Origin of the sequence: Vibrio sp. D401a (assembly GCF_030248515.1) — a bacterium.
Lineage (GTDB): Bacteria > Pseudomonadota > Gammaproteobacteria > Enterobacterales > Vibrionaceae > Vibrio > Vibrio rotiferianus.
Map to the genome: position 1 here is coordinate 57672 of NZ_JAHGAI010000022.1, position 115343 is coordinate 173014.

General features: G+C 45.3%; 90 protein-coding genes and 2 tRNA genes (2 of these 92 cut by a window edge). 35 read left to right on the forward strand and 57 right to left on the reverse strand.

All coding sequences use genetic code 11. From position 1 onward, the window contains the following. Positions 1 to 1221: the 3' portion of an AMP-binding protein gene (locus KIV41_RS10400; protein WP_045393967.1), read on the forward strand. The gene continues 471 nt to the left of window position 1, outside the view; 1221 of the gene's 1692 nt are visible here — the last part of the coding sequence; its start codon lies off the left edge, out of view; its stop codon occupies positions 1219 to 1221. Between the two features lie 69 nt (positions 1222 to 1290). On the opposite strand, the gene KIV41_RS10405 is transcribed toward KIV41_RS10400, so the two are convergent. Further along, complete coding sequence (locus KIV41_RS10405) at positions 1291 to 1500, reverse strand: DUF1127 domain-containing protein (protein ID WP_045393964.1); 210 nt, start codon at positions 1498 to 1500, stop codon at positions 1291 to 1293. A 97-nt stretch (positions 1501 to 1597) separates the two neighbouring features. Here KIV41_RS10405 and KIV41_RS10410 point away from each other — a divergent pair, with 97 nt between their 5' ends. After that, entirely contained in the window at positions 1598 to 2527 is a 930-nt protein-coding gene (locus tag KIV41_RS10410) for a LysR substrate-binding domain-containing protein (RefSeq protein WP_010450001.1), read from the forward strand. Between the two features lie 105 nt (positions 2528 to 2632). Here the strand turns inward: KIV41_RS10410 and fusA are convergent, their stop codons facing one another. Continuing rightward, positions 2633 to 4720, reverse strand: a complete 2088-nt coding sequence (gene fusA / locus KIV41_RS10415; protein WP_010450004.1) for an elongation factor G — start codon at positions 4718 to 4720, stop codon at positions 2633 to 2635. A gap of 217 nt (positions 4721 to 4937) precedes the next feature. Further along, the gene (gene radA / locus KIV41_RS10420) at positions 4938 to 6317 is read right to left on the reverse strand and encodes a DNA repair protein RadA (protein WP_005439523.1); all 1380 of its coding nucleotides are present in this window, start codon (positions 6315 to 6317) and stop codon (positions 4938 to 4940) included. Positions 6318 to 6468: 151 nt separating this feature from the next. Between radA and KIV41_RS10425 the strand changes: the two genes are divergently transcribed. Then, complete coding sequence (locus KIV41_RS10425) at positions 6469 to 8820, forward strand: PilZ domain-containing protein (RefSeq protein ID WP_171357076.1); 2352 nt, start codon at positions 6469 to 6471, stop codon at positions 8818 to 8820. Between the two features lie 48 nt (positions 8821 to 8868). Here the strand turns inward: KIV41_RS10425 and serB are convergent, their stop codons facing one another. Then, a complete protein-coding gene (gene serB, locus KIV41_RS10430) occupies positions 8869 to 9849 on the reverse strand; it encodes a phosphoserine phosphatase (RefSeq protein ID WP_045393958.1) in 981 nt (326 codons plus the stop codon). Positions 9850 to 9940: 91 nt separating this feature from the next. Between serB and KIV41_RS10435 the strand changes: the two genes are divergently transcribed. After that, on the forward strand, positions 9941 to 10546 hold the full coding sequence (locus KIV41_RS10435) for a YtjB family periplasmic protein (RefSeq protein WP_029561031.1): 606 nt from the start codon (positions 9941 to 9943) through the stop codon (positions 10544 to 10546). A 76-nt stretch (positions 10547 to 10622) separates the two neighbouring features. Here KIV41_RS10435 and deoD read toward each other — a convergent pair whose 3' ends face one another. From deoD to KIV41_RS10490, 11 genes are all read right to left on the reverse strand, one after another. Beyond that, entirely contained in the window at positions 10623 to 11342 is a 720-nt protein-coding gene (deoD, locus tag KIV41_RS10440) for a purine-nucleoside phosphorylase (RefSeq protein ID WP_038883842.1), read from the reverse strand. Between the two features lie 144 nt (positions 11343 to 11486). Continuing rightward, positions 11487 to 12707 carry a phosphopentomutase gene (locus KIV41_RS10445; protein ID WP_010450017.1) on the reverse strand — a complete coding sequence of 407 codons (1221 nt, stop codon included), beginning with the start codon at positions 12705 to 12707 and terminating at the stop codon, positions 11487 to 11489. 64 nt (positions 12708 to 12771) lie between these two features. Beyond that, on the reverse strand, positions 12772 to 14100 hold the full coding sequence (deoA, locus tag KIV41_RS10450) for a thymidine phosphorylase (protein WP_010450019.1): 1329 nt from the start codon (positions 14098 to 14100) through the stop codon (positions 12772 to 12774). Between the two features lie 98 nt (positions 14101 to 14198). Further along, positions 14199 to 14975: a deoxyribose-phosphate aldolase gene (gene deoC / locus KIV41_RS10455; RefSeq protein WP_010450021.1), complete on the reverse strand. Its 777-nt coding sequence runs from the start codon at positions 14973 to 14975 to the stop codon at positions 14199 to 14201. Positions 14976 to 15556: 581 nt separating this feature from the next. Next, entirely contained in the window at positions 15557 to 16840 is a 1284-nt protein-coding gene (locus tag KIV41_RS10460; RefSeq protein WP_010450023.1) for a NupC/NupG family nucleoside CNT transporter, read from the reverse strand. Positions 16841 to 17044: 204 nt separating this feature from the next. Further along, the gene (locus tag KIV41_RS10465) at positions 17045 to 17818 is read right to left on the reverse strand and encodes a TatD family hydrolase (protein ID WP_010450025.1); all 774 of its coding nucleotides are present in this window, start codon (positions 17816 to 17818) and stop codon (positions 17045 to 17047) included. Then, positions 17805 to 17972, reverse strand: coding sequence for a DUF5363 family protein (locus KIV41_RS10470; protein WP_285336318.1), 168 nt, complete (start codon positions 17970 to 17972; stop codon positions 17805 to 17807). The genes KIV41_RS10465 and KIV41_RS10470 overlap by 14 nt, the downstream gene beginning before the upstream one ends. A 121-nt stretch (positions 17973 to 18093) precedes the next feature. Beyond that, entirely contained in the window at positions 18094 to 19683 is a 1590-nt protein-coding gene (prfC, locus tag KIV41_RS10475; RefSeq protein ID WP_285336319.1) for a peptide chain release factor 3, read from the reverse strand. 120 nt (positions 19684 to 19803) lie between these two features. Continuing rightward, positions 19804 to 20877, reverse strand: a complete 1074-nt coding sequence (locus KIV41_RS10480; RefSeq protein ID WP_285336321.1) for a GGDEF domain-containing protein — start codon at positions 20875 to 20877, stop codon at positions 19804 to 19806. Between the two features lie 171 nt (positions 20878 to 21048). Next, a complete protein-coding gene (rimI, locus tag KIV41_RS10485) occupies positions 21049 to 21504 on the reverse strand; it encodes a ribosomal protein S18-alanine N-acetyltransferase (RefSeq protein ID WP_010450033.1) in 456 nt (151 codons plus the stop codon). A gap of 12 nt (positions 21505 to 21516) precedes the next feature. Then, positions 21517 to 21915, reverse strand: coding sequence for a DNA polymerase III subunit psi (locus tag KIV41_RS10490; protein WP_285336323.1), 399 nt, complete (start codon positions 21913 to 21915; stop codon positions 21517 to 21519). Positions 21916 to 21978: 63 nt separating this feature from the next. Here KIV41_RS10490 and KIV41_RS10495 point away from each other — a divergent pair, with 63 nt between their 5' ends. Continuing rightward, a complete protein-coding gene (locus KIV41_RS10495; RefSeq protein WP_010450037.1) occupies positions 21979 to 22431 on the forward strand; it encodes a hypothetical protein in 453 nt (150 codons plus the stop codon). 72 nt (positions 22432 to 22503) lie between these two features. Here the strand turns inward: KIV41_RS10495 and KIV41_RS10500 are convergent, their stop codons facing one another. Both KIV41_RS10500 and KIV41_RS10505 read right to left on the reverse strand, forming a co-directional pair. Next, entirely contained in the window at positions 22504 to 23007 is a 504-nt protein-coding gene (locus KIV41_RS10500) for a GNAT family N-acetyltransferase (protein WP_285336326.1), read from the reverse strand. Further along, a complete protein-coding gene (locus KIV41_RS10505) occupies positions 22991 to 23518 on the reverse strand; it encodes an SCP2 domain-containing protein (RefSeq protein WP_010450041.1) in 528 nt (175 codons plus the stop codon). Before KIV41_RS10505 ends, KIV41_RS10500 begins: the two co-directional genes overlap by 17 nt. A 266-nt stretch (positions 23519 to 23784) precedes the next feature. On the opposite strand from KIV41_RS10505, the gene KIV41_RS10510 reads away from it, so the two are divergent. The 3 genes from KIV41_RS10510 (at position 23785) to KIV41_RS10520 (ending at position 27883) form a co-directional block, all read left to right on the forward strand. After that, positions 23785 to 25821, forward strand: a complete 2037-nt coding sequence (locus KIV41_RS10510) for an EAL domain-containing protein (protein ID WP_010450043.1) — start codon at positions 23785 to 23787, stop codon at positions 25819 to 25821. 149 nt (positions 25822 to 25970) lie between these two features. Further along, the gene (locus KIV41_RS10515; RefSeq protein WP_010450044.1) at positions 25971 to 26984 is read left to right on the forward strand and encodes a peptidase U32 family protein; all 1014 of its coding nucleotides are present in this window, start codon (positions 25971 to 25973) and stop codon (positions 26982 to 26984) included. Positions 26985 to 27004: 20 nt separating this feature from the next. Beyond that, the gene (locus KIV41_RS10520; protein ID WP_010450046.1) at positions 27005 to 27883 is read left to right on the forward strand and encodes a U32 family peptidase; all 879 of its coding nucleotides are present in this window, start codon (positions 27005 to 27007) and stop codon (positions 27881 to 27883) included. A gap of 70 nt (positions 27884 to 27953) precedes the next feature. Here the strand turns inward: KIV41_RS10520 and vmrA are convergent, their stop codons facing one another. From vmrA to rlmE, 17 genes are all read right to left on the reverse strand, one after another. Continuing rightward, positions 27954 to 29300, reverse strand: coding sequence for a sodium-coupled multidrug efflux MATE transporter VmrA (gene vmrA / locus KIV41_RS10525; protein WP_171305639.1), 1347 nt, complete (start codon positions 29298 to 29300; stop codon positions 27954 to 27956). A gap of 56 nt (positions 29301 to 29356) precedes the next feature. Further along, positions 29357 to 29770 (reverse strand): MarR family winged helix-turn-helix transcriptional regulator, encoded by a 414-nt coding sequence (locus tag KIV41_RS10530; protein WP_010450050.1) that lies wholly within the window; start codon positions 29768 to 29770, stop codon positions 29357 to 29359. A 101-nt stretch (positions 29771 to 29871) separates the two neighbouring features. Next, positions 29872 to 30786 (reverse strand): lipoprotein NlpI, encoded by a 915-nt coding sequence (nlpI, locus tag KIV41_RS10535; RefSeq protein ID WP_010450052.1) that lies wholly within the window; start codon positions 30784 to 30786, stop codon positions 29872 to 29874. 180 nt (positions 30787 to 30966) lie between these two features. Next, positions 30967 to 33099 (reverse strand): polyribonucleotide nucleotidyltransferase, encoded by a 2133-nt coding sequence (pnp, locus tag KIV41_RS10540; RefSeq protein WP_285336332.1) that lies wholly within the window; start codon positions 33097 to 33099, stop codon positions 30967 to 30969. A 317-nt stretch (positions 33100 to 33416) separates the two neighbouring features. Next, positions 33417 to 33686 (reverse strand): 30S ribosomal protein S15, encoded by a 270-nt coding sequence (rpsO, locus tag KIV41_RS10545; protein ID WP_010450057.1) that lies wholly within the window; start codon positions 33684 to 33686, stop codon positions 33417 to 33419. A 150-nt stretch (positions 33687 to 33836) separates the two neighbouring features. Beyond that, entirely contained in the window at positions 33837 to 34781 is a 945-nt protein-coding gene (gene truB, locus KIV41_RS10550; RefSeq protein WP_010450060.1) for a tRNA pseudouridine(55) synthase TruB, read from the reverse strand. Then, complete coding sequence (rbfA, locus tag KIV41_RS10555; protein WP_005449148.1) at positions 34781 to 35188, reverse strand: 30S ribosome-binding factor RbfA; 408 nt, start codon at positions 35186 to 35188, stop codon at positions 34781 to 34783. Before rbfA ends, truB begins: the two co-directional genes overlap by 1 nt. A 109-nt stretch (positions 35189 to 35297) precedes the next feature. Further along, positions 35298 to 37982 (reverse strand): translation initiation factor IF-2, encoded by a 2685-nt coding sequence (infB, locus tag KIV41_RS10560; protein ID WP_285336337.1) that lies wholly within the window; start codon positions 37980 to 37982, stop codon positions 35298 to 35300. Positions 37983 to 38003: 21 nt separating this feature from the next. Beyond that, on the reverse strand, positions 38004 to 39491 hold the full coding sequence (nusA, locus tag KIV41_RS10565) for a transcription termination factor NusA (protein WP_045393938.1): 1488 nt from the start codon (positions 39489 to 39491) through the stop codon (positions 38004 to 38006). A gap of 36 nt (positions 39492 to 39527) precedes the next feature. Further along, positions 39528 to 39983: a ribosome maturation factor RimP gene (gene rimP / locus KIV41_RS10570; protein WP_005530330.1), complete on the reverse strand. Its 456-nt coding sequence runs from the start codon at positions 39981 to 39983 to the stop codon at positions 39528 to 39530. Between the two features lie 228 nt (positions 39984 to 40211). Next, positions 40212 to 40288, reverse strand: a tRNA-Met gene (locus tag KIV41_RS10575). 56 nt (positions 40289 to 40344) lie between these two features. Then, positions 40345 to 40428 (reverse strand) — tRNA-Leu (locus tag KIV41_RS10580). 17 nt (positions 40429 to 40445) lie between these two features. Beyond that, on the reverse strand, positions 40446 to 40787 hold the full coding sequence (gene secG, locus KIV41_RS10585) for a preprotein translocase subunit SecG (protein WP_010450072.1): 342 nt from the start codon (positions 40785 to 40787) through the stop codon (positions 40446 to 40448). Positions 40788 to 41010: 223 nt separating this feature from the next. Further along, a complete protein-coding gene (gene glmM, locus KIV41_RS10590) occupies positions 41011 to 42351 on the reverse strand; it encodes a phosphoglucosamine mutase (protein ID WP_010450075.1) in 1341 nt (446 codons plus the stop codon). Between the two features lie 19 nt (positions 42352 to 42370). Continuing rightward, entirely contained in the window at positions 42371 to 43201 is an 831-nt protein-coding gene (folP, locus tag KIV41_RS10595) for a dihydropteroate synthase (RefSeq protein WP_285336340.1), read from the reverse strand. A gap of 69 nt (positions 43202 to 43270) precedes the next feature. After that, a complete protein-coding gene (gene ftsH, locus KIV41_RS10600; protein ID WP_285336342.1) occupies positions 43271 to 45250 on the reverse strand; it encodes an ATP-dependent zinc metalloprotease FtsH in 1980 nt (659 codons plus the stop codon). Between the two features lie 108 nt (positions 45251 to 45358). After that, complete coding sequence (rlmE, locus tag KIV41_RS10605; protein WP_010450082.1) at positions 45359 to 45988, reverse strand: 23S rRNA (uridine(2552)-2'-O)-methyltransferase RlmE; 630 nt, start codon at positions 45986 to 45988, stop codon at positions 45359 to 45361. 138 nt (positions 45989 to 46126) lie between these two features. Here rlmE and yhbY point away from each other — a divergent pair, with 138 nt between their 5' ends. Further along, on the forward strand, positions 46127 to 46423 hold the full coding sequence (gene yhbY, locus KIV41_RS10610; protein WP_010450084.1) for a ribosome assembly RNA-binding protein YhbY: 297 nt from the start codon (positions 46127 to 46129) through the stop codon (positions 46421 to 46423). Between the two features lie 66 nt (positions 46424 to 46489). On the opposite strand, the gene greA is transcribed toward yhbY, so the two are convergent. Next, positions 46490 to 46963, reverse strand: coding sequence for a transcription elongation factor GreA (greA, locus tag KIV41_RS10615; protein WP_010450086.1), 474 nt, complete (start codon positions 46961 to 46963; stop codon positions 46490 to 46492). Between the two features lie 536 nt (positions 46964 to 47499). Between greA and KIV41_RS10620 the strand changes: the two genes are divergently transcribed. Both KIV41_RS10620 and dacB read left to right on the forward strand, forming a co-directional pair. Beyond that, positions 47500 to 48498 carry a porin gene (locus KIV41_RS10620; RefSeq protein ID WP_045393930.1) on the forward strand — a complete coding sequence of 333 codons (999 nt, stop codon included), beginning with the start codon at positions 47500 to 47502 and terminating at the stop codon, positions 48496 to 48498. A gap of 113 nt (positions 48499 to 48611) precedes the next feature. Then, positions 48612 to 50036, forward strand: coding sequence for a serine-type D-Ala-D-Ala carboxypeptidase (gene dacB / locus KIV41_RS10625; protein ID WP_285336345.1), 1425 nt, complete (start codon positions 48612 to 48614; stop codon positions 50034 to 50036). Here dacB and KIV41_RS10630 read toward each other — a convergent pair. Both KIV41_RS10630 and tyrS read right to left on the reverse strand, forming a co-directional pair. After that, a complete protein-coding gene (locus KIV41_RS10630) occupies positions 50015 to 50860 on the reverse strand; it encodes a magnesium transporter (protein ID WP_285336346.1) in 846 nt (281 codons plus the stop codon). The two genes, dacB and KIV41_RS10630, sit on opposite strands and share 22 nt — an antisense overlap. A 423-nt stretch (positions 50861 to 51283) precedes the next feature. Beyond that, positions 51284 to 52471, reverse strand: a complete 1188-nt coding sequence (gene tyrS, locus KIV41_RS10635) for a tyrosine--tRNA ligase (protein WP_285336347.1) — start codon at positions 52469 to 52471, stop codon at positions 51284 to 51286. 129 nt (positions 52472 to 52600) lie between these two features. On the opposite strand from tyrS, the gene KIV41_RS10640 reads away from it, so the two are divergent. Continuing rightward, positions 52601 to 53893, forward strand: a complete 1293-nt coding sequence (locus KIV41_RS10640; RefSeq protein WP_088880413.1) for a peptidoglycan DD-metalloendopeptidase family protein — start codon at positions 52601 to 52603, stop codon at positions 53891 to 53893. Positions 53894 to 53931: 38 nt separating this feature from the next. Here KIV41_RS10640 and KIV41_RS10645 read toward each other — a convergent pair whose 3' ends face one another. From KIV41_RS10645 to erpA, 3 genes are all read right to left on the reverse strand, one after another. Next, positions 53932 to 57066 (reverse strand): efflux RND transporter permease subunit, encoded by a 3135-nt coding sequence (locus tag KIV41_RS10645; protein WP_285336349.1) that lies wholly within the window; start codon positions 57064 to 57066, stop codon positions 53932 to 53934. Between the two features lie 9 nt (positions 57067 to 57075). Continuing rightward, positions 57076 to 58191, reverse strand: a complete 1116-nt coding sequence (locus tag KIV41_RS10650; protein WP_285336350.1) for an efflux RND transporter periplasmic adaptor subunit — start codon at positions 58189 to 58191, stop codon at positions 57076 to 57078. 114 nt (positions 58192 to 58305) lie between these two features. After that, on the reverse strand, positions 58306 to 58647 hold the full coding sequence (gene erpA / locus KIV41_RS10655) for an iron-sulfur cluster insertion protein ErpA (RefSeq protein WP_005439421.1): 342 nt from the start codon (positions 58645 to 58647) through the stop codon (positions 58306 to 58308). Between the two features lie 246 nt (positions 58648 to 58893). On the opposite strand from erpA, the gene hemL reads away from it, so the two are divergent. The 14 genes from hemL (at position 58894) to KIV41_RS10725 (ending at position 81755) form a co-directional block, all read left to right on the forward strand. After that, positions 58894 to 60189, forward strand: coding sequence for a glutamate-1-semialdehyde 2,1-aminomutase (gene hemL / locus KIV41_RS10660; RefSeq protein ID WP_009707535.1), 1296 nt, complete (start codon positions 58894 to 58896; stop codon positions 60187 to 60189). Positions 60190 to 60547: 358 nt separating this feature from the next. Continuing rightward, complete coding sequence (locus KIV41_RS10665; RefSeq protein ID WP_009707537.1) at positions 60548 to 61633, forward strand: AI-2E family transporter; 1086 nt, start codon at positions 60548 to 60550, stop codon at positions 61631 to 61633. Positions 61634 to 61709: 76 nt separating this feature from the next. Next, entirely contained in the window at positions 61710 to 62732 is a 1023-nt protein-coding gene (gene rsmC, locus KIV41_RS10670; RefSeq protein WP_285336351.1) for a 16S rRNA (guanine(1207)-N(2))-methyltransferase RsmC, read from the forward strand. Between the two features lie 228 nt (positions 62733 to 62960). Next, on the forward strand, positions 62961 to 66347 hold the full coding sequence (locus KIV41_RS10675; protein ID WP_010450108.1) for a response regulator: 3387 nt from the start codon (positions 62961 to 62963) through the stop codon (positions 66345 to 66347). 844 nt (positions 66348 to 67191) lie between these two features. Beyond that, positions 67192 to 68874, forward strand: a complete 1683-nt coding sequence (locus KIV41_RS10680) for an ABC transporter substrate-binding protein (protein WP_010450110.1) — start codon at positions 67192 to 67194, stop codon at positions 68872 to 68874. A 171-nt stretch (positions 68875 to 69045) separates the two neighbouring features. After that, complete coding sequence (locus KIV41_RS10685; RefSeq protein ID WP_038884262.1) at positions 69046 to 70032, forward strand: ABC transporter permease; 987 nt, start codon at positions 69046 to 69048, stop codon at positions 70030 to 70032. Between the two features lie 2 nt (positions 70033 to 70034). Beyond that, the gene (locus KIV41_RS10690; RefSeq protein WP_010450114.1) at positions 70035 to 71060 is read left to right on the forward strand and encodes an ABC transporter permease; all 1026 of its coding nucleotides are present in this window, start codon (positions 70035 to 70037) and stop codon (positions 71058 to 71060) included. A gap of 2 nt (positions 71061 to 71062) precedes the next feature. After that, positions 71063 to 72046, forward strand: a complete 984-nt coding sequence (locus tag KIV41_RS10695) for an ABC transporter ATP-binding protein (RefSeq protein ID WP_010450116.1) — start codon at positions 71063 to 71065, stop codon at positions 72044 to 72046. 48 nt (positions 72047 to 72094) lie between these two features. After that, positions 72095 to 73090 (forward strand): ABC transporter ATP-binding protein, encoded by a 996-nt coding sequence (locus KIV41_RS10700; protein ID WP_045393911.1) that lies wholly within the window; start codon positions 72095 to 72097, stop codon positions 73088 to 73090. A gap of 71 nt (positions 73091 to 73161) precedes the next feature. Beyond that, complete coding sequence (locus KIV41_RS10705; protein WP_285336354.1) at positions 73162 to 74901, forward strand: glycoside hydrolase family 9 protein; 1740 nt, start codon at positions 73162 to 73164, stop codon at positions 74899 to 74901. A gap of 2 nt (positions 74902 to 74903) precedes the next feature. Further along, positions 74904 to 75794: an N-acetylglucosamine kinase gene (locus KIV41_RS10710; protein WP_285336356.1), complete on the forward strand. Its 891-nt coding sequence runs from the start codon at positions 74904 to 74906 to the stop codon at positions 75792 to 75794. An 8-nt stretch (positions 75795 to 75802) separates the two neighbouring features. After that, positions 75803 to 77722, forward strand: a complete 1920-nt coding sequence (locus tag KIV41_RS10715) for a beta-N-acetylhexosaminidase (protein WP_010450123.1) — start codon at positions 75803 to 75805, stop codon at positions 77720 to 77722. A gap of 86 nt (positions 77723 to 77808) precedes the next feature. Beyond that, positions 77809 to 80217, forward strand: a complete 2409-nt coding sequence (locus KIV41_RS10720) for a GH36-type glycosyl hydrolase domain-containing protein (protein WP_138955073.1) — start codon at positions 77809 to 77811, stop codon at positions 80215 to 80217. Positions 80218 to 80342: 125 nt separating this feature from the next. Beyond that, the gene (locus KIV41_RS10725; protein ID WP_045393898.1) at positions 80343 to 81755 is read left to right on the forward strand and encodes a phosphoglucomutase/phosphomannomutase family protein; all 1413 of its coding nucleotides are present in this window, start codon (positions 80343 to 80345) and stop codon (positions 81753 to 81755) included. Between the two features lie 96 nt (positions 81756 to 81851). Here KIV41_RS10725 and KIV41_RS10730 read toward each other — a convergent pair whose 3' ends face one another. The 10 genes from KIV41_RS10730 to hrpB all read right to left on the reverse strand — a co-directional run bounded on the left by KIV41_RS10730 (position 81852) and on the right by hrpB (position 98502). Then, entirely contained in the window at positions 81852 to 82883 is a 1032-nt protein-coding gene (locus KIV41_RS10730) for an ABC transporter ATP-binding protein (RefSeq protein ID WP_045393895.1), read from the reverse strand. Beyond that, complete coding sequence (locus tag KIV41_RS10735; protein ID WP_038884268.1) at positions 82883 to 84508, reverse strand: iron ABC transporter permease; 1626 nt, start codon at positions 84506 to 84508, stop codon at positions 82883 to 82885. The genes KIV41_RS10730 and KIV41_RS10735 overlap by 1 nt, the downstream gene beginning before the upstream one ends. Positions 84509 to 84607: 99 nt before the next feature. Next, positions 84608 to 85621, reverse strand: a complete 1014-nt coding sequence (locus tag KIV41_RS10740) for a Fe(3+) ABC transporter substrate-binding protein (protein WP_005446300.1) — start codon at positions 85619 to 85621, stop codon at positions 84608 to 84610. Positions 85622 to 85774: 153 nt separating this feature from the next. Beyond that, complete coding sequence (locus KIV41_RS10745; protein ID WP_010450134.1) at positions 85775 to 87004, reverse strand: ammonium transporter; 1230 nt, start codon at positions 87002 to 87004, stop codon at positions 85775 to 85777. 25 nt (positions 87005 to 87029) lie between these two features. Next, positions 87030 to 87368 carry a P-II family nitrogen regulator gene (locus tag KIV41_RS10750; protein ID WP_010450136.1) on the reverse strand — a complete coding sequence of 113 codons (339 nt, stop codon included), beginning with the start codon at positions 87366 to 87368 and terminating at the stop codon, positions 87030 to 87032. A gap of 188 nt (positions 87369 to 87556) precedes the next feature. Continuing rightward, entirely contained in the window at positions 87557 to 87925 is a 369-nt protein-coding gene (locus KIV41_RS10755; protein WP_045393892.1) for a YacL family protein, read from the reverse strand. A gap of 460 nt (positions 87926 to 88385) precedes the next feature. Then, complete coding sequence (acnB, locus tag KIV41_RS10760) at positions 88386 to 90974, reverse strand: bifunctional aconitate hydratase 2/2-methylisocitrate dehydratase (RefSeq protein ID WP_038885755.1); 2589 nt, start codon at positions 90972 to 90974, stop codon at positions 88386 to 88388. A gap of 270 nt (positions 90975 to 91244) precedes the next feature. Next, positions 91245 to 93563 (reverse strand): patatin-like phospholipase family protein, encoded by a 2319-nt coding sequence (locus tag KIV41_RS10765; protein WP_285336357.1) that lies wholly within the window; start codon positions 93561 to 93563, stop codon positions 91245 to 91247. Between the two features lie 87 nt (positions 93564 to 93650). Further along, positions 93651 to 96041, reverse strand: coding sequence for a penicillin-binding protein 1B (gene mrcB / locus KIV41_RS10770; RefSeq protein ID WP_285336358.1), 2391 nt, complete (start codon positions 96039 to 96041; stop codon positions 93651 to 93653). Next, positions 96034 to 98502, reverse strand: coding sequence for an ATP-dependent helicase HrpB (gene hrpB, locus KIV41_RS10775; protein WP_285336359.1), 2469 nt, complete (start codon positions 98500 to 98502; stop codon positions 96034 to 96036). The genes mrcB and hrpB overlap by 8 nt, the downstream gene beginning before the upstream one ends. Positions 98503 to 98568: 66 nt before the next feature. Between hrpB and sfsA the strand changes: the two genes are divergently transcribed. From sfsA to panC, 7 genes are all read left to right on the forward strand, one after another. Beyond that, entirely contained in the window at positions 98569 to 99285 is a 717-nt protein-coding gene (gene sfsA, locus KIV41_RS10780) for a DNA/RNA nuclease SfsA (protein ID WP_020196598.1), read from the forward strand. A 136-nt stretch (positions 99286 to 99421) separates the two neighbouring features. Further along, on the forward strand, positions 99422 to 99868 hold the full coding sequence (gene dksA, locus KIV41_RS10785) for an RNA polymerase-binding protein DksA (protein WP_005439389.1): 447 nt from the start codon (positions 99422 to 99424) through the stop codon (positions 99866 to 99868). 109 nt (positions 99869 to 99977) lie between these two features. Next, entirely contained in the window at positions 99978 to 100841 is an 864-nt protein-coding gene (gluQRS, locus tag KIV41_RS10790; RefSeq protein WP_285336362.1) for a tRNA glutamyl-Q(34) synthetase GluQRS, read from the forward strand. Between the two features lie 101 nt (positions 100842 to 100942). After that, entirely contained in the window at positions 100943 to 102310 is a 1368-nt protein-coding gene (gene pcnB, locus KIV41_RS10795) for a polynucleotide adenylyltransferase PcnB (protein WP_005439387.1), read from the forward strand. Next, positions 102307 to 102792 (forward strand): 2-amino-4-hydroxy-6-hydroxymethyldihydropteridine diphosphokinase, encoded by a 486-nt coding sequence (gene folK / locus KIV41_RS10800; RefSeq protein ID WP_045393874.1) that lies wholly within the window; start codon positions 102307 to 102309, stop codon positions 102790 to 102792. Before pcnB ends, folK begins: the two co-directional genes overlap by 4 nt. Before the next feature lie 24 nt (positions 102793 to 102816). Next, positions 102817 to 103611, forward strand: a complete 795-nt coding sequence (gene panB / locus KIV41_RS10805) for a 3-methyl-2-oxobutanoate hydroxymethyltransferase (protein WP_010450156.1) — start codon at positions 102817 to 102819, stop codon at positions 103609 to 103611. 11 nt (positions 103612 to 103622) lie between these two features. Beyond that, on the forward strand, positions 103623 to 104525 hold the full coding sequence (gene panC / locus KIV41_RS10810; protein WP_045393871.1) for a pantoate--beta-alanine ligase: 903 nt from the start codon (positions 103623 to 103625) through the stop codon (positions 104523 to 104525). 62 nt (positions 104526 to 104587) lie between these two features. On the opposite strand, the gene KIV41_RS10815 is transcribed toward panC, so the two are convergent. The 4 genes from KIV41_RS10815 to KIV41_RS10830 form a co-directional block, all read right to left on the reverse strand. Next, positions 104588 to 105517: a Kdo(2)-lipid IV(A) acyltransferase gene (locus KIV41_RS10815; protein ID WP_285336365.1), complete on the reverse strand. Its 930-nt coding sequence runs from the start codon at positions 105515 to 105517 to the stop codon at positions 104588 to 104590. Positions 105518 to 105658: 141 nt separating this feature from the next. Further along, on the reverse strand, positions 105659 to 106429 hold the full coding sequence (locus tag KIV41_RS10820; protein ID WP_010450161.1) for an ABC transporter permease: 771 nt from the start codon (positions 106427 to 106429) through the stop codon (positions 105659 to 105661). Then, the gene (locus tag KIV41_RS10825; protein ID WP_252041138.1) at positions 106429 to 107346 is read right to left on the reverse strand and encodes an ABC transporter ATP-binding protein; all 918 of its coding nucleotides are present in this window, start codon (positions 107344 to 107346) and stop codon (positions 106429 to 106431) included. Before KIV41_RS10825 ends, KIV41_RS10820 begins: the two co-directional genes overlap by 1 nt. A gap of 240 nt (positions 107347 to 107586) precedes the next feature. Then, positions 107587 to 109257 carry a SulP family inorganic anion transporter gene (locus KIV41_RS10830; protein ID WP_252041140.1) on the reverse strand — a complete coding sequence of 557 codons (1671 nt, stop codon included), beginning with the start codon at positions 109255 to 109257 and terminating at the stop codon, positions 107587 to 107589. Between the two features lie 283 nt (positions 109258 to 109540). Here KIV41_RS10830 and can point away from each other — a divergent pair, with 283 nt between their 5' ends. Continuing rightward, entirely contained in the window at positions 109541 to 110209 is a 669-nt protein-coding gene (gene can, locus KIV41_RS10835; RefSeq protein WP_010450166.1) for a carbonate dehydratase, read from the forward strand. Positions 110210 to 110297: 88 nt separating this feature from the next. On the opposite strand, the gene hpt is transcribed toward can, so the two are convergent. Continuing rightward, complete coding sequence (gene hpt, locus KIV41_RS10840; protein WP_010450168.1) at positions 110298 to 110828, reverse strand: hypoxanthine phosphoribosyltransferase; 531 nt, start codon at positions 110826 to 110828, stop codon at positions 110298 to 110300. A gap of 319 nt (positions 110829 to 111147) precedes the next feature. Between hpt and KIV41_RS10845 the strand changes: the two genes are divergently transcribed. Beyond that, on the forward strand, positions 111148 to 111762 hold the full coding sequence (locus KIV41_RS10845) for a LuxR/HapR/OpaR family quorum-sensing transcriptional regulator (protein WP_010450170.1): 615 nt from the start codon (positions 111148 to 111150) through the stop codon (positions 111760 to 111762). A gap of 265 nt (positions 111763 to 112027) precedes the next feature. On the opposite strand, the gene lpdA is transcribed toward KIV41_RS10845, so the two are convergent. Both lpdA and aceF read right to left on the reverse strand, forming a co-directional pair. Next, positions 112028 to 113458 (reverse strand): dihydrolipoyl dehydrogenase, encoded by a 1431-nt coding sequence (gene lpdA, locus KIV41_RS10850; RefSeq protein WP_005446266.1) that lies wholly within the window; start codon positions 113456 to 113458, stop codon positions 112028 to 112030. Positions 113459 to 113701: 243 nt separating this feature from the next. After that, a protein-coding gene (aceF, locus tag KIV41_RS10855) for a pyruvate dehydrogenase complex dihydrolipoyllysine-residue acetyltransferase (RefSeq protein ID WP_285336370.1) crosses the window boundary here: on the reverse strand, positions 113702 to 115343 show its 3' portion. It continues 260 nt past the right edge of the window; only the last 1642 of its 1902 coding nucleotides appear in the window; its start codon lies beyond the right edge, outside the window — the gene reads right to left on this strand; the stop codon is at positions 113702 to 113704.

Sequence of the window (115343 nt, forward strand, 5' to 3'; positions counted from 1 at the left end):
TACAAGGAACTGATCGCCAATGTAATGCCAAGTGAAGAGCGCCCTCAACACACTGACGATAAGCTAATGTCGTTGGTTTATACTTCCGGTACCTCAGGGCTGCCGAAAGGTGCAATGCTCACTTACGGCGCGTTCAGTTGGTCTGTTCAACAGTTGATTAATCATATTGGCATTCAAGAAAACGACCGTTTGTTCTCTTATTTGCCACTTGCTCATATTACCGAGCGTGTATACATCTTCGGCTCCTCCATCATGGGTGGTGTTACCACCGCTTTCCCAGAGTCTCTCGATACCTTTATCGAAGATGTGAAAATGCATCGACCGACACTGTTTATTTCGGTACCTCGTTTATGGACCTTGTTCCAGCAACGCATTCAAGACAAACTTCCGCCGAAAAAGCTCAACATTCTGTTAAAGATCCCGTTTGTTAACTCACTTATCAAAAAGAAACTGGCAGATGGCCTTGGTTTAGATCAAGCACGTGTTCTTGGTTGTGGTTCTGCGCCCGTGTCACCAGCTTTGTTGGAGTGGTACCGCAGCATAGGCTTGAATATCACGGAAGCTTGGGGCATGACGGAGTCTTTCGCCTACAGCACACTAAACTACCCTTTCCGTGCCGATAAGATTGGCTCAGTGGGTAATGCCGGTCCAGGTATTGAACTTAAAATTGCTGACGATGATGAAATCATGGTTCGCGGTAAAGGCTTGTTCTCTGGCTACTACAAGAACGACATTGCTACGCAAGAGTCGTTTGACTCCGAAGGGTGGTTGCACACGGGGGATATTGGCTCAATCGATGCGGACGGTTACCTGACTATCCAAGGTCGTAAGAAGGACACCTTTAAAACTTCAAAAGGTAAATTCGTTGCGCCAGTTCCTATTGAGAAGAAACTGTTCGAATACAGCCGTGTCGAAATGATGTGTTTGATTGGCCTAGGCTTACCAGGACCTATCTTGTTGGTTGTGCCACACGACTTCCCGGACTTCGACAAAGAACGTTACGCACGAACGACTCGCAAAGTGATCGCTCGTATGAACGAAGAGCTGGAATCACACGAGCAAATCAAAGGGGTATTGATGATTCAAGACCCGTGGAGCATCGAAAATGGTATTCTGACTCCGACCTTGAAGATCAAGCGTCATGTCCTAGAGCAGAAATATCATGAAATTGGTCACAACTGGCCAAAAGGTGAAATGGTTGTGTGGGAAGAAGACCTGTAATCAATTCATCACCCTACACTGTCTTGTCAAACGCTCCCAGTTAGGGAGCGTTTTTATTTCTCAACCCAATCACTCACGCCAAAACGGTTTATTAATTTCCTTTCGCACTTCTCTTTCACTATAACCAATGTCATCCAAAAGATGTTCTGGCAGCTCTGCGAGATGACGCCGTGTTCGGTGGTTCTTTCTCCAAATAGAGAGTTTAGAAAAGATAAACTGAACCAAACGTTGTTGTGGCTTCGAGGCTAATCGCCCACAAGTTTGCACGGTATTGTTCATATCTCCTCCTTTTGATTCACATTGACCTCTTAATAATCAGTGACTACCCTGTTATTCTCAAACGATAGAATCTGACATTGAGTTAAGGAAAACTAATGTGAAAGAGCGTATGCCTCCGCTACAAGGGCTGTACTACTTCTACATCGCTGCAAAGGAGGGCAGCTTTAAAGCGGCAGCAAGGCACTTGTTTATTACCCCAGCCGCGATTAGCCAGCAGATACGTCAACTAGAAGAGTTTCTTGGTACCGATTTGTTTGTGCGCCAACATCGAAAGATTCTCCTCACTCCAGAGGGGAGTTTGCTATTTACCCAAGCTGAGCGAGGATTCGATCACCTCCAACAAGGTGTGCGTTTGATTAACCAAGATCCCAACCCAAATCACCTCTCCATCTCAACATTGCCCTCTTTTGCCCACCACTGGTTAGTACCAAGAATCACAGCGTTTCGGCAACGTCATCCAGATATCTCCTTGTTAATGGAACCAACGAACGAGCTGGTGTCATTCCAAGACAGTCAAATTGACCTTTGCGTTCGCTATGGGCATGGCAATTATCCGCACCTTGAGTCACAGTGGCTAATGGATGAGGTCTTCTACCCTGCTTGCCATCCGGTTTATCAGAAAGAACACAATATCTACCATATAGAAGACTTGGAGAAAGCGGAGTTAATTGAAGATTTATGGCCCGATCTGGATTGGAATTTGTGGCTTGAAACGCTGGGCCATAAAGCAGCGAAGCCGACCCTAAAATACAGTGGTTCGCATTTAGTTCTGGAAGGTGCACTTTCTCTACAAGGCGTCGCTTTGGTTAAACACAGTTTGGCGTATCGTTATATTCAAGAAGGTAAACTGGTTCGAATTGGCGACGTGGGAATTCAACCCAAATATGCCTATTACCTTTGTGCGCCAACGGGGTATTTAAAGCGTCAAAAAACGCAGCTATTTAGTCAGTGGATAAAAGAAGAGATTGCTGAATTTGAACGCAGTACCGTTCGTGATTTTAAAACGATTCAATTAAAAGAAAAGTAAAGTCAGTAATAGATGTTGGAAAGCCCTATAGATCGGTTTACCGACAGATATTAAAAAGCCCCGCACAAGGCGGGGCTTTGAGATCTTAAAGAGTTAAATTAAGAATTACTTCTTAGCTTCGCGCTCTTTAACTTCTGCGATTACTTGCTCAGCAACGTTTGCTGGACAAGCTGCGTAGCGTGCGAACTCCATAGAGAACTGACCACGACCAGAAGTGATAGTACGTAGGTGACCGATGTAACCAAACATTTCTGATAGAGGAACGTCTGCTTTAATACGAACGCCAGTAGTACCAGCTTGTTGGTCTTTGATCATACCACGACGACGGTTAAGGTCACCGATTACGTCACCAACGTTGTCTTCTGGAGTGAACACGTCAACGTTCATGATTGGCTCAAGAAGTTGCGCGCCAGCTTTAGGCATAGACTGACGGAATGCACCTTTAGCTGCGATTTCGTAAGCGATTGCTGATGAGTCAACTGCGTGGAAACCACCGTCGAATAGTTCAACTTCAACGTCTAGAGTTGGGAAGCCAGCTAGAACACCAGTATCCATCATTGACGCAAAGCCTTTCTCAACTGCAGGCCAGAATTCTTTAGGTACGTTACCACCAACAACTGTTGACTTGAACGTGAAGCCAGAGTTTGGCTCACCTGGTTTGATACGGTAGTCGATCTTACCGAACTGACCAGAACCACCAGACTGCTTCTTGTGCGTGTAGCTATCTTCAACTGCTTGAGTGATAGTTTCACGGTAAGCTACCTGTGGAGCACCTACTTCTAGCTCAACGCCGTAAGTACGCTTAAGGATGTCTACCTTGATGTCTAGGTGAAGTTCACCCATACCTTTCAGGATAGTTTCACCTGAATCTTCATCAGTCTCAACTTGGAATGATGGATCTTCTGCAACCATTTTACCGATCGCGATACCCATTTTCTCAGTAGAACCTTTGTCTTTTGGAGAAACAGCAATAGAGATTACTGGTTCTGGGAAGATCATAGCTTCTAGAGTACATTCGTGCTTAGGATCACATAAAGTGTGACCAGTTTGAACGTTCTTCATACCTACTACAGCGATGATGTCACCAGCTTGAGCTTCTGTAAGTTCGTTACGTTCGTCAGCTTGCATCTCACACATACGACCGATACGCTCAGTCTTACCAGTTGCAGAGTTAAGGATTGTGTCACCCTTCTTCATGCGACCAGAGTAGATACGGATAAATGTTAGAGCACCGAAACGGTCGTCCATGATCTTGAACGCAAGTGCTTTTAGTGGCGCGTCAGCGTCAACTGTAGCAACTTCACCTGTCGGCTCACCAGTTTCTGGATCTGTTAGAGGTTGAGGATCAACTTCAGTTGGAGCTGGTAGGTAATCTACAACAGCGTCAAGGATAAGTTGCATGCCTTTGTTTTTGAATGCAGAACCACAGAACGTTGGGAAGAACGCTAGATCACGAGTACCTTTACGGATACAAGCTTTTAGTTGATCGATAGTCGGCTCTTCGCCTTCCATGTAAGCTTCCATTAGGTCGTCGTCTTGCTCTACAGCAGTTTCAACTAGCTCTTCACGGTACTGTTCTACGTCGTCAACCATGTCAGCTGGAACGTCTTGAATTTCGTAGTTTTCTGGTAGACCTGTGTCATCCCAAACGTAAGCTTTACGGTTTAGTACGTCTACAACACCAACGAAATCGTCTTCACGACCGATAGGTAGAGTCATAACTAGTGGGTTTGCACCTAGTACGTTCTTAACTTGGTCAACAACGCGGAAGAAGTCTGCACCCATACGGTCTAGTTTGTTTACGAAGATCAGACGAGCAACTTCTGAGTCGTTCGCGTAACGCCAGTTTGTTTCTGACTGAGGCTCAACACCACCAGAACCACAGAATACACCGATACCACCGTCAAGAACTTTAAGTGAACGGTATACTTCAACTGTAAAGTCTACGTGTCCAGGAGTGTCGATTACGTTCAGGCGGTGACCGTTCCACTCACAAGTTACTGCTGCAGACTGGATTGTAATACCACGCTCAGCTTCTTGCTCCATGAAGTCAGTTGTAGACTCGCCGTCGTGTACTTCACCAGTCTTATGGATTTTACCAGTAAGCTTCAGGATACGCTCAGTTGTGGTAGTTTTACCCGCATCAACGTGCGCGAAAATACCAATGTTTCTGTATTTTGATAAATCAGTCATTGTCTTACTCTGTTAATAAGGTATAAAGTGCGCGCAGAGTATATCACAATCTGTCAAGACGGATACCTTTGCGTGCCATTGGAACAAAAAAAATTTTAACGTCGATTTTCCACCATCAAATAATAGTCAAACTTCGCAATTTGTGTGCTTAATTCGATTATATTAAGGATAGATTCAACATTATTATTACCCCTAAAATTGGGGCACAAGATAGTGTTTACAACTCATCAAATGCTTCAATAGCCTCCGATAGTTTTTTTACACCATGGATTTGCATACCAGGAATACCGCCCTTTGGCATATTCGCAGCTGGTACGATCGCTTTCTTAAAGCCGTGCTTGAATGCTTCATTCAGACGCTCTTGGCCACTTGGTACAGGTCGAATCTCACCCGCCAAGCCAACTTCTCCAAACACGACGACATCTTTCGGCAATGGTCGGTCACGAAAGCTTGATAAAAGCGCCATAACTAAAGCAAGGTCTGCACTGGTCTCTGTGACTTTCACACCACCAACTACATTCACAAACACATCTTGGTCTGCCATTTGTAGACCACCGTGCTTATGCAGCACTGCTAATAATAGAGAAAGGCGGTTCTGTTCTAAACCTACCGCTACACGACGTGGGTTTGCCAATTGTGAGTAGTCGACCAACGCTTGAATCTCTACTAATAGAGGGCGTGTACCTTCCCAAACCACCATCACAGAAGAACCAGATGTCTCTTCTTCACCACGGGATAGGAAGATTGCCGAAGGATTATTAACCTCTTTCAGCCCCTGTCCCGTCATAGCAAAGACGCCAAGTTCGTTCACAGCACCAAAACGGTTTTTGTGGCTGCGTAAAGTACGGAAGCGGCTATCAGTACCACCATCGAGTAGTACTGAACAGTCAATAATATGCTCAAGCACTTTCGGGCCGGCAAGAGTACCATCTTTTGTTACATGACCAACAATAAATACTGCAACGTTGTTTTGCTTCGCATACCTCGTTAATGCCGTTGCCGATTCACGCACCTGCGCCACACTGCCCGGTGAAGACTGAACGTCAGACACATGCATGACTTGAATCGAGTCAATAACCATAATGCGCGGCTGTTCTTTCTCAGCGATCTGGCAAATTTTATCAACGTTGGTTTCAGACAGCATCTTAAGATGCTCTTTTGGTAAACCAAGACGAGAAGCGCGCATCGCGACTTGCTGAAGTGATTCCTCACCAGTGACGTAGAGTGTTGGCATTTGCGCAGACAACAAACACATAGTTTGCAGCAGCAATGTCGATTTACCCGCACCAGGGTTACCACCAATCAGAATTGCAGCACCAGGAACAACGCCACCACCAAGCACACGATCGAGCTCTTTAAAACCACTAGTAAACCTTGGTACTTCTTGTAAGTCGATTTCCGATAAGGTTTGAACTTTCGATTCTGTTGCTGAACCAGCATAACCACTCAAGCGTTCATTGCGCGCAACTGTCGGAGATGCCGCGATACGAACTTCGGTAATCGTATTCCACGCACCACACGCATTACACTGTCCCTGCCAACGCGGGAAGTCTGCGCCACAATCATTACAAACATACGCTCGTTTTGCTTTCGCCATGATGCCTCGATTTTTTCAACACTCGGTTTCTTCAACAAATGTGACCAAGCACCGCCATGTCATACCTTATATGACACGAAGTATTGATATACTTAAGTTTCGCTTTGCTTAGCCGATATAATCTAAATAACGACATACTTTAACAGAAATAATGCAGCAATCTGAAATACTCTCTTTAGCAGAAAGACTCATCCCTGTTTATGGCTCGAACGACTTTGACTTCGTTTTAGGTCAATTAACTGAGGGAGAAGCGCCTTCAGCCAAAATCTTGGTTAAGATGGAACTAAAGCGCATCATGACTCCTTGCACAAAAAGTATTGATTTACGTGGGCGAGTAAAAGGAGAATGCCGAGAGTATGTTTTAGATGGCATTGCACACTGGTTAGACGACGTTGCCTTTAATGCTTACCACAAAAACATCAAAAGGTTTGGTGGCTATACAGAAGGTGTTTGGGAAACCTTAGTCAACACTCGGAACAATTTTCGAGTTATGGGGAACTCAAATGCTGCTAATCAAGCAACCCTACTCACTGATCCTAAGAGTCCGTTCCTTTCTGAACCAGTGCATCTTGGTTATGATCTAAAGCGCCAAGAAAAGCGATTGAGAGTACAATCACAAGTAGAGATAAAGTTAGCAAAAGGTCAAGTTCTACACGGGCTAAGCATTGATCTCTCAAGCTCAGGGGCAAAATTTAAAGTACCAAGTGCTTTTAAGTACGCACTTGGTGAAATCATCCAAGTTACCTTCAGTGAAATTGCAGGGAAATCTCAAGTTACAGGTATAGAAAAGCCTCTTGAGTATCGAGTCTTAGCAGTGGATGATTGCTATGAGAATGACTCTGTAAAATATCTAAGAACGTTACGTCTTACTGATACCAACATCATCGCACGTGTGATTGATGAAGCACTAAACAGCGCGTCAAAAAGAGCAAGGCACGATAATCAAGACAAGATTATTCGAGCAAGGACAAGGGGATACGAGCACATCGCCTTAAAGCACACTGGTAATTTGCCGCTGTTTTTTGAAGGCAGTAAGTTAAAGCTTGCGATGCTAACACCAAATAATCAGAAGTTGTGGCAATACTGGCATGATGAACGAAACCAACAAAGCCTTGGTGCGCTATTTAACCCTCAAAGGGTGGCAAGCCTTATAAAAGCCGGAGTGAAAGGTGCAAGTAACGTACTCTATTCTTTCACTCATGAACACGAAGGCAAGGTTTACTTCTACTCAATGCTCATGCCAGAGGCAACTCGAGAGCAAAGGCAGCTTTTCTGGCATCTAGGCGCGCGTAGGAAAAGTTGGAAAGCATTTCGCATTTCAATCTTTGAACTATCGAAAAAAGAAAAAGAAGATCTAGCTGCTTTTTCAACAGAGCTAGCCAACAGCTCGGAGTCGCTCTCCCACGTCGGCATCTTACAAGAGATATCCGATTTCAATGCCGGAGCAGATTACTTACTTACTGAAAAACCTCGCTTGCCAGCAAATACCTTGAATAATTTCCGCCACCCAAGAAAAGTGGTTGGCAATCCGAAAGGCATCTACTTCGACGCACGCTCTCGACGCAAAGAACCAAGGTATCGCTTTAAGACACCATTAGTGTTAACAGCCTCAGACAAAATACAGTCATCAGGCTATACATTAGACCTATCGAAGAGAGGACTTGGGCTAATCCTTGATACACCAACGCCATTACGTTCTGGCCAAGAGGTAAGAGTCAATTTTAGAGAGCTGCAACTCTACGATAAAAAGCTTCCACTCAGTGAGGTTCCCTATCGCGTCATTCGTGTTAGCCCTGATGGCAAAGGCGTTCAATTAGTTATCGATGAGAATAGTAAGACGATCAAAGTTATCGCATTCCTCAACAGTATTATCGAACACAATCAAGATAAGCTGATACCACAAAAAGAACTATTACCAAGCAATGCGTTATTAGAGCGGCTGCATTGTGTTTTGCTTTCGCGAATTGTGAGTACACCAATATTTGTCAGCAAGCAAAGCTCATCGACAATAAAAACACCCGTAATGGGAGTGAACTTCCCATTACCGAAACACGTCGAACTGTTCGCTCGTCTAGGACACAAACAGCATTACTCTCTTGAGCCGCTGTTTAAAGGTCGTTCCAGCACATTAATCGCAGAGCCTATCAAGCGTATCGATGGCGCTCAGGCCAAACATCATGACGCTTATATTAGGGTTGAGTACACCGGTAAAAAAATTACTGGCATTCAGTCAAAGCTTCACGGTGAATTTTCCAGCATAAAAGAACGAATAATGTTCATCAAGAAAGCACGTATGGCGGGAGAGTTTCTTGCGGTTAGAATCTCCAGCGCACCGATTTTTGATGCAATGACTTCATTACTGGAAAAAGATTTGAGTGACTTAACTCAATTTGGCGTTCATCAAGCAAGCAAGCTAGAGAAAGAACTCACTGCACTCGTTGGTTATATCGAATTAGAAGACATCACTGAAGAAGTTCTCATTCGATTGGAGTTAACACAATAAAGAAACACCGCCATCTGGCGGTGTTTCTTTATTTGGAAGAAGATCCAATTAAGGTTTCGCTTTCCAGCTGATTTTCTGTTGTTTAACCAACGCCCCAGAAAGAATGCACAGTACACCGCCAAGACCTGCGAATCGCACAGCGGTTTGTGCTTGTTCTTCAACCTTAGGTTTGGCGTGATAAGCGACCCCAAGGCCAGCAGCCGACATCATAACCAAATCGTTGGCACCATCACCCACCGCCACGGTGTTATGCTGTTCAATGTCATATTCTTCGGCAAGCTCGACCAAAATGTCGGCTTTGGTTTGTGCAGAAACGACATCCCCCAAAACTTCGCCAGTCAGCTTACCATCAATAATTTCCAGCTGATTAGACTGAGCAAAGTCTAAGCGAACCTTGTCTTTGATAAAGTCGGAGAAATAGGTAAAGCCACCTGAGGCAATGGCAGTCTTCCAGCCCAATGCATTAAAGGTAGTAATCAAGGCCTCGAAATCTGGCATAAATGGCAGTTGGCTACGCACCTGCTCTAAAATCGATTCATCAGCACCTTTTAACTTACCCACACGCTGACGCAAACTTTGTTCGAAATCCAATTCACCTTGCATAGCACGCTCAGTCACTTCTGCGACTTCTTCGCCCACACCAGCAAGTTTAGCAATTTCATCAATACACTCTATTTGAATTGCCGTTGAGTCCATATCAAACACGACCAACCCTGGTGCAGATAGATCCGGCACTTCATTTAATGAAGCGTAATCCAGCTTTAAGCTTTGTAGTATGGTTTCATGCTCTGGTGTAAGGTTGCCCGCCATTAATGCCACTTCATACTGACCGACTTTCCACGTATCTAAAATTGGGTTGTAGAAGCCTGTATAGAAATCGATATCTTCAAAATTGCGGGGCTCAAGATGTTCACCAAACACAATCCAATTCGCCTTAGCTTTATCGAGCTGTGTAGCAAAGCGAGTTTCAGGTAGTCGTTTTAAAAGAGTCGTATGCCTTCTGATAGGCAAGCTTTTTGACGCGTCCATGTATATAATCCCTTATGACTTTGCTAAAACGTTACCCTAACAATCTAAAAAGGCAAGTCTTTGTTTTATGTTGAACGGATGAGTAATAGCTATGAGTGAATCCTTATTCTCGGTAAGAAATGCCTTGCGAATACTCGCACTGATTTTGTTATGTGTGATGTTTTTTATCACCATCAAAAACAGTGTCGTAATCAGTAAAGGTAATGAGAAAATTCAGGCCCAGCAACTAGAGACACTCACGAAGGTATTGATCTCACAAGCTTCCCTGTCGGCGAGTGAAATGATCATTAACAAAGATCAAGAACGCTTACTAAAGCTCACCAATCAATTAGCACAAGATCGTTTAGTTTTTGATGCCACTATTTATGACGCTGAAGGTATTCGCTTAGCTTCCAGCGAAAAGGCGCTATCTGTACGTGAGGTGTTAGGACTGGACACACCACTGGCCACTGCCTCTATTGGTCGTCAGCAGTTGGTGGAACCTGTATACGCTGACAATGCACTTATTGGATTTGTGCGCGTCACCTTTGAAACAGGACGTGTTACCGCAATATCTGACCACCACTATCGTAAAAGTGATCGCTACATGTACATGATGATACTCATGAGTTTTGTGGGTGGAATGCTATTTATTATGATTTTACGTCGACAGACAATCCGCCGTAAGAAAGGGGAAAACCTGCTGCTGACCAAGTAATTCGAAAAGCGAATTCAGAAAATAAAACAGCCCGCATGATGCGGACTGTTTGCTTTTATAATTTACAGCAAGAAGATTACTCTTCATCACCTAATAGAACGGAATCAAGTGCAATGATCATCATGTCATTGAACGTAGTTTGACGCTCTTCAGATGTGGTTTGCTCGCCAGTTTTGATATGGTCAGAAACAGTACAAATAGTCAGCGCTTTTGCACCGTACTCAGCTGCAACACCGTAGATACCAGCCGCTTCCATTTCAACACCCACAATGCCGTACTTGTCCATTACTTCGAACATTTCTGGATCAGGTGTGTAGAATAGCTCTGCAGAGAATAGGTTACCTACTTTTACGTCTACACCGCGTGCTTTTGCTGCTTCTTCTGCTGCGCGAACCATTTTGTAGTCAGCGATAGCAGCGAAGTCATGACCTTTAAAGCGGATACGGTTAACTTTAGAGTCCGTACAAGCACCCATGCCAATCACAACATCACGCACTTTGATGTCTTCGTTTACCGCACCACAACTACCTACACGAATCACTTTCTTTACACCGAAGTCTTTGATCAGCTCAGTAACGTAGATTGAACATGATGGGATACCCATACCGTGGCCCATTACCGAGATCTTACGACCTTTGTAAGTACCGGTGTAGCCGAACATATTACGAACGTCACACACTTGAACTACATCTTCAAGGAAAGTCTCTGCGATGTATTTAGCACGTAGCGGATCACCCGGCATTAGAACGACGTCTGCGAAAGCACCCTTTTCTGCGTTGATATGTGGAGTTGCCATGTTTCTTTTCCTTAACCTGTCTCTAGCGATCCGCACTGCTACTGGCGGCTTTGGCTAGAATATTCTCATTTCCGACAAGCAACATTTTTATGCTGCCAACATAAAACTAGGAGCATGATGCTCCTAGTTTTCAAACCTAACTAATTATAGGAAGTTCTTACCGTAATCCATTGGAGAAGTACCGAAGTAACTTGCCAATGTTTGACCGATATCTGCAAAGCTATCACGACGGCCTAGTGAACCTGCTGGTACCTTCTTACCGTAAACAATCACAGGGATGTGTTCACGTGTATGGTCAGTACCTGGCCATGTTGGATCACAACCGTGGTCAGCCGTTAGGATAAGCACATCGTCTTCTTCCATTAGCTCAAGTACTTCGTTAATGCGACCATCGAAGTACTCAAGTGCAGCTGCGTAGCCCGCTACATCACGGCGGTGACCGTAAGCAGAGTCGAAGTCCACGAAGTTAGTGAATACGATTGTGTTGTCACCCGCTTCTTTTATTTGCTCTAGCGTAGCTTCGAACAATGCAGGGATACCAGTCGCTTTCACTTTCTTAGTGATGCCGCAGTTTGCGTAGATATCAGCAATCTTACCGATAGAAACCACATCACCTTGCTTCTCTTCAACAAGCTTCTGTAGAACGGTTGCTGATGGTGGCTCAACAGAAAGGTCACGACGGTTGCCCGTACGCTCGAATTGACCTTTACCAGCACCGATGAATGGACGCGCGATAACACGACCGATGTTGTAATCTTCTAGCTCTTCACGTGCGATTTGGCAAAGCTCTAGTAGGCGGTCTAGACCGAATGTCTCTTCGTGACATGCGATTTGGAATACTGAGTCAGCAGACGTGTAGAAGATTGGCTGGCCAGTCTTCATGTGCTCTTCACCAAGATCATCAAGAACTTGTGTGCCTGATGCGTGGCAGTTGCCAAGGAAGCCGTCTAGACCAGCACGCTCAAGAATACGGTCAGTCAGCTCTTTCGGGAAGCTGTTCGCTTTGTCAGTGAAGTAGCCCCAATCAAAAAGAACAGGTACACCAGCGATTTCCCAGTGACCAGACGGAGTGTCTTTACCAGAAGAAAGCTCCGCTGCATGACCGTAAGCACCGATGATTTCTGCATCAGCGTCTAGGCCAGGTGCAAAGCGACCAGTAGACTCTTTATGCGCCATTGCCAGACCTAACTTAGATAGGTTTGGAAGACGAAGTGCGCCTTGACGCTGATCGTTGTTTGCTAAGCCTTGCTCACATTGGTCAGCAATATGACCAAGTGTATCTGAACCTACATCACCAAATTGCTCAGCATCTGCTGCTGCGCCGATGCCGAATGAGTCTAGTACTAAAATAAATGCTCTTTTCATTGCTCGTTCCTTAGGCCCACTCGGCTTCTTATTATGGTGAGTAGGCCTTGTGTAATATTACTTATTAAAGATCTTCTGCTCGGATTTGGCGGTAAACCTCTGGTGTTGGTGTGTATTCGCCACCAACTTTAATTGCACTGCGAAGTGCTTTTGCTGCTTCTTCCCACTGCTCTTCTGTGCGAGCGTGGATAACAGCAAGAGGCTTATCGCTATCTGCCACTTCACCTAAACGGATGAAGTTGTCAAAACCAACTGCGTAGTCGATTTCGTCTGTCGCAACACGGCGACCGCCACCCATAGAAACAACAGCCATACCGATAGCACGTGTATCCATCGCAGACACAACGCCAGTTTCTGTTGCGTATACAGGCTTGATGATTTCAGCTTTCTCTAGGTAATTATCGTAGTTTTCTACGAAGTCAGCAGGGCCACCTAGGCCAGCTACCATCTTACCGAAGCACTCTGCCGCTTTACCGTTGTCTAGCGCTTCCATCAGTTTCGCGCGTGCGTCTTCTGTGTTCTCAGCAAGTTTGCCAAGTACCAACATTTCTGCACATGATGCCATTGTTACTTCAAGCAAACGTGGGTTACGGTATTCACCTGTTAGGAAGCGAACCGCTTCGCGTACTTCCACTGCGTTACCCGCAGAAGAAGCCAATACTTGGTTCATGTCCGTAAGGATTGCGGTAGTCTTAGTGCCAGCACCGTTTGCTACTGCAACGATAGATTTTGCTAGCTCTTCAGACGCTTCGTAAGTTGGCATGAATGCGCCAGAACCTACTTTTACGTCCATTACTAGCGACTCAAGACCTGCTGCTAGCTTCTTAGATAGAATAGAAGCAGTGATCAGTGAAATGTTATCCACTGTTGCTGTGATATCACGAGTTGCGTAAACGCGTTTGTCAGCTGGTGCAAGATCGCCAGTTTGGCCGATAATCGCGACACCTGCGTCTTTAGTAACATCACCAAAAACTTCGTTAGTTGGTGTAATGTTGTAGCCAGGGATAGACTCAAGTTTATCCAGCGTACCGCCTGTGTGGCCCAGACCACGGCCAGAGATCATAGGAACGAAACCACCACATGCTGCCACCATTGGGCCAAGCATTAGTGAAGTAACGTCACCCACACCACCTGTAGAGTGTTTATCAACAATCGGGCCACCAAAGTTCATGTGGCTCCAGTCGATAACCATACCGGAGTCACGCATTGCACACGTTAGTGCGATACGCTCAGGCATTGTCATCTCATTGAAGAAAATAGTCATAGCAAACGCAGCGATCTGACCTTCAGATACTGTGTTGTTTGCTACGCCTTGAATAAAGAAGTTGATTTCGTCGGCAGTTAAAACTTCGCCATCACGTTTTTTACGAATAATTTCTTGTGGTAAATACATTAGTGCCTCCCACGCTCGTTATGAGCCATGGTTAAAGTAGGATAAAGAGGTTTGGTAGCACCAAAAACTGGTGCTACCGTTCAGACGTATTGTTGGAATTAGTAAGCTGTTGGATCAGCAACTTCGTCCGATACTTCTAATGTATTTAGTAGGTTTGTTAGCAGGCTAGACGCACCAAAACGGTAATGACGAGCATCTACCCAGTTGTCACCTAGGATTTCGTCAGCCATTGCTAGGTATGCTGCTGCATCTTCAGCAGTACGCACACCACCTGCAGGTTTGAAACCAACAGATTCTGCAACACCCATATCACGAATAACTTCAAGCATCATGCGAGCGTATTCTGGAGTCGCGTTTACTGGCACTTTACCAGTTGAAGTTTTAATGAAGTCAGCACCCGCTTCGATACAGATTTGTGATGCTTTCTTAATTAGCGCTTCTTCTTTTAGTTCACCTGTTTCGATGATCACTTTAAGAAGGATATCACCACAAGCTTCTTTACATTGCTTAACTAGTTCGAAGCCAACTTTCTCATCACCCGCCATTAGAGCGCGGTATGGGAAAACAACGTCAACTTCGTCTGCACCGTAAGCGACAGCCGCTTTAGTTTCAGCAACAGCGATTTCAATATCGTCGTTACCGTGTGGGAAGTTCGTTACTGTTGCAATACGAACTTCTGGCGTACCTTGCTCACGAAGTGTCTTCTTAGCAATAGGAATAAAGCGAGGGTAAATACAAATTGCAGCTGTGTTGCCTACTGCTGTTTTCGCGTCATGACATAGTGAGATCACTTTTGCATCAGTGTCGTCATCATTCAGCGTAGTTAGGTCCATAAGTTTTAGTGCACGTAGCGCTGCTGCTTTTAAATCGCTCATTTCTATCTCCGATCAATATTCAAAAAATTCACTACTCAGCCTCACATCACTTCTCTAACTATAATCAACAAGTCGAGACAGTGTGAGAAATTGGCTAAACAGTCTATTAATGAACGGACTTGGTTCCCTGAAGACTCGGCATATACAGCGAATAATTCATATGCCAATTGCTATCCTTGTCACCGCACAGTACCAGTTTGGCCTATGGCACAACAATCTATGATTGCGGTGTCTTTAATATCACATCAAACAATAAAACTCTTGCTAGATTTGATATTGAGGGCAAATCATTTGCCCATCGAGTATGTAGTATTCATGGAGTGATTAAGTAATAACCTTAACCGCTATCCTGTGATTACTACATTATAGATATTCACCGCAAAACTGTAGCACCAAATAGAGCGCAAACGGTTTGTATCTCAAAATTTTCCGGCCTCTATTCCACCAACTTCGTAAGCCACTCACGTAGACCTGCGTGCGGTAGAATTTTTTAGGTCCAAAAAACGAAAAATGCCCCGCAGCAATTTCTTGCTACAGGGCATGGTTTAAAACGGCGTCTATATATTAAGAACCGATTCTAATTAAAGTGCTGCAAGGCTAAGGCAGAAACCTGCGATAGTAGCTGCCATTAGGTTAGACAACGTACCAGCAAGAACTGCTTTAATACCCATGCGAGCGATATCTGAACGACGGTTTGGTGCAAGGCTACCTAGACCACCAAGTAGGATCGCGATAGAAGAAAGGTTCGCGAAGCCACATAGTGCGAATGAGATGATAGCTGTTGTCTTCTCAGACATTACTTCACCAGTTGCTGCAACTACTTGAGCGCTTTCACCTAGGTAAGGTGTGAAGTTCAAGTAAGCAACGAATTCGTTGATAACTAGTTTCTGACCGATGAATGAACCAGCAACAACTGCTTCGTTCCAAGGAACACCGATTAGGAATGCTAGTGGAGAGAATGCGTAACCTAGGATTAGCTCTAGTGTTAGTTCAGGCATACCGAACCAACCACCGATGCCACCTAGCATACCGTTAACAAGAGCAATAAGACCTACGAACGCGATTAGCATTGCACCAACGTTTAGCGCAAGTTGTAGACCAGAAGCCGCACCGCCCGCTGCTGCGTCGATTACGTTAGCTGGTTTGTCGTCGCCACCGTCCATTGCTTCTTCGATGTCTTCGTGAGGCTTATCAGTCTCAGGGTGAAGAATCTTAGCGAATAGTAGACCACCTGGTGCTGCCATGAATGATGCTGCTACTAGGTACTCTAGAGGAACACCCATTGAAGCGTAACCTGCTAGTACACCACCAGCTACAGATGCTAGACCACCACACATTACCGCGAATAGCTCAGATTGAGTCATCTTAGGTACGAATGGACGAACAACTAGAGGTGCTTCAGTTTGACCTACGAAAATGTTAGCTGCAGCAGACATTGATTCCGCGCGAGAAGTGCCAAGCGCTTTTTGTAGTGCACCACCAAGAATCTTGATAACCCACTGCATTGCGCCAATGTAGTAAAGAACTGAAATCAGTGCTGAGAAGAAGATCAGTGTAGGAAGAACGCGGAATGCGAAGATGAAGCCGCCGCCGCCGAATACTTCGAACATCTTGTCAGAAACAAGACCACCGAATAGGAATGATGAACCATTGTTACCGTAGTTGATAACGTTAGAAACACCAGTAGAGAAACCGTTCAGTAGATCACGGCCCCAAGGTACATAAAGAACAAATGCACCTAATGCGAATTGGATAGCAAATGCGCCACCCACAGTTCTTAGATTGATAGCTTTACGGTTATTAGAAAATGCAAATGCAATAGCAAGAAGCACTACCATACCGACTAGGCTCATAAACAGGCTCATAGTTTATGACTTCCTTATAAGTTATTTGTTGGCGTGTTACAAAATGGAGCTATAAAGCGGGGGCAATTATACTCATCCAGAATCAATTAAAGTAATGCCATCCTCACACTTTCTCATAAGATTCATCATTGATTCACCTGTGTTTGTGAGTTATCTCACAATAAGAAGGGAAACGTTTTCTATTCTGAACAGCATCTTTAGATTTTATTCACATATGGAGAAGGCTGAATTGCTATTTTTCCATAGACTTTCAGCAATCGATTGCTTTTCTCTGTTATGCAACTCTGAGAGTTGATTCAATATATGAATGAGTTTGGCAGGGTGATTCGGCTCGCCCTGATAGCCAAGTATAGGCATATCCGGAGCGTCCGTTTCTAAAACAAGATATTCAAGTGATAATCTTTGAATCGCGTCGCGTGTTTTATTCGCTCTTGGGTAGGTAATGGAGCCGCCAACACCGATAAAAAAACCTAATCGAACCCATTCCATTGCTTGCTGATAACTGCCAGAAAACGCGTGCAATACGCCACCTTTAGGAAGCTTAGCCGCTTTAACCATTTGGATAAGTCGATTGTGCGCTTTACGGCTGTGCAGAATCACCGGCAAATCAAATCGCCTGGCGAGTTCAAATTGCAACTCAAGTGCACGTTCTTGCAATTCAACCGGCACTTCGATGGCGAAGTCGAGACCGCACTCCCCTATCGCAACACATTGTCGACTAGACGAAGAAAGTAATGATTCCAGTTCCGGAACAAACTGCTCAAAACCTTGTTGTAGAAAATAAGGATGGAAGCCAAGCGCGTAATAAAGATGGGGGTATTGATTGGCCAGCGCTTGAATATGAGTCCAATTACTCGGCCCAACAGAAGGAATCAAGATGCGCTCAACGCCTTGCTCGCGAGCGAGATCGACTTGGTGAGCAAAATCCTCTTGAAAGACATCGAAGTCAAAGTGGCAATGGGTATCAAACAGTTTCATTATTTGGCTTCTTTTGCTCTTCTTTATTGGAAGAAGATTTTTCGTGAACAGGGTCCTGTTTATACGGCACGCAACTGCGTTTTTGATCAGGCGTCAGCCCCATCTCTTTACACCAATCATCGTAGCGTTTGAGTCCTTTTTTAAACCAGTTCATTGCACACCCTTTTTTAGCCCATAGAATTCTTTCTGCGCCAAATAAAAAACCGCCGTTAGCTAAGTGTATAGCTAACGGCGGCTTATAATCTAGTACGCGATGTAAAGCGCGTTAGATTCGATTAGTGCTCACGAGTCGCACGGAAATCGATATCAGGGAAACGCTCTTGCGCTAGGTTTAGGTTAACCATGGTTGGTGCGATGTACGTTAGGTTATCGCCACCGTCCAATGCAAGGTTCGTTTGGTTCTTACGCTGAAACTCATCCAGTTTCTTCGCATCACCACACTCAACCCAACGTGCTGTTGCTACGTTAACACCTTCGTAGATAGCTTCAACGTTGTATTCTGACTTCAAGCGAGCCACAACCACGTCAAACTGAAGCACACCAACGGCACCAACGATCAGGTCGTTGTTTTGCAGTGGGCGGAATACCTGTACCGCACCTTCTTCAGACAGCTGAACCAGACCTTTTAGAAGCTGCTTCTGCTTCAATGGATCTTTTAGACGAATACGACGGAACAGTTCTGGTGCGAAGTTTGGAATACCAGAGAATTTCAGCGCTTCACCTTGGGTGAAAGTATCACCGATTTGGATCGTACCATGGTTGTGTAGACCAATGATGTCACCGGCGTAAGCATGTTCTGCACGAGAACGGTCACCCGCCATGAACGTTACCGCATCAGAGATACTTACTTGCTTGCCAAGACGAACGTGGTTCATCTTCATGCCTTGCGTGTAAGTACCCGATACGATACGCATGAAGGCGATACGGTCACGGTGCTTTGGATCCATGTTTGCTTGGATCTTAAATACGAAGCCAGAGAATTTGTCTTCTGTCGCTTCAACATCACGCTCAACTGCTTGACGTGTTTTCGGTGCAGGTGCCCACTCCGTTAGACCGTCTAGCATGTGGTCAACACCAAAGTTACCCAGTGCCGTACCAAAGTAAACTGGCGTTAGTTCGCCGGTCAGGAATAGCTCTAGATCAAACTCAGGACATGCGCCCATGACTAGTTCAAGCTCTTCACGCACACTTGCTGCTAGGCTCTCACCGACTTTCTCATCAAGCTCAGGGTTGTCCAGACCTTTGATGATGCGCACTTTTTGGATTTCGTGACCATGACCAGACTCGTACAGAATAGTCTCGTCACGGTGAATGTGGTAAACACCTTTAAACTCTTTACCACAGCCAATTGGCCAGGTAACTGGCGCACACATCATGCCAAGTTCGTTTTCTACTTCATCCAATACTTCCATTGGGTCACGAACATCACGGTCAAGTTTGTTCATGAAGGTTACGATTGGCGTATCACGCAGGCGCGTTACTTCCATCAGCTTACGAGTACGATCCTCGACACCTTTCGCCGCATCGATAACCATCAGACACGAGTCAACCGCCGTTAGAGTACGGTAGGTATCTTCCGAGAAGTCTTCGTGTCCAGGAGTATCAAGTAGGTTTACCAAACAATCATTGTAAGGGAACTGCATTACAGAAGTAGTAACCGAGATACCACGTTCCTTTTCCATTTCCATCCAGTCTGATTTTGCGTGCTGCGCGTTACCACGACCTTTAACCGTACCTGCTTTTTGGATCGCGTTTCCGAATAACAGTACTTTTTCAGTGATGGTGGTTTTACCCGCATCCGGGTGAGAAATAATAGCGAACGTTCTGCGCTTAGAAACTTCGCCTAGAAAAGGTGTATTTGACATGAAACTGATCTTCTTTGATGTCTGGTAGCTTGTTTGAAATTTAAACAAGCCTTATTCGATTCAATATTGCGCGGTATTCTCGCTTATTATTGCTTTAGGGGCAACTTTCCTCTGACGAGTTCAGAGAGATGTCGGCTGATTGACCTTATCCTTCCATGCTAACTCACCTAGCGGCGGGACTCTATTGGCAGATATGACTACCTGATCTCTTCCATTTTGTTTCGCATCATACAATGCAATGTCTGCACGCTTTACCCACATATCCGGAGTATCTTCAGCAATCAAACACTCTGACATACCCACACTAAGAGAGACCTGAGCATGACGTGGATAGTGTTTCGTTCTTACTTTCTCGCAGATGCTGTTCATCATGATGTGAGCACTTTGCATAGAAAGCCCTTCAAACAGCAGTAAAAACTCATCTCCCCCCAATCGGAATAACAGATCATACTCGCGGGAGTTTTGATTTAGGATTTTGACAACCTCTGTAATCACTTCATCTCCAACGTCATGCCCATAAAGGTCATTGACTTGCTTAAAGTGATCAATATCGATAACCGCGATTGTTGACGCTTTCTGATTCTTTTTCTCATCAAGCGCACGATATAGAAATGCCTCTAACTGACTCCGATTCAGCGCTCCAGTCATCGAATCTCGTGTCGAGAGGTATTTTAGGCTGTTTTGTAGCTCTACTATTTTGTGTACCGCCACATGAGCAACAACCGTGCAGCAAATCAACGCAATGATGAATCGTAGTATGATGCTCAATTCGAGCTGCTGCCAAGTGGCGACCATGCAACCTACAATCATAAAAATATTGGTCACGAGTGCATCTTTCGTTGGGATAATAAATACCAGCGCTACGATCACAGGGAAAACCCAGTAAGTGGCAATGACACCAAAAGTAGACACACTTAAGACAATAGATAACCAGAGCAAAAATAAAGGGATGCGGTGACCAATTACTCCCACACCCAGCATAAATAGGCACGCCAACTCAACCACAAAGCTAAGCTGAAAGCTTAATAGAACAATCCCGAGTAAGGTTTCGCCAATGATAAGGTTTTTTACGCCTAGGGGAATAAATGTCGCTAATGTCACGAGCATCAAAACCTTGAGAACCACTTCACGACTAGTCTCATCAAACAACTGAGCCACAGGAGTATCGAGTTTTCTAGGATACGACTTAGTCAACGCTCCCTCCCTACACTTTATAGATCGTGTTTCATATAATTTATAAATCTATAACTATGTTGAAGATAATGCGAACAAAAGTAGTGATAGAGAGTAAATATGTGTGAGGACGGTTTATAAAAGCCTTGGATGGACCAAGGCTTTAGAATCAGGTGGGATAAATGCCAGCATTTAGTTGAAGAAGATATAGCTCATGATTATTGCGTCTTCCTTACCATTACCAGTTTTCGCTGGGTAATAGTTATAGCGACGATCCACTTCATTAAAACCCGCTTGCTCATAAATATGGATTGCCGGGTGGTTGCTTTCACGTACCTCCAGCCACGCACTTTCTGCTTTGGCTTGCTCGCAGTGTTCGATAAACGCATCCAGCAATTTTTGTCCTAACCCTTTGCCTTGGTGAGATGGCGAAACGGCAATGTTCAGTAGCGTCACCTCTCCAACAATATTCTGCCCATAGAAGTAGCCAACCACTTGAGAACCTTCAAGCATGACATGGTGACAAGCACCACGGCTCGTTAAATCTCGAACCAATGACTCAGCCCAAGGATGAGAATGGGCTTGTTGTTCAATTTGCCAGACTTGGTCAAGGTGCTCAGCACCCATCGGCGTAATTTCAATTGTCACGCGTTAGCTCCGTTAAGAGTACGAACAGATTTGTTGCCACAATGTGCGGCGTTGTTCGTTGTTGCCATCAATATCTTGTAATAGCGGTGAAGTCAGTTGCTTGGCATTGATGCTCACATCAGCCTCACAACCCGCAAACCATACCCACTCTAGCTGATGTTCACCTAAAGAAGATAAGCCTTCTGGCTCAATGTGCATTGCGTCATTGAGTGTGAGCTTAATGCTCTTCAATACACGCTCAAACATCAAAGCGGTCTCATTTTTTGGACACATTGGCGATACCAATAAGAGTTTACATGAACTTTGCAAATCTAATAATGGTGCTTGATAGCCTTCTAGCCTTTCTGGATGACTCAGCTCCCATGTGCTGATCCCCATCTCGTGTAAATACTGTTTCTCGTTAATTGACATCTTTTGTCACCTATTTGAACGAGGCAATCCTATCAAAATTTCGCATTTAAAGTCAGAGGTGTTATGAAGCTTTTCCAATCACTCGCAATCACATTACTTATCGCCACCACCAGCTTCACTACTTTTGCTAAGGATAACAATGATGGTTGGGAGCTTATCGCCGAAAAGACCGTAAACTTCCAAACCGAAACCGACACCGTTGAACCCAATGGTCTGTTTAAAAACCGTCAGTTCAGCAAAATTAAGATCAAATGTACTCAAGGCACCATGAGTATTAAAAACATGAAAGTCACCATGACCGATGGCAGCGAGAAAAAGTTGAAAACCATGGTCGGTACACTAACGAAAGGTATGTCGACTCGCGCTTGGACACTGCCAGGCTCAGAAGACGCCAAATTCAAACGTCTAGATATGGAATACAAGAGCTGGGGCAACATGACTCTCAATGCTGCAGGCATGAGCAAAAAAGCCAAAATAGAGGTTTGGGGTAAAAAGCGCGTTCAAGAACAGGATTAATCTACTCTTCCTACCTACTTATTAAAACAAAGCCCGCTTTTTATAGCGGGCTTTGTCGTTGAATATTAGCGATTATAGCTCAGAGAACTCTGGAGAATAATCGATGCGACCAGAACGCCCATCACATTGACCTTCTACCAGCTCAGCTACGCGAAATGCACCTTGTGGTACTTCCCACGCACAATCGAAGCCCATCTCTTCGCTGGCTGTAAAGCCCTGACGCCCGTAGTAAGCTGGATCGCCCAACACCACACACACTGGGTAACCAAAATCACGCAGTGAATCAAAGCCTTCTTTGATCAACTCGGCTGCAATGCCTTGGCGACGGTAATCTTCATGCACAGCCAAAGGCGCAAGACCTTGCCACGACAAATCTTCACCATTCAACATCACAGGGCTAAACAGCGCGTGACCAACCACTTCACCTTCATCGGTGCATGCCACCAAAGATAACGTGAGCTTGCCGTTTTCACGCAAACGCATCACTAAATTAGCCTCTGCATCCGTTGGGAACGCGTGTTTCAATAAACGGTCAATAGTGAGAATGTCCGCTGGGGCTTCAGTTCGAATAAGCATTCGCTACTCCAGTTTCTTGTTCTGGTTCTTGAACCCCTTTCTGAACAAAGTCAGCCAATTGGTTCAGTGCCACTTGCATCGCTTTTGGCAGCTGCTCTAAGTCAACACTATCCATCAGGTTCTTAACTTCTAAGCCAAGTTCAGTGTCGCCCTCAATAGACAGACGACGTTGGAAGAACAGTGTATCAGGGTCTTCTTTGCGGCCAGCAATCAGGACTAGGTCGTTAAGGTTGCCGCTAAAACTCACATCTTCCTGAACTGGTTTCTCTGCCACCAGCAATTTTTCATCTTGATAGCTGATGTACCATGCTAAGTTCAAGTCTTTAATCGCAACTTTCAGCCACTTATCTTCAAGGAACTCAAAATCGCCATCTTCTAGAGCTTCTTTGAATACCATTTTCAAACCTTCTAATAAGGCTTTTTTCTGAACAGTTTGTGGCAATAACTGGACTGGAGATCGCAAAATTGATGCTGCGTTCTTTACTAGTTGACTGCGAATCTTGTTTAACACGCTAATTATCCGTTACTTTGTCATGAGAATGCTTATATTAAGCGATAGAGTAATACCTATACCTGTTATGCATCAATAAAAATTGTTTGTTTGCTTCATAAGCAGTTTTCATGGCGAAGCCATCTTTTTTTGAACTTACGTAGAGATTTGAAGCACTCACATTGATAAACCCTTTAATAACGGGATATTCAAAGTTATAGTTATCAAAACAGCGTTTTTATTACACGGAAGAATAATCAGGCTCTTTGGAGATCGGTAACCCCATAATGCCTTCGCAGCACCTAAAACATTGGTTTGTAAAGCTCACCTCAAATAGTCCTTTTTTCTTTGCCATCTTAGATAACGAGTATCGTTATCGAATGGTAAGTGAGCGCTATTGCGATATTACAGGTTTAGAACACGATGATGTTGTCGGTCTTACCGACGAACAAGTATTGGGTGAACAGTTTTATCATAAACTTCAGCCATACTATCAGCGTGCTTTTAGCGGAGAGCACATTGAGGCAGAAATTACTCTCGATGAAACTGACTTAGAAACTAGCCTTCATTTCAGTATTTCTCCAATTATTGAAGACAAGCAAACTCGATTTGTTGTTTTTCATGCCATCGATACCTCTGAAAAACAAATCCTTGTTCGCTCTCTTGAAGAGTCCGAAACAAAGTTTAGTAAGCTGACTCAGTTATTACCCGACGGCTTATTGCTGGTTGAAGATGACATCATCATCTCTGCAAACCCTGCCTCAGCACGATTGCTTGGCTTGAACTCACCACATGAATTACTTGGCGAAGAGCTCTCTAGGCTTTTTATCGATGAGAACAGTAAGAAAGTATTCAGTCATAAACTCAGTTCATTATTATCGGAAAAGCCGTTTATTTGCCTGACCAGTGCTCGCTGTGGCTTTGAACGTAAAGTTCAACTTAATGCTGATGTCACCGCTATTCTTGGTAGTGAATCTCAAATCATCTTGATTCAAGATGCGGATGACACACCAAAAAATTTATCGAATAGTACTGAAGACGCACATATCGATTCACTGACTAAGCTTTATAACCGATTTGGCTTTACCAAGCGTTTAGAACAGTTAATCAGAAGCCAAACACCACTCTTGGTCTTCTATCTTGATATCGACAACTTCAAAAACATCAATGACTCACTTGGTCATCATATTGGCGATAAAGTCATCCAAGAAGTTTCAGCCCGACTAAAACGTTTATTACCTAACCAAGCTATCATTGGCCACTTAGGTGGTGACGAGTTTGGCATCATCCTTCCTGAGCCTGAAAACTCAAGAATGGCGGAGATTATCTCTGATCGTATTATTTCCCTGATCAACCAACCTTTCGATCTGCATCACTTTAGTAAACGCCTCGCGTGTTCTATCGGTAGTGTTCGTTACCCAGAAGATGGTCAAGACGCGCGTATTCTGCTGCAAAACGCAGACACCGCTATGTACGAAGCAAAAGATCGCGGCCGTAACCGTCTGATTAAATTCAACGACCAGATGAACAAAGAAGCACGCATGCGTTTGTGGTTAGAGATCGAGCTACAAAAAGCGTTGCAGCAAAACGGTTTGGAAGTATGGTACCAGCCAAAAGTTAACGCGCGTGATTTCAGTATTAACGGCGCAGAAGCACTCGTACGTTGGAAGCACCCAGTCGAAGGCTACATTAGTCCAGGAGCATTTATCCCTGTAGCAGAGCGCGCAGGCTTGATTGAGCACCTTGGTCGTGTGGTAATGCGTGATGTATTTAACACAGTAAAACGCTGGAAACTGCAAGGTATCTTACCAGGCCGTGTGGCCATCAACCTCTCTCCAGAGCAATTTGGTAACCCGCAACTGATCGATTACATGGAAAAGCTACTACGCACTACCGAACTTGACCCAAGCTGCATTACCTTCGAGCTAACAGAAAGTGCGGTAATGAGCGACAGCGAACACACTTTGCAAATGCTTAATGCGATCAAGAAACTTGGCTTTGCATTGTCTATCGATGACTTCGGTACTGGTTACTCTTCCCTTTCCTACCTAGCCCGCTTTCCGATCGATGAGCTAAAAATCGACCGTGCGTTTATCAACGACATAGACACGCTACCGAAACAAGTCACGGTCATAGAGAACATCATCAACCTAGGTAAGTCACTGGATTTAACCGTAGTAGCGGAAGGCGTAGAAACCCATCAGCAAGCAACACTACTATCGAACCTGCAATGTAACTCGATTCAAGGCTTCCATTTCTACCGCCCTCAACCAAAACACGAAGTTGAAGAGTTGTTTGCGCAAAACCGCCGTCATAAGAACTGATCTCAACTACAGCAAAATCTGAGATTTCCCCCTTACTCTCAAGGGGGAAATCTCAACTTTATTGAGCTAAACCTAACTTAGGTCAATTTCGCTATTCATAATTCTTCATAAAATGCGGGCACCTTTTTATTCTCTATGATTGTGAGCATATGGAACTCTTGTGTCCTGCGGGTAACTTGCCTGCGCTAAAAACCGCGATTGATTGCGGTGCAGACGCCGTATACATCGGCTTTAAAGACGATACCAACGCTCGTCACTTTGCTGGCCTGAACTTCAACGGCAAGAAGCTTGAAAAAGCAGTGCAATACGTTCATGACCGCAACAAAAAGATCCACGTTGCGCTAAACACCTTTGCCCATCCAAATGGTTTCGACCGTTGGACAAATGCGGTCGACAATGCAGCGGCACTGGGTGTAGATGCGCTGATCGTGGCTGACATTGCGGTACTTGAGTACGCTGCTCGCAAATACCCAGAGCTAGAACTGCACCTGTCGGTACAGGCTTCAGCAACCAACGTTGCAGCAGTAGACTTCTACAAGCAAAACTTCAACGTCAAACGTGTTGTACTGCCTCGTGTATTGTCTATCCATCAGGTTAAACAGCTTTCACGCAATATCACCAGCGATGTTGAGCTAGAAGTCTTTGCTTTCGGTAGCCTATGCATCATGTCGGAAGGTCGTTGCTACCTATCGTCTTACATGACTGGCGAATCACCAAACACCGTTGGCGCGTGTTCTCCGGCGAAATACGTTCGCTGGCAAGAAACAGAAAATGGTCTGGAATCTCGTCTTAACGATATCCTGATCGATCGCTACAGCGCAGGTGAAAACGCGGGCTACCCGACCTTATGTAAGGGTCGTTTTGAAGCTGAAATCGAAGGCGAGAAAAAACGCTACCACGCACTGGAAGAGCCAACCAGCTTGAACACCCTGTCTATGCTGCCAGAACTGTTTGCTGCGAATGTCGCTTCAGTAAAAATTGAAGGTCGCCAGCGTAGCCCTGCGTACGTAGAACAAGTAACGCGCACATGGCGTGCTGCGATTGATCGCTACCAAGCAAACCCAGAAGCTTACCAAGTAGAAGCGGCTTGGGATGCAGCGTTGGCAAACGTGTCTGAAGGTACGCAAACCACACTTGGTGCTTACCACCGTAAATGGCAGTAGAGGTTAAGATGGATAACTCAATGAAATACGCGCTTGGTCCACTGTTGTACTTCTGGCCAAAGCAAGATGTTGAAGCGTTTTACGAACAAGCGAAATCAAGCTCTGCGGACATCATCTACCTTGGTGAAACCGTATGTTCAAAACGTCGTGAAATGAAGCCCGCACATTGGTTCGATATTGCGAAAGACTTGTCTGCATCTGGCAAACAAGTCGTTCTTTCAACGATGGCACTATTAGAAGCACCAAGTGAAGTGAACATCATGAAGAAGTACATCGACAATGGTGACTTCGCGATTGAAGCCAATGACGTGTCTGCAGTTCAACTGGCTTCTGAGCACAAAGTGCCTTTCGTCGTTGGCCCTGCGGTTAACACTTACAATGCGCACACGCTTAACTTGTTCCTAAAACAAGGCATGATCCGCTGGTGTATGCCTGTAGAGCTATCTCGTGAATGGCTCAGTAATACGCTGGTTCAATGTGATGAGCTTGGTATTCGCAATAAGTTTGAAGTAGAAGTATTCAGCCACGGTTATCTACCATTGGCTTACTCGGCACGCTGCTTTACCGCTCGTGCAGAAAACAAAGCTAAAGATGATTGCGAAACTTGCTGTATTAAATACCCAACAGGTATCCAAGTAAGCAGCCAAGAAGGTCAAGAAGTCTTTAACTTAAACGGCATCCAAACTCAGTCAGGTTACTGCTATAACCTGATCAACGATCTACCAAGCATGGAAGGTCTGGTTGATGTGGTTCGCCTAAGCCCACTGGGTCTCAGCACCTTCTCTGAACTGGATCAGTTCCGTTCAAACGAGAAAGGCACCAACCCTGGCAAAATCCAAGACCGCCAATGTAACGGTTACTGGCATCAACTTGCAGGTCTGGAAGTGAAGAACATCTAATCTCTGCTTACGATTTCAAAGCAATAAAAAAGCGAGGTACTGACCTCGCTTTTTTTACATCTTTTCGTCGTTAAGAGACTTGAACACTCGGCTCTGCTGAGCTCTCGTTCATTAGCTTCTTAATATCACGCCACAACATTGTCATCACCACTAAACTCAAGGCGATGTTGGACAGTGGGAATGCAATCCAAATACCCGTCACACCCAACAGCTTCGGCATAATGAACAAGAACGGTAATTGAATCACCATATTACCGATGGTCACGAACATGGCTTTACTGCCTTTGTTGACTGATTGGTAGTACGCCGCGGCAACCACTAAGAACCCATCTAAGAACAATGCAAACATATGGAGACGAATACCGACCACCGTCGCATCAATCAGATTCTGGTCAGCATTGTTGAACACCGATACAAACTCGTATGGGAAGATGTTCATCAAAATAACAAACGCAACTCCACCAAGTACAGAAGTGCCCATTGCGACCTTTAACAGCTTACGAATGTTATCTTGGTTGCGCGCGCCATGGTTGTAGCTCACCAAAGGTTGCATACCATTGGCAATGCCTTCTGCAATCAAATAGTAAACCGTCACGATGTAGCCCAAAATAGCGTAGGCACCAATTAACAACGCGCTGCCGTATTGGGCAAACAATGCGTTATGCAGCGCGACCATCATTGAGCCATAAGCGTACATAAAGAAGCTCGACGTGCCAATCATGACAATCTTAGGAATGACATCAAACTGCATCTTCAAATCGCTGAAAGACAAGCGCATGTTGGCTCTGGAAGTAAAGAAGTACCCCACCCCCAAAATCGTCACAACCATCTGCGCCAGAGCGGTAGCAATAGCAGCACCGGTAAGCTCCCAGCCAAGCCAAGCGATAAAAAGATAGTCGAGTACGATATTGATCACCGCACCGATCACCATCAGGATGGTGGCTAAGTTAGGGCTATCATCATTACGAAGCAAAAATGGCACCGCAATCGAGCCTAGCGAGAACACACACGCCACGCTAAGAATGTGTAGGTATTGCAAGCCTAGCTCGTACACTCGCCCTTCTGCGCCCTGCCAGCGAATAAAGTCATCGGCGAAGAAGAACAAGATTGTCGCTACGACAGGCATCAAAGCAACTAAAAGCAAAAGGCCGGTTGAGAGAATGCGTTTAGCACCTTCACTGTCTTTTTCACCTTGCTTGATAGAGGCCAGCGCCCCCGTACCTACCCCGACCATCATACCGATACCAAGTATCGAGCCAATGATCGGCCAAGCAACGTTGATCCCCGCTAATCCATCAGCACCGACATAACGACCGATAAAAATGCCATCAACAACTTGGTATAAGCCGTTAACCAACATGGCTGCGACGGTCGGAATTGTGTATTTCCAAAACTGTTTATAGATAGAGTTTTGCATGACTACCACCAATAGTTAGCAAGGCTAACTAAATAGATAAAAGAATAAAAATAAGTTTAGTTTCCGAGCGCTTTATCCAGTAGCGCTTTCAATTGCTGTGCTTCTTGCTTATCAAGTTTACGCATCAGTTGTTCAGAAATATCCTTATATACCACCTGTTCAAGGGACATTTCTGCGATCACTTCTTCCGTTAGCAAAACACGCTTTGAACGCGCATCTTCGTTACAAGCGATGCGTCTAACCAAGCCCTTTTTCTCCAAACGAACCACCATATTTGAAGCTGAAGGTTTGGTGACTTGCAGCTCTTCAGCCAAGTCAGTGATACGCACACCTTCTGGATGAAGCTGAATCACTCGTAAGTAATCGAACTCATTAAAGCTCAAATGTGAAAGCGGATCTTCCTTGGCATAAACACGCCACGCTTTAGCGCAAAAACGCTCTAAATCAATCAGGCTTTTTTCTAATGCCACTGTAATTTGCCTATTTAGTTAGCAAGGCTAACTATTTTAGTGAAGCAGCCTAATTTCTTCAAGTACAAAAAAGCCGCTCTAGTTGAGCGGCTAAAAAACTATTATTGCTGAGTACTTTCTGCTTTAATTTTTGCTAAACGTTCTTGCTGTAGCTTTTCGTAAATCTGAGTCAGCTCAACAAATGAATAGCGGTGTTCCACATACTCATAGACATTGAACGAAATCGCTAATTTATATAGCGATATAGCATCTGCTACATCACCCTCTAGTTGATAACGTTTGCCGAGATAGAAATAAGTTTCCGTTAAACGCTCTGCTAGGCGGTGATTCTCTCGCGTCCCTTCCATGATAGCTTTCAGTGCTGCGTCATCAGGCACATCTCTCAGCATAATGGCGACTAAAACCCACCCCCACTCTTCGCTAATATCGCGTTGATATCTTTGCTGTAGGTTTGCCTTCGCTAACTCTGGATTTTGCTCTGCTTCAATAATGTATAACCACAATGCTCGAAAAGGATCTTTAGGGTTCTCTTCGTAGTGCTTTGTCATATCTTCCATAGCAAGATCAATTCGACCACCATAGTACAAAGCAATCGCACGGTTACGTTCCGCATAAGAGTTCTCTGGCGCAAGCTCTAATGTTGAATCAAATGCTTCATAAGCCGCGTCGAACTCACCTAGTTGAGTAAAGTAAACGCCAAGCAGATTGAATATATCTGGCTGAGCAGGATTTAGCTGTAGTGACTGATTAAAATCAAGGCGAGCGAGATCTCTCAAACCAACGCTATCGTAGTAACTCCCGCGCTCATAATGCATTTTAGCTCGCACTTCATCACTAAGATCTGGTCGTTGTAATAACTGAGATAGCCGTGCGATCTGAACCTCTTGCTGCACGCTAGGCTGCAACGGCACAGCCATCGGTGGATATACCCACTGCTGAGAGGTTTGTTGAGAAGTGCTAGCGCACCCCGTCAATGCAATTGCGATACATAAACTTGCGGTTTGAAACCATTTCACTAATTGATACTCCTGTTTGGACCGCCTTTAACTCACGATGTATTAATGCACTATAGGATATTTCTGTCCATCAAATACAATTAAAAATAGTAAGTTAAAAAAAGGGGAGCGAAAATGCTCCCCTTTTATAGCACGTTTTCAGGCCGTTAATCTAATAAAAGACCAAAGCCCAAATCAGTATTACTCGTCTTTAGCAGCAGGTGCTTCAGCAGCTTCTTCAGCTGGCTTTTCTACCGCTTCTTTCATGCTTAGACGTACACGACCTTGGCGGTCGATTTCAAGAACTTTAACTTGAACTTCTTGACCTTCAGTTAGGTAATCAGACACTTTCTCAACACGCTTTTCAGCAATTTGAGAGATGTGTACTAGACCATCTTTACCAGGAAGAATAGTAACGAATGCACCGAAGTCAGCTAGGCGAGCAACTTTACCTGTGTAGATACGGCCCACTTCAACTTCTGCAGTGATCTCTTCGATACGACGGATTGCTTCTTTCGCAGCTGTACCTTCAGTTGCAGCAATCTTAATTGTACCGTCGTCTTCGATTTCGATAGTTGTACCTGTCTCTTCAGTTAGAGCACGGATAACTGCACCACCTTTACCGATAACGTCTTTGATCTTCTCTGCGCTGATCTTCATTGTGTGAATGCGAGGAGCGAACTCAGAGATGTCTTCACGAGCACCAGAGATAGCTTCATCCATTACAGATAGGATGTGCTTACGTGCACCTTGCGCTTGGTTAAGAGCAATTTGCATGATTTCTTTAGTGATACCTTCGATCTTGATATCCATCTGAAGTGCAGTGATACCAGTGTTAGTACCCGCTACTTTAAAGTCCATGTCACCTAGGTGGTCTTCGTCACCAAGGATGTCAGAAAGAACAACGAAGTCGTCGCCTTCTTTAACTAGACCCATTGCGATACCCGCAACAGAAGCTTTAATTGGAACACCTGCATCCATAAGTGCTAGAGAAGTACCACATACAGAAGCCATTGAAGAAGAACCGTTAGATTCTGTGATTTCTGATACTACACGTACTGTGTATGGGAACTCATCAACAGAAGGCATTACTGCTGCGATACCGCGTTTAGCCAGTTTACCGTGACCGATTTCACGACGCTTAGGAGAACCTACAAAACCAGTTTCACCAACACAGTATGGAGGGAAGTTGTAGTGTAGTAGGAAGTGATCTTTACGCTCACCAGTTAGCTCGTCGATGATTTGAGCATCACGCTGCGTACCTAGAGTCGCAGTTACTAGAGCCTGAGTTTCACCACGTGTAAATAGTGATGAACCGTGTGTACGAGGAAGAACACCAGTACGTACGTCTAGCGCACGAACCATGTCTTTTTCACGGCCGTCGATACGTGGGTTACCAGCGATGATGCTGCGACGTACAACTGTCTTCTCTAGATCGTGGAAGATAGTGTGGATTTCTTTTGTGTTCGCTTCTGGATCTTCAGCAAGTAGCACGTCGTTTACTTCACCAGCGATCTCGTGGATGCGGTCGTAACGAGCCATCTTCTCAGTGATTTGGTAAGCTTCAACAAGCTTAGCTTCAGCCAGTTCAGCGATCTTGTTTACAAGTGCTGTGTTCTCTTCTGGAGCAACCCAATCCCAAGCAGGAGTCGCAACTTCAGCAGCAAACTCGTTGATTGCGTTGATCACTGTTTGTTGTTGGTCGTGGCCGTAAACAACCGCTGATAGCATTTCTTCTTCAGTTAGGTTGTCAGCTTCTGACTCAACCATTAGTACTGCAGATTCAGTACCCGCAACAACTAGGTCTAGCTTAGAAGCTTCTAGCTCTGTGTTGCTTGGGTTAAGTACTAGTTGACCGTCGATGTGACCAACACGTGCAGCACCGATAGGACCGTTGAACGGAATACCAGAGATAGCTAGCGCCGCAGAAGTACCGATCATAGTTACGATATCAGGTTGAACATCTGGGTTAACAGATACTACCGTTGCGATAACTTGTACTTCGTTTTTGAATGCATCTGGGAAAAGTGGACGGATTGGACGGTCGATTAGACGAGCCGTTAGCGTTTCACCTTCAGATGGTCGACCTTCACGCTTGAAGAAACCACCAGGGATTTTACCTGCAGCGTAAGTACGCTCTTGGTAGTTAACTGTTAGCGGGAAGAAGTCTTGACCTTCAACTGCTTCTTTTTTACCAACTACAGAAACGAATACTGCTGTATCGTCCATAGTTACCATAACGGCTGCCGTAGCTTGACGTGCGATAACGCCAGTTTCTAGAGTAACTGTGTGGTTACCGTACTGGAACGTTTTAACAACTGGTTTTTCGAACATTGTTATTCCTTGTTTCTAAGCGCATCGATGGACTTGCTCAGAGAGTATTGATTGATACTCAAGACATTACGAATCGCGACTAGTGAAAACAAACTGACATGGTGTGCAATTCGCTTTTAATAGTCGCGACCTTTTGGTCGACGTGGTTGACTGTAATGCAATGAGTCTTTGTGAAAATCTCAAAACGAGATTTAGCCGCGTGTAGTATAACGACTTAAATAGGATTTGGCTAAGCTATAGCAATTAAATTAAGTAGCGGGCAACAAAAAAGGGGCTAAAAGCCCCTTTTTCGACAAACTGTTCTATGCAGCCGCTGATTAGCGACGTAGGCCTAGACGCTTGATTAGATCTTGGTAACGAGAAAGGTTTTTACCTTTCAGGTAGTCAAGAAGCTTACGACGGCGAGAAACCATACGTAGAAGACCACGACGGCTGTGGTGATCGCCTTTGTGCGCTTTGAAGTGACCTTGTAGGTGGTTGATAGAAGCTGTAAGTAGAGCTACTTGAACTTCTGGTGAACCAGTGTCGCCTTCGCCTTGTGCGTATTCTGCAACGATTGCTGCTTTAGTTTCTGCATTCAGAGACATAATTCTCTCCTAATAAGAGTAGGTTTAAAGTTGTAGCAGCCAATCTCTGATTCAGCCGCTACGCGAAGCGCGAATTATAGGGAAGTTTCCTTATACGCGCAATATAAAAATACCGGCGATTTCGCCGGTATTTTCAATTCACAGACAAGCTTATGCTTCGTCGCGGAACACCACCAAACGTTTTGGTGCGACTTTTCCATCGTCGTTCACTTCTGCAACACCAATAAAGAGCTTGTCTTCACCGGAGGTCATGCGAATTGGTGTACCTTCCGGAGCACCAAACACTTGGACTGGCATGCCGTGCTGTACTAAGTTAGTCAGCTCAGCGTTGAGATTTACCTCTGGCAAGTCTTCTACTGCGGTATCCATTGGCAACAACAGTGGATCAAGCAACTCTTTAGGCGCGACTTCGTCACGATGCGCTTGCTCTAGCAGCTCATTAAGTTGCTCTAGCGTCACCATTTTTTCGTACGGGTATTTAGCAACACCAGTACGACGAAGCATAGTCACGTGTGCGCCACAGCCAAGCATTTCACCTAGGTCATCAACGATAGTACGAATGTAAGTGCCTTTGGAGCAATGCACTTCCATCTCAACTTCGTCACCTTCAAAGCGGTGAAGCACGATCTCATATACCGTGATCTTACGAGATTCACGCGGCACTTCAATGCCTTTACGAGCGTACTCGTAGAGCGGCTTACCTTGGTATTTCAATGCTGAGAACATTGAAGGTACTTGGTCTGATTCACCACGGAACGTATCAATGCACGCTTCTAGCTTCTCTAGATTCACGTCAATAGGACGCGTCTCTACCACTTCGCCATCAGAGTCAGATGTGTCAGTACGCTCACCAAGCTTTGCGATTACGCGGTAGCGCTTGTCTGAATCCAACAAGAACTGAGAGAACTTGGTTGCTTCGCCTAAGCAGATTGGCAACATGCCCGTCGCTAGTGGGTCCAATGCACCGGTATGACCCGCTTTCTCAGCAAAGTAGATACGTTTTACTTTTTGCAGTGCATCATTGGAAGAAATACCTGTTGGTTTATCCAACAAGATAACGCCATTAATTGGACGACCTTTACGACGACGAGCCATTACTCTTCCCCTGCCTGATCTTCTTCGCGACCTGAATCTTGCTGTTTACGCTTGTCTTCGCTAACCACTTCAGAAACTAGGTTAGACATACGCATACCTTCTACTAGCGTGTTGTCGTAGTAGAAACGGATTTCAGGAGTCAAACGTAGGCGAATACGCTTGCCTAGCATCATACGGATGTGTACTTCGTGTTCACGTAGCGCTGCTAAGCATGATTCTGGCGTTTGCTCACCCACACATAGGAAAGTAACGAACACTTTTGCGTAAGCAAGATCGCGTGATACTTCTACATCAGAAATCGTAACCATGCCTAGGCGAGAGTCACGAACTTCACGTTGAAGGATCATCGCAAGTTCTTTTTGCAGCTGCTGTGATACGCGCTGCGTGCGGCTAAATTCTTTTGACATATTCATTCTCTTAAATAGAAAGAATGGGGGGATGGTCAAGCCAGCCCCCCATGGTGTATTCAACAACCAATTACTATTTGTCTTTCAGACGGTTAGTAATTTTAGTCAATTAGTCTAGAGTACGTTTGATTTCAACGATTTCGAATACTTCGATCTGGTCGCCTACGCGAACGTCGTTGTAGTTCTTAACGCCGATACCACACTCGTAACCATTCTTAACTTCTTGAACGTCATCTTTAAAGCGACGTAGTGACTCTAGTTCACCTTCGTAGATAACAACGTTATCGCGTAGTACGCGGATTGGGTTGCTACGCTTAATCAGACCTTCAGTAACCATACAACCAGCGATTGCGCCCAGTTTCGGTGACTTAAATACGTCACGTACTTCAGCAAGACCAATGATTTCTTGCTTGAATTCTGGAGCAAGCATACCGCCCATTGCTTGTTTAACTTCGTCAATCAATTGGTAAATGATTGAGTAGTAACGTAGATCAACGCTTGCAGCTTCAATCGCACGACGAGCAGATGCATCAGCACGTACGTTAAAGCCAAGGATGATTGCGTTAGAAGCTTCTGCAAGAACTGCATCAGTTTCTGTAATACCACCAACACCAGAACCAACGATGTTTACTTTCACTTCGTCAGTAGACAGTTTCAGTAGTGAGTCAGCAATCGCTTCCACAGAACCTTGTACGTCTGCTTTAAGAACTACGTTTAGCTCAGCAACTTCACCAGCCGTCATGTTAGAGAACATGTTCTCTAGTTTAGATTTCTGCTGACGAGCAAGTTTCACTTCACGGAACTTACCAGCACGGTAGTTCGCTACTTCACGTGCTTTACGCTCGTCACGTACTACTGTTGCTTCATCACCTGAAGAAGGTACGCCTGAAAGACCTAGGATCTCTACAGGGATAGATGGACCAGCTACTGTGATTTCTTTACCTAGTTCGTCACGCATCGCACGAACGCGGCCGTATTCTTGACCACAAAGAACGATGTCGCCTTTGTTTAGCGTACCAGATTGAACTAGTACTGTTGCTACTGGACCACGACCTTTATCTAGGCGAGATTCAACAACAACACCAGACGCCATACCTTCTGCTACAGCTGTAAGTTCTAGAACTTCAGACTGAAGAAGGATTGCTTCTAGAAGACCGTCGATGTTTGTACCCTGTTTAGCAGAGATGTGAACGAACATGTTCTCACCGCCCCATTCCTCAGGGATTACGTCGTATTGAGCTAGCTCATTCTTAACGTTGTCTGGGTTCGCGTCTTCTTTATCGATCTTGTTCACAGCAACGATTAGTGGAACGCCTGCCGCTTTCGCGTGCTGGATCGCTTCAACTGTTTGTGGCATTACGCCATCGTCTGCAGCTACTACTAGAACTACGATATCTGTCGCTTGAGCACCGCGAGCACGCATTGCAGTAAACGCTGCGTGTCCAGGAGTATCAAGGAACGTGATCATACCGTTGTCAGTTTCAACGTGGTAAGCACCGATGTGCTGTGTAATACCACCCGCTTCACCTGAAGCAACGTGTGTACGACGAATGTAGTCAAGTGTTGACGTTTTACCGTGGTCAACGTGACCCATGATAGTTACAACTGGAGCACGTGGTACTGCTTCTGCGTTTGTATCACGATCAGATAGTACTGCTTCTTCCAGTTCGTTCTCTTTACGAAGAACTACCTTGTGACCCATTTCTTCAGCAACAAGTTGTGCTGTTTCTTGGTCGATCACTTGGTTGATAGTCGCCATAGCGCCCATCTTCATCATTACTTTGATAACTTCTGTCGCTTTAACCGACATCTTGTTAGCAAGTTCAGAAAGAACGATTGTCTCACCAATCACTACGTCTTGTTTCGCTACAGTCGCAGACTTGTCGAAACCGTGTTGCATTGAAGTCGGCTTAGCAAGTTTGCCTTTGTTACGGCCTTTACCACCACGTTGGTTACGACCACCGCGAGATTGATCTTCTTTCGCTGGTTTCTTCTTCTTACGACGAGCACCACCTTCTTCTTTACGGTCAGCTGCATCTTCCGCTTCACGAGCGTAACGAGAAGTGGTTACATGGTAATCAGAGTTCTCAAGTTCTTTCTTCTTAGACTCTTCTTCAGACCAACGAGCTTCGTTCTCTTCTGCAAGTTTACGAGCTTCTTCAACAAGCTTAGCTGCTTCTTGCTCAGCTTTACGTTGGGCTTCTTCTTCCTGACGACGCTTTAGCTCGTCAGCTTCTTTCTTCGCTTGCGTATTAACATCCGCATTTTTTGCATTCATTTCTTTCTTAGCCTTTTCAGCTTGTGCGCGTTTTGCCTTTTCTTCAGCTTCACGTTTTGCATCCGCTTCACGTTTTGCTTTTTCTTCGGCTTCGCGCTGTGCTTTCTCTGCAGCTTCACGTTTGGCTTGTTCTTCTGCCTCACGCTTCGCAAGCTCTTCAGCTTCACGTTTTGCTGCTTCCTCAGCCTCACGTTTTGCGTCGTCTTCGATAGTGCTGCGCTTCACATATGTGCGCTTCTTACGCACTTCTACTTGAACATCCTTACTTTTGCCGCCACCTGCTGCAACACTTAATGTGCTACGAGTCTTACGTTGAAGCGTCAGTCTAGTAGGTTCAGATTCGCCCGACGTATCGCCGTGCTCTTTCTTCAGGTGAGAGAGAAGCTTCTGCTTCTCCTCATCCGAGACATGGTCAGAACTCGCTTTGTTCATGCCTGCGTCAGCAAGTTGTTCCATTAAGCGGTCGACTGGAGTACCAATCTCTTCACTCAGTGCTTTAACTGTTAATTGTGTCATGCCGCTTCCTCCTTGCTGATATTATGCTTCTTCGCCGAACCAACAGATGTTACGCGCAGCCATAATAAGCTCACCTGCACGCTCTTCTGTCAGGCCATCAATACCTTCTAAATCATCGATACCTTGGTCAGCCAAGTCTTCTAGTGTTGCCACGCCTTTCGCTGCCAATTTAAACGCCATTTCGCGCTCTAGGCCTTCAAGACCTAGTAGGTCTTCAGCAGGCTCTAGACCTTCAAATGACTCTTCTTGCGCTAGAGCGATTGTCGTTAGTGCGTCTTTAGCACGGCTACGAAGTTCTTCTACAAGTTCTTCGTTCAGACCATCAACTTCTAGTAGTTCGTTAACTGGAACGTACGCAACTTCTTCTAGCGTTGAGAAGCCTTCTTCAACAAGCAGTTGAGCGAAGTCTTCTTCAATGTCTAGGTACTTCATGAAGTTTTCGATAGATGCTTGAGACTCTTCAGCATGCTTCTTCTGAAGATCCGCCACTGTCATTACGTTTAGTTCCCAACCAGTCAGTTGAGATGCTAGACGTACGTTTTGACCGTTACGACCGATAGCTTGTGCTAGGTTGTCTGCCTCAACAGCGATGTCCATTGAGTGTGCATCTTCATCAACAATGATAGAAGCAACATCAGCTGGTGCCATTGCGTTGATTACGAATTGAGCTGGGTTATCGTCCCAAAGAACGATATCGATACGCTCACCGCCTAGTTCGCCAGATACAGCTTGTACACGTGCACCACGCATACCAACACACGCACCTACAGGGTCGATACGTTTGTCGTTTGTTTTAACAGCAATCTTAGCGCGAGAACCTGGATCACGTGCAGCACCTTTCAGTTCAATGATTTCTTCAGCGATTTCTGGCACTTCTACACGGAACAGTTCAGCCAACATTTCTGGCTTAGAACGTGTAATGAAAAGTTGGAAACCACGGGCTTCTGGAGCAACTTTGTAAAGAAGACCACGAACACGGTCACCTGGACGGAAGTTTTCACGAGGAAGTTGGTCATCACGAAGAATAACCGCTTCTGCGTTATTACCTAGGTCAAGAACGATCGTCTCACGGTTTACTTTCTTAACAGCACCAGTGATAAGATCACCTTCGTTGTCAATGAACTGTTCTACGATCTGTGCGCGCTCTGCTTCACGTACTTTTTGTACAATAACTTGCTTCGCAGTTTGCGTTGTAATTCGGTCGAATGTAACAGAAGGGATATCGTCTTCTACGAAATCACCTAGTTGAAGATCTGCATCTTCATATTGTGCAGCTTCTAGTGAGATTTCTTTTGTTGGGTTTTCAACTTCATCAACAACCAACCAACGGCGGAATGTTTCAAACTCACCCGTTTTACGGTCAATGGCAACACGCACATCGATTTCGATTTCGTATTTTTTCTTTGTAGAAGTTGCTAGAGCAATCTCAAGAGCTTCAAAGATACGCTCACGAGGTACCGCTTTTTCATTCGATACCGCTTCTGCTACCGCTAAAATTTCTTTACTCATTGTATTTAGCCTCTAAGCTTCAAATTTTTTAGGGAACTAAAATTTAGGGATCAGGTTAGCTTTTGAAATGTTACTTAGAGCAAACTCTTCTTGTTGCCCCTCACAAGTAACTGCAATTGTCTCACCATCTACGCTGTGGATAATGCCTTTCCACTTACGACGGTTTGCAACAGCCATTTTCAATACGATGCTGACCTCGTGACCAATAAATTGCTCGTAATGTGCTGCTTTGAAAAGTGGTCTTTCTAAGCCTGGAGAAGAAACTTCTAGGCTGTAAGCAACAGAAATTGGATCTTCAACGTCTAATACCGCACTTACCTGATGGCTAACTTCTGCACAGGCATCTACGTTAATACCATTTTCATGGTCGATGTAGATACGTAACGTTGAGTGCGCACCCGCACGAATAAATTCTAATCCAACTAACTCGTAGCCTGTTGCCTCTACTGGAGCTTCAAGCATTTCAGTAAGTTGTCTTTCTAAACCAGTCATTTTAACCACTCCAGAAACAAAAAAAGGGCTCAGAGCCCAATCAAAAAACCAAGCAGTATTTGAGTAATTATAAAAACTCAGATAACAAAAAACCCCGAAAAGTCGGGGTTTTATGCTGCTGGACCCTGATACGTTAAGAATAGCAAAAAGTGCTTTTCTTAACTCACAGTGTGGTTAGCACTGTGCAAACTTGCCAATCGAGTCATTCTTTCCAACGAAAGAAGAGATTGGTTGCGGGGGCCGGATTTGAACCGACGACCTTCGGGTTATGAGCCCGACGAGCTACCAAGCTGCTCCACCCCGCGTCCGACTTGCTGAGCATTATACCGCCAAACAAGTGATTTACAAGTTTGTAAATTTATGGTGCCGAGAGAGGGACTCGAACCCTCACACCAAAGGCACTAGCACCTCATGCTAGCGTGTCTACCAATTTCACCATCTCGGCTACACAAACCTTACAGCTTATTGAGGAATTTCATCACCAGTTGGTGCTGGAACTTCACTCGCTGCATCATTAACTTGCTCTACAACTTGTTGTTGACCTAGTGTTGGATCAACCCATTGAGATTCTGTCTTATGTGTAGACATACGACCAAGTAGCAAGCTAACGATAAAGAATACTGTTGCTAAAATAGCAGTTGTTCGGGTTAGGAAATTACCTGAGCCGCTTGCACCAAACACTGTGTTTGAAGCACCAGCACCGAACGAGGCTCCCATATCTGCGCCTTTACCTTGTTGAATCAACACAAGGCCAATCACACCAAGCGCTGCCAACAGGTAAATCACAAGTAGAACTGAAAACATTTTTTCCACCTATGTTCCAAATTGTTGAGCCAGCGCCGTTCATAAGTTCAAACAATGAGCATTACGAACAAGGCTAGCGACCTCCTGACTGGAGGCCGAGCAATACTAGCGAAAGCCAGCAACGCTGACAAGGGGAAATTGCCAAAAAAACAATGGCAAAAGCCCAAGCGGTCAAAAAAAGGGCAAAACTTACTCTTAATTCACCACATTAACCTAAGAAAACTTAGCAGTTATCTTTGATTGCTTGAGCGATCTTTAACGCAGAACTCTGAACTAAGTCAGCATCTTCACCTTCAACCATCACCCTTAGTAAAGGCTCTGTGCCTGACTTACGCAGAAGAACACGGCCTTTTTCACCTAGTTCAGATTCTACTTCAGCCACCGCATCAAGCACGGCACTAGCCTCGAGAGGATTGCTATCACCTTCAAAACGTACATTTTCTAGCACTTGAGGGTACAAGGTCATACCTTGAGACAAATCATGTAGTGACATCTCACTGCCAACAATAGAAGCAAGCACCTGTAGTGCAGCTACGATAGCATCTCCGGTCGTAACCTTGTCCAGCAAAATCACGTGACCAGAGTTTTCTGCACCGATCTTCCACCCTTTTTCTAGCAAGCGCTCCATAACATAACGGTCACCGACTGCTGCACGCACGAATGGAATACCTAATTGCTTCAGACCATTTTCCATGCCTAGGTTGGTCATTAGTGTACCAACCACACCGCCTTTTAGTTCGCCTCGGCGTAACGCATCACGTGCGATGATATAAGCAATCTGGTCACCGTCGACCTTGTTACCTAAATGGTCAACCATGATGATTCGGTCGCCATCACCATCGAACGCAAGGCCAAGATGAGCTTGCTCTTCTACAACACGTTTTTGTAATGCACGGACGTCTGTCGCACCGACTTCATCATTGATGTTAGTACCATTTGGTTCCACACCCATTGCAACAACATCTGCACCTAGCTCTTTGAATACGTTAGGAGCGATGTGGTAAGTTGCGCCGTGTGCACAGTCAACTACGATCTTCACATTGGCAAGACTAAGCTCTGATGGGAAAGTGCTCTTACAAAATTCAATATAACGACCTGCTGCATCATTTAGGCGAGTTGCTTTACCAAGCTCGGCAGATTCCACACATTCAATGTCTTTATCTAGCTCTGCTTCGATAGCCAATTCGATATCATCCGGAAGCTTAGTACCTTCAGATGAGAAAAACTTGATGCCGTTATCGTAGTATGGGTTGTGTGACGCTGAAATAACGATACCCGCTTCCGCTCGGAAGGTTTGCGTCAGATAAGCAACTGCCGGTGTTGGCATTGGACCGGTAAAGGTCGCTTTCAGACCAGCCGCAGCAAGACCCGCTTCTAACGCAGACTCAAGCATGTAGCCAGAAATACGCGTATCTTTACCAATAATAACTTTTTTAGTGCCTTGTTTCGCTAATACACGACCAGCCGCCCAGCCAAGCTTGAGTACAAAGTCAGGTGTAATTGGGTATTGACCCACTTTTCCACGCACACCATCGGTACCAAAGTAACGTCTTTTATCAGACATATAACGTTCCTTAATTCTTTTAGATATTGTTTTTCGTCATCTCTACAACTTTCATTGCTTCAATGGTTTCTTCGAAGTCATGAACTCGGATAATCTGAGCACCTTTCATCGCCGCAATGGTCGCACAAACCACGCTAGCGTTGGTGCATTCAGCTGCGGGTTTATCCAACAACTTAAAGATCATCGATTTACGTGAAATGCCAGCCAAAATTGGCAGACCAAATTCGTGAAACTTCTCGAGATGAGCAAGCATATGATAATTGTGTTCAATTGTTTTGCCAAAGCCAAAACCTGGGTCGAGAATAAGTTGTGACTTATCAATACCGACCGCTTCGCAAGCTGCAATACGCTCTTTGAGAAATGCCGCGACATCTTCCATCAGATCATCGTATTGAGGATTGGCCTGCATCGTACGTGGTTGGCCTTTCATGTGCATCAAGCAAATTGGCAAGTTTGCTTTCGCTGCCACTTCTAACGCCCCTGGCTCTTGAAGTGCGCGCACGTCGTTAATTAAGTCTGCCCCGGCCTCAATGGCTTGATGCATTACCTCGGCTTTACTTGTGTCAATAGAAATCCAAACATCATGTTTTTCACGGATCGCTTTGATCACAGGGACAACACGCTGTAATTCTTCTTCTAGTGAAACATCCGGGGCTCCAGGGCGAGTCGACTCTCCACCGATATCGATGATGCTGACACCAGCAGCAATCATTCTCTCAGCTTGAGCAAGTGCAAGTTCAAGTGAGTTGAACTTACCACCATCAGAGAATGAGTCAGGAGTGACATTGAGAATCGCCATAACATGCGGACGAGAAAGGTCGAGAGATTTGCTGTTTGCTTTAATAATCATAGCTTTAATAATCACAACATATACAAAAACCCCGAGCTTAACTCGGGGTTTATTATCAAAGGCTACTCTTTATTCAGAGTCTTTCTTTTCTGGCGCTTCGCTTGAAGTCGCTTCTTGAGATGCAGGTTGCTCTACTGGTTTTGTAGACTCTTCCGACTTCTCTTCAACTTTTGCTTCAGGTTTAGCCTGAGGCTTATCGTTGTCTTCTGGTTTGCTTGCAGGCTTATCACCCCAACCAGCAGGTTCACGAATCTCAGTCTTACGCTCCATCAAGTCTTCAATCTGGCCAGCATCAATGGTCTCATACTTCATTAGCGCATCTTTCATCGCATGCATGATGTCCATGTTGTCTTCCAAGATTTTCTTCGCACGGTCATAGTTACGGTCGATGATCTTACGAACTTCATCATCAATAAGTTTTGCCGTGTCATCAGACATGTGTTTAGTCTGAGTCACACTACGACCTAGGAACACTTCACCTTCTTCTTCCGCGTAAAGTAGCGGACCAAGTTTTTCAGAGAAGCCCCATTGCGTTACCATTTTACGCGCAATGTCTGTTGCACGTTCGATATCGTTAGAAGCACCTGTCGATACTTTGTCAGCACCGTAGATAAGCTCTTCCGCTAGACGGCCACCGTACAAGCTAGAGACCATAGATTCTAGGTGTTGGCGAGACATGCTCACGCGGTCTTGCTCTGGTAGGTACATCGTCACACCCAACGCGCGACCACGTGGAATGATAGACACTTTGTACACTGGATCGTGTTCTGGAACGAGACGACCAACAATCGCGTGACCCGCTTCGTGGTATGCTGTTGACTCTTTCACTTCTTCAGACATCACCATTGAACGGCGCTCTGCACCCATCATGATTTTGTCTTTTGCCAGTTCAAACTCAACCATAGAAACGTTGCGCTTGTTACCACGCGCAGCAAACAATGCAGCTTCGTTTACTAAGTTTGCTAGGTCAGCACCAGAGAAGCCTGGAGTACCACGTGCGATTAGAGAAGGCTCTACGTCACCCGCTAGAGGCACTTTACGCATGTGAACTTTTAGGATCTGCTCACGACCACGTACGTCTGGAAGACCAACAACGACTTGGCGGTCAAAACGGCCAGGACGCAATAGCGCAGGATCAAGTACGTCAGGACGGTTAGTCGCAGCGATAACAATGATACCCTCGTTGCCTTCAAAACCATCCATCTCTACAAGCATTTGGTTTAGCGTTTGTTCACGTTCATCGTGACCACCACCAACACCTGCACCACGTTGACGACCAACCGCATCGATCTCATCGATGAAGATGATACAAGGTGCTGCTTTCTTCGCTTGTTCAAACATGTCACGCACACGAGATGCACCAACACCAACGAACATTTCTACGAAGTCAGAACCAGAGATAGTAAAGAATGGTACTTTTGCTTCACCTGCAATGGCTTTCGCTAATAGCGTTTTACCAGTACCAGGAGGACCAACCATTAGAACACCCGTCGGAATCTTACCGCCCAATTTCTGGAAGCGGCTTGGATCACGTAGGTAGTCCACCAGTTCTTTTACGTCTTCTTTTGCTTCGTCACAACCTGCAACATCCGCAAAAGTTGTCTTGATTTGTTCTTCGCTCATCATGCGAGCTTTACTCTTACCGAAAGACATAGCGCCTTTACCGCCGCCGCCTTGCATTTGACGCATGAAGAAAATCCATACACCAATCAGTAAGATCATTGGGAACCAAGAAATGAAAATTGTGCCAAGTAGGCTTTGCTCTTCAGGAGGCGTACCTTGCACTTTCACGTTTTGGTTAATTAGGTCATCTAGAAGCTTCTGATCATACACTGGCATGTAAGTGACCATTTTGGCACCACCGCCACGACGAACGAAACTAATTTCACCGTCTTTAAAAGTTGCTTCTTGAATCTGGCCTTGGCCAACTTCCTGTACAAACGTGGTGTAATCCACGGTTCTGCCATTGCTCTCTCCAGGGCCAAAGCTCTGGAATACCGACATCAACACGACAGCGATAACAAGCCACAGAATTAAATTTTTTGCCATGTCACTCAAGGTGTCAGCCTCTCGATAACTAATTGTAATTAAAGGTAGGGTACTACAGTTTATAAGCTGTAGCTATAGTGTTAACCATGCTCTAAACGAGCGAAATAGTTAACCTTTGTAACCAGTGGCTACAACAAAGACCTCTCGTGAGCGAGCTCGCGATGAGTCTGGTTTTCTGATTTTTACGACTTTAAACATGTCTCGGACTTCTTTCACAAATTGATCGAAGCCTTCACCCTGGAAAACCTTTACGACAAAGCTACCATTAGGTGCTAGAACTTGTCGACACATATCTAAAGCCAATTCAACTAAATACATAGCTCTCGGCTGATCTACAGAGTTGTTACCAGCAATATTAGGCGCCATATCAGACATTACTACGTCAACCATCGAAGGTTGGATTCGTTCTAATAAAGCATCTAAGACCGCCTCATCTCTAAAGTCTCCCTGCAGGAAGCTTACACCAGCGATTGGATCCATAGGTAGCAAGTCACACGCGATGATTTGACCTTCTTCACCTATTATCTTAGCAGCATATTGAGACCATCCGCCTGGAGCCGCGCCTAAATCGACAACAGTCATCCCAGGTTTCAACAATTTATCTTTTGTTTGGATCTCGTCTATCTTGAAGTAAGCACGTGAACGGTAGCCTTTCTTACGAGCTTCATTTGCATACTTATCATCAAAGTGTTCTTTCAACCAACGACCAGAACTAGCCGAATGTTTTTGTTTACTCATTTTAATCCCAACAAGGCGTAATTAGGAGCTATTGTTCTAATAGGCTCAACCTATTACTCAATAAATTATAGTCTTCAGCAATAGATGGCGTTAAAATAGCTTTTTTCAACCCTTATTTTAAAGAAAATTGGCCGCGTAATGAACCTAAGCACCAAACAAAAGCAGCACCTAAAAGGCCTGGCTCACAGTTTAAAACCTGTTGTGCTAATGGGCGCAAATGGACTTACAGAAGCCGTGCTAGCAGAAATTGAAATCGCTCTGAACCACCACGAACTGATCAAGATTAAAGTTGCATCAGAAGACCGTGAAACAAAGCAGCTAATCATTGATGCTATTGTGCGTGAAACTGGCGCAGAAAAAGTACAAGTTATTGGTAAAACACTTGTCCTATACCGTCAATCTGAAGAACGTAAGATCGAAATTCCACGCAAGTAATTTCAGTTCTTAGCTTCAGAAAAAAAGGTCGCTTAATGCGACCTTTTTTGTATTTAAACAACAGTATTAGACGTACTCTACGCTGTCGATTTCAAAGTCTTTAGCACCGCCAGGGGTCTGAATCACGACTTCATCACCTTCCATCTTACCAATCAAGCCGCGGGCAATCGGTGAACTAATAGAAATACGACCCGCTTTGATATCCGCTTCGTCATCACCAACGATTTGGTAAGTTTTCTCATCTTCTGTATCACAATCGATCAGGGTAACTGTCGAACCAAAGATAACCTTACCAGTGTTATCCATTTTCGTTACATCAATCACTTGAGCAACAGACAGCTTGTACTCAATATCACGAATCTGAGCTTCACAGATGCCTTGCTCTTCGCGTGCTGCGTGATACTCCGCATTTTCCTTTAAATCACCTAGTTCACGAGCCTCTGCGATCGCTTCAGAAATTTGAGGGCGAAGCTTAAGTAGACGATCTAGTTCTGTGCGTAGGAGTTGTTCACCACGCAGTGTCATTGGAACTTTTTCCATTATATAACCTCAAGGCCAAAGGGTTCTTTGGACAAAAAAAACCTACCCAATCTAAAAGATTAGGTAGTGAGTTAATTGATGCATTTCTTCTAGTTTAAACAAACTCTAGGGTGAAATCACCCTAATTTAAAAACCGTCGAAATAACGTGATGTAATGCACTTAAATGCAGCAAACTTAGATTCGAGATACATCTCAAATTATTGAAAAACAGCTAGCTAGCCACACACAAAAACATCAAAAAAGATAAAAACAAATCAATGTCAGAACCAAGCAAACCACGACATATCCAATAAAATACAACAACTTAAATTATAAAAACCAGCAATCGAACAGTGTTCATCAGTTCAATTTATATCATTTTACTAACTCATAATGAAACTTTAGCAGTAAAACATGTCCGGCAAGTTATTACGTCATAGTGTTTTCGAAAGTGAAGTTTTCTCATAAATGAAACTATACGCATAACAATAACTTGTGAGAGATTACCTCTCCCCCATAAAACAATGATTATGGACAGCTAACTAGGACAAATAAGATGAAAAAGACTCTAATTGCTCTTTCTGTATCTGCAGCAGCTATGGCAACTGGCGTTAACGCAGCTGAACTTTACAACCAAGACGGCACTTCTCTAGAGATGGGTGGCCGCGCTGAAGCACGTCTATCTCTAAAAGATGGCAAAGCTGAAGATAAATCTCGCATCCGTCTAAACTTCCTTGGCACTCAAGCGATCAACGACAACCTATACGGTGTTGGTTTCTGGGAAGGCGAATTCACTACAGCTGAAAATGGTGACGTAGATGGCAACAGCAATCTAGACACTCGTTACGCGTATGCTGGTCTAGGTGGCGCATTCGGTGAGATCACTTACGGTAAAAACGACGGTGCACTGGGCGTTATCACTGATTTCACAGATATCATGGCTTACCACGGTAACTCTGCGGCAGATAAACTAGCTGTTGCTGATCGTTCAGACAACATGGTTTCTTACAAAGGCCAATTCGAAAACCTAGCTGTTAAAGCAAGCTACCGTTTTGCGGACCGTATCGAAAACACTGCTGGTACTGAGTACACAGACAACGGTGAAGATGGTTACTCTCTATCTGCAATTTACGCACTAGGCGAAACTGGTCTTGAGCTAGGTGCTGGTTACGCAGATCAAGACGAAGCTAACGAGTACATGCTTGCTGCGTCTTACACAATGGGCGACCTATACTTCGCTGGTGTATTCACTGACGGCGAAAAAGCTAAGAAAGATGGTGACTACACAGGTTACGAACTAGCGGGTGCTTACACTCTTGGTCAAACTGTATTTACAACGACATACAACAACGCAGAGACTAACGATGAAACTTCTGCTAACAACGTTGCTGTCGACGCATCTTACTACTTTAAGCCTAACTTCCGTGGTTACGTATCATACAACTTCAACCTAATCGACTCTGGCGATAAACTAGGTAAAGTTGGCGGTAACACGGTTGCATCTAAGATGGATTCTGAAGACGAGCTAGCTCTAGGTCTACGCTACGACTTCTAATTGAGTCTTTAGACTTGAAGAAATGCCCGCACATTGCGGGCATTTTTGTATTCAGATATTCACACAAATTCAGTATATACTCTCCTCATCGACCACAAGAAAGTATCATCACCATGCGTATACATTGGCCAATTTGCTTTTTCTTTTATTGCTTCAGCATGATTGTCCATGCATACCCATATCAAGAGGTACTTCCTGATGGGGTACGCCTTAGCCTAGTCGCTGAAAAATTGAGTGATCAAACTGAGCTGCTAGGCTCAGCACCAAGTTCTCAGCTGTTTCCGCCAGCAAGTACCCTAAAAGTCGTCACCGCACTAGCGGCAAAGTTAGAGCTCGGAGATAGCTTCAGCTTTACCACCAGCCTTTCCAAAGCTAATGACGATCTTGTCATGTCATTTAGTGGCGATCCCACGTTAACAAGCAAAGACTTAAGTAACCTGCTGGATCAACTAAAAAAAAGCGGTATTACCGAAATTAAAGGAAATGTCTGGTTAGATGACGCTATGTTTGTTGGTTATGACCGCGCCGTAGGCTGGCCATGGGATATTCTAGGCGTGTGTTACAGTGCCCCAGCCAGTGCGATTACATTAAATGAGAATTGTGTTCAGGCGTCTATTTATACTCAAGACAATGGTAAAACGCGGGTATTTGTCCCAGAGCATCAACCAATCCATGTTTCAACCTCAGCAATTACCGTTAGCAAGTCGGGTCAGAAAGCAAAACATTGTGACTTAGACCTTATTGCACACTCCTCAAACCAATACGAGCTCAAAGGGTGCCTAGTTAAACGTGATAAACCGCTGCCACTTAAATTTGCGGTGCAAGACCCTAGAGCGTATACCAGTCGAGTCGTCTATACATTACTGCGCCAAAAAGGAATTAAGCTCCACGGGCAAGTATTGATTGGAGCTCCCCAAAATGGCATCAACACGAAGTTTATTGCCAGCCACCACTCTAAAGCTTTGCCAGCCTTGCTTGAAGAAATGTTAAAGCGCTCAGACAACCTAATTGCAGATACTTTAACTAAAACTCTAGGCCACCATTTTTATATTCAGCCTGGCAGTTTTAGAAATGGCACCGAAGCGATCAAGCAAATCATATTTGCCAATACTTCTATTGATATAAAAAATGCACAGCTCGAAGATGGCTCTGGTTTATCGCGTAATAACCGTATCTCAGCCGCATCAATGGCAGACATCCTTCGTTACATATGGAAGCATGATAAAGAGCTAAACCTGATTGCAATCATGCCCAAATCCGGTGAATCGGGCACTTTGAAATACAGACAGAGCATGCGTAAGGCACCAATAAAAGGGCAATTAATCGCGAAAAGTGGTTCGCTTTACGGGACGTATAATATGGCGGGCTATGGACTTGATAAAAACGGCAAGCCAAACACCTTGTTTGTTCAGTTTGTGTCGGATTACTTCCCAGAAAAAAGGGACGATAACAAACCTGTCATCGCCCCTATCACCCGTTTTGAAAAACTGTTCTACCAAGACATTGTGAGCTTCAGTCAGGCAATACCCAAGAAGTAGTTCACCACGGTAAAGTAGATCCACATCCCTGATATATCGACAATCGATGCTAATACTGGACTCACCAATACGGCAGGGTCCAGTTTAAAAGCTCGAGCAATAATAGGTAGCAAACCGCCAAGTGTGGTAGAAATAGTCACCTGAATAAATAGTGCAACTGCAATAGCCAATGCGATATCTTCTAGCGCAAAGCCGCCCGTTGACTGCCCGTTGCTAAAAAGCATAATACGCCCCACCATCACAACGGCGATCGCTAATGCAATAAATAGCGCTACGCGGCTTTCTTTCCATAAAACTTCTAACCATTGGCGCTTCTTAAGCTCCCCTGTTGCAAGAGCACGAATGACCAAGGTTGCAGCTTGTGTCCCCGTATTACCACCCGCAGCAGCAATCACTGGCATGTACACCGCAAGTAAAACGAGCTGGCTCAAGGTGTCTTCATACTGCGCTATGATTAAACCAGACACAATTCCGAGCAACGCAAGTGCAATGATCCAGCCAATACGCTGCTTCACATGCCCTAATACGCTCGTGGAAAGATATCCGTCAGGTGTATCAACTTCAGACATATGCAAACCTAACTGGTGAGCATAGTGACGCGCACGTTTGTCATGCCCTGCTTGTTCAAGTTGAGCGATAAGGCTATTCACATAACCTACCGAGCAATGCTGCAAAATACCTACCGCCTCATCAATAGGCATAACAGTGAGTAAATGCAGTTGTTGCTCTTGCTCGTATCGCAAAAAAGCATTACGAGCGGCACCAATTTCTACTTCTGAGAAGTTTGGTGTTGTTTCAATAAAAGTGTTGTTCATTACCGTCATGGCGAATCTCCCGATTGGCATTGGTAACGACCATCGACAACGCGCGCAAATAGCCTTTGGCACACTCCATTACGTGTATTAGAAACACTGGGTGCACGAAAACATCAATGCAAAAGCACTGTCTATTCAGAATTTATGAAGGGAAATAACAAGAAGGAAAAATTAGAAAAGATGCCTCACCACTCAGGTAAGGCGGAGATCGCCAATACCGAAGCGGGTTATTTCGCTCCCTTAATCTTACTCACCCAGCAACTGGGAGGATGGTCGGTATTGTTCATGTAAATCTCCGATAAAGCTGCTCATCTAGCAGCGCGCGTATAGTAGCAAAAACGAGTCACTTTTACAGTTCATCTCAGGCTAATTCACCAAATTTTCATACAAAAAAAGCGCCCAGTAGGCGCTTTCATTTTGAACAGTTATTGATTACTTAATAGTAATTCGTGCGAATTTACGTTTACCAACTTGGAATACGTAAGTGCCTGCTTCAGGTGCAAACTTCGCATCAGCAACTTTCTCGCCTTCAATCTTAGCTGCGCCTTGTTTAACCATGCGCATTGCTTCAGAAGTTGAAACACATAGACCGGCTTCTTTCAGTAGGTTTGCTACTGGTGTACCCGCTTCAAAATCAAACTCAGGCATTTCATCTGGAATTTGGTTCTTAGCAAAACGGTTCACGAATTCTTGCTCTGCCGCATCGGCATCCGCTTCACTATGGAAACGAGCAATGATTTCTTTTGCTAGCAGTACTTTGATATCGCGAGGGTTCTTACCAGCTTCCACGTCAGCTTTGAACTGTGCAATTTCTTCCAATGGACGGAAAGACAGTAGCTCGTAGTAGCTCCACATTAGATCGTCAGAGATAGACATGATCTTACCAAACATTTCGCTTGGTGCTTCGCTGATACCAATGTAGTTGCCTGAAGATTTAGACATCTTCTTCTCGCCGTCTAAACCAACTAGAAGCGGCATCATCAGTACAACTTGAGGTTTTTGACCGTGAGATTTTTGCAGCTCACGCCCCATTAGCAGGTTGAATTTTTGGTCAGTACCACCAAGTTCAACGTCCGTTTCCATTGCTACTGAGTCCCAGCCTTGAAGTAGCGGGTACATGAACTCGTGGATAGCGATTGGTTGACCACCAGCGTAACGCTTTTTAAAGTCGTCACGTTCTAGCATACGAGCAACAGTTTGGTTCGCGGCAAGACGAATCATGCCTTCTGCGCCAAGCTCAGATAGCCACTCAGAGTTGAACTGAATTTTTGTCTTAGCTGGATCTAGGATTTTGAACACTTGCTCTTTGTACGTTTCAGCGTTGCGTAGAACGTCTTCACGACTTAGTGGTGGACGAGTTGTGTTCTTACCTGTTGGGTCACCAACCATCGCAGTGAAGTCACCGATAAGGAATGTCACTTCATGACCTAGTTCTTGGAACAAGCGAAGCTTATTGAAAATAACCGTATGGCCTAGGTGAATGTCAGGTGCTGTTGGATCGGCGCCCAATTTAATACGTAGAGGACGACCTTCTTTTAGTTTTGCGATCAGCTCTTCTTCTGGAATCAGCTCTTCAACACCGCGCTTAATCTCGGCTAATGCAGCTTCAATGCTCGCCATTCTTGTTCACTCCCACAGATTTGGCAAAAAGTTAATAGCTGGACATCTTACTTGAATAGCGATGCATTTTGAAACACGTTAGACTAGGTAGTTGTCATTTTTTACGTTTAAATCAGTTATCCAATACTCATGCATTCATTTTTTGTCCGACTTCCACTCTTGCACAAAGTATTGATCGGTGTTTTTAGTGCTCTCATTGTTGTTGCACTGTTTTTTTTACCCGATCCTCAAGACCTAGCACCAGAGCAAAGCCGATTAGAAATCGGCCAGCATTACCCTGTCCCCCTTTCTCTACCAACAAACTTATCTAACCCATCCCTTAGTTCACTTCCTTCAGTGCTAAGATGGGAAACACATACGGTGAAAGATGGTGAGAGTGCTGCGGTGCTATTCAATCGTATCGGCTTATCACCTCGTCTTCTCCACGACCTGATTACGACTAATAAAGAGATCAAAAATCAGCTTACCCGCCTTCGTCCAGGAGACGAGCTTAAGTTTGGTTTTGATGAGAACAATGATTTTGTTCAGCTAAAACGCACACTCAACGCATTCGAGACATTTAGAATTAAGTCTGAGGGTGGCAAATACATCTCTCAAGTTGATAAAAAAGAAGTCGATTACCAATACAACTACGCTGAAGCGACCATCAAATCTAACTTCTGGAATGCTGGCATTTCTTCGGGTTTAAATGCTAACCAGATTATGGAGCTGGCTGGGATCTTTGGTTGGGACATCGACTTTGCTTTGGACATTCGTAAAAACGACACTTTTCGCGTACTTTATCAAGAAGAGGTGGTTGAAGGTGAAGTGATTGGACGTGGCAAAATCATCGCAGCAATATTCCACAACCAAGGCGATAAATTTACCGCTATTTTGGATGAGAAAACGGGGAAATACTACGATGAGAACGGCCGCGCCATGAAGAAAGCTTTCTTGCGTGCTCCTTTGGATTTTCGTCGTGTAACATCAAACTTCAACCCTCGCCGTTTACACCCTGTGACTGGCAAAGTCCGCCCTCACCGAGGTACAGACTATGCTGCTCCGGTGGGTACGCCAATTTGGGCAGCTGGTGACGGTGTCGTACAGAAGTCTGCTTATAATAAGTTCAACGGTAACTATGTCTTTATTAAGCACAGTAATACTTACATTACCAAGTACTTACACTTAACTAAGAGAATGGTAAAAACAGGCCAACGTGTTAAACAAGGACAAACTATCGGCACCTTGGGTGGGACAGGTCGAGTAACTGGTCCGCACTTACACTATGAGTTTTTAGTCAATGGCGTTCATAAGAATGCGAGAACGGTTAAATTACCACAGTCCAAATCGCTAACCGGCAAAGCAAAGCAAACCTTTATGGCGAATGCAAAAATCAGCATGGCCAAACTAGATCGCTACAGTAAATTGCTCGCAATGAAGTAATTAAAACGATTTAAATTGAACAATAACTAAGAGGCAGCCTAAGCTGCCTCTTTTGTTTTAGGGTCAGGTTCATCAATATTGTGTTCACGACCAAGCATCAACAGACACGGTGTCAGCACCAAGGTCAACACAGTCGCAAAAGCCAAACCACCAGCGACTGCAGTGGCTAATTGCGACCACCACTGCGTGCTCGGTGCACCAAATTCTATTTTCTGGTTCACCAAATCGATGTTCATCTCTAATACCATCGGCAACAAGCCAAGTATCGTTGTTACCGTGGTCAATAGCACTGGGCGCAGACGTTGTACGCCGGTACGCAAAATCGCGTCTGATTTTTCTAACCCACGCTTGCGCATTTGGTTATAAGTATCAATCAGTACGATGTTGTTGTTCACCACTATCCCAGCCAGCGCGATCACTCCAATACCGGACATAATAATGCCGAATGGCTTTTGGAAAATCAGCAGCCCAACAAACACACCGACGGTAGAGAACAGCACAGCACTTAGGATTAAGAAAGCTTGATAGAAGCTATTAAACTGAGTAATCAAAATAAGCGCCATCACACCAAGAGCAACCATAAAGGCACTTTGCAAGAAAGCGGAAGAGTTCTCTTGCTCTTCGTTTTGCCCACGAATTTTAAACTCAATCCCAGCAGGTAACCCCAATTGTGCCACTTCCGCCGTTATCTTTGGCAGCTCCAGTGCGAGGTTATACCCCTCAACCATATCCGCTTTGATATTTACCACTCGGCGTCCATCAACACGACGAATCGTATCCTGCTTATGATCCGGTTTAATCTGCGCAAAGTTAGTGATCGGTACTAAGCCCGCTGCCGTTTTTACTCGCAGCTGATCAAAACGTCCGATATCCCGCTTATCTTGTGGATAACGCACTAAGATATCGACTTCTTCATTGGCATCATCGGGCAGATAATCACCAATCTTCAAACCGTTAGTAACAAACTGGACGGTATTACCAACCAAAGTCGCATCAGCGGCAAAGCGAGAAGCATCGTCCCTGCGGATATCAATCTGCCAATCAATCCCTTCTTTATTAGTGGTATCACTCAAGTTAGTTAGCGCAGGGTTACGATCAGCCCAGTAACGAACCATTTTTGCGGCACTGTCTAATTGGTCAATGCTTGAGTTTTGTGCCGACATTTCAATCACGAGATCATGCTCAACTGGTGGTCCGGCATCGGGAAATTTGTACTCCAGCTCTACGCCAGAGAATTGGTTAGTGGTTTGTTTGAGTTCTTCAATGATGTCTTTCACTTTACGGCGATATTGCCAGTCAACAGGGGTAATCTGAATTTGACCAATCTCATCACCGTCATTTGAATCGGAGCCTGTGCGCGTGTAGACACTTTCAAACTCATCATGCCCTAACATTACTTTCTCAATCTCTTTCATTACGATGTCTTTCTCATTGATCGACAAATCACCATAAGAACGCACTTTGACAGTAAAGAAAGCGGGATCCACTTCTGGGAAGAACTCCGCCCCTAGTCCCGCTTTGTTATAAGTAAAGCCGACACCACCAGCGAGTAGTATGGCACTGAATAGAACTTTCAGTGGATGCTTGATAGCGACCGAGAGCGTTTGATAGTAAAGCTTGGTAATACCGGTGGCCTTATCAAACTCGCCATTATGTAGATCAATCATCTCTTGCTGGCTTTTAGGGTTAACCACTTGTGGCTTACCAATAATTCCACCAATGACCGGCACGAACAGCAGCGCCATCATTAACGAAGCTGTTAACGTCGCAATCAAGGTTAATGGCAAGTACTTCATGAACTCGCCCGTAATGTCCGGCCAGAACAATAGCGGAGCAAACGCAGCAAGAGTAGTCGCAGTAGATGCCGTAATAGGCCAAGCCATCCGTTTTGCCGCGTCTCGATATGCTTCTTTACGTGGCGTACCTTCTTGCATACGCCTATCAGCAAATTCGGTCACCACGATAGCACCATCCACCAGCATACCGACTGCCATGATCAGCGCGAAGAGCACGACAATGTTGACCGTTAAGCCAAATACCGAAAGCACCAATAAGCCCGTAAGGAATGAGCCAGGAATGGAAATGCCTACCAAGAGAGCGGTTCGCACACCAAGTATCGCGATAATGACGATAACCACTAAGATAATCGCGGAAAGGATATTGTTTTGTAGATCACTAAGCATCAGCTTGACATCGTCAGACTGATCCCACGTATACTTAACTTGCAGGTTATTTGGCCAATCCGCTCGCTTTTGAGCTTCAACCAGGACTTGCTTAACGAGTTCAACCGTTTCGATAATGTTTTCGCCCGCACGTTTTTTAACATTCAATACGACTGCCGGATCACCATCCAAGCGAGCAAAGCTTTCAGGGTCACGGAAGGCTCGGCGCACTGTCGCAACATCACCAAAAGTGATCACCTCTTTGCCATTAACCTTGATCGGCAACTCTAATACGTCTTTTAGAGAATCAAATACGGAAGGGACTTTAACCGAGAAGCGACCATAACCCGTATCGACAAAGCCGGCAGCAACCACTCGGTTGTTTAAAGCAATCAAATTGTAGATATCGGCTTGATCCAAACCGTAACTTTCCATCAATAGCGGATCGACCACGATCTCAACGATGTCTTCACGATCACCGGCAATATCAACTTCCAATACCTGACGATAGCTTTCTAGCTTGTCACGCAGTGCACGAGCAATCTGCACTGTGGTGCGCTCAGGAACCGTGCCATACAAAACCAGTGTGAGAACCGGCTCCTCAGAAGCAAATGTTACCTCGTTTACTGTTGGCTCATCGCTATCTGCTGGCAGTTTGGGCTTAGCGAGATCAACCGCATCACGCACATCAGCCATGGCCTCAGCTAGGTCAACACCAACACTAAATTCCAGCGTCACTGAGGCATGCCCTTCAGAGGCCACCGAGGTCATCTCTTTTACCCCTTCGATAGAACGCAGCTCTTGCTCTATTGGACGAACCAATAAGCGCTCCGCATCTGTTGGAGAAATACCTTGGTGCCCTACTGACACATAAATGATTGGGATTGTAATGTCTGGGCTCGATTCTTTAGGAATCGTAATGTAGGTAATCACGCCAGCAATAAGAATCATCACTAGCAAAGTTAACATCGTACGTGCACGCGATAACGCAGCATCAATCAAAGCAAACATATTGCCTCCTTATTGCTGGTTCACGGCTTCAATGGCGTCATCCACTTTGGTCGCCATCACTAAATCACCATCACGCGCAAAACCTTGTCCGAGCACAATGATGTCCACTTGGTCGCCTAATCCAGACAACCAAACGCCATCTTTTTCGGCTTTCACAAGTTGAATAGGAACAAAATGGACATGTTGATCGCGTAGTGTCTTGATGCCAAGGTTGCCTTCTTCGTCGAGCGCGAGCATGGCTGCGGTCACTTTTACGGCCAACACTTCGCTCAAAGACAACACGACTTCAGCACTGATCCCCGCCGGCATTGCACTCTCACGGTTATCAATTTCAATCTCTATTGGGAACGTATTGGTTGAAGTCGAAGACACACGTCCGATATAACGAATTGTGCCTTGGTGGTGAACGTTGTTGATAGTACGAACGTCAGCAACTTGGCCTTCTTTTAAATACTGAATATGACGCTCGCTAACGTCCGCTTCGATGACTAACCTTTCAAGGTCAATAACGGTGGCAATCGGATCGCCCACACCAACAAAGTCACCAACTTCAACGAATCTATGGTCAAGAATGCCATCGAAAGGCGCTCTTACTTTGGTGTTTTTAAGAGCCGTTTCAACATTGCTTAAATTCGCTCGTGCATCAACCAGTGCAGCTTGTGCTGTGGCAAACGCAACCTCCCCCTGTAAGCCTCGATTTTTCAGAGACTCTGCAGCTTTAAACTCTTTTTCTTTAACACGCAGCATCGCTTTGGCGCGTTTAAGCTGAATATCGAGGTCACGCTCATCAATATTGGCAATCACCTGCCCTTGTTTCACGCTTTGCCCTTTTTGCACATTCAAACTGATGATCTTACCTGCGACTTCAGCCCCTAGACGAGCTTGTCGATTTGGCGCGGTGCGACCGTACAGTTCAATGGTTTTGCTGGTTGGTTGGGCGGTAAAAGAGTTGAACATCACCTTAGCAACAGGTGTGTCTTCAGCTTGAGTGTTTGAAGGAGAAACCGTTTCGTCTTGTGCTTTAAGTTGACCCATTGCGAGCCAAGCAGCTAAAGCGATCACAAGCGTTAGAGAGACTAGCCATGGACGCTCTACAATACGACGTCCAAAAGAAGATCCAGACATACAAAGTCCTTTTTATTTTTAGCTCTCAGCTCTCTTTGGAACTGGGAGTGCGTTTACGTGACTTCCTGCTACGTAAAACTCAGGCAGCCAATTGGCTGCCTGTTGTCGTGTTAATTAAACACTGAATGATGCACCACAACCACAAGTTGTCGTCGCATTTGGGTTATTGACGAAGAAGCGAGCTCCTTCTAAACCTTCTGTGTAATCAACCACGCCACCGATTAGGTATTGCAGGCTCATTGGGTCTACAACCAGTGTTACACCACTGTTTACGATTGTTGTGTCGCCTTCATTTACGTTTTCATCAAATGTGAAGCCGTATTGGAAACCACTACAGCCGCCACCAGTAATGTATACGCGTAATTTCAGCGCTGGGTTTTCTTCTTCCGCAATCAACGTTTGAACGCGAGATGCCGCGGCATCAGAAAAAGATAATGGTACGTTTACTTCGCTCACGAAGACCTCTCTCACTCGTGTAATGCGTCAAGCCTGAAGCAAGACGTCAAATTTGTGCTAATTAGAGCGATTATCCAATACCTGACCAACTCGTTCAAGTATTCACCGCCGATTCTTTATATCCGATGCTGATATGTAAGATTACAACGCCAGACTACACATAAATTACCCAAAACGTTTCTAACTTGAGTTTAGCTAGGTACAATGCGCTCCACTTGGTCCGAGCAATCAAAAGAGGATAACCCCATGACCAAATCATCAGAGCTATATCAAAAGGCTCAGCAAACCATTCCTGGCGGTGTGAACTCACCAGTTCGTGCATTCAACGGCGTTGGCGGTTCTCCGCTATTTATCGAACGAGCAGACGGTGCCCTGATTTTTGATGCCGATGGTAAAGCGTACATTGATTACGTTGGCTCTTGGGGTCCTATGATTCTAGGTCATAACCACGCAGTAATCCGTGAAGCGGTTATCGATGCAGCACAACGCGGCCTAAGTTTCGGTGCACCAACTGAGATGGAAATTGCGATGGCTGAGCTTGTATCTGAGCTAGTGCCATCAATGGAACAAATCCGCATGGTGAGCTCTGGTACAGAAGCGACCATGAGTGCTATCCGTCTAGCTCGTGGCTTCACTGGTCGTGACAAGATCATGAAATTTGAAGGTTGTTACCACGGCCACGCTGACAGCTTGCTAGTAAAAGCGGGCTCTGGCGCACTAACTTTAGGTCAACCAAGCTCTCCTGGCGTTCCTGCAGATTTTGCTAAGCACACGCTAACAGCAACATTCAACGACCTAGATTCAGTACGTGAACTATTCGCAGCAAACAAAGGCGAAATCGCATGTATCATCGTTGAGCCAGTTGCGGGCAACATGAACTGTATCCCACCAGTAGAAGGCTTCCACGAAGGTCTTCGTGAAATCTGTGACCAAGAAGGCGCGCTACTGATTTTTGATGAAGTAATGACAGGTTTCCGTGTTGCTCTAGGCGGCGCGCAAGCACACTACAACATCAAACCAGACCTAACGACTCTAGGTAAAGTGATCGGTGGCGGCATGCCAGTGGGCGCTTTCGGTGGTCGTAAAGAAGTGATGCAATACGTAGCACCGACAGGTCCTGTTTATCAGGCAGGTACGCTTTCAGGTAACCCTGTGGCGATGGCAGCGGGCTTTGCATGTTTGAACCTTCTAAAAGAAGAAGGCAACGAGAAACGTCTTGCGGCGAAAACAAAACAGCTTGCTGAAGGCTTCAAAGCACTTGCTGAGAAACACGGTATCCCAATGGTAGTAAACCAAGTGGGCGGCATGTTCGGCTTCTTCTTCACTGACCAAGAAACCGTAACGTGCTACGAAGACGTGACTAAGTGCGACGTTGAGCGCTTCAAACGTTTCTTCCACCTAATGCTAAAACACGGTGTATACCTTGCACCATCAGCATTCGAAGCAAGCTTTACTTCTCTTGCTCATGGTTCAAAAGAAATCGACGCAACACTAGAAGCAGCAGATCGCTGTTTCGCGATTCTAGCAGAAGAAGCGAAGTAAGCTTTTTACTCGCACACCAAAAGCAAAAAAGGACCTTCAGGGTCCTTTTTTATTGTCTGAGCTATGCTTGCCAATTAAAAATCACGAGAATAGCGAGTACGCCGATAACAATACCAAACCACGGTATGCGTTTGTTTTTCTTCTCACTCTGACACTTCTTGTCACCGTTACAACAACCCATTTTTCTATCTCTTGATTGATAACTGCCTGATTTGTGGTCATTATAACAAGGTCCGTTGCACCTTCCCAATTCGGCTATGTCATAAGCTTGAAAGAATCGTCGGTGCAAAGTAATAAAGGTTTGACGCTGTGGTATAAAGCGCTAGCCGTAACATCATCCGTAAGTTGGATTAATCCCATGCCGAACAATGTAAAAATCACGTCGAGTCACCGAGTGTTAGTTGTTGCGCTGCTCGCCGCTGCTTTTGCCTGCTATTTATTGGTTGAACCCTACGTAAACTCAATCGTAATGGCCTTTATCATCTCGCTACTTATGTTCCCAATACACGAGTGGTTTGAGAGCAAAATGCCTAACCATAAAAACTTGGTCTCACTACTCTCTTGTGTGGTTCTAACCTTTATTATTGTGATTCCATTGTTGTTTGTCTTTGCTGCCATCGTTCAGCAAGGTTCCGTCTTTTCTCAAAATACCTATAAATGGGTGACCAATGGTGGTATCCAAGATATCTTCCAACATCCTTGGGTAGTCAAAGGTTTAGCGCTGGTTAATGAGTACTTACCTTTCGATAAAATAGAACCTCAAGCTATCGCAGAGAAGATTGGTCAATTCGCTACATCATTTGGTTCAAACCTTGTTGCTATCAGTGCAAAAATCCTTGGTGATGCGACGAACTTCCTGATGGACTTCTTCCTGATGTTGTTTGTGTTGTTCTTTCTGTTGCGTGATCACGATAAGATCATCTCAGCAATGCGCCACATCTTGCCGCTTTCTCGTAGCCAAGAAGACAAGATTCTGACCGAGATTGAACAAGTATCGAAATCTGCAGTTATGGGGTCATTCTTGACCGCGATAGCTCAAGGTTTTGCGGGCGGTATTGGCATGTGGTTGGCCGGCTTCCCTGGCCTGTTCTGGGGCACCATGATGGGCTTCGCATCTTTCATTCCGGTCGTTGGTACCGCGTTAATTTGGATCCCGGCAGCCGCTTACTTGTTCCTAACTGGTGATACGACTTGGGCCATTTTCCTAACGGTGTGGAGCGTGGTCGTGGTTGGCTCTATTGATAACCTGTTGCGTCCGCTGCTAATGCAAGGTAGCGCCGGCATGAACACCCTTATGATCTTCTTCTCGTTACTGGGTGGTCTGCATCTGTTTGGTTTGATTGGTCTTATCTACGGTCCATTGATCTTTGCCGTGACCATGGTGCTGTTTAATATCTACGAAGAGGAGTTCAAAGACTTCCTCAACCAACAAGACAACAGCTAGTCATCGCTTAAGCACTTCAAGCTTGGGGCAGATTGTGCGAAAATCTGCCCCTAATTATTTCTGATGAACCTAATTTATGTCTGCTTACATCGCACCTAGCCAAATTGCTCAGCGCCAACTTGAGTATTTCAACGGAAAACACGTTTTAGTCGCAGGAGAAGTTGAAGACTTGTTCCCGCTAGAGTTACTGGAGCATTGCGAATCTGTAGAAGTGTTTACTTCCAACTACAGTTACTATCGCCAAATTCAAACCTCTGACAAAATGAAAAGTCATTTTGGATCTGAGTTTGACGTTGAAACACAAGCAGACATGGTTCTTTTATACTGGCCAAAAGCTAAAGCTGAGGCGGAATATCTGTTAGCGATGCTGATGGCTAAGCTAGGCATCAATACAGAAATCGTTGTGGTTGGTGAAAACCGTTCAGGTGTAAAGAGCATCGAGAAGATGTTCAAAGACTATGGTCCCGTAAAGAAGTACGACACCGCTCGTCGCTGTTCATTTTACTGGGGAACTTGCCTTAACCAGCCAAAGCCGTTCAATCAAGCCGACTGGTTTAAATCTTACGAGATTACACTTGGTGAACAATCACTTACCGTTAAGAGCCTACCTGGCGTATTCAGCCATGGTGAGTTTGACCTAGGTAGTCGTCTTCTGCTGGAAACCTTACCGAAACTTTCAGGCAAGGTACTGGACTTTGGTTGTGGTGCTGGTGTGCTGGGTGCATTTATGGCTCAAGCAAACCCAGAGATTGCGATTGAGATGTGTGATATTAACGCTTATGCCATTACCTCTAGCCAAGCAACACTCGAAGCGAATGGGTTATCAGGTCGTGTTTTTGCCTCAGATATCTACTCAGACACGGCTCAAGACTACCGTTTTATTGTCAGTAACCCACCATTCCACAGTGGCTTAGACACAAACTACAACGCAGCAGAAACGCTGTTAGGTCAAGCACCACAGTACATGACAGCCGATGGTGAGATGGTAATCGTGGCTAATAGTTTCTTGAAATACCCACCAATTATTGAGCAAGCATTCAATAATTGCGAGACGCTAAATAAGACCAACAAGTTCTCTATTTACTACGCAAAAAAATAACGTTTTTAGTAACGCACGGTAGAATTACTGTGCGTTATTCACACATTAGTTGCCTCTCCCGCGAAAATTTGCGTTGTTCAGCACGGTTTACAACCAACTTTCTTGTCAAAGAAAAAAAACTCGTTAATTTTGTTAATTCTAACGAATTAACTTCTTATCCGTTTTTAACGAGAACCAAGGTAAGTCTTATCTTCAACAACTTACCGATTTATGAGTTGTAACCATCCCATGTTTAAGTTTTACAAAAAGCAGAAATTTAAGCGACTGCAGAATACTCTCATGACCGCATTTCTGGTCTTAAGTATTACGCCTTTGACGATCACTGCGATTTTCTTCCTACAATCACACAGTAAAGATTTACAAGAACAGAGTACATCTCATCTTCTCTCTGTCCGTGATACTAAGCAGCAGCAAATCTTAGATTATTTTGCAGCCCAAGAAACCGAAGTCATGGGCTTTGTTCGTTCTGAGCTCGCATACGCGAGCGGCGGACGCTTCTATGGTCTCGTGAATGCATTTAATCGCTTGGGTCAAAGTGAAGAAGAATCTCGTGAAAATGCACAGCAACGCTACATAAAAGGTAGTGGTGATCAGATAAAAACGTCGATTTTACCCGAATCTTCCAATTACGTAGGTAGTGAGCGTTATCGACTACTACATAAACGTTATCACTGGGCATACCTAGAGCTGCTTAAACGTTCTGACTTCAACGACATTCTATTGGTCGATATTGACGGCAACGTGACGTATTCAATCAACAAAGATGACAACTACGGTACCAACCTACTAACAGGACGCTATAAAGATGCCGCTTTAGGCAGAACATTCAAGCGCCTATCTGAAGATGTAAGTGCTCGCCGTAAAGTCAATGAAGACTATACGCCAGTTGTTATTTCTGACTTTGATGTAGAAAACGGTAAACAAGTTGCTTGGCTTGGCGCTCCAATTATCCAACAAGGCTACCTACACAGCTATGCAATGTTCCGCCTACCGAGTAACGGGATCACCAAATTAATAGCGGAGATCAACCGTGACACTCCTATCGAAACTCTTTTAGTTGGGTCTGACCATAAACCAAGGACAATCAACACCAAAAGTAACGAAATTAACAATAGCTTAATCGTGGTTGATAAGGCGCTACAAGGTGAAACTAGCGTAGAAACTTACACCAATGGAGTGGGTGAAGATATCATGGCTGCATTTGCGCCAATCAGCAATCGAGGGATTACTTGGGCGCTAGTAGTTCAATTGCCAGAAAAACTCGCCTTTGCTCGCGTGCATCAATTAGAAAAGTTGTTTGTTATCGCGATGTTTATCGCCATTATTCTAGTGATTATTGCGTCGCACTACCTATCTAACTTCATCACTTCCCCTTTACTTAAGCTGACTTGGGCAGCAGAGAAAGTATCCGCTGGTGATCTAGATGAAACGACTTTTAATACTGAACGAAAAGACGAAATCGGTCGCCTGGCAATCAGCTTCGAACGAATGCAGCGCTCTATCCGCGAAAAAATCCAGACGATTAAACAACAAAATGCAGAACTAGAGAGCAACATTAAACTCATTCAAAAGCAAAATGAGGATTTGCAGCTCGCTGATAAGCTCAAAGATGAATTCCTTGCCACCACTTCTCACGAGTTAAGAACACCATTACATGGGATGGTTGGCATTGCCGAGACATTAGTTTCTGGAGCGAATGGAGTCATTCCCGCGAGCCAGAAATACCAGCTCGATATCATTATTAAAAGTGGCCAACGACTCGCCAGCCTAGTTGACGACCTACTTGATTACCATAAGATGCGCTACGGCAGTATGGATATTCAAAAATCTGCCGTTAACTTACCAAGTGCTACGCAACTGGTTCTTGAGCTGTCTAGCCACTTGTTAGGCAACAAAACGATTCGGATTATCAATCAAGTTCCTAGTGATCTTGTTCCAGTATCGGCCGACCCTCAGCGCTTAGAACAAGTTCTCTATAACCTTATTGGCAATGCGATTAAGTACACATCTGAAGGTAAAATTGTTATTTCAGCAGGTGTGATAGACGATCACATCCGAGTGCAAGTTGTAGATACAGGACAAGGGATACCAGCGGAGCAATTAGAGCACATCTTTGAACCTCTGATTCAAGCAGGCCAAGACTCCACCCGATACCGCCAAGGTGCTGGGCTCGGCCTATCGATCAGCCGTCAATTGATTGAACTGATGGGCGGCTCTCTCTACGTGAGTAGCCAGCCGATGGTTGGTACTACATTTAGTTTCACGCTACCTGTAGCAAGTGAAGATGAGATCTCTCTGACTCAAAACCTTTCAGTTCGTGGCCATTTCCAGGTGCCAGAAAACGGAGTCGAAGTAAATGAGGAGCCTTCACTTCCAGAGAACCCGGACGGTCCACTACTGTATGTTGCTGATGATGAGCCTGTAAACCTACGTGTGCTAGAAAGCTTCTTACGGCTTGAAGGCTACCGAGTAAGAACGGTAACCGATGGTCCAGAAACACTAGAACTTGTTGAGAAAGAAAAACCTGAGCTGTTATTGCTTGATATCATGATGCCTGGAATGAGTGGCTACCAAGTTTGTAGCGAACTACGTAAACACTACGATCATGCCGAGCTTCCCGTCATTATGCTCACTGCACTCAATCAAACTGAAGATCGTGTTCGAGGATTTGAAGCTGGCGCGAATGACTATTTATCCAAGCCATTCAATAAGCATGAACTAGCAGCAAGGATTCAAGCACATTTAACCGCAAGTAAGGCAGAGCAACGTCGAATCGAGAACAAGCAGCTTGAGAGTGAACTAAAGCAACGCGCTCAAGTAGAAGCTAGCTTGCTAGAAACTCAAGGGCGACTTTTAGAGCAGCTAGAGTCTGCTCCTGAAGCGATCATATGTTTACGGGAAGACCAACGAATTCGATTTGCGAATGAGGCTGCCTGCAAACTGTTCAAGCGCAGCCTAGAACAGTTGCGACGCTCATCTGCAGACGAGCTTATCGCCCCTAAATATTTGACCGTTAAACAGCCTCATTACTGCGGAAAAATTGATATTTATGTTGAAGATGTTCGCCAAAATATTGAAGCGGATATCCTCAAGCTTCCTGAAGGTTCAGGCCTCGACGTCATGTATATCTTTAACGTTGGAGGGGGGGCAAGCGCGACTCGAATTTACAATCTGGAAACAGCTGTAGAAGTATTGTCTAGCTATGCATTTGACGGCGATAAAGACCAACTACAAAAGCTGAAGGAACTGGGTGGCGAGTTTACACGCCTAGCTGATAAAGCTCTGGGTAACAAGAAGGATAAGCAGGATCTAATGCGGGAAATACTGGTTGATACCATGATTCATGCCCTAGATTACTGGGAGTCTGCTACCGGAGAGAGTAAATTTGCTTTTGCAGAACAAAGCGGCCTTTGGCGAGTGTACTTAGACAGAAGCACCCTCCAAACACGAACCTTAGATAAATACCTACGTATCGAGACGCTACCTAAGACACCTCGTTGGCGAACGGTACTAAGCTCTATAGAGTTTATTCTTGAGCATTGTAAAGAACAAAGCCCCGATCGTAGCCACATTGAAGCACAGCGCGATAAACTGCAGAGGTTACTCACTAGCTAGCCAATTTATTAAATAGCCCCACCAGCCCGGTGGGGCTTTTTTTCACCCAGTGCAAGTTAACTAGGCACTCCATAGCTCTGGCTCCTATCACTCCCCAACTCAGGTAATCAAAGCACCTTGGCCAACCACAACCTTGAGATTATTCAAGTCGACACCAAACTTAGGTGCCAACAGGAGCAGCCAAAACATTGGAAGCAATACAACAGAACTCATTTTCAATGAGCTATCTTACGCTATTTTTATCACCTTCATTTTCTACTGATTTACCATTTTTTATCTTGCAAAATACACCTCAATCACACTTCATTTCTCGTATAAAAAAAGCATATTCAGCTGCTTTCTTTCGCTTACAAAAACAGCCATTTTCACTCCAATCAGGCTAATAAGACCAACAATTGATGTAGATTGAGACGTCAATCACAACAGAACGGCAGATTAAATTTCACCTAATAAATTAACGTCATTTTACGCTGTGAGCCAGATCTCCAATGTAATCAAAAGGCAAAAACCCCTGCATTTAAAAATAACCACAGGTTAGCAATCACTAACATAACAAGTTTAACCCCATATAAACTGCGAGGCATATCAATGTTCAAAAAATACGCTCAGAGAGCAAAATTAAATCAGAAATGACGTTTATAACGGAGATTTGATGTGTTTTAACGTTTTTAACGGGAATCGAGTTTGATTATTTAGTAGATAAGGTGTTTTCTTAGTCCTGCCTAAGGCCTACAGGCCACTCTAGAACTCAGTTGTAATGACAGAGGTAGGCCTTAGAGAGTGTTTATCAATTGATGACATTCAATTCCATTAGTGAAATGAAAGCAAATAGTAAGGAACAGCTATGCTTGCCAATATTAAAAAAACAGCACTAGCAACAGCAATTATTGCCACTGCTACTACAGGTTTCGCATCAGTAGCAACAGCAGCTGAACGTAGTGAGCTGACTATCCACCCTAAAGAGTTTACAACTTTTGTTCGTAACTTTAACCCGTTCTTGGGTGCAACTAACCTGCACACAACAACAGACTTCATCTACGAGCCATTAGTAGTTTTCAACGAAATGCATGGTAACACGCCTGTATTCCGTCTAGCAGAAAACTTCAAAATGGCCGATGACCTAATGAGCGTAACTTTCGATATTCGTAAAGGCGTGAAGTGGTCTGACGGTAAAGCATTTACTGCTGACGATGTTGTTTACTCATTCAACCTAGTAAAAGAAAAACCTGAACTAGACCAATCTGGTATCAACTCTTGGGTTACTGGCGTTGAAAAAGTTAACGATTACCAAGTGAAGTTCCGTCTAAGTGAGGCGAACTCAAACGTTCCTTACGAAATCGCGAAAGTACCAGTTGTACCGAAGCACGTATGGAGCAAAGTGAAAGATCCATCAACATTCACTAACGAAAACCCTGTAGGTACTGGTCCATTCACAGAGATCGATACTTTCACTCCTCAGCTATACATCCAGTGTGAAAACCCGAACTACTGGGATGCAGCTAACCTAGATGTAGACTGTCTACGTGTTCCTCAAATTGCGAACAACGACCAGTTCCTAGGTAAGATTGTTAACGGCGAAATGGACTGGACGTCTTCATTCGTTCCTGATATCGACCGTACTTACGCTGCAGCAAGCCCTAGCCACCACTACTGGTACCCGCCTTCAGGCACTCAAGCGTTTGTTGTGAACTTCAAGAACCCAGACGCAGCTAAAAATGAAGCACTAACAAACGTTGATTTCCGTCGTGCATTCTCTATGGCACTTGACCGTCAAACTATTATCGATATCGCATTCTATGGCGGCGGTACAGTGAATGACTTCGCATCTGGTCTAGGCTACGCATTCGAAGCATGGTCTGACGAAGCAACACACAACAAGTACAAAGGCTACAACACGTACAATGTTGAAGGTGCTAAGAAGCTTCTATCAAAAGCTGGCTTTAAAGACGTAAACAAAGACGGTTTCGTTGATACTCCATCAGGCAAGTCTTTTGAACTTCTAATTCAATCTCCAAACGGTTGGACAGACTTCAACAACACAGTACAGCTAGCAGTTGAACAACTAGCTGAAGTAGGCATCAAAGCTCGTGCTCGTACACCAGATTTCTCTGTGTACAACCAAGCGATGCTAGAAGGTACTTACGACGTGGCGTACACCAACTACTTCCACGGCGCAGATCCACACTTGTACTGGGATAGCGGCTACAACTCTAAACTGCAATCTGGTGACGGTATGCCTCGCTTCGCGATGCACTTCTACAAGAACGAGAAACTAGATGGTCTACTTAACAGCTTCTACAAAACAGCTGATAAGCAGAAGCAGCTAGAGATTGCTCACGGTATTCAGCAAATCATCGCTCAAGACCAAGTAACTATCCCTGTGATGTCTGGTGCTTACATGTACCAATACAACACAACTCGCTTCACTGGTTGGTGGAACGAAGAAAATCCTAAGGGCCGTCCAAACATTTGGGCTGGTATCCCAGAGCGTCTACTTCACGTACTGGACCTAAAACCGGTTAAATAAGTAGAAGTTCATTCCTCGCGGCACACCTTCCGTGTGCCGCCTATAAAAAATCCCCTCGTGACCAAAGCAACATATGGCGCTCGTCGTCAGGGGATTTTTCGCTCTAAATTTCGCTAGGAGCGACCTGAAACCAGAAACAGGGAAAAAATCTGGGTGAGTAAGGTGTGAGTTATGGGTTATTTTTTAAGACGTTTGTCGTTCTATCTTGTCGCGCTCTTGGTTGCAGCGACGTTAAACTTCATTATTCCGCGAGCAATGCCTGGTGACCCAGTTACCATGATGTTCGCTAACGCTTCAGTACAGGTTACGCCAGAAAGAATCGCAGCAATGAAAGAGTTGCTAGGTTTCGTTGATGGTCCTATTTACATTCAATACCTGTCATACATCAAAAACATTCTAAGCTGGGAGCTAGGTACTTCTATTCAGTTTTACCCGCTTTCAGTTAACAGCCTACTAGGTAGTGCATTCGGCTGGTCACTATTTCTTGCTGGTACTGCAGTAGTACTTTCGTTCTCGATTGCTTCTGTACTAGGTATCTTCGCGGCATGGAAGCGTGGCAGCAAATATGATGCTTTCGTTACGCCAGGCACACTGATTGTTCAAGCGATTCCACAAATGGTTATCGCAATGCTAGCGCTATTTACATTCTCAATCGGTCTGAAATGGTTCCCATCAGGTTACGCTTACACTCCAGGTACTATTCCAGATTGGACTAGCTGGGAGTTCCTAAAAGACGTTGGTTACCACGCAATCCTGCCATTATTCTGTGCAACGATTGTTCAGATTGGTGGCTTCCTGGTAAACATGCGTAACAACATGATCAACCTTCTTGCTGAAGATTACATCACAATGGCAAAAGGTAAGGGTCTGAGCGAAAACCGCGTAGTATTCAATTACGCTGCACGTAACGCTCTTCTACCAAGTGTGACAGCACTTTCCATGTCACTAGGTATGGCGATTGGTGGTCAGCTAATTATCGAGATGATCTTCAACTACCCAGGTCTAGGTACCGTTCTTCTAAACGCAATTCACGCACGTGACTACCAAGTACTTCAAGGTCAGCTAATCATCATGACCATGTTCATGCTGTGCTTCAACTTAATGGCAGACATGCTGTACATGATTCTAGATCCTCGCCTACGTAAGGGAGGCAAATAATCATGAAAGATCTATTCAAACTAATTCTGGGCAACCCGTTCGCACGTATTGGCCTAGGTATCGTAACTGTGTTCCTGTTCGTGGCAATTGCCGCACCATTAATTACCAAGCATGCTCCTGACAAACGTACAGGTAATCCACATGAGTACCCGGGCTTTGTTGTGAAGCAGGCGCAGAATAACCCTGATGGTTGGGTCGCGAAAAACCTTGCTGATGACCGTCGCACACTGATCATGTCTAAGAAGGCTGACCATGTTATGGGTACAACTCGTATGGGTCGTGATGTTTGGTCTCAAGTGGCTTACGGTGCTCGAGTATCACTAGGTGTTGGCTTTGGCGCAGGCATTATTGTGTGTTTCTTAGCAACGGTAATCGGTATCTCAGCTGGCTACTTTGGTGGTCGTGTCGATGACATTTTGAGTGCAGCAATGAACATCATGCTGGTAATTCCTCAGTACCCACTATTGTTCGTACTTGCTGCTTTCATTGGGGAGGCAGGCCCGCTCACCATTGCCTTGATCATCGCTGGTACCTCCTGGGCTTGGGGCGCCCGTGTCGTTCGCTCTCAGACGATGGCACTGCGCGAGAAAGAGTTTGTGAAAGCAGCTGAAGTTCTGGGTGAATCGTCGTTCCGTATTATCTTCGTTGAGATTTTGCCAAACCTTATCCCTATCGTGGGCGCAAGCTTCATCGGTTCGGTAATGCTAGCAATCAACACAGAAGCGGTAATCTCGTTCCTAGGTCTAGGTGATGCAAATACTATCAGCTGGGGCATCATGCTGTACAACGTACAGACTTCGTCTGCAATGCTTATCGGCGCATGGTGGGAAGTACTAGCTCCTTGTATTGCACTGACTCTACTGGTTACAGGTCTTGCTCTACTGAACTTCGCAGTAGATGAAATTGCTAACCCTCAGCTTCGTTCTCACAAAGGCATGAAGCGTTGGAAGAAATTGGCAGCACAAGACAAGAAAGAACGTGAGCCAGAATTGGCACCACAAAATGCACTATGGAGCGGAGATAAATAATCATGACTGCACCACTAATTTCTATCCGTAACCTATGCGTAGACTACATTACAGACGCGGGCGATGTCCGCGCTTGTAACAACGTCAGCTTTGATATTGCACCAGGCGAAGTATTCGGCCTAGCTGGTGAATCAGGCTGTGGTAAATCAACCGTTGCATTCTCGCTAATGCGCCTTCATAAGCCACCAGCGTTTATCACAGGTGGTGAGGTTATCTTCAACGGTGAAGATATCCTCAAATACAGTGATGACCGCATGCAAGCCTTCCGCTGGAGCGAGATGTCGATGGTATTTCAAAGCGCAATGAACGCTTTGAACCCGGTTCTTACTATGGAAGAGCAGTTCTGTGACGTAATCATGCGTCATACCAATATGACTCGTGCTCAAGCGAAAGTTCGCGCTGAAGGTTTATTGGAAATCGTAGATATCCACCCTAGCCGTCTAAACGATTACCCGCACCAGTTCTCTGGTGGTATGCGTCAGCGTCTGGTTATTGCTATTGCTTTGGCTCTGAATCCAAAAATGATCATCATGGATGAACCAACGACGGCACTAGACGTGGTTGTTCAGCGTGAGATTCTGCAGAAGATCTATGCACTTAAAGAAGAGTTCGGCTTCTCCATTTTGTTCATCACCCATGACTTGTCATTGATGGTCGAGTTCTCTGACCGCATCGGCATCATGTACTCGGGTGAACTGATTGAAGTCGCGCCTTCTAAGCAAATTCTGGAAAGTCCTTACCACCCTTACACTAAAGGTTTGGGTAGCTCTTTCCCTCCATTAACTGGTCCTAAAACCAAATTGACTGGTATTCCAGGCAACCCTTTGAACTTACTAGAAGTTCCTCAAGGCTGCCGCTTCCAAGCTCGTTGCGAACGCGTCCACGAAGCTTGTACTCGAGTACCAACTCAGCTGCGTCAAATTGAACCTGGTCGTTTCTCAAACTGCCACTTATACGGCGATCCGATTGCTCAAGCCAAGGTTTAACAACAAAAAATAACGCTAGCTAAGAACAAAATTACACTGGAGAGAATTATGAGCAAACAACTCGGCGAACTGCTGATTGAAGGTAAAAATGTCGTTAAGGACTTCCCTTTAAACAGTAACTCAATCAAGCAGTCTAAGATGCGTGCTATCAACGACGTATCATTCAAAATGTACAAAAGCCGCGGTTTGTCAGTAGTAGGTGAATCTGGTTCAGGTAAATCTACTACCGCAAAAATGATTGCGAAAATGTACGCCCCGACCGATGGCATCATCGAGTACAAAGGTCGTGATATTCAAGATATCACGTCTAAGCACGATTTGATGACTTACCGCGAAGGCGTGCAAATGGTATGGCAAGACCCGTTTGGCTCGCTAAACCCAACACACAACATCTTCCACCATATTGCTCGCCCACTGTTGATCCACAAGAAGGTTTCACCGGGCAACAAGAAGGAACTGGAAGAGCGAGTGTACGACCTACTAGAACAAGTTGGTCTGATTCCGCCAAAAGAGACCGCGCAAAAGTTCCCACACCAACTTTCTGGTGGTCAGCGCCAACGTGTGAACTTGGCTCGTAACATTGCGGTCGGCGCAGAAGTGGTGCTGGCTGACGAACCAACGTCAATGCTCGACGTTTCAATTCGTGCCGGTGTTCTTAACCTGATGGAAGAGATGAAGTTTGAGAAGCAAATGTCTCTGCTTTATATCACTCACGACATCGCAACAGCGCGCTACATCGCTGAAGATCTCGCAGTTATGTACGTGGGCCACATGGTTGAATGGGGTGATACAGAGGAAATCATTCATGATCCTCAACACCCGTACACGCAGCTACTGGTTTCAGCAGTGCCAGATCCATCGAAGTCAATTCACGAGAAACTGAAAGGCAACAAAGGTGAGATCCCACTGTGGACACCAGAATCCGTGGGCTGTCCATTCGCTGGGCGCTGTGTTCATGCCACAGAAAAATGTCGCGAGCGACTGCCTGGTGTGACGCAACTGTCCGATAACCACTTTGTTCGTTGTTACTTATTCGAAGATTAATCATAACGAGGGTCAGGCATCAACCTGACCCCTTTTTCCCTTTATATTTTATTGTTTCCCGGAGAAATTGAATGCTGCTACTGACTAACCATATTGGTTATGAGCGTCTGGGCCCTAAGAAAGCGATCATCCAGACGAGCCGACCACGCCTGTCTTCTTATACGGCTTTGTTGGTTTGTGCCGATAGCCATCAAACCGTTGCAACCTTGACGGTAGAAAAGCAAGGCAAAGTAGCGAACTGGCATCAAGGTCATTTCTACCTTATCGACTTTTCTTCATTTAACACTCCAGGTCACTATTACCTTCGTTTCGATCATTTGCGTTCATCTCACTTTGAGATCGGCGAACATATTCTTTTCGATCGCACACTTTCAGATGTGATCCATTATTTTAAATCTCAGCGCTGCGGAGGCATTTTCGATCAACAAGATCGTCAGGCTCCACTGCTAAATTCCGACGAAACCGCTGATGTTCACGGCGGTTGGTATGATGCATCGGGTGACGTCAGCAAATATCTGAGCCATTTGTCATACGCGAACTATCTGAACCCACAACAAACACCAATGGTGGTGTGGAATATATTGAAAGGTTTGTCTCTGCTTGAAGGCAACGACAAACTGGCTAAATTCACTGCTATTCGCCTTCTCGAAGAAGCACTATTCGGCGCTGATTTCCTTGTTCGTATGCAAAACGAAAAAGGCTTCTTCTATATGACGGTGTTCGACAAGTGGAGTAAAGACACAGCGCAACGCGAGATCTGTGCCTACGAGACCCAGCTCGGTCATAAATTTGATGATTACCAAGCGGGCTACCGACAAGGAGCCGGCGTTAGCATTGCGGCATTAGCCTCAGCAGCACGCCTAGACTTTCACGGTGAGTTCGACCAACAAAAATATCGCAATGCGGCAGAAAATGGTTATTGGCACCTAAAAGAACACAACACCCAATATCTAAACGATGGCCAAGAGAACATCATCGATGAATACTGCGCACTGCTTGCCGCTGTCGAGCTATTCAAAACAACGAAAGAAGCACGCTACCTAGAAGAAAGCCGCTTGTGGGCAAAACGTCTTTCAGCTCGTCAAACAAGTGATGAACACATTCAACACTTCTGGTCAGCCAATCAAGATGGTAGCCGCCCTTATTTCCATGCGGCAGAAGCCGGGCTTCCTGTTATCGCGCTATGTGAGTACTTATCAATTGAAGACGACTCTGAGCTTGCATCACCAGTAAAACAAACCATCAACAGAGCGTGTGAATTTGAAGTCTCTATCACCAACAAAGTAACCAACCCATTTGGCTACCCTCGACAATACGTAAAAGGCGTAGATGAAGCAAAACGTGACGCATTCTTTGTGGCACACAACAATGAATCGGGTTACTGGTGGCAAGGTGAAAATGCCCGCCTGGGTTCACTGGCAACTATGGCTTATGTGGCACAACCTTTCATCGAGTCAGAAACTCTACAGCAGCAGCTTTCAAAACTGGCACAAGACTCTATGAACTGGATTGTTGGCTTAAACCCGTACGACATGTGCATGTTAGACGGTCACGGCCGCAATAACCCTGATTACCTTCCGCAATACGGTTTCTTCAACGCAAAAGGTGGCGTATGTAACGGCATTACTGGCGGCTTTGAAGATGAGGAAGACATTGCATTTAATCCACCAGCACAGAAAGACGACATGCTTCAAAACTGGCGCTGGGGAGAACAATGGATCCCACATGGTGCTTGGTATCTACTCGCCGTAATGAGTCAGGCTCAGCACATCTCAACTTTAGCGAACTCTCAAGCATTCAAGGAACAATAAACATGGGGATGTATTTTGTAGGTATTGATGGCGGTGGCACTTCATGTCGCGCCCGTATCAAAGACGCGCAAGGCAACTTCATTGGCGAAGCAAAAAGTGGTAGTGCCAACATTATGTTGGGGGCAGAAGTCGCAATGGCATCGATTCTTGAATCTATTGCTTCAGCAGCACAGCAAGGCGGCCTAACCCAACAAGACTTTGCCTCTATGCACGTAGGTTTAGCGCTTGCAGGAGCTGAGCATAAAACCTCTTGGCAATCTTTTATGGCTTTAGAACATCCTTTTGCCAGTATGACACTCAATACTGACGCATACGGTGCTTGTATCGGTGCACACAATGGTGAAGATGGCGCGATCATGATTGCAGGAACAGGTTCTTGCGGCATTTTCCTCAAAGGCCTTGAGCAACACGTTGTTGGCGGTCGTGAGTTCCCAATATCCGATCAAGGCGGCGGTGCCGTAATGGGTCTACGCCTAATTCAGCAAGTCTTGCTAGCAGAAGATGGCATCCGTGAAAAAACACCTCTGGCCGCGCACGTTATGGCTCATTTTGAAAATGACGTCGACAACGTGGTGGCATGGTCTAAGCAAGCTCTGCCTCGCGATTACGGTCAGTTCTCTCCAGCAATTTTCCAACATGCAGAACAAGGTGATGCACTGGCGATTGAAATGCTAAAGCAAACCGCAGCGGACATAGAAATATTCTTAGTTGCTTTGAATAAGCGCGGCGCAACTCGTATTTGCTTGATGGGTAGCATTGCTGAGCGAATTCTGCACTGGCTATCTCCACCAGTACAACAATGGGTGGTAGAGCCTCAGTTTGATGCGATTGAAGGGGCAATTATGTTTGCTGGCAAGCCAGAACATAACCTTTACTCGGTGAGTGTTGAGTAGGAGTGAACATGGAATATCGTGTTGATTTAGTGGTCCTTTCTGAGCAAAAACAAAACTGCCGTTTCGGACTCACCTTTCATAACTTGAGCGATCAGGACCTAAACAACTGGAGTCTGACCTTCGCATTTGATCGCTACATACTTCCAGATAGCGTTTCAAATGGTCAACTTACTCAGATTGGTAGCTTTTGCACACTCAAACCTGAGGGTATGGTGTTGGCTGCCAACCATCACTACTACTGTGAATTTAGCATTGGCTCTAACCCATTCCGTTACTACTCGGATGGTTTTAATGAGGCGATAATCGACTTTATGGTAGATGGTCAACCTCAACGTGCTCAAGTCGATGTCACCCCTATCGTTTTAGCTTCACCTTATCGTGAGCGCAGTGACATTCCAGCAAGCTTAACCCACGCTCAGCCGCTGCTACCGAAACCAAATCATATTGAAGTCAATGAAGGCTACTTTACGCTGACTGAGCAATCTGGTGTTGCAACATATACCGATTTGGCTCAGCCAGCTCAAAATTGGTTCATAGACGAACTTCAGCGCATTCATCAGTTCTCAGTAAAAGAATCAAACAGTGGCAATGTAATATTTAAAGGAAACCCGACTTTAGACGAAGGCGTCTACAAGCTAAAGATATCGGAAGAATCAATCAAGATCGAAGCAGGTTCCACTTCCGGTTTTATACACGCGACAGCGACATTGTTGCAGCTAGTTAAGGCGGGGAGAGAAGCATCCACTCTCGATTTTGTCTGCGTCACAATCAAAGACAGCCCTCGCTTTCGTTACCGCGGCATGATGCTAGATTGTGCTCGTCACTTCCATTCTGTAGAGGAAGTGAAACGCCTTATTAACTTATTGGCACACTATAAGTTTAATACTTTTCACTGGCACCTCACTGACGACGAAGGTTGGCGAGTTGAGATTAAATCCTTACCAGAACTAACCAGTATTGGCGCTTGGCGAGGTGTAAATGAAGCGGTTGAACCTCAATATACTCATTTATCTGAGCGTTATGGTGGCTTCTATACCCAAGAAGAAATCAAAGACGTTATTGAGTTTGCAGCGCAACGTAGCATCACGATTATTCCTGAAATTGATGTACCCGGACATTGTCGCGCAGCGATCAAATCTCTGCCGCACCTTTTGGTAGAGAAAGAGGACTCAACAGAATATCGTAGTATCCAGCACTACAACGACAATGTCATCAACCCTGCTCTACCGGGAAGCTACGAGTTTATCGACAAAGTTCTTGAGGAAGTAGCCGCTTTATTCCCAGCTCCTTATGTACATATCGGCGCCGACGAAGTACCTAATGGCGTGTGGTCAAAGAGCCCTGCATGCCAAGCGTTAATGGAGCAATTGGGTTACACCGATTACAAAGAGCTGCAAGGCCACTTCCTACGCCACGCCGAAGACAAGCTGCGCAAGTTGGGCAAACGTATGGTGGGTTGGGAAGAAGCCCAGCACGGCAATAAGGTCAGCAAAGACACCGTGATCTACTCATGGTTAAGCGAAGAAGCAGCACTGAACTGCGCTCGCCAGGGCTTTGATGTGGTGCTACAACCAGCACAAACCACTTACTTAGACATGACTCAAGATTACGCACCAGAAGAGCCAGGTGTGGACTGGGCGAACCCGTTGCCACTAGAGAAAGCCTACAACTACGAGCCGTTAGCAGAAGTACCTGAAGACGACCCAATCAGAAAACGCATTTGGGGCATTCAAACCGCTCTATGGTGCGAAATCATCAACAACCAATCGCGCATGGACTACATGATTTTCCCTCGCCTAACGGCCATGGCTGAAGCATGCTGGACTGAAAAACAACACCGCAATTGGACCGACTATTTATCACGTTTGAAAGGACACCTTCCTCTGCTCGATTTGCAGGGAGTGAATTACCGTAAACCGTGGAAGTAATAACAAGCCAGATGCAACCGCATCACGCTTAAAGAGTTTTTAAATTTTTGGCTGCAGACGCAGCTTAGTAAAAAGGAAATACACAAATGAAATACGGCTATTTCGATAACGAGAATCGCGAATACGTCATCACTCGCCCTGACGTACCAGCACCATGGACAAACTACCTAGGTACTGAGAAGTTCTGTACGGTTATCTCGCACAACGCGGGTGGCTACTCGTTCTACAACTCTCCAGAATACAACCGTGTTACTAAATTCCGTCCTAACGCGACATTCGATCGCCCAGGACACTACGTTTACCTACGTGATGATGAGACAGGGGATTACTGGTCAATCTCTTGGCAACCAGTTGCAAAAAGCCTAGACGAAGCAAGCTACGAAGTCCGCCATGGCCTGTCTTACTCTAAGTTCAAATGTGAATACAGCGGCATTACCGCAACGAAAACACTGTTCGTGCCAAAAGGCGAAGACGCTGAAATCTGGGATGTAGTAATTAAAAACACTTCAGATAAACCACGTACGATCAGCGCATTCTCATTTGTTGAGTTCTCATTCAGCCACATTCAGTCTGATAACCAGAACCATCAGATGTCTCTGTATTCTGCGGGTACGTCATACAACGAAGGCGTGATTGAGTACGACCTGTACTACAACACCAACGATTTCGAAGGTTTCTACTACCTAGCTTCAACGTTTGACCCAGATTCATACGACGGCCAACGTGACAGCTTCCTCGGTCTATACCGTGACGAAGCAAACCCGTTAGCGGTAGAACAAGGTAAGTGTTTCAACACTGCACAGACTTGTTACAACCACTGTGGTTCTCTGCATAAGCAATTCACTATTCAACCAGGTGAGGAAGTGCGTTTTGCTTACATTCTAGGTATCGGTAAAGGCAATGGTGACCGTCTACGTGCTAAGTACCAAGACCTTGCAGAAGTAGATAATGCGTTTGCGGGTATCAAAGCACACTGGGATGAGCGTTGTGGCAAGTTCCAAGTGAAATCGCCAAACGAAGGTCTAGACACCATGATCAACGCTTGGACACTATACCAAGCAGAAACTTGTGTGGTGTGGTCTCGTTTTGCTTCGTTCATCGAGGTGGGAGGTCGTACTGGTCTTGGTTACCGCGATACAGCGCAAGATGCAATCTCAGTTCCTCACGCTAACCCAACAATGACGCGCAAACGTATCGTTGACCTACTGCGCGGCCAAGTGAAAGCGGGTTACGGTCTACACCTATTCGATCCAGATTGGTTCGATCCAGAGAAAGCTGACGTTAAACCATCGAAATCTCCAACAGTAGTTCCAACACCTTCTGATGAAGACAAGATCCACGGCATCGAAGACACATGTTCTGATGATCACCTATGGCTAGTTCCAACCATCTGTAAGTACGTGATGGAAACGGGTGAGCACAGTTTCTTTGACGAAGTGATCCCTTACGCAGATGGCGGCGATGCAAGCGTTTATGACCACATGAAAGCAGCGCTAGACTTCTCTGCGGAGTACGTAGGTCAAACCGGTATCTGTAAAGGTCTACGCGCAGACTGGAACGACTGTCTAAATCTAGGTGGTGGCGAATCTTCAATGGTGTCGTTCCTACACTTCTGGGCACTGCAAGAGTTCATCGACCTAGCGAAATACCTAGGGAAAGAAGCCGACGTAGAGAAATACACGGAAATGGCAGCAAACGTTCGTGAAGCATGTGAAACACATCTTTGGGACGACGAAGGCGGCTGGTACATCCGTGGTCTGACGAAGAATGGCGACAAGATCGGTACAGCGCAACAAGCAGAAGGCCGAGTGCACCTAGAGTCAAACACGCTAGCGGTACTTTCTGGTGCGGTATCTCAAGAGCGTGGTGAGAAAGCGATGGACGCAGTCGATGAGAACCTGTTCTCTGAATACGGCCTGCACCTAAACTCACCATCATTCGCAACACCAAACGATGACATCGGTTTCGTAACTCGCGTTTACCAAGGCGTAAAAGAGAACGGCGCTATCTTCTCACATCCAAACCCATGGGCTTGGGTAGCAGAAGCAAAATTGGGTCGTGGTGACCGTGCAATGAAATTCTACGATGCACTAAACCCATACAACCAAAACGATATCATCGAAAAACGTATTGCAGAACCATACTCATACGTGCAGTTCATCATGGGTCGTGACCACCAAGACCACGGTCGTGCAAACCACCCGTGGTTAACAGGTACATCTGGCTGGGCTTACTTCGCTGTTACCAACTTTATCCTTGGTGTGCGTACAGGCTTTGATGGTCTGACTATCGATCCATGTATCCCAACTAACTGGCCTGGTTTCGAAGTGACTCGTCAATGGCTAGGTGCAACGTACAACATCAAAGTGGTTAACCCAGACTCAGTAAGCAAAGGCGTTAAGTCGATTACCGTGAACGGTGAAGCAGTAAATGGTGCATCTGTACCAGTTCAAGCGGAAGGTTCAGTAAACGAAGTTATCGTTACTCTAGGTTAATCGTCTTTTAGGGGAGAGCTTCTCCCCTTTTGATTTATCCGATGCACTTGAGTTTGATGAGTACATCGGTTCGCTAGCAAAGATTTAAGAAGCGGTGGGATGCCGCTCTTATCGAGGATCGAATCATGATCAAATTTGGTACAGGCGGCTGGCGTGCATTTATTGGTGAGGAGTTCACCAAAGATAATGTACGTTTGGTGGCTCAAGCAGTAGCAAACATTACCAACAACGAATCCGCAGCTGATCGCGGCTTTGTGATTGGCTATGACCGTCGTTTTCTTTCTGATAAAGCAGGTCGTTGGTTTGCTGAAGTATTGGCAGCAAACGGTATTGCGGTTAGCTTTATCGACAAGTTTGTCCCTACACCTATCGTGATGTTCAAAGCGAAGGAAATGGGCTGTGCTTACTCTGCATGTATTACCGCATCGCACAACCCAGCCGATTACAACGGCATTAAAGTCTTCATTGAAGGTGGTCGTGACGCAGATGAAATCATCACCCAAAAGATCGAATCACAAATCTCAACCCTAACAGTGAATGACGTGAGAAGCGTCGATTTTGAGCAAGCGGTTGAAGACAAGCTAATTGAAATCATTAACCCAATGAACGAGTTTGTTGACTCGATCATCGACTTTATCGACATCGAAGCGATCAAGAAAGCGAATCTACGCGTGTTGATCGACCCTATGTTTGGTGTTGCGAAAAACGCGCTACAAACCGTGCTGATCAACGGCCGTTGTGAAGTCGACGTGATTAACGACGGCAAAAACCCAGATTTCGGTGGCTTAATGCCATCACCAAGTGCTGCAACCCTTTACCGCTTGATGCACCTAGTGGAACAAGAAGGCTATGACATCGGTATCGGTACCGATGGCGACGCAGACCGTCTTGGTATTATCGACGAGAAAGGTCACTTCATTCATCCAAATGAAGTGCTACTGCTGCTTTACTACTACCTACTTGAATACAAAGGCTGGACAGGCTCAGTGGTACGTAACATCGCAACCACGCACCTTTTAGATAAAGTTGCAGAAGATCACGGCGAGAAATGCTTTGAGGTTCCAGTGGGCTTTAAGCACATCAGCTCTCAAATGGAAGCTGACGATTCATTGATTGGTGGTGAGAGCTCTGGCGGCCTAACTATTCGCGGTCATATCAAAGGCAAAGACGGCGTATTCGCATCCAGCCTATTGGTAGAAATGATTTCAGTAACCGGCAAAAAACTGTCTGAGTTGCTGGATGAAATCTACGGCAAGTATGGCTATGCCTACATGGCGGAAGGCGATTGCAAATTCAAACCGGCGCAAAAAGAAGTACTGTTCAGCAAGATTTATGTTGAAAAGCAGTTGCCTGAGTTTGAGTTTGAAATCGAAAAAGTCAGCTACGAAGATGGTGCGAAAGTGTACTTCAAGAACGGCGGTTGGATCATCGCTCGCTTCTCAGGTACCGAACCATTACTACGAATTTTTGCAGAGATGCAAGATAAAGACACTGCAGAACGTGTTCTTCAACAGTTTAAGGACTTTCTGTCCTTATAGCTAAATTGTGTGCCCGCTTCGTGCACACGACCTATAGGTGAAGAACACTTGCCCGGCGACATACCCGCCGGGCCTTTTTCTTTTCGATGATACTACTTAGGCGAAAGCTAACACGCCTTGAGTTTCTACTTTCACCGTAACGCTATCCCCAACATTCAATGCTTCCGCTGAGGTTGCCAACAGTCGGTCACCATTGACATCAATCACGTAGCGGCAGTGGTCACCCATAAAGTGCTGCTCAAGTACTTTGACCGCACTCTCTTCATCAGCAGCAATTTGCACATGTTGAGGGCGAAGCAGTAATGCACATTCTGCATCAACTTGGATTTCTTGCTGAGCATTGGCTTCCACCACACCAAGATGAGTTTCAAATTCACTGTCAGAAATGCGCTTCGCTGCAAGGTAGCTACCACCACCTAAGAAGTCTGCAACAAATTTGCTCGAAGGCTGGTAGTAAAGCTCAGAGGCTGTTCCGTATTGCTCGATTACACCATGGTTCATTACTGCCATCTTATCGGCAAAGGCAAACGCCTCTTCACGACTGTGAGTAACGAAAATTGCGGTAACGCCTTGCTCTTTAAAGATTTTACGGATCTCTCGGATAAGTTCATGGCGAACTTGGGTATCGATATTGGAAAACGGTTCATCCAACAACAGAAGATCAGGTTTGTAAGCCAGTGAGCGGGCAATCGCCACGCGCTGCTGTTGACCACCAGAAAGCTGGTGAGGATAACGATCACCGTAGCCTTTGAGGTGAACTAAGCCGAGCATTTCTTCTACTTTGAGAAGCTTTTGCTGCGCCGTTTCATTTTTCAAGCCAAAAGCGATGTTCTCTGCCACTGTCAGATGCGGGAATAAGGCGTAATCTTGGAAGATCATACCGATATTACGCTGCTCTGGTGGTAACCAGTTTTCACCGTCATCAATAGTGAGACAATTCAAGCTCATTTGACCAGAGCTTAGCGGCAACAAACCAGCAATGGCTTTCAATAGCGTTGTCTTACCGCAACCACTCGCGCCGAGCAGGCACACGATCTGTCCTTGTTCAACTTCTAAAGAAAGTGATTCAAGGACGGTCTGATCGTCATACTGACAAGTTAGGTTTTTAATCGATAGTGCGCAGCTCATCAGTGATTTTGCTCCAGTGAACGGTTAACAACAACAAGCGGGATCAACCCAACTAGGACCAGTAATACTGCTGGTAGAGCAGCAAGTTCCAAATGCTCGTCCGAGGCGAAGTTGTATACATACGTCGCCAAGGTTTCAAAGTTAAATGGACGCAATAATAGTGCAGCATTGAGCTCTTTCATCGACTCAATAAACACCAACAAACCAGCAATCAGTGCACCACGTTTAACCAGAGGGAAGTGCACTCGCCAAAGCATGGTATTAGGCGTACAGCCCATGGTACGGGAAGCCATATCCAGCGACGGAGAGATCTTATTTAAGTTACTTTCGACACTACCAATCGCCACAGCGGAGAAACGCACCACCATCGCAAAAATCAGTGCAAACATGGAGCCAGAAAAAATCAGTCCAGGTCTGCCCCATTCCATCGCTTTAGCAATATCGTTAACACGGTGATCCATAAACAGCACTGCCACCATGACACCAATCGCAAGTACAGTGCCCGGAACCGCGTAGCCCATAGAAGACAGACGCATGAAAGCTAAGCTAGAGCGGCCGCCGTTTACGCGTTGGCTGAAATTCACCGTCAAAGCAATCGCAACACCGATGATGGCAGCCACGACTGACACCACCAAACTGTTCCATGCATATTCACGAAACTCCGGTGTCCAACTTTGTGCAAAGTAAGTAATCGCGTAATCAATTAACTGTAGCAATGGGAAGATGAACGCAATTGCTACCAAACCCCAACACCAAATCAGTGCGCCCCACTTTCGCCAACCTTTTAGCTCATAACGGAAATCTTCATGGCTATTAAACTGGCTTTGGAATAACTTCTGTTTGCGGCGGCTGTAGCGCTCGGCACTCAGTAACAACACCACAATCATCAACATCATGGCTGAGATCTTCGCGGCTGCATTTAAGTTCGAGTAGCCTAGCCAAGTATCGTAAACCGCAGTAGTCAGCGTGTTCACCGCAAAATAGCTGACGGTGCCGAAATCGCCAATGGTTTCCATTGCAACCAGAGACAGGCCAACAGCGATAGAAGGCCTGACAAGCGGCAAAGAAATGCGCCAAAAGCTCTCCCAAGGAGAACATTTCAGTAAGCGTGCACTTTGTAACAAAGAGACGTTCTGTTCCATAAATGCCGCTCGGCAAAGCAAGTAAACGTATGGGTAAAGAACAAGAGAAAGAACGAAAGTGGCACCGCTCAAAGTACGGATATCTGGGAACCAATATTCGCCCGGTCCCCATCCGGTTATATCACGCAAAAAGATCTGAATCGGCCCAGCAAAATCAAACCAATCCGTGAAAATGTAACCAATGATATAACCTGGCATCGCGAGAGGCAGAACTAATGCCCACTGCAGCCACTTCTCAGTTGGCAATTTACACATCGCCATAAACCAAGCACTTGGAATACCGAGAATCAAAGAAAGGAGCATCACACCAGCAGTCAGAACTACGGTGTTATAGATGTAGGTAGGCATGACCGTCGACATCAAGTGTGTGAACAGGTCATCTGTCTCGCCAATGGCGGTATAGAAGATCGCTAAGATCGGCAAAACCAGTAACAGGGTAATCACCCCACTACTGGTTTTCCATAGAGAATGTTTATTCTTCATTGCCTAAATACTGCAAGGCTGTATGAAATACAAATGCGGCTGCAAATACATCTCATATCCTTTAATCAAATGGGGGTATAGTTATACCCCCACATGGAATTAAAGGTCAAATTTCACTTCATCTAGTAGCTTAATTGCCGCTTCGTGGTGAGAAGCAATGTCATCTAGAGAAATCGTATCTGCTTTGAAGTCACCCCAAGATTCCACAAGCTCAGAACGCTTAACACCTTCTTTTACTGGGTACTCGTAGTTTACTTCTGCGTACATTTGTTGCGCTTTGTCACCCGTTAGGAATTCCATTAGCTTCACAGCGTTGTCTTTGTTTGGAGAGAACTTAGCCATCGCCATACCAGAGATGTTTACGTGTGTACCTGTTGTCTCTTGGTTAGGGAAGTTGATGTATACCGCATCAGCCCAAGCTTTTTGCTCTTTGTCGTTAACCATCTTACCTAGGTAGTAGCTGTTACCTAGAGAAACGTCACATAGACCTTCTTTGATTGCTTTAACTTGAGCACGGTCGTTACCTTGAGGCTTACGAGCTAGGTTCGCTTTTACGCCTTCTAGCCATTCTTTTGTCTCAGCTTCACCGTGGTGCGCGATCATAGAAGACACTAGAGATACGTTGTAAGGGTGCTTACCGCTACGCGTACAGATTTTGCCTTTGAATTCTGGCTTCGCTAGATCTGCGTAGTTGAAGTCGTTACCTAGTTTGCCAACACGGTCACGTGAAGAGTAAACGTTACGAGTACGTAGAGTCAGAGCAAACCACTCGTTTTCTTTGTCTTGGTACTGTGCTGGTACGTTTTCTTCGATGATTTTGCTATCTACCTTTTGAACTAGACCTTTGTTAGTCAGCTCCGCTAGACGGCTGATATCTGTAGTAAGGATTACGTCAGCTGGGCTGTATTCGCCTTCTTGAGCCAACTTCTCTGCTAGGCCTTTTTTGGCAAACTTCACGTTTACTTTAATGCCAGTTTCTTTAGTGAACTCGTTGAACATTGGTTCAACTAGGAAAGGTTGACGGTAAGAGTAGACGTTCACTTCTTCAGCAGCCATTGCTGTTGGAGCTAGAGTAGCGCAAGTAATCGCTGAAAGAGTTAGCAGTTTTTTCATTGTTTAATCCTTTACCATGCTAATGATAACGTTTATCAGTTGCGTTATTATATGCATGTTCAGTAGGAAAACAATGATGTGACACTAAAAAACCTGCTCATCAGAGCAGGTTTTTGATAGTTTACTTTGTAACTAATTGTTTCTTTATGTCGACTATTTCACAGTAACAAATTCAGGGTAGGCACCAACACCACAGTCGTGCATATCCATACCTTCAAGCTCTTCTTCTCCCGATACGCGAATGCCGATGGTTGCTTTTAAGATTGCCCATACCACAAGGCTCGCACCGAATACCCAAGCAAAGATAACAGCCGCACCTAGAAGCTGTGCGCCGAACGTTGCATCACCATTACTTAGCGGTACAACCATTAAACCAAAGAAACCACACACACCGTGTACAGAGATAGCACCTACAGGGTCATCAATCTTCACTTTGTCTAGACCGATGATACTGAATACCACTAGCGCACCCGATACTGCACCGATTGCAACTGCGTAAAGTGGTGATGGTGATAGAGGATCTGCCGTGATGGCAACAAGACCAGCCAATGCACCGTTAAGAATCATGGTTAGATCAGCTTTACCCCAAGTAGTTTTACATACGAGTAATGCTGCGATAGCACCTGCTGCCGCTGCTGCGTTTGTATTAAGGAAGATTTGACCTACCGCTGTCGCGTTTTCAAAATCAGATACCATCAACTGAGAACCGCCATTGAAGCCGAACCAACCAAACCAAAGAATGAACGTACCCAATGTAGCTAGAGGCATGTTTGAACCAGGAATTGGGTAGATTTCGCCGTTTTTACCGTATTTACCTTTACGTGCACCCAGTAATAGTACGCCTGCTAATGCTGCTGCTGCACCTGCCATGTGTACGATGCCTGAGCCAGCAAAGTCACTAAAACCTGCTTCTGATAGGAAACCACCGCCCCATGTCCAGTAACCTTCCATTGGGTAGATAAATGCCGTCAGCACTGCTGAGAAGATGAGGAAAGACCAAAGCTTCATACGCTCTGCTACCGCACCAGATACCACTGACATTGCTGTTGCGACGAATACCACTTGGAAGAAGAAATCCGACTCTAACGAGTGATCTGCGCCTTCACCTTGTGTGCCAATTAGTGCACCAAATGATGGTAACCAACCACCTTCGCCATTATCAACGTACATAATGTTGTAGCCGACCAATAGGAACATGGTACAAGCAATCGCGTACAGACAGATGTTTTTGGTTAGAATTTCTGTTGTGTTTTTCGAGCGAACTAAGCCCGCTTCCAGCATGGCAAAGCCAGCTGCCATCCACATAACCAACGCACCAGAAATGAGGAAGAAAAAGGTGTCGAGTGCGTAACGTAATTCAGTTACCGTTGTTGTTAATTCCATGATAGTTCTCCAATCCCTTGAATTCTTAAAGTGCTTCTGCGTCCATTTCACCAGTACGAATACGTACTGCTTGATTTAGGTCGTAGACAAAAATCTTACCGTCACCAATCTTTCCTGTTTGAGCCGCTTTAGTGATGGCCTCTACCACACGATCCACATTGTCTGCATGGGTTGCGATTTCTAGTTTTACTTTTGGTAGGAAGTCGACTTGATACTCGGCGCCACGGTATAGCTCCGTGTGGCCTTTCTGACGACCAAAACCTTTAACCTCTGATACTGTCATCCCTTCAATACCGACATCAGCCAATGCTTCGCGCACATCGTCTAATTTAAAAGGTTTTATAATGGCATTAATGATTTTCATTGAATCTTCTCCGCAGCTTTCATCCTGAAACATTTGTATTAATCCAAGCGGCGTGCCAACTTTTTATCTTGTTGATTTATATAGAGTTAGCAAAATTAACAAACTTATAAACAAAAAGGGCGCACCATATCGGTGCGCCCTTCTCACAAATATAAGGCAACCCTAATTAGACTCCCCAAAACTGTGCGTTAAATGTTCAAAAAGTCTTTCCATTGCTCTATCAGGGTACAAAAGTCTTCAATACCACAACTGGCTGTACTCTCTGCATCGTAGAAGTCAAACTCGCTTTCCATTTCCACTTCATACTCATTGCCCAATGCGTTTTCTTGCACTAGCACCTCGTCACCATGGATCATCAAACTGATCTCTGCACCGGTTAATCTATGCTCTTGAGATGGCGAAGAAAATGCCTGATCAATTAAGGCTTCAACTTGCGCGATTTTCGCTGGGTCTTTACCAATTTCTTCTTGCAACCAACGACCTACAATCTCATGCCCCATGCTGCATTTGACATAGTATTCGCCCATCAATGTGTTGCGGATGAATTCAAATTCCATCGTGATCGCCTTTTCGTATCAATTTGGTGCGGAGTATACAGGGAGATTTGAGATGGGAGAAGCGGGAGACGAGAGCTCTCTCAATGGCTTGTTTAAAAGAGATTCCCGACTGCACTCCTTCGTCGCTTTCGGGAATGACATCGTTGTTACTCTTAGCTATTTAAATCGTCATCCTCAATAGCGAGGCACGAGCGAGTTGGGGATCTCTCAATAGATTCCCGACTGCACTCCTTCGTTGCTTTCGGGAATGGCATCGTTTTTACTCTTAGCTATTTAATCGTCATCCTCAAGAGCGAGGCTCGAGCGAGTTGGGGATCTCGCAATACGTAGCCTAAAAGAGATTTCTCCTCCCTCAGTCTAGGAAACGACATAGTTCTAGTATCTCGTCGCGAAGCATCCCACAAAAAAGCGCCCACCAAATGGTGGGCGCTTAATTAAGTATTAGCAAAGCTCGCTAAAATTATGCAGGCTCTTGGAAGATAACCTCTGCCGCTTTCTTGGTGTACTCATCCATCTTGTGGAAGTTCAAGTAACGGTAAGTATCTGCTGCTGTCGCATCGATTTGCTTCGCGTATTCTAAGTACTCTTCCTTCGTTGGAATCTTACCTAGAATTGCACCAACCGCTGCTAGCTCAGCAGAAGCAAGGTATACATTTGCACCTGTACCTAGACGGTTCGGGAAGTTACGCGTTGAAGTCGACATTACTGTTGCTTTGTCTGCTACACGTGCTTGGTTACCCATACATAGCGAACAACCAGGAGTTTCAATACGAACGCCAGCGCGGCCATAAATACCGTAGTAACCTTCTTCCGTCAGTTGGTCGCGGTCCATCTTGGTTGGTGGCGCTACCCATAGACGAGTATCTAGCTGACCACCGAATTGCTCTAGCAGTTTACCTGCAGCACGGAAGTGACCAATGTTAGTCATACAAGAACCGATGAACACTTCATCAATCTGTGTGCCTTGAACTTCAGACAGAAGACGCGCGTCATCTGGATCGTTTGGTGCACATAGGATTGGCTCGTGAATATCTGCTAGGTCGATTTCAATGATGTGCGCGTATTCCGCGTCTGCATCCGCTTCCATCAACTCTGGGTTAGCCAACCACTCTTCCATCGCAGTAATACGACGCTCGATAGTACGACGGTCGCCGTAACCTTCCGAGATCATCCACTTAAGCATGGTGATGTTTGAGTTTAGGTATTCTTCAATAGACTCTTGAGACAGCTTCACTGTACAACCTGCCGCTGAACGCTCTGCTGACGCATCCGATAGTTCGAAGGCCTGCTCAACCGTTAGGTGCTCAACACCTTCGATCTCTAGTACGCGACCAGAGAACTCGTTGATCTTACCCGCTTTCTCAACCGTCAATAAACCTTGTTGGATTGCGTAGTAAGGAATTGCATGTACAAGGTCACGTAACGTAATACCCGGCTGCATTTCACCTTTAAAACGCACCAAAATTGACTCTGGCATATCCAGTGGCATTACACCTGTCGCCGCAGCGAACGCAACCAGACCTGAGCCTGCAGGGAATGAAATACCTAGAGGGAAACGAGTATGTGAGTCACCACCTGTACCTACAGTATCAGGCAGAAGCATACGGTTTAGCCATGAGTGGATTACACCATCACCCGGACGAAGTGATACACCACCACGGTTCATGATGAAGTCAGGTAGTGTGTGGTGCGTGTTTACATCGACTGGTTTTGGATACGCAGACGTGTGACAGAATGACTGCATCACAAGATCAGCGGAGAAGCCCAGACACGCAAGGTCTTTTAGCTCATCACGAGTCATAGGACCGGTTGTATCCTGAGAACCAACTGTGGTCATCTTAGGCTCACAGTATTGACCTGCACGTACACCTTCAACGCCACATGCTTTACCCACCATCTTCTGAGCTAGTGTATAGCCTTTGTCAGATTCAGAAGGGTCAACTGGCTTAGCAAACAGGTCTGTTTCTTCTAGGCCCAGTGATGCACGAGCACGGCTTGTTAGACCACGACCGATAATCAGTGGAATACGACCACCAGCACGAACTTCATCAAGCAGTACTTTGCTCAGTTCAAAGCTAGAGATCTCTTCACCGTTTTTACGCACAACGCCTTCGTATGGGAAGATATCAATTACATCACCCATGTTCATGTTCTGTACGTCTAGTTCGATTGGGAGTGCGCCAGAGTCTTCCATTGTGTTGTAGAAAATTGGAGCGATCTTACCACCTAGACAAATACCACCGGTGCGCTTGTTTGGTACGTATGGGATATCTTCACCCATAAACCAAAGCACTGAGTTAGTCGCTGACTTACGAGAAGAGCCGGTACCAACAACATCGCCCACGTAGGCCAGTGGGATACCGTCTTTTTGCAGTTCTTCAATTTGATTGATAGGACCAACGCTGCCTGGTTGATCTGGCACGATGCCATCACGTTCCATCTTCAGCATCGCTTTCGCGTGTACTGGGATATCAGGACGAGACCAAGCATCTGGTGCTGGAGACAAGTCATCGGTGTTGGTTTCACCAGTAACTTTAAATACTTTAACAGTAATCTGTTCCGCGACTTTCTTCTTCGATGTGAACCATTCTGCGTCCGCCCATGATTGCAGGACTTGCTGTGCGAATGCATTACCAGCTTTGGCTTTCTCTTCTACATCATAGAAAGCATCGAACATCAGTAGGGTATGAGACAACGCTTTAACTGAGATTGGCGCTAGTAGGTCATCGTCTAGGAATTCAACTAGAGGAGCGATGTTGTAACCGCCTTGCATCGTACCTAGTAGCTCAGCAGCTTTTTCACGGCTTACTAATGGTGATTCCACTTCACCTTTTGCTACCGCCGTTAGGAAACCTGCTTTTACATATGCAGCTTCATCCACACCCGGTGGGATACGGTTCTCTAGTAGGTCAAGAATAAATGCTTCTTCACCTTGTGGGGGATTTTTCAGAAGTTCAACAAGTCCAGCAACTTGTTCAGCGTCTAGCGGTTTAGGAACAACTCCTTCGGCAGCACGCTCTTCGACGTGTTTACGGTAGGCTTCAAGCACGACTTTTTTCCTCTCATTGCGGTTCCTCCTTTTTAATTACTATTTTTCAAAGTAAAGGAGTGAACATCCTTGGAAACTTGGCTCTCCATTGCCCTTGTTTTCATTCAATTCTGATTGAGAAACAGCGCCGTAGAGGCCAAACTGTGGGCGAAAGGATAGCAAATTTAACGTTAAATTAAAATCTCATCATTTTGACCAACATAGCAACTTACGACTAAAGTCCGGTAAATTTTGGCTAAATATGCGGAGATCTTGCTATCCTACTCCCGGTTATTTAAATGATGTTCCAACGATCAGGTACACTGCATCTAAATTCTGCTCTGTACGACCGTATGCCAACATGATCGGCCCAACTGGAGAATCTACTCCAAAGAAAACCGACGCAGCATTATACAGTGGCGCCTCATGCAACTTAAGATCGTTGTCTGACCAAACACCACCGTGTTCAAGGGACGCACCTAGATAAACTGGTGCTTCAAACAGCCCGAAGTCGTTATCCATCCATTTATAACGATACACCAAGCTGGTATAAAATAAGTTCTGTCCAATCAGACTATTACGAGGAATACCGGACAAATTTAAGAAGCCGCCTAACTCTCTAGGATCTAAAGGCACAAAAGAGTTTTTACTCTCAACAAAGCTATATTCCGCCTGTCCGACTAAAGTATGACGGCTGTATGTCATTGCACCTTTAAAACGGGCGGTAATTTCATAAACAGTATCTTCAATGCTATTTTTTGCGTTTTCACCTCGAAGATCCTCAGGAGTTTTGTCATGAGAAACAAGGTAGTCCAAGTCGATCAGCATACCACGAGTTGGAAGTGCAAAATCGTCCAAAGTGTCTAAGCGGTAGTTGGCAAAAACACCCAGTCGCTCATAATCTAGCTCCCCCGCAGACTGAATAGTAGATGCTTCTATCGTCCCTTTGGTATAGCGACCACCAACACGAAACTCTTGCCACAAGGTTGGCTGCACACCTGCAGCTAGCTCGGTAATAAACTCGGTGTAAGAAACTGGTAGAAAATCATACACTGAACCGATATCGGGGTTTTCAAACTCGTCATCGAGAGGTAAGTTTCTGTTCTCCGTGTTGTAATTCACTTTGCTAGAAACGAACAACTGCTGACTCGAAAGCACCGGAGAGTAAAGCTCCGCCTCAATCAATTTATCCGTGCCCATATCCACATTAAACGTCAGCTCCGCGCCGTGAGAGTTCAAGTTAGTGAAATTTGCCGATATACCGATGCCATATTGACTGTCAGTATTGAAATCGTCTTCTAAGAAAAAACGGAAGTTTAGGTAATTTGGACCCCAAGATTTTTCGTTCACTTCAAAGACGAGTAAGTTCACCCCATCGATCTCTTCAAAGTAATAAGTGATCAGTTCAAAACGATCCAGTGCATAGAGATTCTCTACCGCTTTTTCGATCTCTGCCGTTTCTAGAGGGCGTCCTGTGTCTAACTCAAGTCGGTTAGTCAACAGCACATCACTGTAGTGGGTATTGTTCACAAGAACGATTTGGTCGACGACGCGTTCATCCCCATACTCAAGGTTCTTGCGCATATCTTGTTTATGTTCGATGTATTTCTGGTACTCCGCATTCGACACACTCAGCCCTTCAAGTTTTGACTTTAGTCCTCGAGTGATCTCATAACCCGCTTTAAAAGCGTCTGGCATTTTTTCGAACTCTACCGTCTCCATTTGCCCTACATTAGGACGAATGTAAACATCATCTCCGCTGAGTGTTTCGGCTTGCTCTTGGGTACTACGACGAACAAGATAGTTAGAAAGCTGATCTGCTACGATGAATAAACCAGTGAAGTCCTCTTTGGTTTTGTAATCTGTACTGATATCCACCGCAATAACGATATCGGCGCCCATCGCGCGTGCAACATCAACCGGCATGTTATTAACCACGCCACCATCCACCAGCATATGACCATTGAGTTCGTAAGGTGGAAGCGCGCCAGGCACTGACATACTCGCCATCATGGCATCAACTAGATAACCGTTATCTAGAACGACCTCTTCCAGCTCGACGATATCAGTCGCGACGGAGCGGTATGGAATGGCAAGATCATCAAAGGAGTTAAAACGGCCAAGGTTGCCCGTGGTTTCGCGCAGAATGCGCAACATGTTTTGGCCTTGCACCACGCCTGTTGGCGAACGCACTTCACCAAACCTCAAACCTAGGTCAGTAGTGATTTGATAACGGTCTTCGTATTCTTTATCGCGGACGCGACGTTGGCTGCGGTCGACACGGTCTCGATAACCGCTGTTCCAATCGACACTGTAGATAAAACTTTCGATTTCATCGGCGCTCATCCCCGTGGCATATAGACCACCAACATAAGCACCCATGCTAGTCCCAGTGATGATATCAACGGGAATATTCATCTCTTCCAGAGCCTTCAAAACCCCAATGTGAGCGGCTCCTTTTGCTCCACCACCAGCGAGGACGACAGCAATTTTAGGCCGAGAGGAGTCTTCTTCGAGATGTTTAGCAAAGGAAGGCGTTGCAATCAAAAAGGAGCAGACCCACAACGCAAAGCAACGTATCCATGGGTTCGTATTTGACCTTTTTAACATTCATTTCTTCCTTTACTGAATATTGAACACCTACTTTTACTAAGAATTAAACAACTGCACAAGTCAGCGATGGTGTTTTTGGTGGTCCTACCAATCAAATAAGCTGTTCAACCAGTTCGATTTTTTTTCACACTGTTGCTTAATTTGCCCGGTTTTATCCCACACTGGCAGTTTGTACTCACTACGACAATTCATTTCCAGCGCACCATTCGTCGCTTTCTGAAAACCTAATGTGGTCACTTCATTCGGCCATGGCAGCTCTAGTCGCTCTGGAATACGCTGTTTCAAGTATTCAGCATACACACGCAATGCGCCACTAGACCCAGTTAGTTTAGTCGATTTATTATCATCGCGACCAAGCCAAACGGTGGTGACTTCTCGCCCATCAATACCCACAAACCAACTGTCACGGCTATCGTTACTCGTCCCCGTTTTACCTGCTAATGCCGCCCATGCGAATTGGCTTTGTAGGAATCGGCCCGTACCTTGTGCAACACCTCGCTTCATCGCATAAGTCGTCAGCCAAGCAGCTTGCTGATCAACGGCCTGAGTTGAGCGGGGCAGCGATTGATAAATCACATTGCCATCCATATCAATCACCGAGCGTAATGCAGAGAGTTTCGCACGTTTACCAGAGTTCGTTACTGTTTGGTACATTTGTGCTACTTCAAAGGGCGTTAACGAAAATGATCCTAAGAACATCGAAGGAACAGGGCGGATCTCGCTCTTATCTACACCAAGGCGCTCTAGTGTGTCTGAAACTTCTGGAATTCCTAACTGCATACCCAAGCGCACGGTAGGCACATTGAGTGATTTTGCTAAGGCTAGATATAACGGCACATCGCCACGGAACTTACGGTCGAAGTTGCGCGGTGACCAAACCGTCCCTTTACTTCCTTTCAAGCTTAACGGCGTATCATGTAACGTCGTCGCCAAATTGTATTTTTCTGGTTGCTCCAATGCCGTCAAGTAAATTGCGGGTTTAACTAAAGAACCAATTGGACGACTAGCATTCAATGCGCGGTTAAAACCTTCATAACCAACACGCTTACCACCGACCATGGCACGGATTTCACCACTATGACGATCCACTGCGACAGCGGCGGCTTCAAGATCTTTGCCAGCACGTTTAGCAAGCTCAGGCACTTTCTTCGCAATGGCTTGCTCTAACTTACTTTGAGAGACTGGATCTAGAGAAGTAAATAAACGCAGGCCGGTTTCAGCTTTGAAGTTATCTCCTACCTTCTCTTTCAACTCGATATTCAACTGCTGAAAGTAAGCAGGCTGGCGACTGGCAATACGTGGATGACTCTGCGTATCCAGAGGACGATTCACGGCTTGCTCATACTGCTGCGCAGTAAGCATCTCTTGTTGCATCAAAAGACGCAGTACCAAATCGCGACGAGTTTTCGTGCGCTCTGGGTAGCGAATAGGGTTGTAGTAAGACGGTCCTTTTACCATCCCCACTAGCATAGCGAGTTGGTCAATACGCAACTCTTGGATCGGCAGGCCGAAGTAGTAACGCGATGCCAGTGCAAAACCATGAATCGCATCCCCGCCACTTTGCCCCAAATACACTTCGTTTAGATAAGCTTCTAAAATACGATCTTTGCTATAGCGGTAATCTAGAATCAGGGCGATGTAAGCTTCACGGACTTTACGCCAAAGGGTTTTATCACGCGTCAGGAAAAGGTTTTTCGCTAACTGCTGAGTCAGTGTACTGCCACCTTGCACGGTGCGTCCAGCTTTGATGTTAGCAACTAAAGCACGACCAATCGCCAGTGGTGATACACCATCATGTTGATAGAAATCACGGTCTTCCGTTGCAAGAAGTGCATCGACAAGGATCTCAGGAAACTGATCTCTGCGTAAGAAAAGACGTTGCTCATTTTGATCTTTTTCTAGCATGCCCAACATCTTAGGCTCAATGCGTAAGTAACCCAGATCGCCTTTAGATTCTAAGGATTGAATGCGTTTGAGACCACTATCAGAAAAGTGCAGCATGACGTGACGATCAGGCTCTGGGCCATCGGCAAATTCAAATGGACGACGGATCAACTCAATACGCGTTGAAGAAGAAGAGTATTCACCAGGGTAACGAGGCTGACTTACCTTACGGTAGTTCAATACATCAAGCTCATTACGCATCTCTTTGATGGTAATATTTTCGCCCGGGCTTAAGTGAAGAATTCGCGCATAAACCACCGTCGGAAGGTCAAACAACTGACCATCAAAACGGTCTTTCACCACGCTATCGAGATAAATACCGACAAACAACAATACCGCCGCTAGTGCAATGCCCGCTTTCCAACTGAATGACCACATAGCTTTTAGCCAAGAACGGTTGCTACGCTCTGGTTTTTTGGATGGTGATTTTCTCGGACGTTTTGCACCACTTTTTTTCGCGGGTGCCGTTTTGCTTGACGTTGTTTTCTTGGCAGGTGCTCTTTTCGCTCCTGGCTTTTTAGTATCAGTCATTATTCATTTGTCTTTTTGTTTTCGTTGTCGCTACATGAGTCGCAGGATCGTCAGGCCAAACATGTTTAGGGTAACGGCCCTTCATCTCTTTTTGCACTTCTTTGTAGCTTCCCGCCCAAAAGGCTGCTAAATCCGTTGTCACCTGTAGTGGGCGCTGAGCTGGAGACAACAACTCTAACACCAATCGCTTACGACCTTGCGCCACGGTTGGAGAAGTGCTTTCTCCAAACACTTCTTGCATACGCACCGACAGCACAGGCTCATGGCCAAACTGGTAGCGAATGCGCTTTTTCGAGCCAGTAGGTAAGCGATAGTCTTCAGGTAACCACTCATCAATCTGTTGATTCAAAGGCCAACCTAGTCGAGCATTTAAGGCTTCAACTAAGTTCACCTTAGCTAAATCTTTCACCGACGAGACCGTGTTCATGTACGGCTCTAGCCACCCTTCTAAGCTATCAAGCAAACTGGCGTCATCAACGCTCGGCCAAGGTTGCTCGGGTAACCATTCCACTGCACAACGAATGCGTTCCAGTAAACTCTCCGCTGCAGGTGACCAGTTTAGACTCTGTAAGCCCTGACGGCGGACATACGTGAGTAAAGCTTGTGTCATTTTTTCTTTACCCGGACTCGGCAGCGCTTCCCGTTTTACCACCAATTGACCAAGTTTGACTTGGCGCTCTGCGATCAAACGGCCTTTTTTTTCATCCCAATCGACCATTTCTTTCGTATTAAAAAGGTGCGCGAATTTTTCTTGTAAGCTATTGATATCTAAATCACACGCCAAGTTAATTTGGCTGTAACTAGAGTGCGAACGCATCAAATCAATCGCCACCAAATACTCACAATCGCCCAGCGTCTCTTCTGGTCGACATTCAGCACCATGTCCATTCGACAGAGTAAAACGACCATGTTGATTAACGCGCTGCTGAGCGATTCGATCAGGAAAAGCCAGGCTTAACACCAATGGCAGCAATCGCTCATCGACATTTGATAGACGAAATGCTGCATCCAATTTGTAAGCTAAGTTCTGAGCACGCTTACTCAATACGGTTCTCTTAGAATGCGTGCTACTCATCCACCGATGTAGGCTATGAGAAATATTAGTGACATTACGCTCTGGTTCTTCAATAAGGGCGACTGCCGCTAGCGCAGTATTTAGCATCTTTTCGCTGTGTTGCTGAGCCTGAATCAGCATTCCGGCCGAACGGGGTTCAACGCCCAGCTCATGTGCCGTCTTACCTTCAGGAGTCAGTTGACCTTGCTCGGTAAGCAATCCTAGAGAAATCAGCAACTGTTTAGCTTGAGCAAGCGATGCCGAAGAGGGAATGTTTAGCCATTTAAGGTCAGAGATATCCCCAGCGCCCCAAAATGCCAGCTCCATCACCAAGCTTGCTAAGTCAGAATGCAGAATTTCCGGTTGCGGTACTTGTGGTTGCTGTTTGAATTGGCTTTCAGAATATAAACGAACACAAATACCCTCTTCGATACGACCTGCACGACCGGCACGTTGAATTGCAGACGACTGTGCCACTCGCACTTGCTCTAAGCGGGTAAGTCCATTCTTCAAATCAAAACGCGCCACACGCTCTAATCCAGAATCGACGACTAATCGAATACCTTCAATGGTCAAAGAAGTTTCAGCAATGTTAGTCGCGAGCACGACTTTGCGTTTACCTCCAGAAGCGGGAGCGATCGCTTTTTGCTGTTCAGCGAAGCTGAGTTGACCATAAAGAGGGCACACTTCGACGTTATCAGGTAGATGGGACAAACGCTCTTTGACTTGTTTGATCGCCGCCACACCGGGAAGAAAAGCAAGCAAAGAACCAGACTCTTTGCTCATCAAGTGCTCGATCGTTTTTGCCATGGAGGTCGGCAAATGATCATTCGCCCCAAGCGGTAAATAACGCGTTTCTACCTCAAAGCTACGACCTTCCGACTCAATGTAAACCGCCTCCGGTAATAAGGATTGCAAGGCATCTTGGTCAAGCGTTGCCGACATCACCACCAGCTTTAAATCGTCTCGCAGTGCTTCTTGAACTTCTAAACTGAACGCTAACGCGGTATCGGCATGAATGCTACGCTCGTGAAATTCATCAAAAATCAGTAGGTCAATGCCGTCTAACTCAGGGTCACTTTGGATCATGCGCGTCATGATCCCTTCCGTCACAATTTCAAGTTGAGTGTGCTTACTCACTTTTGTCTCGCCGCGCACTCGGTAACCCACACGCTCTCCTACTTGCTCTCCCAACTGCTGCGCCAAATAACGTGCGATATTGCGCGCAGCAAGACGACGAGGCTCTAGCATTACAATCTTACCCGTCACGGCTTGGTTTTTAAGAAGTTGTAGTGGGAAGTAAGTGGATTTACCGGCACCAGGAGCGGCCTTGAGGATCACTTGGTGTTGATGTTTGACCGCCGTAAGTAATTGTGGCATCACGGCTTCGATCGGCAATTGTGACAAAGGAAATACCCTATGTTGTAATGTTGGGCACATTGTACATAAAAACACTCTTGGCTAAATAAGCAAATGCAATTCGAACCTGCTCTAGAGTCAGCGACTCTACTTAAACGCTACAAACGCTTCCTTGCCGATATCGAATTGGATAACGGTGAGATTCGTACCATCCACTGCGCAAACACCGGTGCAATGACCGGCTGTGCTACGCCAGGCAATAAAGTTTGGTATTCCACTTCTGATAACCCGAAACGCAAATACCCAAACAGTTGGGAACTCAGTGAAACGCCACAAGGGCATCGTATTTGTATAAATACCGCTCGTGCCAATCAACTGGCGGTAGAAGCAATTGAAAATAATGTCATTTCGGAACTGTCGGGATATGACCAACTTCAAACTGAAGTGAAATACGGCAATGAAAATAGTCGAATTGATATCTTGCTCAGCGCAAGTGATAAATCAAAGTGTTATATAGAAGTGAAGAGCGTCACCCTACTTGATGAGGAAAGTTCATCGGGACAAGGTTATTTCCCTGATGCCGTGACCACGCGAGGACAAAAGCACCTGCGAGAGCTCACAGAAATGGCACAAACTGGAAGTAGAGCCATACTTTTATTCACTGTTTTACATTCAGGTATTGAAAAAGTATCTGCGGCGCACCATATAGACGCGAAATATTCAACGTTACTAAAACAAGCACAAGACGCTGGAGTAGAAGTTCTCTGCTACAAAGCCGAACTGAGCAACACTGAAGTCAAGCTAATCTCTGCTATTGAATTTATCAATTGAGAGAAAAAATGATGTCGTCTTCACATTGACGATAAGTTTGCGATTCAGTAATTGCCTGCACCGCCTCTTTTTGCTATAGATACCCGCCTTAAATTGACTGCGATGCAGTTGACTAGGTGTAAGTAGGAGATGCTGTATGCCAGAATCAAAGAAGAAAACGATAGGCATCCTAGCCATTGCCGGTGTGGAGCCATATCAGGAAAAGCCTGGTGAAGAATACATGTCACCAGAGCAGGTTGAACACTTTACAAAGATCTTAACAGCTTGGCGTAATCAGCTCAGGGAAGAAGTCGATCGCACTGTACACCACATGCAGGACGAAGCAGCGAACTTCCCAGATCCAGTTGACCGTGCCTCTCAAGAGGAAGAGTTCAGCTTAGAACTGCGTAACCGTGACCGTGAGCGTCGCCTGATCAAGAAGATCGAAAAGACTCTAGACAAAATTACTGAAGACGATTTCGGCTTCTGTGAATCTTGTGGCGTCGAGATTGGCGTTCGTCGCCTAGAAGCGCGTCCAACTGCTGACCTTTGTATTGACTGTAAAACACTTGCAGAAATCAAAGAGAAACAGATGCAAGGTTAATCAACCACGCATTATGATTATTGAAAGGGAGCTCAGGCTCCCTTTTTGTTTTGACTAGCTTTTTAACGCTAAACTTCTAGTTTTACCCGAATACTTTCGAGATACACGCATGACACGCTATGTAGGTCGATTTGCCCCATCCCCTTCAGGACCATTACATTTTGGTTCCTTAGTTGCCGCTCTTGGCAGCTACTTTCAAGCAAAAGCCAATCAAGGGACTTGGCTCGTTCGAATCGAAGATCTTGACCCACCGAGAGAAATGCCTGGTGCAGCAGAAGATATTCTTAATGCGCTCCAAGCTTATCAACTCCACTGGGATGGTGAAGTGGTGTATCAAAGTGAACGACACCATTTATACCAAGCACAAATTGATGCGTGGTTGGAGAATGGCGATGCTTATTATTGCCAATGTACACGTAAGCAAATAAAAGAGCATGGTGGTTATTATCTCGGCACTTGCCGCGACAAAGGCTTGAAAGAAGGTGCGATTCGCCTAAAAATGACCAAGCCCATAGCCAATTTCCTCGATCAGAAGCATGGTTTGATGACCATTCCTGAGGCGTTAGTAAATGAAGATTTCATTATTAAACGTCGAGATGGATTATTTGCCTATAATCTTGCGGTAGTATTAGACGATATGGACCAAGGGGTGACTGAAGTCGTCCGTGGTGCCGACTTAATTGAGCCCACTGGTCGTCAAATCAGCTTGTACCAAATTCTTGGACAACCGGAAGTTAGCTACTTGCATTTACCATTGGCGATGGACACTAATGGCAACAAACTGTCGAAACAAAACCATGCGACAGCCATTGATGTCGCTAATCCGAAGCCAGCTCTGCTGCATGCAATGACGTTTTTAGGATTCGATATTCCTGACGATATTCGAGCCGCTAACGTAGACGAAATACTACGTTGGGGCTGCGAAAATTGGCGTTTGCAACAGCTTCCAGCGGAGATCGAGATCACACCGTGATTCTCAAACGGCACTGTGTAGGCTATCATTAGCCGCAAAATTGGCCCTAGAGGCATAAAAACTAACCAAAGCAAGATTGGATTAAACCCAGTTATTGCCAGATGCACATGAATACAAACGACAATACAACAAGCGAATCTGCCATGATCCCAGAACTCGCTCTCAATGTACTTACTCGTGAAGAGCACAACATTTCGCGTAAGCAGATCAGTGATAATGCACTGAAGGTGCTATACCGACTAAACGGTGCCGGTTTCGATGCTTTTCTTGTGGGTGGCGGGGTTCGAGACTTACTGCTTGGACAAAAACCAAAAGACTTTGATATCGCAACTAACGCGACACCAGAACAAATCAAACAGCTGTTTAGAAACTGCCGTTTGATTGGCCGTCGCTTCCGTCTTGCCCACATTATGTTTGGCCGAGACATCATCGAAGTTGCGACCTTCCGTGGTCACCACCAAGAGCAGAAGAACAAGAACGTTTCCCAGCAGTCAAAAGAAGGCATGCTGCTTCGTGACAATGTTTACGGCACTATTGATGAAGATGCAGAGCGCCGTGACTTCACGATTAACTCGATGTACTACAACATCGCAGATTACTCTATTCACGACTACGCTCGTGGTATTGAAGATCTAGAGGACCGTCTTGTTCGTCTAATCGGTGACCCAGAAACCCGTTACCGTGAAGACCCTGTGCGCATGCTGCGCGCCGTTCGCTTCGCAGTGAAACTTGACTTCGATATCGAAGAAGACACCGCTGCACCGATTGAAGAGATGGCACCGCTACTGCGTGATATCCCATCAGCACGTCTTTTCGAAGAATCGTTGAAGATGCTTCAATCTGGTCACGGTCTAGAGACTTATCACCTACTGCGCGAATACAACCTGTTCCAACAGTTGTTCCCTGTAATTGCTGAGCACTTCACTGAAGATTACGAATCTCATACCGAACAAATGCTAGATTTAGTGCTTGATTCGACCGATATGCGAATCGAAGAAGGCAAGCGCATCAATCCTGCGTTCATGTTTGCAGCGATGCTGTGGTACCCGCTATGTGCCATGGCAGATAAACTAATGGAACAGCGTAACCTGTGCCATTACGATGCCATCATGGAAGCGAGCAACATCATTCTTGATGACCAAGTTCGTACCATTGCCATTCCACGCCGCCACACAGCGACGATTCGTGAAATTTGGCAACTGCAATTACGCCTTCCACGACGCAACGGTAAACGCGCATTCCGCCTAATGGAGCTCAACAAATTTAGAGCTGGCTTTGATTTTCTTGAAATGCGCGGTGAAATTGAAGGTGGTGATACTCAGAAGCTTGCCAAGTGGTGGGAAACTTTCCAAAATGCTGGCCGAGAAATGCGCCAAGCTATGGCTGCGGACCTAGACGGCCAAGCGCCTAAAACCGGTCAACGCCGCCGTAAAACTTACCGCAAGAAAAAGAGTAAGCCTAAGTCATGATCACAGCGTACATTGCGGTAGGCAGTAACTTGGCTGATCCTGTCAGCCAAGCGAAGAAAGCGATCGAAGCCCTTAAAACATTACCAAACTCTGAGTTTGTTCAGGCTTCATCACTTTACAGCAGTACACCGATGGGACCACAAAACCAACCGGATTACATCAATGCGGTTGTGGCGATAAAAACCAATTTGACGCCTCTTGAGCTGCTCGATTGCACCCAAGCGATTGAGCAAGAGCAAGGGCGTGTCCGTAAAGATGAACGCTGGGGTCCACGAACTTTGGACCTCGACATGATTCTTTATGGCAATGAGGTGATCGATTCCGAAAGACTGACAGTTCCACACTATGGAATGAGAGAGCGCGAGTTCGTACTCTACCCTCTTGCGGAAATTGCACCAAGTTTACAACTCCCAGACGGGACCGAGGTGTCGTCACTACTTAAACAAGTAGATCGAAACGGCCTCAGCATTTGGCAGTCATAGCCAACTCCTAGTGAGGAAAAAACAATGAAAAAAATGACCATTAACGACCTGATTAAGTGGAAGCAAGAAGGTCGTAAATTTGCTACTTCAACTGCATACGATGCAAGCTTTGCCCAACTTTTTGAAAGCCAAGAAATGCCGGTTTTATTGGTAGGTGACTCTCTAGGCATGGTTCTGCAAGGTAAGACAGACACATTACCTGTGACCGTTGAAGACATCGCTTATCACACACGCTGTGTGCGCGCTGGTAGCCCTAATTGTCTATTGATGGCTGATATGCCATTCATGAGCTATGCAACGCCTGAGCAAGCGTGTGAGAACGCAGCAACGCTAATGCGTGCTGGTGCAAACATGGTAAAAATCGAAGGCGGTGATTGGTTAGTTGATACCGTTAAGATGCTAACTGAACGTGCTGTTCCAGTTTGTGCTCACCTTGGTCTAACACCTCAATCTGTAAACATCTTTGGTGGTTACAAGGTACAAGGTCGCGATCAAGAAAAAGCGGATCGTATGGTTAAAGACGCTCTGGCATTGCAAGAAGCCGGTGCTCAAATTGTTTTACTCGAGTGTGTTCCTGCTGACTTGGCAGCGCGCATTACACAAGTACTTGATGTGCCAGTGATTGGCATCGGTGCTGGTAATGTGACAGACGGTCAAATTCTTGTAATGCACGATATGTTTGGAATTTCGGCGAACTACATGCCAAAATTCTCGAAAAACTTCCTTGCTGAAACAGGCGATATGCGCAAAGCCGTGGCTCAATACATGGCTGATGTTGAAAGCGGTGCATTCCCAGACGAAGCACATACTATTGCCTAGAGGATAAATGCATGCAAACTTTTGCGGAAATCTCAGCGATTCGTGAACAGGTAAAAACCTTTAAGCGTGAAGGTCGTAAGGTAGCGTTTGTCCCAACCATGGGTAACCTACACGAAGGCCACTTAACGCTTGTTCGTAAAGCTCGCGAATACGCGGATGTCGTTGTCGTAAGCATCTTTGTAAACCCGATGCAGTTTGACCGTGCAGACGATTTGAATAACTACCCTCGCACTCTAGAAGAAGACCTAAGTAAACTAGGTGGCGAAGGTGTAGAACTGGTGTTCACTCCAACACCAGAAATGATCTACCCTGAAGGCTTAGACAAACAAACATTTGTTGACGTCCCTGGTCTATCAACCATCCTCGAAGGTGCATCTCGCCCAGGTCACTTCCGTGGTGTTACCACCATCGTAAACAAACTGTTCAACATTGTTCAGCCAGATGTGGTTTGCTTTGGTGAGAAAGACTTTCAACAGCTTGCTGTGATTCGCAAGATGGTTGATGACCTAGCAATGGACATTGAGATCATTGGCGTACCAACCGTACGTGAAATGGACGGCCTTGCAATGAGCTCTCGCAATGGCCTGCTTACCATTGATGAACGCCAACGTGCACCGGTTTTAGCACGCACTATGCGTTGGATCAGCAGCGCTATGCGTGGTGGTCGTGACGATTACGCTTCTATCATTGAAGATGCGAACGATCAGCTACGCGCAGCAGGTCTACAACCTGATGAAATCTTCATCCGTGATGCACGTACACTTCAGGCCATCACAGCAGAGACCACACAAGCGGTGATCTTGATGTCTGCATTCTTAGGAAAAACACGCCTAATCGATAACCAAACGGTTGATATGGTAGTCGAAACCAAAGAAGAAGAATCAAGTGAAGATGACTCTGCAAATGCTGAGTAAATCGAAGTCTTAAATGAAAAGGTCGGCGCTAAGCCGACCTTTTTTACATCTGCTAATTTGATTTATGAGTAAACAGATTGAAGCCCTTCTGGACGAGTCTTAAATCGCTTGTGTAACCACATCCATGCTGGAATATCTCGCTTTATCATCCCCTCGATTTCTTGATTCAAGATACTCGCCGCTTTAGCCGGATTGCGTCGTTCAAATTGCTCGCTCAGGTCCTCACCAATATAAAGCGTATATTGGTTGTCACTCATGACGGTCACTCCAGACATCACCGCACACTTGGTTGCATCAACCAATACACTCGAGCCAGCCGTGCTTGCCGCCTGTTCGACGGCGAAGAAAGGTACGAATACCGAATTGTTCACCCCATAATCATGATCCGGTAAGTACCATAATCGCTTGCCATTTTTCAGGACTTTGAGCATCGATTTTACGTCTTTCCTGTCTATCATTTGATGTCCACATCGAGTTCGACCACGGTGCTGAATGAACTCGTAAGCTGGGTTTGAGTTAGGGCGATATACACCGTAGCCTTCAGCAAATTGACTAAAGATTCTCGCCGTCATTTCCAAATTGAGGTGATGACTGCATACTACTAGCACACCTCGCCCATTCTTTTCTTGCTCAAGTAAACGCTCTTTGCCCACAACTTTAGTTAGATGCTTCACTCGCCACTCAGGCCAAAACCAAGCCATACCCGTTTCAATCAGTGCCATACCAGTGTACTTAAAGTTTGCTTTTACCAGCTCCTCACATTGTTGTTCGGTGTATTCAGGAAAACAGAGCTTGAGATTGCGCTTAGCAATTTCTCGGCGACGCTTCATTGGCAGCATAGCGAGAGAGCCGATACCTCTTCCCAATACTCGCAACAGCGGATACGGCAGAACATTGACGATAAACGCTAACAAGCCGAATGCAAACCAAACAGACCAGTATTTAGGAAGAAGCAATTTAAAGGAAAAAGAAGGAGATGGGACGGTATTCATGGCTTCACTCATTTACAACAGATGTATTTACGACAGATGAGTGAAACCTAGCATGTAAAAAGTCGAAAAATTGTATGGGAATGTATTGGTGTGCATAGAAAAAGAGCAGCCCCAATAGCTGCTCTTTCAATTCTTTGTGTATTAGCTTCTTAAACCAATTCCTTTGGTCACCAAATAATGAGCCACACCATAAAGCGCGACCACAAATACCGTCAGTACGCTAAACGAAGTGACAATACCCACGTCGGACACACCAAGGAAGCCATAACGGAATGCATTCACCATGTAGACGATAGGGTTCAGTTTAGACACCCCTTGCCAAAACTCAGGCAATAGACTGATTGAGTAAAAAACACCGCCGAGGTAAGTCAGTGGCGTCAATACAAACGTCGGGATGATGGAGATATCATCGAACGTTCTTGCGTAAACCGCGTTAATCAAGCCACCGAGTGAGAATACAACCGAAGTCATAAATACCGTCGCGATAATGATGCCCCAGTGATCCACTTGCAAATCAACAAAGAACAGCGACACGAAAGTTACGATAGTCCCCACCAGCAAACCACGAACGACGCCCCCCATAACAAAACCAAGAATGATGACGTAGTTTGGTACTGGCGCTACTAGTAGCTCTTCAATGTTACGCTGGAACTTAGAACTAAAGAATGACGACGCGACATTAGAATACGAGTTGGTGATCACCGACATCATGATCAAGCCCGGCACAATGTATTCCATGTAACTAAAGCCGTTCATTTCACCAATACGAGAACCAATTAGGCTACCGAAGATGATGAAGTACAGCGTCATCGTAATCGCTGGCGGCACAAGAGTTTGCACCCAAATTCGTGTAAAGCGATTGATTTCTTTCGTTAGCAGGCTACAAAAAGCGGTCCAATATAACTTGTACATTATTGGTTACCTCCACGTACGATGCTGACAAACAGCTCTTCCAAACGGTTTGCTTTGTTACGCATAGAGAGTACTTTCACCCCACTGTCTGAAAGTTGACTGAATACTGAGTTCAGACCTTGGCTCTTGTCCAACTCAATCTCTAGTGAACCATTGATCATCGTTTGGCTATTCACACCCGCAAGCTCTGGCATCTCACTATCAAACTCAACATCGAAGATGAAAGTTTCAACACGAAGTTTTCCGAGTAGCGCTTTCATCGTTGTGTTCTCGATCAGCTGACCTTTATTGATGATACCGATGTTACGACATAGCATTTCTGCTTCTTCAAGGTAGTGAGTCGTTAGGATGATAGTAATGCCCTGCTCTTGGTTAATCTCCTTCAAGAAATCCCACATTGAGCGACGTAATTCGATATCCACACCTGCTGTTGGTTCATCAAGGATCAACAGCTGCGGCTCATGCATCAAAGCGCGAGCAATCATCAAACGACGCTTCATACCACCCGATAGGTTACGTGCTCGCTCTTTGCGTTTTTCCCATAAGTCGAGCTTAGTCAGGTACTTTTCTGCTCGCTCTCGTGCAAGCGTTTTGGATACACCATAGTAACCTGCTTGCTGCATCACAATCTGTTCGACCGTTTCAAACTGGTTGAAGTTAAACTCTTGCGGTACCAAACCTAGATTTTGCTTCGCTAGTTCTAGGTGTGTATCGATGTCGTAACCGAAAACCTTAACCGTACCGGAAGTTTTGTTTACCAAAGAAGAGATAATGCCAATCGTAGTGGATTTACCAGCACCATTCGGCCCTAAAAGCGCGTAGAAATCACCTTTTTCTACTGTTAGGCTAATGCCCTTCAACGCTTCAAATCCGCCCGCATAAGTCTTGCGAAGCTGTTCTATTTCTAATGCGTACATTGCGTAATCATTGCCATCTGTTGATGAATCGTGAATGCCAATACCTTTAGGGGCTCATTGATAGCGACTAAAAAGTCGAAAGCGGTATTGCACTGAAGTTGAATTAGTTTATCGTTGAATAACGATGAACACAAATAAACCTTTCCATAAAATTAGAAATAACTATAAGTTTCCTTAACTCTATATACGAAAAAGCGCCACCAAATCTCTCTGGTAGCGCTTTTAAGTAAACCACTTAGACTACATGGTTAGCATTTGATGCTCATCTGTTTCTACATGCTTTATCGCCGCATTCAATGCTTCGTAACGGAACTTGTAGGTGTTTTCATCAGGAACTAAATCTATCACGTGGAACTTCTCTAACTGTTCACGAGTACGTTGATTTGGACACAGTAGGTAAACTGCACAGTTTGCATCTAGAGCATCTTTAATCGCGTTTTCTAGCGCCAGACCTACCGTCACATCAATCATAGGTACATCAGTAAGATCGAGGATCATCACTTCATAGTCAGAGATACTCGAATGCTGACGAGAAATGGCTTTCGATACGCTGAAGATCATTGGCCCCGAAAGATAGAAGAACAACACTTTGCCATTCGCTCTATCTAGTAGGCCTCGCTCACTGTCTGTTAGCGGCACATCGTCTTCATCCGCATCACTGATTGCCTTCACTTGGCGTGCTTGCTCGCGGCTTAAACGCTCAATAATGATGATGTTAGAAATAAACACACCAAGACCGACCGCAACAATCAAATCTACGAACACCGTTAGGAACATCACGCCATACATGACTGCCATACCAGGAAAGCTGACTTTATGGGCACGTTGAATGAAGCTCCAATCAAGAATGTTGAAACCAACGTACACCGCGATACCCGCGAGCACTGCCATTGGGATTGGCTCAGTCAACCCGCTTGCAACCAAAACCACCAGTGCAAGGATCAACGCACGAATCACCCCAGATAATGGCGAGCGTGCGCCAACTTGGATATTGGTTACGGTTCCCATTGTCGCGCCAGCACCAGGCAGTGCACCAAACAGACCAGAGATCATGTTCGCCAAACCTTGGCCGCGCAATTCCTTATCTGAGTCATGCTCTTTACGCGTCAAAGAGTCACCAATAACAGCCGTGAGCAAGGTATCAATACAACCTAATGTGCCCAGCACTAAGGCATCAATGACCATTTCGGTAAACATCGCAGGATCAATATGCGGCACAACTAAAGACGGCAAACCTGCTGGGATTTCACCAATTCGGCGAATATCTTCAGCATCAAATAAGATGACCGAAAGCAAGGTGACTGCAACCAATGCCACTAACTGAGCTGGGACGTATTTACGGTACTGCTTAGGGAAGAAAAACAAGATACCTAACGTCAGCAAGCCCAAAAACAACTCGCTAAACTTGAGGTTAGAAATGGTGTCTGGTAATGCCGATAACGTCCCGATGACCCCACCAGAAGGCGCGGCATGACCTAATAGAGGCGAGAGCTGTAATATAATCAGAATGACACCGATACCCGACATAAAGCCGGAGATTACACTGTAAGGCATCAGTGTAACGTACTTACCTAACTTTAATGTGCCGAGCACAATCTGGAATGCCCCCGCCATCATTACAACGGTAAAGGTCATTGCCATCCCCGTTTCAGGGTACTTGGCCATCATGCTGGTCAGTACAGCGGTCATGATCACTGTCATAGGACCGGTTGGTTCCGATATCAGGGTATTTGAGCCACCAAACAGAGAAGCAAAAAGCCCCACCATGATCGCACCCCATAAGCCTGCTTCTGCGCCAGCACCAGATGCGACACCAAAGGCTAACGCAAGAGGAAGTGAAATAATGGCCGTGGTGACGCCACCAAACAGATCCCCTTTCAAGTTGATATCCTTAAAGCGACTACCGAACATTGAATTTGCTCCCTGCATTAAAAAGACAAAATGCCATCAATCTAACAAATATTTCGTCAAAGAAAAAAACACAATAAAACCACGAATTCGCTAGGCTTATTCGCATACTGAATGATGTCTGCATATTTTATGATTTTCACAGCGAGAACTAGTCAGATGAGTCATCTTGAATGAATATTTAACGGGATCGAAATTGTAACATTGTGTATAGTTACAGCGCTGATCGCTTTATAAGCACTGGTGAGTGGTTGGTTTTTTTAATTTTTAGGGAAGTAGATGTCAGATGCCGGAAATTAAACAATTATTCGAAAATAACTCTAAGTGGTCAGAAGAAATCAAATCTGATCGCCCAGAATATTTCGCAAAACTAGCGGAAGGTCAAAAGCCCGACTTTCTATGGATTGGTTGTTCAGACAGTCGTGTTCCTGCAGAGCGACTAACAGGGCTGTTCTCGGGCGAGTTATTTGTTCACCGAAATGTAGCGAATCAAGTGATCCATACCGACCTAAACTGCCTTTCGGTTGTGCAATATGCGGTCGATGTATTAAAAGTAAAACATATTATTGTATGCGGCCACTATGGCTGTGGTGGCGTTAACGCAGCTATCGACAACCCTCAACTTGGTCTTATCAATAACTGGCTCCTTCACATCCGAGATCTCTATTTTAAACACCGAACTTATCTAGACCAAATGCCTGTCGAAGACCGCGCGGATAAACTTGGTGAAATCAACGTAGCAGAACAAGTCTACAACCTAGGTAACTCGACCATTATGCAAAATGCTTGGGAACGTGGTCAGGATGTAGAAATTCATGGCGTGGTGTACGGGATTGAAGATGGTCGCCTTGAATATTTAGGTATTCGTTCAAACTCAAAAGAGACCGTTGAAGCCTCTTACCAAAAAGCGCTCTCAACCATTCTTAACTCAGACAACAAATTGCTTTGTCGCTGAGTTAAAAAGTATCAGCCGAACCAAATAAAAGAAAACGCCCGTTAATTTCTTAACGGGCGTTTTTGTATTCTTCTAGTAAGAGTAATGATTACTCTTGTGGTACCACTTTACCAATGAACGGTAGGTGGCGGTATTTTTGAGCGTAGTCGATACCCACTCCAACCACAAACTCGTCTGGAATCGCAAAGCCAACGTAATCAACTGGCACTTCAACTTCACGACGTGATGGCTTGTCTAGCAGCGTACAGATAGCAATCGACTTTGGTTCACGTAGAGAAAGAATCTCACGGATCTTGTTCAGCGTATTACCCGTATCAATGATGTCTTCAACGATCAGGACATCTTTACCTTTGATGTCATCATCTAGATCTTTAAGGATACGCACATCACGAGAGCTTTCCATCGTGTTACCGTAGCTAGAGGCAGTCATAAAGTCCACTTGATGAGTCAGATCAATTGCACGCGCCAGATCCGCCATAAATACAAATGAACCACGAAGCAAACCAACCAAAACTAGATCTTCACTGCCTTGGTAACGTTCTGTAATTTGCTTGCCTAATTCGCGAATACGTTCCTGAACTTCTTGCTCAGAAATCATAACTTCTACTGTATGTTTCATACTGTGCTCAATATTCTTGTGAGTTGAGGTTGGTCGTACGCAAACGATCACCTTTTTACGCAGCGTAGTGTAACACCACGAGTAGAGCGATAAAAGCGCTCTTCACCACCAAGAAATTTTTAGACCTACATCTAAGTTTTCACAAGTAGTTGATGAAAAACGCCACAGTAATGACATTCCTATCGATAATTTTCTGATTGCATATTGACCTTAATCATATGCACCATTACACTCATCAAGCTTTAAGCAATCATTAGAATAATTAAATATAAGCGTATTAAACGCGAAATAATCAACTCAAATGGCAAGGATATTTAATATGGACTCAATTGCAAAGAGGCCTCGTACTAGGCTTTCACCTCTTAAACGTAAACAACAACTGATGGAAATCGCTCTAGAAGTATTTGCTCGTCGCGGCATTGGCCGTGGTGGTCATGCGGATATTGCCGAGATCGCTCAAGTTTCTGTTGCGACTGTATTTAACTACTTCCCGACTCGCGAAGATTTGGTGGATGAAGTTCTGAACCACGTTGTTCGTCAGTTCTCTAACTTTTTATCTGATAATATTGACTTAGACATTCATGCTCGTGAGAACATCGCCAACATCACTAATGCAATGATTGAGCTAGTAAGCCAAGATTGCCACTGGCTGAAAGTATGGTTTGAGTGGAGTGCGTCAACACGTGATGAAGTATGGCCACTTTTTGTAACTACAAACCGTACCAACCAACTGCTAGTGCAAAACATGTTCATTAAGGCCATCGAACGTGGTGAAGTATGTTCTGAGCATGAACCAGAGCACTTGGCAAACCTCTTCCATGGCATCTGTTACTCTTTATTTGTGCAAGCAAATCGTTCTAAGAGTGAATCTGAACTAGCTAGCTTAGTTAATTCTTACCTAGATATGCTTTGCATCTACAACCGCGACCATTAAGCTGAAACGCGAATTTGATTAAATCAAAGGCTGATACTTAGGTATTGGCCTTTTTTGTTTTTGATAAGCGATAATAATTTGTCTTTCTTGAAACAAGTCAACTCCTTTAGAGCCGACCCTCTTTCATTAGCCTTCCCACAACCAGCTCTAGATTCCTAAAGCGGAGCACTCCCGAACCTCCAAACGTAGCGTTCTTTTCTTCCAATAAAAAAACCGCTGACGAATCAGCGGTTTCTAAAAACATTAGCGAGTAGCTAAGAAAAAGTTACTTTTTCTTTTTAACTGCTTTTTTGTTTGGAAGGTCAGTGATTGAACCTTCAAATACTTCAGCAGCTAGACCTACTGACTCATGTAGAGTTGGGTGAGCGTGGATAGTTAGTGCAATATCTTCTGCATCACAACCCATCTCGATAGCCAGGCCGATTTCACCAAGCAGTTCGCCACCGTTAGTACCAACGATAGCACCACCGATAACGCGGTGAGTTTCTTTATCGAAGATTAGCTTAGTCATACCGTCTGCACAGTCAGATGCGATTGCACGACCTGATGCTGCCCATGGGAATGTTGCCACTTCGTAGTTGATGCCTTCCGCTTTCGCTTCTTTCTCTGTCTTACCAACCCATGCTACTTCTGGCTCAGTGTAAGCAATTGAAGGAATAACTTTAGGATCGAAGTAGTGCTTCTTACCAGAGATAACTTCTGCCGCTACGTGGCCTTCATGCACACCTTTGTGAGCAAGCATTGGTTGGCCAACTACGTCGCCGATCGCGTGGATGTGAGGAACATTAGTACGCATTTGCTTATCAACGTTGATAAAGCCACGCTCGTCCACTTCAATACCCGCTTTTTCAGCATCGATAAGTGCACCGTTTGGTACACGACCGATAGCAACAAGAACGGCATCGTAGCGCTCAGCTTCTGCTGGTGCTTTTTTACCTTCCATTGAAACGTAGATACCGTCTTCTTTCGCTTCAACTGCTGTTACTTTAGTCTCAAGCATTAGCTTGAACTTGTCTTTAATGCGCTTAGTGAAGACTTTAACGATGTCTTTATCTGCAGCAGGGATAACTTGGTCAAACATCTCTACTACGTCTACTTTAGAGCCTAGAGAGTGGTATACCGTACCCATTTCTAGACCGATGATACCACCGCCCATGATAAGCAGTTTTTCTGGTACTTCTTTCAGCTCTAGTGCATCCGTTGAATCCCAAATACGTGGGTCTTCATGCGGGATGAATGGCAGTTTGATTGGGCGAGAACCCGCAGCAATGATAGCGTTGTCGAAGTTAACCGTTGTTGACTCGCCTTCGCCTTCTACAAGGATAGAGTTAGGACTTGTGAACTTACCGTAGCCGTTTACTACAGTAACATTACGCATCTTAGCCATACCGCTAAGACCGCCAGTCAGTTGATTTACAACTTTCTCTTTCCAGATACGGATTTTGCTGATGTCTGTTTGCGGTTCGCCAAACACAACACCGTGCTCAGCCATCGCTTTCGCTTCTTCGATAACTTTTGAAACGTGAAGAAGTGCTTTAGATGGAATACAACCAACGTTTAGACATACACCACCAAGAGTGCTGTAACGTTCAACTAGTACTGTTTCTAGACCTAAGTCCGCACAACGGAATGCAGCTGAGTAACCAGCAGGACCAGAACCAAGTACAACAACTTGGGCTTTAATTTCTTTGCTCATTGTGACCTCTTGTAGTCATTATCCCTAACAGGCTGAGTAGATGTTCTTAAATTATTAGGCTTTCAAACGATCAATATTTTACAGAGATGTTAACAGTGTGAAAGCAGCTTTAAGTTAGCCTGTGAGCTAGACAACAATTCATCTTTCAGATTCTGAACGATGTGAGAAATTGTCGTCTAAAAATAGTCTTTTATATAAAGAAGTAAGGTGACCCGAAAGCCACCTTAACTATTACTTTCTATATTACAGTACTAGGCGACGAATGTCTGATAGTGCACCGTTTAGGAAAGTAATGAAGCGTGCACCTTCTGCACCATCAATCACACGGTGGTCGTATGATAGAGACAGTGGAAGCTGTAGACGTGGTTCGAACTCTTTGCCGTTCCACACTGGCTTCATTTCAGATTTAGATACACCTAGGATACCTACTTCTGGCGCATTTACGATTGGCGTAAACGCTGTACCGCCGATACCGCCAAGGCTAGAGATTGTGAAACAACCGCCTTGCATGTCAGCTGCCGTTAGCTTACCAGCACGTGCTTTCTTAGAAACTGCCATTAGCTCTTCAGATAGCTCGTAAATGCCTTTCTTGTTCACGTCTTTAAATACAGGAACAACAAGACCGTTTGGCGTATCTACTGCGATACCTACGTTCACGTACTTCTTAAGAATGATGCTTTCGCCATCTTCAGAAAGTGAAGAGTTAAACGCTGGGAACGCTTCTAGTGCTTTCGCTACTGCTTTCATGATGAACACAAGAGGAGTGATCTTCATGCCAGTGTCTTTCTTCGCTTCGATTGCATTCTGCTCTTTACGGAACGCTTCTAGCTCAGTGATGTCAGCGTTGTCCCACTGTGTAACGTGAGGGATCATTACCCAGTTACGGTGTAGGTTTGCACCAGAAATCTTCTTGATCTTAGAAAGCTTCTGAACTTCCGTCTCACCGAATTTGCTGAAGTCAACTTTTGGCCAAGGTAGTAGACCAAGCGCTGCGCCGTCGCCCTTACCAGATGCTGCCGCACCAGCGCCAGACTCAAGACGCTTAAGCGCATCTTTAACGTAAGCTTGAACGTCTTCTTTTAGGATACGGCTCTTACGACCAGTACCTTTAACCTTAGATAGGTTAACACCGAATTCGCGAGCAAGACGACGGACAACTGGAGACGCGTGTGCGTAGTCGTTGTTCTCTTGGAAATCGTTCGCTGCAGGTGCCGCTTCAACTTTTGCTGCTGGAGCAGGAGCCGCTGCAGGTGCTGGAGCTGCTGCTTGTGCAGGTGCTGCAACAGGAGCTGGAGCTGCGCCAGCTACTTCGAATACCATGATTAGAGAGCCAGTCGTTACTTTATCGCCAGCTGCAATCTTGATTTCTTTTACCGTACCAGCGAATGGAGCTGGAACTTCCATTGAAGCTTTGTCACCTTCAACAGTGATTAGAGATTGCTCTTCTTCTACTGTGTCGCCAACTTTAACCATGATCTCAGTAACTTCAACTTCGTCACCGCCGATATCTGGAACATTCACTTCTTTGTCAGCTGCTGCCGCTGGAGCTGCTGGAGCTTCTACTCGGTCCGACGCCTCGGCTACTGGAGCCGCTGCTGCGCCTGAACCGGCAGTTTCGAATACCATGATTAGAGAACCAGTTGTTACTTTATCACCAGCAGCAACTTTGATCTCTTTTAGAGTACCAGCGAATGGTGCTGGAACTTCCATTGATGCTTTGTCGCCTTCAACCGTTAGAAGAGATTGCTCTTCTTCGATGCTGTCGCCAACTGCAACCATGATTTCCGTAACTTCTACTTCGTCGCCACCGATATCTGGAACGTGAACTTCTTTTAGTTCTGCCGCTGCTGCTGGAGCTGGAGCCGCTGCTGAAGCCGCTTCTGCT

Bases quoted from the DNA above. Each gene is read 5' to 3' on its own strand.
- KIV41_RS10405 (WP_045393964.1), bottom strand. From the start codon at position 1,500: ATGAACAATACCGTGCAAACTTGTGGGCGATTAGCCTCGAAGCCACAA.
- fusA (WP_010450004.1), bottom strand. From the start codon at position 4,720: ATGACTGATTTATCAAAATACAGAAACATTGGTATTTTCGCGCACGTT.
- radA (WP_005439523.1), bottom strand. From the start codon at position 6,317: ATGGCGAAAGCAAAACGAGCGTATGTTTGTAATGATTGTGGCGCAGAC.
- KIV41_RS10425 (WP_171357076.1), top strand. From the start codon at position 6,469: ATGCAGCAATCTGAAATACTCTCTTTAGCAGAAAGACTCATCCCTGTT.
- serB (WP_045393958.1), bottom strand. From the start codon at position 9,849: ATGGACGCGTCAAAAAGCTTGCCTATCAGAAGGCATACGACTCTTTTA.
- KIV41_RS10435 (WP_029561031.1), top strand. From the start codon at position 9,941: ATGAGTGAATCCTTATTCTCGGTAAGAAATGCCTTGCGAATACTCGCA.
- deoD (WP_038883842.1), bottom strand. From the start codon at position 11,342: ATGGCAACTCCACATATCAACGCAGAAAAGGGTGCTTTCGCAGACGTC.
- KIV41_RS10445 (WP_010450017.1), bottom strand. From the start codon at position 12,707: ATGAAAAGAGCATTTATTTTAGTACTAGACTCATTCGGCATCGGCGCA.
- deoA (WP_010450019.1), bottom strand. From the start codon at position 14,100: ATGTATTTACCACAAGAAATTATTCGTAAAAAACGTGATGGCGAAGTT.
- deoC (WP_010450021.1), bottom strand. From the start codon at position 14,975: ATGAGCGATTTAAAAGCAGCAGCGCTACGTGCACTAAAACTTATGGAC.
- KIV41_RS10460 (WP_010450023.1), bottom strand. From the start codon at position 16,840: ATGAGCCTGTTTATGAGCCTAGTCGGTATGGTAGTGCTTCTTGCTATT.
- KIV41_RS10465 (WP_010450025.1), bottom strand. From the start codon at position 17,818: ATGAAACTGTTTGATACCCATTGCCACTTTGACTTCGATGTCTTTCAA.
- KIV41_RS10470 (WP_285336318.1), bottom strand. From the start codon at position 17,972: ATGAACTGGTTTAAAAAAGGACTCAAACGCTACGATGATTGGTGTAAA.
- prfC (WP_285336319.1), bottom strand. From the start codon at position 19,683: ATGTCAAATACACCTTTTCTAGGCGAAGTTTCTAAGCGCAGAACGTTC.
- KIV41_RS10490 (WP_285336323.1), bottom strand. From the start codon at position 21,915: ATGTCAATTAACGAGAAACAGTATTTACACGAGATGGGGATCAGCACA.
- KIV41_RS10495 (WP_010450037.1), top strand. From the start codon at position 21,979: ATGAAGCTTTTCCAATCACTCGCAATCACATTACTTATCGCCACCACC.
- KIV41_RS10500 (WP_285336326.1), bottom strand. From the start codon at position 23,007: ATGCTTATTCGAACTGAAGCCCCAGCGGACATTCTCACTATTGACCGT.
- KIV41_RS10510 (WP_010450043.1), top strand. From the start codon at position 23,785: ATGCCTTCGCAGCACCTAAAACATTGGTTTGTAAAGCTCACCTCAAAT.
- KIV41_RS10515 (WP_010450044.1), top strand. From the start codon at position 25,971: ATGGAACTCTTGTGTCCTGCGGGTAACTTGCCTGCGCTAAAAACCGCG.
- KIV41_RS10520 (WP_010450046.1), top strand. From the start codon at position 27,005: ATGAAATACGCGCTTGGTCCACTGTTGTACTTCTGGCCAAAGCAAGAT.
- vmrA (WP_171305639.1), bottom strand. From the start codon at position 29,300: ATGCAAAACTCTATCTATAAACAGTTTTGGAAATACACAATTCCGACC.
- pnp (WP_285336332.1), bottom strand. From the start codon at position 33,099: ATGTTCGAAAAACCAGTTGTTAAAACGTTCCAGTACGGTAACCACACA.
- rpsO (WP_010450057.1), bottom strand. From the start codon at position 33,686: ATGTCTCTGAATGCAGAAACTAAAGCAGCAATCGTTGCAGAATACGCA.
- truB (WP_010450060.1), bottom strand. From the start codon at position 34,781: ATGGCTCGTCGTCGTAAAGGTCGTCCAATTAATGGCGTTATCTTGTTG.
- rbfA (WP_005449148.1), bottom strand. From the start codon at position 35,188: ATGTCAAAAGAATTTAGCCGCACGCAGCGCGTATCACAGCAGCTGCAA.
- infB (WP_285336337.1), bottom strand. From the start codon at position 37,982: ATGACACAATTAACAGTTAAAGCACTGAGTGAAGAGATTGGTACTCCA.
- nusA (WP_045393938.1), bottom strand. From the start codon at position 39,491: ATGAGTAAAGAAATTTTAGCGGTAGCAGAAGCGGTATCGAATGAAAAA.
- rimP (WP_005530330.1), bottom strand. From the start codon at position 39,983: ATGACTGGTTTAGAAAGACAACTTACTGAAATGCTTGAAGCTCCAGTA.
- secG (WP_010450072.1), bottom strand. From the start codon at position 40,787: ATGTTTTCAGTTCTACTTGTGATTTACCTGTTGGCAGCGCTTGGTGTG.
- glmM (WP_010450075.1), bottom strand. From the start codon at position 42,351: ATGTCTGATAAAAGACGTTACTTTGGTACCGATGGTGTGCGTGGAAAA.
- folP (WP_285336340.1), bottom strand. From the start codon at position 43,201: ATGATTATTAAAGCAAACAGCAAATCTCTCGACCTTTCTCGTCCGCAT.
- ftsH (WP_285336342.1), bottom strand. From the start codon at position 45,250: ATGGCAAAAAATTTAATTCTGTGGCTTGTTATCGCTGTCGTGTTGATG.
- rlmE (WP_010450082.1), bottom strand. From the start codon at position 45,988: ATGAGTAAACAAAAACATTCGGCTAGTTCTGGTCGTTGGTTGAAAGAA.
- yhbY (WP_010450084.1), top strand. From the start codon at position 46,127: ATGAACCTAAGCACCAAACAAAAGCAGCACCTAAAAGGCCTGGCTCAC.
- greA (WP_010450086.1), bottom strand. From the start codon at position 46,963: ATGGAAAAAGTTCCAATGACACTGCGTGGTGAACAACTCCTACGCACA.
- KIV41_RS10620 (WP_045393930.1), top strand. From the start codon at position 47,500: ATGAAAAAGACTCTAATTGCTCTTTCTGTATCTGCAGCAGCTATGGCA.
- dacB (WP_285336345.1), top strand. From the start codon at position 48,612: ATGCGTATACATTGGCCAATTTGCTTTTTCTTTTATTGCTTCAGCATG.
- KIV41_RS10630 (WP_285336346.1), bottom strand. From the start codon at position 50,860: ATGACGGTAATGAACAACACTTTTATTGAAACAACACCAAACTTCTCA.
- tyrS (WP_285336347.1), bottom strand. From the start codon at position 52,471: ATGGCGAGCATTGAAGCTGCATTAGCCGAGATTAAGCGCGGTGTTGAA.
- KIV41_RS10640 (WP_088880413.1), top strand. From the start codon at position 52,601: ATGCATTCATTTTTTGTCCGACTTCCACTCTTGCACAAAGTATTGATC.
- KIV41_RS10645 (WP_285336349.1), bottom strand. From the start codon at position 57,066: ATGTTTGCTTTGATTGATGCTGCGTTATCGCGTGCACGTACGATGTTA.
- KIV41_RS10650 (WP_285336350.1), bottom strand. From the start codon at position 58,191: ATGTCTGGATCTTCTTTTGGACGTCGTATTGTAGAGCGTCCATGGCTA.
- hemL (WP_009707535.1), top strand. From the start codon at position 58,894: ATGACCAAATCATCAGAGCTATATCAAAAGGCTCAGCAAACCATTCCT.
- KIV41_RS10665 (WP_009707537.1), top strand. From the start codon at position 60,548: ATGCCGAACAATGTAAAAATCACGTCGAGTCACCGAGTGTTAGTTGTT.
- rsmC (WP_285336351.1), top strand. From the start codon at position 61,710: ATGTCTGCTTACATCGCACCTAGCCAAATTGCTCAGCGCCAACTTGAG.
- KIV41_RS10675 (WP_010450108.1), top strand. From the start codon at position 62,961: ATGTTTAAGTTTTACAAAAAGCAGAAATTTAAGCGACTGCAGAATACT.
- KIV41_RS10680 (WP_010450110.1), top strand. From the start codon at position 67,192: ATGCTTGCCAATATTAAAAAAACAGCACTAGCAACAGCAATTATTGCC.
- KIV41_RS10685 (WP_038884262.1), top strand. From the start codon at position 69,046: ATGGGTTATTTTTTAAGACGTTTGTCGTTCTATCTTGTCGCGCTCTTG.
- KIV41_RS10690 (WP_010450114.1), top strand. From the start codon at position 70,035: ATGAAAGATCTATTCAAACTAATTCTGGGCAACCCGTTCGCACGTATT.
- KIV41_RS10695 (WP_010450116.1), top strand. From the start codon at position 71,063: ATGACTGCACCACTAATTTCTATCCGTAACCTATGCGTAGACTACATT.
- KIV41_RS10700 (WP_045393911.1), top strand. From the start codon at position 72,095: ATGAGCAAACAACTCGGCGAACTGCTGATTGAAGGTAAAAATGTCGTT.
- KIV41_RS10705 (WP_285336354.1), top strand. From the start codon at position 73,162: ATGCTGCTACTGACTAACCATATTGGTTATGAGCGTCTGGGCCCTAAG.
- KIV41_RS10710 (WP_285336356.1), top strand. From the start codon at position 74,904: ATGGGGATGTATTTTGTAGGTATTGATGGCGGTGGCACTTCATGTCGC.
- KIV41_RS10715 (WP_010450123.1), top strand. From the start codon at position 75,803: ATGGAATATCGTGTTGATTTAGTGGTCCTTTCTGAGCAAAAACAAAAC.
- KIV41_RS10720 (WP_138955073.1), top strand. From the start codon at position 77,809: ATGAAATACGGCTATTTCGATAACGAGAATCGCGAATACGTCATCACT.
- KIV41_RS10725 (WP_045393898.1), top strand. From the start codon at position 80,343: ATGATCAAATTTGGTACAGGCGGCTGGCGTGCATTTATTGGTGAGGAG.
- KIV41_RS10730 (WP_045393895.1), bottom strand. From the start codon at position 82,883: ATGAGCTGCGCACTATCGATTAAAAACCTAACTTGTCAGTATGACGAT.
- KIV41_RS10735 (WP_038884268.1), bottom strand. From the start codon at position 84,508: ATGAAGAATAAACATTCTCTATGGAAAACCAGTAGTGGGGTGATTACC.
- KIV41_RS10740 (WP_005446300.1), bottom strand. From the start codon at position 85,621: ATGAAAAAACTGCTAACTCTTTCAGCGATTACTTGCGCTACTCTAGCT.
- KIV41_RS10745 (WP_010450134.1), bottom strand. From the start codon at position 87,004: ATGGAATTAACAACAACGGTAACTGAATTACGTTACGCACTCGACACC.
- KIV41_RS10750 (WP_010450136.1), bottom strand. From the start codon at position 87,368: ATGAAAATCATTAATGCCATTATAAAACCTTTTAAATTAGACGATGTG.
- KIV41_RS10755 (WP_045393892.1), bottom strand. From the start codon at position 87,925: ATGGAATTTGAATTCATCCGCAACACATTGATGGGCGAATACTATGTC.
- KIV41_RS10765 (WP_285336357.1), bottom strand. From the start codon at position 93,563: ATGTTAAAAAGGTCAAATACGAACCCATGGATACGTTGCTTTGCGTTG.
- mrcB (WP_285336358.1), bottom strand. From the start codon at position 96,041: ATGACTGATACTAAAAAGCCAGGAGCGAAAAGAGCACCTGCCAAGAAA.
- sfsA (WP_020196598.1), top strand. From the start codon at position 98,569: ATGCAATTCGAACCTGCTCTAGAGTCAGCGACTCTACTTAAACGCTAC.
- dksA (WP_005439389.1), top strand. From the start codon at position 99,422: ATGCCAGAATCAAAGAAGAAAACGATAGGCATCCTAGCCATTGCCGGT.
- gluQRS (WP_285336362.1), top strand. From the start codon at position 99,978: ATGACACGCTATGTAGGTCGATTTGCCCCATCCCCTTCAGGACCATTA.
- pcnB (WP_005439387.1), top strand. From the start codon at position 100,943: ATGCACATGAATACAAACGACAATACAACAAGCGAATCTGCCATGATC.
- folK (WP_045393874.1), top strand. From the start codon at position 102,307: ATGATCACAGCGTACATTGCGGTAGGCAGTAACTTGGCTGATCCTGTC.
- panB (WP_010450156.1), top strand. From the start codon at position 102,817: ATGAAAAAAATGACCATTAACGACCTGATTAAGTGGAAGCAAGAAGGT.
- panC (WP_045393871.1), top strand. From the start codon at position 103,623: ATGCAAACTTTTGCGGAAATCTCAGCGATTCGTGAACAGGTAAAAACC.
- KIV41_RS10815 (WP_285336365.1), bottom strand. From the start codon at position 105,517: ATGAATACCGTCCCATCTCCTTCTTTTTCCTTTAAATTGCTTCTTCCT.
- KIV41_RS10820 (WP_010450161.1), bottom strand. From the start codon at position 106,429: ATGTACAAGTTATATTGGACCGCTTTTTGTAGCCTGCTAACGAAAGAA.
- KIV41_RS10825 (WP_252041138.1), bottom strand. From the start codon at position 107,346: ATGTACGCATTAGAAATAGAACAGCTTCGCAAGACTTATGCGGGCGGA.
- KIV41_RS10830 (WP_252041140.1), bottom strand. From the start codon at position 109,257: ATGTTCGGTAGTCGCTTTAAGGATATCAACTTGAAAGGGGATCTGTTT.
- can (WP_010450166.1), top strand. From the start codon at position 109,541: ATGCCGGAAATTAAACAATTATTCGAAAATAACTCTAAGTGGTCAGAA.
- hpt (WP_010450168.1), bottom strand. From the start codon at position 110,828: ATGAAACATACAGTAGAAGTTATGATTTCTGAGCAAGAAGTTCAGGAA.
- KIV41_RS10845 (WP_010450170.1), top strand. From the start codon at position 111,148: ATGGACTCAATTGCAAAGAGGCCTCGTACTAGGCTTTCACCTCTTAAA.
- lpdA (WP_005446266.1), bottom strand. From the start codon at position 113,458: ATGAGCAAAGAAATTAAAGCCCAAGTTGTTGTACTTGGTTCTGGTCCT.